Source organism: Spirosoma profusum (genome assembly GCF_014699005.1).
Classification (GTDB): domain Bacteria; phylum Bacteroidota; class Bacteroidia; order Cytophagales; family Spirosomataceae; genus Spirosoma; species Spirosoma profusum.
Map to the genome: position 1 here is coordinate 461,372 of NZ_JACWZY010000001.1, position 115,343 is coordinate 576,714.

Consider the following 115,343-nt stretch of genomic DNA (forward strand, 5'->3'; position numbering starts at 1 on the left):
CTCGCCTGGATACGTATTTAGGCTGTCCACAGTTTGATCCACACGGCGATCCTATTCCAACGTCGGCAGGGCAAATGCCTCAAACGGGTTATCAGAAACTGTCGGAGATTAATACAGGTCAGCGTGTTCAGTTGATGGGTGTACTGGAACATTCAACCGAATTCCTGCAACATCTGGACCATTTAGATCTGACATTGAGTTGTTCAGTAACGGTCGCAGAATCAAATGCCTTCGACAAGTCATTACTGGTTCAACTCGAAAGCGGTCGAACGGTTTTTGTCAGCCATGAAGTGGCAAAAAATTTATTGGTCGGTGAGAGTCAATAGTCATTAGTCGCTAGTCGTTAGCGGTTTCTGAAAAAACCTGACGACTAGTGACTAATGACTATTGATAACGTGCTGATAAGTAACGATTTATGAAATTATTAGACTGGTATATACTCAAGCGATTTCTGCAAACATACATCTTTGTTGTGCTAGTAATCGTGCTGGTGGTGGTGATGATCGATTATACCGAAAAGGTGGATAATTTTCACAAAAACAATGCACCGGGCAACGAGATTTTTTTTAATTACTACCTCAATTTTATTCCGTACTGGGCCAATTACATCAGCCCGTTGATGGTTTTTATCGCCACCGTGTTTCTGACTTCACGGTTGGCGGCACGTACCGAAATCATTGCCATTCTGAGCAGTGGCGTTAGTTTCATCCGGTTGTTGTTCCCCTACGTACTGGGGGCGACGGTACTGGCCGTGGCGACGTATTTTATGGTCAACTACGTCATTCCCAAGGCCAATAAGACCCGGATCGCTTTTGAGATAAAGTACATCAACGATGCTTATACGTACTCCGGACGTAACGTTCACCTGAAAATCGCGCCCAATACGTATGCGTATCTGGAAAGCTATAATAATCAGAGCAATACGGGATATCGATTTACGCTGGAGAAGGTAGAAGGAAACCAGCTCAAGCAGAAACTTTCGGCCGACCGCATCGAATGGGACGCTAAAAAGAAGAAATGGGCAGTCTACGATTATAAAATTCGTGACATCAACGGGCTTCAGGAAAAACTGACACCCGGCACCCGCGTCGATACTACGTTGAATCTGAAACCCGATGACTTCAGTTCGGATTTCAACCTGTTCGAAACCCTGACTCGCCCTGAACTCAATAAACACATCGCCCTGCTGCAAAGTCGCGGTTCAGACGGCCTGGAAACGTATCTGCTTGAAAAATATAGTCGTGATACACGCCCGTTCGCCATTATCATCCTGACAGTCATTGGCGTCATCATGTCGGCCCGGAAGAGTCGACGGGGGGTTGGCTGGCAGGTGGCGCTGGGTTTCTTTCTGGCCTTTACGTACCTGCTGTTCTTTATGTTAGCCAAAGGCATTGCCGAATCGGGTAACCTCAATCCGATTGTGGCGGTTTGGCTGCCAAACGCTATTTTTGCAGGAATCGGTGTGCTATTGTACAATACGATACCAAGATAATAAAGAGTGAAAGAGCAAATGAGCGAAAGAGTGAACAGGGCTGGCGCAGGAATTTCTGCCGAATGGTATTCACTCTTTCGCTCATTTACTCTTTCGCTCTTTCACCATTTATGAAAACCTCGCCTTCCCTCACTGACTACTTTCAACTCCATTTTATCGTTTTGATTTGGGGGTTTACGGCTATTCTGGGAAAGCTACTTCAGCCGCTCGATTCGTCGGCGGTTGTTTTATTTCGGACGTTGCTGGCGGTGCTGGGATTGGCTGCTGTGCTTCTGGTACGTCGCCAGAGTTTTGACGTATCGCCCAAAGATCGCTGGCGTTTAGTGGCGACGGGTGCCCTGATTGGCGTACACTGGGTATTGTTTTTTCTGGCGGCTCGATTATCGAACGTATCAGTCTGTCTGGCGGGTATGGCGACTAGTTCGCTCTGGGCTAGTGTGCTGGAGCCCATTCTGTTACGTCGCCGGATTCGCCTGATTGAAGTGTTGCTGGGCGTTGTGGTGTTGCTGGGGCTTTATGTGATTTTTCGCTTCGAATTTGATAAAGTAATGGGGCTGTTGGTGGCGGTGTTATCGGCTATGCTGTCGTCACTGTTTACGATCATCAACAGTCGATTTACGCATCGGTACGATGCACTGGTTATCTCGTTTTATGAAATGGCCGGAGCGTTGGCTGGGGCATTTGGGTTATGGCTCCTGGCGCAGCAAATCGACGTATCGGCGACTGGAACCGTTCAGTATGTACCTGTTACGTTACTGCAATGGCTCTGGCTGCTGGTGCTGTCGCTGGTGTGTACGGTGTACGCTTATTCGGTCGGCGTTCGCCTGTTGAGAAAGTTTTCACCCTATCTGGCCATATTAACCGTAAATTTGGAGCCGGTGTATGGCATCATACTTGCCGTTTTGATTTTTGGAGATACCGAACGCATGACGCCGGGTTTTTACATCGGTACGCTGGTTATTCTGGCGGCCGTACTGGCGTATCCGTTTTTAAATCGGCAAACTACGAAAACCACCACGCCCACTGGGGGCGACCTGGAAATAGACTTGAATTGATGTTCGAGGTTCAAAGAATGAAAAAAAAGGAGTGAAAGAGCGGATCTGCCGGATTCACTCTTTCGCTCTTTGATTCTTTCACTGTTTGAATTTGGAACGATACCTTCATTGCATGAAACACCCGCTTCTGGACCGGCTGGCGACCATAACCGTTGTTCTGTTGTTTTTACTGGCCTACGTGCCGTTGGTGCTGCTTTCGTTTCACAATCATCCGTCGCCCGCCGACGATTACTGCTTTGCCGATACTACGTTGCGGTATGGCTTCTGGCAGGCTCAGAAGTACTACTACGATGGCTGGACGGGCCGTTATTTTTCCAATATGCTCGTACACGGCAGCCCATTAGTGTGGGGTTGGTACGATGGCTATCGGTTCATTCCGGTTCTGGTGGTGACGGCTTTGCTATTGGCGTTGTACGGATTAGTAAACGAACTGATACGTACTGAATCGCTGAAAACGCGTCTGATTGCCACTGCTACGTTGTTTTTTCTCTTCATTCTGGCTATGCAAAGCACGGTTGAGGCTTTCTTCTGGATGGCCGCCATTGCTACGTATACGGTGCCAACTATCCTGACTTTATGTCTTTTAAGGGTTATCAGCCGATGGTACCAACTGCCATCTGGACCAATAAAACCACTTACAGTGGTATGGGCGAGCTTCCTGGTGTTTGCTGGCATCGGTTCTGGCGAAACTAACCTGATTTTGTTGCTGCTGCTGTTGCTGGCGATTGCGGGATACCGACTTCTGTTTCTACGCACGTTCGATCCATTTCTGGCTTGGTTGGTGGTCGTGGCTTTTGTGTCGGCCTGGTTACTGTTTCGTGCACCGGGCAATGCCATTCGCATGGGTGGCAATCCGCACAGTGGCGAACTCATTACGTCGATGGTATCGTCGTTTGGCTGGTTGGGGCGTTGGCTGGCGACCTGGCTCGTTAAAACACCCATTCTACCTTTATCAGTATTATTTCTGCCGATTGCCCGACGGCTGGTACGTTCGGGAAGTGCTGTGCGTGAACTATTTATGCTGCCTGCTGGCCTAGTGACGCTGGTTTATATCGGTATTCTGGCTGCAACGATTTTCCCGTCGTATTATGGTATTGGTATTCCACCGTTCGCCCGGACGATGAACGTACTGTTTATTTTCTTTGCGCTCGGCTGGTTCTACGTCCTGACGGTGTGGGTCGGCTGGTTCGAACGGCGGGGGAAAATGTCTACAGCGCAGATTGGTTCGGTAGCGTTGCTGGCCGTTGCTGGCGTCTGGATTGCTGGTAGCATCTGGTTTAGCTTGTCAATCAAGCAGTTATATAAAGACTGGCTCAGTGGTAATGCCGCTACGTTCGACCGCGAAATGACCGAGCGACATGAGAGGTTAACACAGCCTGCTGATACGTTGCGTCTGGGACCAATCAGCGTTTACCCGCCAAGTTTGTTTATCGAGGATATTAAACCCGAACAAAAGCACTGGTGGAACCGCTGTCATTCAGGCTATTATCATCACAAGGTAATCATTCTCGATTCTACACTCACCGCATCCACACTCCGCTAAACCTGTATGTCGTCTGTCTGTATTGTTGTTCCCTGCTATAATGAAGCTGCACGACTGGCGTCTGAGGTGTTTGTGACGTATCTTGAAGAAGCGCCGAACGTTCATTTCTGCTTTGTTGATGATGGTAGTGCCGATCAAACCCGCAACGTACTGGAACAATTACAGGCCCGCCAGCCCGAACGTATTGAAGCACTTATTCTGCCTGAAAATCAGGGAAAAGCGGGAGCAGTACGTGCCGGAATGCTTCATTGTGCGGGCAAATCATTCGACTATCTGGGTTATTTCGACGCCGATCTGGCTACTCCGCTGTCGGCTATCAACGATTTAACCGAAGTGCTGGACAAAAATCCACAGATTGATATTGTGATGGGCTCCCGTATCAAGCATTTAGGCGCTGATATTCAGCGGACTTTGTTTCGGCACTACGTTGGTCGGGTGGTTGCTACGTTCATCAGCAACATTCTGAATTTGCCAGTTTACGATACACAGTGCGGGGCCAAGTTATTCCGGAGCAACGTAGTGAATGCGCTGTTTACCAATACGTTCATTAGCCCGTGGTTGTTCGATGTGGAGTTGCTGGCCCGATACGGTCAACTGCATGGACGAGCCGTGGTTTTAGAACGCGTAGCCGAACAACCGCTCCGACAATGGATCGAGCAAAGTGATTCGCGCATCAGTTCGACCTATATGTTTCGGATGTGGTACGAACTCTATCGAATCAATCAAACGTATAAAAATATTTCGCCTTAATTTCTCTAATATCAATCTTCCCACTATCTAAATAGATTAAAAATGAGCATTTTTTGTCATTCTGAGGTACGAAGAATCTTAAACTATCCTCACTTATGGGCAAGGGTAGTTTAAGATTCTTCGTACCTCAGAATGACAAAAAAAGTCACCGTAACTGTTTTTATGACAAAACTGTATCGACTGCTGGCCACTCGGCCGTTCACGATAGCCCTGATTGTGTTGCCCATTTCTGCGTTCTGGATATACTTTTTTGCGCTACGGTACAACATTCCGTTTCTGGATGAATTTGAAAGTATTCCGTATTTTCTGGGTCGGTTTTTAGGGGCCAATACGTTCGGAGAGGCCATGAGCGCGTTGCTACGTCCCAATAACGAACACCGGGTTGTTTATGGCCGACTGGTGGTGCTGGGGCAATATTTTCTGACGGGTGGCCTGAATTTTGGCGGACTGATGCTGTGGGGAAATGCGTCGCTTATCGTTATTTTTTATGTACTCTATCGTGTACTACGTCGCGCCGAAGTCCAGCCGGGGGCAACCGTATCGGGTCGACGCTTAGGGGGTAGGGCATTGGTCGGTTTGATGGTGGCACCGTTGTTGTTGTTCATGGCTCAGAATTATCTGCTCACGTTCATGGCCATGAATACGTTGCAGTATCTGTCGCTTATTATGCTGGTTTTCATTACGTTCTTCGTGCTGGCAACCGACCAACCCAATTATCTTGCCGGAGCATTGGCGTTGGGCGTTTTTGCTACGTTCAGCATGGGAAATGGTATGTTACTCTGGCCAGCGGGTGCCGGTATGCTGCTGTTGCAACGTCGCTGGGTAGGCATGGGAATCTGGATGCTGGTTGGCGCACTGAGTATCTATCTGTATTTTCTGGGGTATCCGGTGCAGCAGGGCAATGCCGAAGGATTTGCCTATATCGTGGAGCACCCGTTGAAAACCATCGCCGGCTTCCTGATTTTCGCCGGTAGCGTTTTTGATCTGTTTCCGGGATTATCTTTCGAAAATCGTGTATATCTGCCGTTTATCGCTGGTCTCATCCTGATGATTGGGCTCGTATATTGGTTTATTCAAACTCTGCTAACGGCTATCACCCGAAAAAATACCTCATTTTTTCAGGTTTTTATGTTCGGCTGCTTGCTGTTTATGCTGGCCTGTATTGCCTTGGTGGCTGTGTTCCGGTTGCGGATTTATTACAGCATCGTTCTGCACACGTCGTATCGAACCAATGCTATGATACTTTGGGCCACGGCGAGTGTTCTGCTGTTCAGTCAGTTATCCGAGAAAAACCGGGAGCGCTACTGGCCAATGGCCTGGCTTTTGTTTCTGGGCCTGAACGTAGTGACGTATTTTACCTACGTACCGAAAGTTATTGAGCGGAAAAAACATTTGCAGGGTTTGACGTACAACCAGACACACAACAATATTGGCCTTGGTGGGAGTCGACATACAAATCTTGCCAAGTTCATTTCGGAGCAATTGTCCATGATGCACGAACGCGATTGGTACGATGTGCCGAAACCCGCCATTACGGCTGATGAAGAAAAGCTAAAGGCCATTCCTGCAACGACGGCGGCTAACGTATCACTACGTGTGGACAGTGTACTTGTGGACAATAAGCCTGTCTTTATCGTGGTGGAAAGTGATCAGCCAGATTATACGGTTGGGTTGAATAAAGGAACGTATCTGGTACTGAAATCGGATAAACACACGTACCTGATGTTTGGTGAAAAAAAGCAGATTCAGGGTCGAAATCCGTTTCGGGTGCCGCCGGGATTTTCAGTCCCGCTGCCAATTTATTTAATGGAAGGAGGTCGGTATCAGCTTGGTCTGTTCAATACGTCCCCAGATCATAGCGATATTCAAATGACAAAACAGTACGTCGACGTACCCGCTACCGGTGCCTGGCCGACGCAGAATTTTTAAAAGGAGTCGCTAGTCAATAGTCGTCAGTTAGCAGTGAACAATGCTGATGAAAACTGACCAGCGACTGAAAACTATAGAAAAAATGCTTTTTAATTCGCTACAATTTTTACTGTTTTTTATTGTCGTTACGCTCAGCTACTTCAGCCTGAAGTGGCAGGGGCGCTGGATACTGCTTTTATTATCGAGCTGCTACTTCTACATGGTGTTCCAGCCCGCCTATATTCTGATACTTTTTCTGACTATTGTAATTGACTACGTAGCGGGCATCTGGATTGAAAAGGCAAGCGGAAAATCGCGACGCTGGCTGTTGATTATATCACTGATTTCGAACCTAGGAATTCTGGCGTTCTTTAAATACCTCGGTTTTTTCACCGAGAACGTAGCAAGTTTGTTCGATGCGCTGAACATGCCCCACATGGCCGAGAACGTAACGGAACTGGTGAATCGCATCTTCGTAAAAGTGCTGCACATATTCGGGCAAAGCGGCATTTCGTCCTACAAAGACAACATGAGTATTCTGCCCATTGGCTTGTCGTTTCACACGTTTCAGGCCATGAGTTATACGATTGAAGTCTATCGGGGAAACCAGAAAGCCGAACGGCATTTCGGTATTTATGCGCTCTATGTGATGTTCTACCCGCAATTGGTAGCCGGGCCTATCGAACGGCCTCAGAACGTATTATGGCAGTTTCACAAAACATTTGCTTACGATGCCGAAAATGTAAAGGCTGGCCTGATGCAGATGGCATTCGGTCTGTTTAAAAAACTCGTCATCGCCGATCGGTTGGCGATGCTCGTCGATCACGCTTACGGCAGCCCCGACCAGCATAATGGCCTGACGCTGCTGGTTGCTACGTTCTTTTATACATTCCAGATTTACTGCGACTTTTCGGGCTATTCCGACGTAGCGATTGGGGCCGCTCGAGTGATGGGTTTTAACCTGATGGAGAACTTTCGGACGCCCTATCTCTCCCAATCAATCTCGGAATTCTGGCGACGGTGGCATATTTCGCTTTCGACCTGGTTCCGCGATTACCTATACATCCCGCTTGGCGGCAATCGCAAAGGGGAAGTGCGTCAGTACATCAATATGCTCATTGTGTTCCTGGCCAGCGGACTCTGGCACGGCCCGAACTGGACGTATGTGATCTGGGGCGGCTTAAACGGGGTATATCAGGTGATGGCTGTGCTACGTGATAAATTCCTGGCCAAAGCTGGTTTCTCCCGAACGTCGCCTGTCATGGCTACGTCGCCTACGCATGATCTCGAAAGCCGAAAATCGCCGGTGCGGGTCGTGGTGAACACACTCATTACGTTCACGCTCATTATGCTCACCTGGGTATTCTTCCGCGCACGTAGCGTAAGCGACGCTTTCCTGATTTTGAAACGTATCACTACGTTGTCGTTCACCGACCGCATCGATACGCCGATGAACAGTACAGAGATGTGGTTCAGTCTGTTTCTGATTATTTTCCTGCTGGTAAAAGAAGCCAACTTCCTGACCATTCCGACACGTAGCACCCTTCGTTTTGCTACGTTGTTTGTCGTTATTACCTTTGTTACGTACCTGTTTGGCGTTTTCTCTTCGAATCAGTTTATTTACTTCCAGTTTTAAGAAACTGAAATAAATAACAGAAATATTATTTCGAGTAATTGACTTTTGCTATTTGGTAACGTCAAAAGTTTCATAGGCGAGGATGGTTTGCATAGCCTGTTGTTTACTTTTTAGTACAGACGATACCTACTATTTTGGGAAATACTACCGAATTCGCGAAGAAGCTTTTGGGAATCCACCCGCAACAGGGGGTAGAACCTTTAGAGACCGAACACATTGGGTCAACATATCATGGCTACTACGTGCCTAAAGGCTTTTTATCCAGCAACTCGGTTTGCTACTGTATCGGTGCGGGCGATGATATTTCGTTCGATACGGAGCTAAAAGTGCTGCATGATGCAAAAGTGTTCATTTTCGACCCCATGCCAGAAGGTATTCTTCACTTCAAAAAACTGAAAGAATTCGCCAAACACAATCAACCGCTGTCTATTCATGGACAGGCCCCGTTCACTTACCGTATTTCGGCTGATCAACTCGATACAGTTACGTTCGTGGAAATTGGCGTCTGGGATAAAAAAGATACGCTGAAGTTTTACGAACCTACCCGCGAAGGATATCCATCTCATTCGGTGTATCTGTTTAAAGAATCGGGGAAATATATTGAAGCACCCGTTGATAAGCTGAGTACGTTGATGCAACAGTTAGGGCATACTTCAGTCGATTTGGTTAAAATCGAGATTGAAGGAGCTGAATATACGGTTATCGACAGCATTCTGGAAGATAAGCTGGACATTAAACTGATTCTGGTTGAATTCGACGAAATCCATAACCCGAATGGCAAACTCTTTCATCTGCGCATCAAAAAAACCTGCGATAAACTTCGTAAAGCGGGCTACGTACTGGTTCACTCCACTGATACCATGAAGCGCTCGTTCCTGCGGAGAGATGTGTTCGAAAAGTTGAAGGCAAAAAACAGCCATCTCCAATCGGCCTAGGAGCTTTATTGGGCGGCAACGACGTAACGTTTCATTGGAAGCTGAGTGCAACGCCGTTGATGCAGTACCGAAGTCCGGTCGGTTCTGGCCCGTCGTTGAACACGTGGCCGAGGTGGGCATCGCAAACAGAACAACGTACTTCAGTTCGGTGACCGTCGGGTTCCGTATAAATAGCATTCGGTACGTAGGGCGCGTAGAAACTGGGCCAGCCCGTTCCCGATTCAAATTTGGTTTTAGACGAAAAAAGTGGATTCCGGCAGCAGATGCACAGGTACGTACCGGGCCGGTGTTCGTGCGTGAGTTCGCTGCTATTGGGCCATTCGGTGCCGTTTTCGCGAGTGATAGTATACTGCGAGCTTGTCAGCAAGTTCTTCCAGTCGGCATCACTTTTTTCCACGCGCCGTCCCCCCGGCGACGTAGTACCAGCCGGGCGTTTATGGGGTGGACGCGAACTGGCTACGAACGTACCGTAGCCCCAAAGCAAGCCAGCAACGAGAACGGCAATCAGCAGAAATAATCCGGTTGATTTCACTGCGACGAGATAGTATGAGTTACAGTTTTTTGTCATTCTGAGGAACGAAGAATCTTAAAGTTTCCTCACTGATCAGATAGGGTGCTTTAAGATTCTTCGTTCCTCAGAATGACAAAAAACTCACGTAAGGTTACCGGCCAATGGCCACTTTCCGAAGTATGGAATCAATCACCTGTAACGTAGTGACACCATCCGCTTCGGCTTCGTAGTTAAGCATGATGCGGTGATTGAATACGTCGGGTGCTACTTCCTTGATGTCTTCGGGTAGTACGTAGTCGCGCCGGTCGAAGTAGGCGAGGGCTTTGGCAGCCAGATTCAGGTAAATCGTCGCGCGGGGCGACACGCCGAACTGGATGTATCGGGCTTCGTCGCGGAGATTATACTCCAGCGGTCGGCGGGTGGCAAAAACGAGTTCGATGATGTAGCGTTCGAGGGTTTCGGAAATGGTGATGCCGTTGATTTCGTTCCGAATAGCCACCAGTTCTTCTTTGCCAAGTACGGGACGTACCTCATAATCGAAATTCAGGTTCGACATCCGGCGCATCACTTCCAGTTCGTCATCTTTGTTCAGGTAATCAACGAACACCTTCATCATGAAACGGTCGACCTGCGCTTCGGGCAGCGGATACGTTCCTTCCTGCTCAACGGGGTTTTGAGTGGCCAGCACCAGAAAAGGGCGGTCGAGTATGAAAGTTTCTTCACCAATGGTAACCTGTTTCTCCTGCATGGCTTCGAGCAGGGCCGACTGTACTTTGGCGGGCGAGCGGTTCACTTCATCGGCCAGAATCAGATTGGCGAAAATAGGTCCCTGTTTTACCTCAAATTCAGCCGTTTTCTGATTGAAAATCATCGTACCAATCAGATCGGCGGGCAGCAGATCGGGCGTGAACTGAATGCGCTGAAAATCAAGCTCCAGCACTTTTGCCAACGTATTAATTGTCAAGGTTTTGGCCAACCCGGGAACACCTTCGAGTAAAATATGTCCGCCGGTAAACAGGCCAATAAGCAGCCGGTTCAGTAGCCGTTCCTGCCCAACTACAACCTGGCTCATCTCGCTGAAAACCTCGCGAATCTTCGTATGATACGTGAATGAAGTGGTCGATTGCATTTTTAAGTCGTCAGTCGTTGGTCGTTGGTCGTTAGTCGTTGAGTAAGAATGCTGGTGACTATTGACTAACGACTGTCGACTCTTTTAAAAAGTCGCCCGGATACTCCGGTCTTTACCGTGAATGTCTTTGTATACATGAATATTTGTAAAGCCCCGGTCAGAAAAAACCTGCTGGGTGGCTTCTCCGAATCGCTCGTTGATTTCAACGTAGCAGGCTCCGCTGTTGGTCAGGTGGCGCGTGCAGAAATCCGCCACGGCTTTGTAAAACACCAGCGGATCGTTGTCATCAACAAACAGAGCCAAGCCGGGCTCGTAATCCAGTACGTTGCGTTCCATAACGGCGGCTTCGGAGCGTGTTACGTAGGGGGGATTGCTCACCACGCAATCGTAGCGATGCACAAAATCAGTCGGTACGTTCAGGATATCCTGAATCTCGAACGTAACGTCAGCCTTTAAATGTTCGGCATTTCGTTGGGCAAGCGTAAGGGCTACATCCGATACGTCCCAGCCCGTCACAACTGACTGGGGCAGAAACCGGGCCAACGTAATGGCGATGCAGCCACTTCCTGTGCCAATGTCGAGAATCGGTACGTCGTCTGTGCGATCAGCGAAATCGTGCATGATGAGACGTACCAGATCCTCGGTTTCAGGTCGGGGAATCAGTACGTCGGGCGACACTTCGAACTCAAGCCCACAGAAAATTGTGGTACCGATAACGTGCTGAATGGGTTCCTGGCGATTTAGCCGTTCCAGAATTTTGAACCAGTCGGGTTCGGTGCGGTTCGGTGGGAGCGGTTTATCGGTCAATACGTCAGTTTTGCGTAGACCGAAATAATGGTCGAGCAACATAAATGCCATTTCGCGCGCTTCCTCGGGCGGAAATGCCGTAATGTTTTTACTTAATCGGTCGTATAAGGGTTTGGCGGTGGCCATCAGGTTCTGTCGAGTAATTTTGCCAAAAATAGGGAAGTTTACGTTTGTTTTGTGGTTTTGTCATGCTGAGACACGAAGCATGACAAAACCACAACCTACAACCTACGAACAAATGAATCCATTCATGCTTCGCGCGCTCGAATTAGCTACACTCGGTAGAGGCCATGTCAGTCCGAACCCGATGGTCGGTTGTGTTATTGTCCATGAAGCTGAAGGCAAAGAACCACGTATCATCGGCGAAGGCTGGCACCAGCGCTACGGTGAAGCCCATGCCGAACGTAACGCCATTGCAGCCGTGCAGCCAACTGATCTGCATTTACTTTCCGAAAGTACTGCTTACGTAACGCTCGAACCCTGTTCGCATTATGGCAAACAACCGCCCTGCGCCGATTTGCTGATCGAGAAACGTATTGGTCGAGTGGTTTGCTGCAACAACGATCCTAATCCACTGGTTGCCGGAAATGGATTTGCTAAACTACGAACAGCCGGCATTACGGTCGAAACGGGACTTTTAGCAGAAATAGGGCGCGATCTGAACGCCCGTTTTTTTACGTTCATTGAAAAAAAACGCCCGTATATTATTCTGAAATGGGCCGAAACATCAGACGGATTTATTGCGGGAAAAAACGGTCGGCCAGTGAAAATAAGTGGCGATTTATCGCATCGGCTCGTGCATCGGTGGCGTAGCGAAGAAGATGCCATTATGGTTGGAACGAACACCGCTCGAAATGATAATCCGCGCCTGAATACGCGCTTGTGGCCAATCCAGACCGGGCTGGGGAAAAATCCGATACGTATCGTTTTCGACAGAAATTTGTCTCTCCCAACCGATCTCCATTTGTTCGATGGCTCCCAACCAACGATTGTTTTTCATGAAGAATCAGAATTTTCAAAGAGTGAAAGAGCGGACGAGCGAATGCGTGAAAAGCAGGCGAATGTTACCTTTCACGCATTCACTCATTCGCTCGCTCACGCTTTGGAAATTCTGCACCAACGTAACATACAATCTGTGATCGTTGAGGGAGGCACTACGTTGTTGCATTCTTTTATTGAAGCTGGTTTTTGGGACGAAATGCGTGTATTTCGTAGTCGTGGAGTGCTGTGCGAAGGCGTTGCCGCTCCCCGCGTCCAGGGAAAGTTGATACATCGTGAAATGGTGGGAGAGGATGAGTTGACGAGGTATGTGAATGATAGAATGAGTGAGTAAGGTTGATGCACCAGCTATTCTATCATTCAATCACTCCACGGCAGTTTCTGTACGCAGCAGGGCCGACGTTTCCCATTGATTAAAACCCGAATCTGGTTGGGTTTCCGCAACCAATTCGGGTCAACGGGCGAAGCTTGTTGGTAGCGTTGGCCACGTACACTAGCTGCGATGCTGGTTTCTCGTTGACTGACGCTGGACGCTAGATCGGTTATGACATTGAGCCTGTTCACTACGTGCCCCGAATGGATTCACGACTGGTGGAGTAGGGGAAGAGTACTGCATAATGCCGGGCGTATAGCTTCGGCGGCCTGAATACGTACCGGTGGTGGTGTATCGTCTCATGATGCTGATGAATTAATGCGTTATAATTCTTGAAAAGGGTAATAGCAAAATCGTCAGGCCATTACGTGCCTGTGCATAAATGCGAAGCGTAACTGTGAACTGGCGAACAACCGGCCCGTCGGACGGGAGAATTGGTTGTTGACTTCCTGATTAGCGAAATTCTCTGAGAACCCGTATTAACGGATGGAAAATACTATTTTGTTGTACCTAGTCAAATATGCCAATTATAATTTTGTATATCAAGTAATTTTGTGAATATAGTATTGAAGTATTTGAAAAATTCAATAGAAAACTATATATAGCCTATTTTTGAGTAGTTTATTACGTGTAAATATGGATTTGTACCTACTTTTTTAAAACTTTTTGTGTGCTTCTCAACTTCTGGAAGATGGTAAACTAAATGTATTTAAGGGTAATAGACCGATTATTTTGTCATGCTGACGCAGGAAGCATCTTAAAGCATCCTAATCTGAGAGTAAGTAAATCTTAAGATGCTTCCTGCGTCAGCATGACAAAAAACTTCTTTGTTAATCACCTATAATTCAGGCAATCTGTTTCCCAGATGCCCATACGTTTCTGGTGATGAGAGACTTATCTAACTGAAGTAGATTCGCTACGTAGCCTGTTTTGATTTTGCCCAACTCCTGCCCTAAGCCAATAATGTCAGCGGGAATTACCGACGCCATACGTAGCGCATTGGTTAACGGGATACCCGCCTGTTCAACCGCAATGCGAACGCAGTCGATCAACGTAATGGCCGAGCCAGCCAGATTTCCTTCATTGTTCACGTAGCGGCCGGGGCCTCCGCTTGGGTCGGCTTCGAAATGGACAATAAACTGCCCTAATTCAAACGTAGGCCGGGGTGGATTGGCAAACAAAGCGTCTGAAATGAGGAAGAGCCGTTCGCCCATTAAACGATAGGCAATACGTATCGTAGTTGGATTGCAGTGATAGCTGTCGGCGATGATGCTGGCACGTACCGACGGATGGTCGAAAACAGCACCCACTACGCCCGGTTCGCGACTTTCGAAACCGCGCATTGCATTGTACAGATGCGTAGCCAGCGGAACATCATCGTTAAAAGCCGACGTAGCCTGCTGATACGTAGCATTACTATGCCCGAGCGACAGCAACGTACTACTGGCTTTCAGTTGTTTAAGAGTCGAAAATTGTTCGGGCGTGATTATTTCAGGGGCCAGTGTCAGAATACGTATTACGTCGGCGTTGGTGCTGAACAGGGCTTCCAGTTCACCTTCGGCAGGCGTTCGTACGTAAGCCATGCTGTGCGCCCCCCGTTTTATCGGATTAAAATAGGGGCCTTCGGCATGAAGACCTGGTACGCCAAACGGATTTTCGTCACGTACCACCACCACGGCCGCCATCGATTGCTGCATGATTTCGAGCGACGTAGAATGGATGGTTGGCAATAACGTAGTAGTGCCATTTCGGGCGTGCGAGTCGTAAATATGTCGGACGGTATCGGGCGTAGGAACATCGTTCAGAAACAGGTTGGAGCCACCGTATAGTTGTAGATCGACAAGACCGGGAACCAAGTAGTCGCCCTCAAGATCAATAACATCTCCACCGGAAGAAGTTGGTCCGGTCGTAATTTCCTGAATACGACCATTGTCGACACGGACGGATGCGTTTGTCAACCATTCATCGCCAGTAAAGACGGTGGCATTGATAAACTGAGTCATGGGATAAAACGGATTGTCTGTATGTAGACAGGAGAATAATGGCCGGAATCTACCTGATTTTTCGTTTTTTTGCGAACAAATTTGTTTTAGTACCAATCTGTTCTTCATTTGAACGCTGCCCATTTAACTCCCCCTGCTACGTTAACGAACCCCGGTCTGGTCCAGGCGACTATCCCGCTGGCTTCGTCGAAAAGCGAAAGTAATCGCGCTCTGATTATTGATGCCCTGACGGGTTTTCGATGTGATCTTACCAACCTGTCGACCGCCCGCGATACGCAGACAATGATACGTCTACTAAAATCGGAAGACCGGAACGCCGGACCAGAAACATCCGACGTACTGGACGCGGGCACAACTATGCGGTTCCTGACTGCTTATTTCGCTGTGACGGGCAAACAGAAAATTATGACCGGCACCCCGCGCATGTGTGAGCGGCCAATCGGAATTCTGGTTGATGCGCTACGTTCGCTTGGCGCCGATATTACGTATCTGAAAAACGAAGGTTATCCACCGCTGCAACTGAACGGTTTTACGCCATCAGCTACGAATCGGCTGAGCATCCGGGGGGATGTAAGTAGCCAATATATTTCGGCTTTGCTGATGATTGCCCCTATGCTACCCAACGGATTAACGCTCGAATTGACCGGAGCCATCGGTTCGCGACCGTACATGGAAATGACCATTGAGCAGATGATTTATTTTGGAGCAGACGTGCAGGCTGATTGGGAGGCCAAGACCATTATAGTGGCTCCTAAACCGTATACGCCCAAACCCTACGCCATTGAATCCGACTGGTCGGGCGCGAGTTACTGGTACAGCGTAGCGGCTCTGGCAAAGGACGAAACGGCTGAAATTAACTTGCTGGGTCTCAAGCCGAAATCGCTACAGGGTGACAGTGCCATTGTGGATATTATGCGTTCGCTTGGTGTCGAAAGTACGTTCACAGAATCAGGAGTTAAGCTGACAAAAGGAACCGTGAGCGACTCACTAGCCTGGGATTTTACGGATTGCCCGGATTTAGCCCAAACGGTCGCGGTTTGTGCGGCTGTCAAAGGTGTTATGTTACGTATGACGGGCATTGAAAGTCTAAAAATTAAGGAAACAGACCGGGTGGCAGCTCTACAAGCTGAATTGCAGAAAATTGGGGCTGAATTGGTTGAGCTTGAACCAAATCATCGGTACGAAGTGCATCAACTGCCGACTGAACATTCTGTTCCGGCTACTATTAAAACCTACGACGACCATCGTATGGCGATGGCGTTTGCTCCTGTAGTCATGCGCGAGGAAATTATTATCGACGAACCACGCGTAGTCGATAAATCGTACCCTAGCTTTTGGGATGATATGGCGCAGGTGGCTAAGGTTCAGTTTACTTAAAAGAGGTGAAATTCTCGAAAAAGTAACGATTGTACCCTAAAATGCCTTTTGTTATATTTGTCGCATGACACCTAACCGCAGACTTGACCAACTGGAGCCTTTAATGGCGGATTCTCTTCAGAAGATTGATCGCCTGATTGAAGGGCAGGGCCAGATTATTGAAATTGCTACCCGCGCTGATCAAAAAGCTGATATAGCTGCCAGAGGAATAGCTAATCTTACCATATCGACGCAAAAACAGTTTGCCGAACTTAGAGAAGGTCAGGATGAGCTAAAAGCGAGGCAGACGCGATTAGAAGCTAATCAGGATGAATTGAAGGCCAGCCAGATTAGATTAGAAGCCAACTACGCTGAGTTGAAAGCCAATCAGGATGAGTTGAAAGTCAATCAGGATGAATTGAAAGCCAATCAAGATGAGTTGAAAACTAATCAAAACGAATTAAAGGCCAGCCAAAGTAGATTGGAAGCTAATCAAGTTAGATTAGAAGCTAATCAGGCTGAATTCAAAGTTACTCAGGATAAACTGATAGCTGGTCAGGAATTGATATTGCAGATTTTACGGGAAAAACTTTTCTGAATAGTATGAAAGTGTCCGGCTACTCTAAAGTAGCGGCTTCACATTCCAGGTTGACAGGGTAGTGCATAAAAGGTTGAGCCTGAATAAGATATGAAAAGACGAGAACAATTTGAACAGCAAGGCTATCTCATTGCCCGAAACGTGTTTACGTCTGACGAAGTAGAGAGACTTCGGAAGTCGGCTTATACGTATCGTGATGAGCAAGAGAAACTTGGTCTGGTAAAGCAGGTAAAACAGGCGGCTTCCGTAAAAGGGGATTTGCTGAGTAAAGACGGTCTGGGCTGGGTAATCTACGATCCACGTATCGTAGCGATTGCCACTGACCTTTTAGGAGATACGCCCGTCTATTTCTCCGACAGTACGTATCAGATTGGCACCGGAACCCGTGGTTTTCACCGCGATAATATCGACCGCTACCAGTTTGGACAAGGAGCTGACTGGGACGGAAATTATCCACTGATTCGCTTCGGTATTTATTTACAGGACCACGATACGTATAGTGGCGGCATCCGGTTTAAAACCGGTAGCCACAACGCAGTAGACGGGGCCGATGTGTTTGCCGATACCCGTGCGGGTGACATTGTAGTTTGGAACATGCGAACGCTACACAGCGGTAACGCCCGCCGATTAAAAGTGCTGACAAAAGTACCGTTACACATAGGTCTGGAAAACCGACTGCCCGATTTCCTCTTTCGCGAGCAGCAGGGCGAACGGGTTTCCCTGTTTTTTAGCTACGGCCTGGAAGGCAAACATCTTGACCGCTATCTGGAAAACCACATTCAGAAACGGGCTGATATGCAGGAAAACGTTCGGCTTTCGAACTACTCGCCCGAAACACTCAAAAAAGCGGAAAAGGGTAAGATAAAAGTTCTCGACGTAAAGAAGATGGTTGGTTAACGATCTTTAAACTCGTGCTCCCGTTCGAGGATGAAACGTAGCGCAACACCGAAACCCCAGCCGGAACCATCGGATTTAATAAATGATTGCTGCTCTGCCGCATTATTCACCTTATAAGTGAGGGTCGATTGTAGTGCATCCCCAATTCCCCAATATTTGCGGGCGTAAAAACCTAATTCTACCGAGGACGCCAGCCGGACTGTATATTCAGCGCCTAATTCAGCCATACCCGTAAAACGATTGGCAATAGACGTATTTATGTTGAGTTGCAACGTATCGGCGGCCCGATTTCGACGGGAGTTACTACGTCCTGTCAAACGTAGCGGATCAATCTGACCACTGCCATTGGGAATGAGCCAGGCACCCCCCGTCAGCCAAAATCCTGTATTATTCAGCGATCGTTTGCCTGAGCCGATACGTCGTTTTAGACGTACTGTGGCTCCGTTACCACTATTTTGATAATTGTAAATCAGTGGATTCGAGCCATTGGTGACGGAAACGTTCAGGCGGATGGGGAGATACCCATAACCTGCTTCAATAGCCCAGATATTTCGATAACTGTACCCCAGCAATACACTCCAGTTAGCTTTCATTGATAGATTGCTGTTAATCAGTCCATTAAATGAATTGCTTAACGTACTGGTTTCACTACGGAATCCACCTTCTACGTTTATTGAAAGTGTTTGTATTTCTTTAAGCCGCCGAAACTGGAGATAATCTTCCCGTTTACCATCGGCAGTTCGAATTTTTCCATATCGAAAATCCTCCAAACGTTCATCCGGGTCGGCAGTTAAGCCGTGTACACGCACGGGCGGTGGAGCTACCGAACTCGTGTCTATCACAATCTCCTGAGCTTGAGCAGAAATAAACGAACTCAGAAAAAGAGAAGTAAAGAAGATGTGTTTCATGATAACCCCTTGGCTAACAGAATAAATTAATCATAGAGTTTGTACTTTACTGAGTACGCTTTTTCTGTTGGGGCTGTTGCGATCAGGCTAAAGTTCTTCACTTTTTCGTAATCCGTCACTCTGTTTTCATATTTCGTCATCGTCCGGCCGACTTTTGAGCAGGACCTTTGTGATGTACTAATTGAATCATAAACATCATGAAAACGCTTTTGAAATCGGAAGAACTAATACAATTTCTGGGGGTTATTTACCTGTTTTCACAACTGAATTTCGCCTGGTGGTGGTTTCCGGCCCTGATTCTTCTGCCCGACCTCAGCATGATTGGGTATTTGGTGAATCCGGCTGTTGGAGCGGTACTATACAACGTAGTACACCACAAAGGGCTGGGTCTTACTATCGGACTGTTTGGGCTGGCGACAGGGAATCAGTACCTCATGCTGACGGGGATTATCCTGTTTGCCCATTCAACAATGGACCGTACGATGGGTTACGGCCTGAAATACTTTGATAGTTTCAAACACACGAGTTTGGAAAGTCTATAGGACGGCCATTCGGTAAGCCCCCGGCGTCTGACCGGTCCATTTTTTGAACGACCGAAAAAACACGCTGGGTTCGGCAAAACCCAGCAGATACGCAATGTCGGTAGTGCTCAGGTTCGGTTCGCGCAAATGGCTGACGGCAAGCTCTTTGCGGGTTTCATCAAGAAGTTGCTGGTACGTAGTGCCGGCGTCTTTCAAGTGGAGCTGAAGTGTACGAATTCCCATAGCCAGTCGGTCGGCGATGGCGGCCAACGTAGGTTCTTCGCCTTTCATCATCGAAACGATTTCCGTTTTAACTCGCCTGCTCAACGTAGGCGTTTTAAGTCGGTCTAAACTGGCAGCTGCATGCTTTTCAAAGAGATCCAGCAACGTAGAACTGGCATTTAGGATTGGCAGATCGAGCAACGTAGCATCCAGCACCATAGCCGTTACGTTAGCGTCGAAGGTCAGGCGGGCGGACGAGAACACACGCTCATGTTCACGCGTGTCGATTGGATGTGGATAGGCGAAGTGGACCTCGCACGGTACTATAGGCTGCCCCGTCAACGCTCGCATGACCGATAGGTAAATCGATAATTCAGAGTTAAAGGTATGATGTGGGTAAATGATCGAATTACTGGTAATCTGAAGCGATAATACGTACTGCTTTTCGCCCGTTGTCGACGTAGTGAAGTGTCCCGTCGTGCGAACACCTTCGCAGGCAATATCCTGATAATGACAGAGTTTTTCTAACGCTTTCCCTAACGTGGGCGCGTGCATCATTACGTAGGCCAACACCCCAACAGTTAATGGATTTACCAATTCGCCGAGTTTCAGCGCTACGTCAGCATCACCCGTAGTGTTAACGATTTCCTGCCAAAGTGCCTGTACTTTTGATATGGACACTCGTTCGTCGGGATTGCGGAGTTGTTCCGACGTAACGCCAATCGCGCGAGCCAACGTATCAGTGTCAGCTCCGCATTGTTTGGCCGCATACAGAATCAGGTTAATCGAGCCAATCGAAAGCGTATCGGTAGTAACTGGCATCTAACGGAAAATACGTTCGTGCGAAACAATCAGGTCAGGAAAAATGCGGCTCGGAATCTCGCCTGATTCATAAACATCGACCAGAGCGTATTTCCCATCCTCAAGTACATAGACGTTCACCGTCTTTTCTTTAGGCTGTACAATCCAGTACTCGCGCACGCCCGATTCTTCGTAAAGATTGAATTTCTCGTTAAAATCGTTTTTTGTCGTTCGGGGTGACGTTATTTCAATAATCCAATCTGGAGCGCCCAGGCAACCCGCGTCATCTAGCTTGGACGCATCACATATCACACAAAGATCGGGTTGGACAACTACTGTATGTAGTTGATCGGGTTTACCCTCATTACGTACAGGCAACCGCACATCGAACGGGGCTGTATAGATTTCACATCTTTTATCACCGAAAAAATTACCGATGCCAATTAATAAATGGCTGACTGCCGACTGATGAGCACGGCGGGGCGTCGGCGACAGCCGGTATAATTCCCCTTTAATCAATTCAACACTTTCGTCGAATTGCCATTTCAGGTAGTCGGCGTACGTATAGGTGCCTTTGGGGTCGAGTTGAGAAATATCAGTAATCATTAGGGTAACCCAGCGATTTCGTTACGCAAGTTCCTAAAATAGTCCGACGACCGCAACAGTCGACTTCCATACCACGAAAACAGCTCGCCATCTACGAGCATTACCCGCGCCGTTGGACAAATCGCCTGAAATTCTGCTACGTGTTTTTCGGTAAATGGATACGGTTCGGAAGATAGAAAGATAAGATCGGGTTGGGAAGCTTGTAAATCTTCAATTGTGACTTCTGGATAGCGAGTTTGCGTTGAAAACGCATTCTGAAACCCTGCTACGTTGAGCATGGCATCAATAAACGTATCGCTGGCGGCTACCATATACGGATTTCGCCAGATGAAATAAGCCACTCGTTCGGTAGCTACGTCTGACGTAGCAGAACGTAGTGTTTTTTCGAGTTGCTGCGCGATTGTTTCGGCTTCCTGATTTTTTCCGACTAACGCTCCCACTTCCCGAATCATCGCGAGCGCATCAGCCAGTGTTGTTACGTCGGTGAGGTGAACAACGTAGTGACGTTGTAGTTCTTCAATTTGTTCGCGGGTATTTTCTTCTTTACTGGCTATAATCAGATCTGGACGTAACTCCTGTATTTCATTGAATTTTAATGTCTTAGTGCCGCCAACTACAGTCTTGTGCGTAACTTTATCTGCCGGGTAAATACAGAATTTTGTAAGCCCGACTATTTCTTCGTCCAGACCCAGATCGAAGAGAAGCTCCGTGATCGACGGAACCAGTGAGATGATTCGTTGGAAAGGCATAACGTAGTATTCAGCGAGTAAAACAACCGACTCAGGGCCGATTTAATTGCTTTTAGCAAAATTTACGCCTTTAGTTCAAAAAATTGTGCAACGTTTACACTCAGAAGCTCTCATTTCGCCATGAAACAAGTCATTGTAGCCTGTTTGTTAGCCGGATTATTTAGCGCATCGGCGTTGGCGCAGACCAGCGTATCCGGCAAAATTACGTACGAAGGGATGCGCCAGATCGACCGGTCGCAGATGCGCATGGTTATCAACGGGCAGGAAGTCCGGCCGGGTAGTCCCGGCGCTCCTGAGCCGCCCGAAGGTATGCCCGACGTAATATCGTTTACGCAGAAACTCGTTTTCTCCGGCACAATGGCCAAGGAAGAAACCGACCGTCCGGGGGGAAACATGATGTTTCGTCGGCAGATGGATGGTGGTCAGGGAGGATCAGGTGGGCAGGGGAATCGGCCGCGTGAGATGCGCATGACTCCTCCGTTTGAGCAACAGTCGTATCTGGATTTGGCAAATCGTCAACGCATCGACGTAATGACCATCACAAAAGATTCGGTTAAGCAGACGTATCGTTCTGAACATACGTTACCTAAATCGGAAGGCTGGCAATTGTCAGATAAAACCAAAAAAATTGCTGGTTATGTATGTCATAAAGCAACCGTAGCCTATACTCCTCAGCGTCGGATGAACCGGGAACGTAACGGTAATAACGGCGGAAATGCTGATGCAAATGCACAAGCTCAGGCTCCTCAGGCGGCCGCCGAAAACTACACCATCTGGTACACAACCGACCTGCCTTTTACGTATTCGCCAGTGGCCGCGCTGACACCAGAAAAAGGCGTTGTGCTTCAAATTGAATCAGACAGTCAGTCATTTAAAGCGACGAACGTAGCGATGGAAGCTATAGACGAAGCGGCTGTGCAACCGCCTAAAGATGCCAAAGCGGTTTCGGAAGATGAAATGAATCAGCTACGTCGGAGAGCGATGGCCGATTTTCGTCAGAAAATGATGCAGAACAGTCCGTTTCCGAGAAATTGATTCTAGACTGGATAATGCCTAATGATCAATGAACAACGAATGTAAAATGAGCACTTTTCGATTGATACAGAAGCGACTCCTGTTTGGCGCATTAGTCATTATCCATTTTGCATTATTCATTAACACGGCCTTCGCCCAGTCAACAGGTGTTATTCGGGGGGCTGTAGTCGATTCGGTAAGCCGAAAACCGTTACTCGAAGCGTCGGTGTCGCTGCTGTCGGCGCGTGATTCATCGCTGGTATCGTTTGGGATTACCGATGGTGATGGCAAATTCGAATTCCTAAAAGTAGCCGAAGGACAGTACCGAGTGCTTGTTACGTATCTGGGATACCGGAGTCGGGCGAAACGGGTTTCAATCACAAAAACCGATTTGACTGCTGATGCCGGAACGGTTGAACTCGTGGGTGAATCGCAGATGCTGAACGAAGTATCGGTGCAGGGCGAACGTGCGCCGGTAGCCGTAAAGGGCGATACGTTGGAGTTTAACGCGGGTTCATTCAAAACCCGCCCGAACGCACAGGTCGAGGAGTTACTTAAAAAATTGCCCGGCGTTGAAGTCGACCGGGATGGGGCTATCAAAGCACAGGGGCAAACGGTAACGAAAGTGATGGTCGATGGAAAACCATTCTTCGGCAATGACCCCAAAATGGCGACTCGAAACCTTCCCGCTGACATTATTGACAAAGTGCAACTTTTCGACCAGTCGTCTGAACAATCAGCGTTTTCGGGCGTAGACGATGGCGACCGCGAGAAAACGATCAATATCACCACCAAAAAAGACAAACGGAAAGGGTCTTTTGGGCAACAATCACTTGCAGTAGGACCAAAACCTGGTGATAATGCTCGGTATTCGGGACGCGTGAGCTTTAACCAGTTCAATAATGGCCGCCAGATTTCGGTGCTAGGAATGGCTAACAATATTAATCAACAGGGTTTTACAGGGCAGGACCTGGGCCTCGGTAGTAGCTTTGGCGGTGCCGGTCAGGGTATGGGCGGTGGTGGTGGTAGCAACATGGTTCGGGGTGGGGCCGGTGGTGGCAGTTTTGGCGGTGGCGGTCAGGTTGGCAGCAGCGCCATCACGCAATCGTGGGCGGGTGGCATCAACTATCGCGACGGCTGGGGCAAAAAAATCGACGTAGTAAGCAGTTATAACGTCAGCAATACCAATACGTTGACCGACCAGAAAAGCCACCGTGAGAACGTAGTACCCACCGGTACGACGGGGCCAACGCGAGCCGATGCCGGTTTCATTCGCGACCAGGCCAACGGTTCCGATAATACGAACACCAATCACCGGTTCAATCTCCGGCTCGATTACCGGATTGATACGTTGACAACCATTCGATTGATCCCCAATTTGTCATGGCTCAATTCCAATTACAATAACCAAAGCACAGCCACTACGTTGACCCGTGAGGGCGTATTAGCTAACTCAAGCCGAACGAACTACGTATCAGACGGAGATGGTTTTAACGGAAATAATTCGCTGTTGTTATTCCGCAAATTTCGAAAAAAAGGCCGGACGTTTTCGGTAAACTGGAATATCGCCTTCAACAATCAGGATAACGAAGGCATCAACCGATCAATGAATCAGTACAATGGCGCGTCGACTACCCTGACATCGGGCGTTATCACGAAAGACACGTTGACCGGAATCACCACCCAAACGATTAACCAACGTAACAACCAGATAAGCCGCTCAATGACGAACTCGGTGAATGTGAGTTACACCGAACCGCTTTCACTACGTCAGACCCTGGAATTTCACTATAACCTGTCGAACAACCACAATACGTCGAATCGGGCGGTGAGTGATTTTAATAGCGTAACGAACCAGTACGATTTGCTAAACGGGCAGTTGAGTAACAATTTTATCAACGACTACGTAACGAATCGGGGTGGGCTAACCTGGCAGACGAAGCGGTTGAAATACACGTATGCGTTGGGTGTGGATGCACAGCAGGCTAGCCTGAATTCGGATAACCTAAGTCGGGAGACGCATCTGAATCGGTCGTTCACAAATATTCTCCCAAACGCCCTGTTTACCTACAATTTCGGGAAACAGCGCACACTACGTATCAACTATCGGACACGTATCAATGCGCCATCTGTGAATCAGTTGCAGCCCGTTCCGAACAACACCAATCCGCTGAATATTCAACTGGGTAATCCGAACCTGCAACCTGAATACGGTCACACTATATCGCTGAATTTCAATCGGTTCAATTCTGCTACGTTGCGCAATATGTTCGCATCGATGAACCTGAGCCGGACTGATAACAAAATCGTAAACGCAACGAACTTTACGCAGTCGGGCGCGCAGACGACGCAGCCTGTTAACACGAACGGCTATTATACACTGAATGGTTTTCTGGTGTTTGGCCAGCCGGTGAAGATTGGTGCGCAGAAAACAAACGTCAATTTAACGACTAACATAACGCATAATCGTGGACAGAGTTTCGTCAATAATCAGCCAAACGAAGCCAGAAACTGGCTGGTTGGTCAGGGGGTGCGGATTAGTTCTAATTTCTCGGAAAAACTGGATTTGAATCTGGGCGGAAATGTCAACCTGCAATCGGCGAAGTATTCACTGCAACCGCAGCAAAACACTACGTTCCTAAATCAGACCGTTACGTTGGATTTATTCTACCAATTGCCCCTTCGGTTCAACTTCTCAACTGATGTGTATTATAATCGTTATGGGGGAAGTGCTGGCTCTTATAATCAGTCATTTACGCTCTGGAACGCTACGTTGTCGCGGCAGTTGTTTAAACAGAATCAGGGTGAAATTCGGATTCAGGCTTTCGACTTGCTGAATCAGAACCGCAGCATCGTCCGGAACGTAACTGATACGTATACCGAAGAAGTGCAAAGCCGTGTGCTGAACCGGTATTTTATGGTCAGCTTTGTGTATAATCTGCGCAAGTTTGGCGCAGGCGTTACCGCCCCTCGCGATCCGTTCCAGCAGCGTGAACGGGGCGGCAACCGTGGGCAAGGTGGTGGCTTCCGCCGGAATGGGTAAGCAAGAAAACAGGAAAGGTCTATTACGAATGATAGACCTTTCCTGTTTTATAAATGGGCTTACTATGTAGAGTATTTTTATTTCGAACGTAGATAAAACTTAAGCGTATGTTGTGTTTTATCTCGTAATCAACTAGTAAAAACAACTCTAATGTCAGAATGAATAATTGAGTAACAAAGCTATTCTATTTGAGTAAAAGGAATTGTATTGAAAAGAAAAGCCGACAGATCGGCCATTATGAATAAAATATTCCCAACCGGCTTGTAGCAAAAAGTCGAAATTTTTTTTGGTATATGTAGCTGATTCGGCGTCACGTACAGCCATACCCTGATAACTGCCATTTGCTAAATATACTTTGACTGGGGCGACGAAAGTGGCTGTCCTTATTCCATAGCCGGCTCCAGTACCAAAATAAATCCGGCTTTTATCCTGCAACCAATAATGGCGAATAAAAAGATCAGCCTGAGCTATGAAAGCTTTTTCCCGGCTTTCTCCATCAAATTGTATAGGTTGTTCCTGAATAGGTGGTGGCAAGTCATCATGAAGAACACCCGCTGGATCAACAAAGGAGAAATCATTTGGAGCGGAATTAATAATGCCTCGTGTATTAATATGATAGGCGTAATTTAAACTGGAGAATCCGAGCATACCACCCCACGAATTCGTATTGCCAAGTTTGCCGCATTCGAACCCAAGATTTGCCGTGATAAAATTATTGATTTGGGCACTACTAGCCTGATCGCTGAGATTAATATAACCACCTAAAGGAGTCTGAATATTGGTAACGTAATGGTCCAGTGCTGCTTTTGTATGGTATGGTAAAGAACTCGATACGCCTACGCCTGCATTCATGAACCAGCGAACCGGAAATTTTTTGAAAGCGGGATAAATTATGCTTTTAGGTAGTAAGGAATTTGCTGTGTGAGCACATGTATTATAAGCCGAAATCAGTTCAATAAAGGATTTCTCATCAAACCCAGTTGGCCATTTCTGGTTAGTGAATTCATTACAATCATTTAATATTTTACTGTATAACGAGAGATGATTTTGATAGGTCTCATTATATAATTGGCCATTTACTCTTACCTCTGATGATTTGCGGATGAGTTCAACAAAGACAGTATCTTTCTCCAGAAAAAAACGGTCTTTTGCGAAAGGTTTTCTTCGTTGAACAAATAATGACGCTTTTCCGGAAACCATTTGCTGCATAAGCACAATTTGATTATCAATCGTTCTTGGTTTATAGACTAGGCCATTTACAAGAAGTGTATTGATTGTAGGGACTTTATAATTAACAGGTATACCTGTTATGCCACGTTTAAATCGAATAAAATCATAACCATAATCAACACGCACGTATCCAGACAATGTATCGTGATTTTGAGTAATCAGTGTGGCTGGAAGAAAGGATTGTGCGTTACTAACTAAAGGGAATAATGCGCAAAGAAAGAGTATTCGTTTTTTCAATAAGTAAAGCATTTGAGTAAACCAAGAGGGTAAAGGAAGGCCAGCTAAAAATAGCTGGCCTCATATAACTTTTATTTCTACTTTACTTGATATACCGGAAATCTTCGTTGCCTCTCAGCGCCAGTAGCGTTTCGTACATGAGTTTGATCACGTTCTGAACGTCATCCATGTGAACCGTTTCGACTGTCGTGTGCATGTACTTGAGTGGCAGCGAAATCAGGGCTGAAGCAATGCCTTCGGTGGCGTAGGCAAACGCATCGGTATCGGTTCCGGTCGAGCGACTAACCGCCTGCCGCTGGAAAGCGATTTCCTTCATTTCGGCCACAGCAATCATGAAATCCAGTACGTTATTCTGTACTGCCGGACCGTAGCACAGCACAGGGCCATCGCCACATTTGAGGTCGCCCTGTTCTTTTTTATCGTACTTGGGTGATTGCGTATCGTGCGTTACGTCGGTGCAGATGGCGAGGTCGGGTTTTAAGCGTCGGGCAATCATTTCGGCACCGCGCAGACCAATTTCTTCCTGAACCGCATTCACTACGTAGAGCGTGAACGGTAGCGTTACGTTGTTTTCTTTCAGCAATCGAGCCACTTCGGCAATCATGAATCCGCCCATGCGGTTGTCCAGCGCCCGGCCAACGTAGTAGCGGTTGTTCATCTCCGTCAGGCCATCCACAAACGTGCAGACCGTACCGACGTGAATCCCCATATTCAATACTTCCTCTTTGGTTGCCGCACCTACATCAATGAACAGGTCGGTTACTTTGGGAGCCGTATCTTTGGCGAGGTCGCGAACGTGAATGGCCGGCCAGCCAAAAACGCCTTCAACGGTACCCTTTTTGGTATGCAGATTCACCCGCATTGACGGAGCGATGAGCGCATCAGAACCACCGTTACGTCTGACGTAGATGTAGCCGTCGTCGGAGATGTAATTGACGAACCACGAAATCTCGTCGGAGTGAGCTTCAATAACTACTTTGTAATCTTTGCCGGCTCCGATCACGCCAACCGCTGTCCCGTACGTATCGACAATGTATTCGTCGGTGTAGGATTTAATGTAATCGAGCCAAATCTGTTGCCCCGACGATTCGAAACCGGTAGGAGAAGCATTATTAAGGTATTTGTACAGAAATTCTTTACTGTGTTCGTTCATGAAAACCAGGAGCTAATTGCGGACTAAATGCAAACGGCGTTACGTAACGCCGTTCATCATTCAATAATAAAGGAAAAGTGCTAAAAGACGAGTCTTTTTTGAAATTCGGTGATTACGTTTCGGGCTTGGCAATGGGATACTTACTGCGTTGCTTCCTCTACAGAACCAACAAACTTGATCAGACTGCCTTTGTTGCTCTCAAAAATGAAATCCCGCAGACTTTTACTGGTATAGCCTGAAAAGTCGCCCACGATAGCTAGTTGAACACGATACGTCGAGAATTTCTGAAGAATATCGCCCGCAAGCCTGGTTTTCAGGTCGAAAAATTCGGGGGAGAGGTTATGCTGATGGATGATAATTTTCTCGGCACCCTGATACGCACAGTTTGCCAGTATGTCCAAGCCATCTTCCAACGTATTGATAATGACCATATCTGATGTTACTTCGGCAATTTCCTTCCCATTAACGGTTTTGATAGCTATTTGCATGGTTGAGTCGTGCTGATTCATTACATTCAGTCAACAGACGTAGCGCAAAGATACGCCCTTGTCTGTTGACTGTATCTGAACCGGAAAACTATCACTAAAACGCCATCCGATAACTCAGCACTGGCAAAAGGCCCATCTGATAGCTGGTCCGAACGTTACCCGACTGCGCATCGAAATATTGCCCGAAGATGTTTTGGCGGTTCGTTACGTTCTGAATGTCCAGCGAAAGGGTTCGGGTTGAGCGAGGTCGGTTGCGCTTGTAACTGAGTCGAATATCGGTGCGGAAGTAATCGGGTAGGGTTTGGGTGTAGGTCAGATTTTCGTAGTAAACCGTTTCGCCCTGCTGGCGAGATGCATCCAGATTGATGGGCGTATCGCGATAACCACCATAGTACGTTAGCTTTACGTTCAAACCTAAAATACCGTTACGTCCCGCACCTGTAGTAAATTCTTTACCAGCCAGAAAACTCGTCGAAAATCGCCCATCGTAGCGGCTGTTTCGCCAGATTTTATCTGATCCCTGGTATTCGGAACGATAAAATGATGACGAGAGCAGAAAGTAGAAATTGTTGTGCAGAAACTGCTCCAGCGTAAGCTCAAGACCATAATTTCGGCCAATACCTGTATTGATTAACGCTTTATTTGTCAACCCAAAAGGCTGGTTTATGAGCGCAAATGAATCTGACGTATCGGCGCTTACGGGAATGTTGACTACATGCTGGTAATACGTTTCCGCTTTCAGTCGTAGATAATCCGTCAGTTTCCGGTCGTAAGCTAATACTACGTGGTGTGAGCGCGTAAAACCCAGATTTCGATTCGCTAACCGGAGACCATTGGCCGATAATTGCTGAGAAAGCAACACTGCCGGATTTTGCGTCTGACTATGCAGGCCATACCCCAGACTCAGCGCCTGCCCTGGTTTAAATGACCAACGTAGCGATCCGCGTGGTTCCAGCGCGTCAGAACCATTCAGGAACAAACGCAGATAATGAAGCCCCGCATTTAGCGTCAGTGATTCCGAGAAGCGGTAATTCCATTGTCCAAATGCCTGAAGCGTTTGCGTAGTAGGCGCGGGCGACTGTGGACCAGGAACTGCAACGGTAGTCTGAAGCTGGTGTTGTTCAGCATTCCACTCCGCCCGGTTCAGGTTACAATGAATCTGAGTACCAATTACGCCTGCCCGAATGGTGTGCCGGGCGTCGAATTTATAGGTTAACGTACTGGAAAGGATATTTTTCCAAACGGAATATTGCTCCCGGCCGCGTGGCTCTGCTACGTAGTTTTCGGTCAGGTAATCTCCCTGATACTTGTTCTGATAGCCCGACGCCGAAGCCACCGTTTTCAGGAAAGCGTGACGACCAATATTGATTGAATGGGTAACGCCAATTGCTCCCGTATTGGCCAAAAACTGTTCGTTGTAACGGTCACCCTGATTGGCCCAGGCTGTTGAATCTCGCTTGGCCTCTACGGATTGATCGCTCAAACCACCAAAACCAAAAAGCGTGAACGTACCTAATCGATTGGTGGGCAGGTAAACGTTGAACGACAAATCCTGGAACGTAGTGACGCCCGTACCAACGTTAACGCCCAGTTTACTCAAAATACCAAGCGTGGAGTAGCGATAATTGAACAGATACGAACCTTTGTACTTTTTGGAAAATGGTCCTTCACTCGATACGTCGATACCCAGCACGCCCGCCTGAATGGTGCTTTCGCGTTTGGCGTTGTTTCCTCGGCGAAGCTTCAGATCAAACACACCTGATAGAGCATTTCCATATTCGGCAGGAAACGCGCCTGTCATAAAATCAGAGTTGGCTAGTAGTTGAGCGCTCAGAATAGAAATGCCGCCCGAAGCCGCGCCCAGACTGGCAAAGTGATTGGGATTCGGAATTTCGACGCCTTCCATGCGCCAGAGTAGTCCGTTGGGCGTATTGCCCCGGATCACAATCGTATTATTGCCATCGTCGGCACCGACTACACCCGCGTAGGCCGTTGCCATGCGAGCAGGATCGTTTACGGCGGCTGCAAAACGCTGCGTTTCTTCGACCGAAAATGTCCGGGCCGAAACAGCCGCCATCTCGTTCAACGGTTTGTCTTTTTCGATGGTTGGTTTTACCGTGATTTCCGCGAGCTGGGCCACCGATTCCTCCAGCGACACGGTGAGCACGAGTTGCTTTCCAGCATCGACAACAAGATTCGACAGAATCAGGTCTTTATATCCAACAAACGAAATTTTGAGCGTCTGCCGACCCACTGCTACGTCGGTGAGCCGAAACGTACCGTCGGTATCGGTATTGGTGCCTTTCGTAAGCTGGTTTGGGAGTGCCGGATTCAGCAGTGCGACAGTAGCGCCGGGAATCGGCGTTTGCAAACTTTGGTCAACGACCGTACCACGGATGGTTTGCGTAAGTGGCTGAGCAAGTAGATTGTAGGAGAGAAGTAGGCCGGAAACAGCCAGAAATGAACGTAGTAGCATAGCGTTTTGATATGGTTACAGCTATGACCACTCACTACGTATGCACCCCTACGCCCTCATTTATTTTTACACCTGAAGGGCAAAATCAAAACCCGATACGTTCCCGTTTCTCTTCCATGCCCATCGAACGTAGCAGGTCAAACGCCACTCGCTCGTCGTATTTCCGTTTCCAGTAGTCGGCTTCCAGGCGAAGCTTATCCAGCTCAATTTGCTGTTTTTCAACCAGTAAACGTAGTGTTTCCAGTTCATGATGAACCACTACGTCGGGTTTTTCTTCGATCACCTGTGCTGGAATAGCGTCGTCCGACAATAAAGATAGGGGCGCTACGTCCAATGCCTGAGCAATCTGGGTCAGGCGGGAGAGCGTCAGATCGGTTTTGCCGCGTTCGATGTCGCCGTAAGCCGTGGTCGACAGATTGAGGAGATCGGCCATGTTTTCCTGCGATAAACCGCGCTGAAGCCGCTGTAAACGTATTTTCTCGCCGATGGAATTTTTCATATCAAGTAACAACGATAAAATCTAAACCAAAACCGACAGGGTTTTTCGGATTCATAACGCAAATTTGTAACGAAACGATTCTCGAACTTACACCAGCTGTTTCTGGTTTTCAAATTAACGGATAGAAACCTAATTATGAATTACGAAAAAGAATTCCGCAAATTCGCTGTACATCACATGGGCCTCAACGGACTGACGGTAGATGGCTATGTGAACCATACGATTAACAACCATACGGTTGAAAACATGACCCGGTCGGTTATTGAAGAACGGCCGATGAATTTCCGTGAAGTTGACGTGTTCTCGCGGCTCATGGCCGACCGGATCATCTTCATGGGCTTACCTGTCGATGACAATATTGCCAACATCATTGTGGCGCAGTTGCTGTTCCTGGAGTCGGCCGATCCGAAAAAAGATATTCTGATGTATCTGAATAGCCCCGGCGGTTCGGTGTACGCCGGTTTGGGTATTTACGATACTATGCAGTACGTTCGCCCGGACGTAGCGACGGTCTGCACTAGTTTGGCCGCTTCGATGGGCGCTGTATTGCTGGCTGGTGGTGCGGCTGGCAAACGGTCGGCTCTGCCACACGCACGGATCATGATTCACCAGCCATCAGGTGGCGCTCAGGGGCAGTCGGTTGACATTGAAATCACGGCTCGTGAAATTGTGAAACTTCGTGAAGAACTGTATCAGATTCTGGCCGATCACTCTGGCAAATCAGTTAAAGAAATCGAGAAAGATTCGGATCGTGACAAATGGATGCGGGCCGAAGAAGCGAAAGAGTACGGTCTGATCGACGAAGTGCTACGTCGCGAAAAATAGTAAGCAAAAGTTGCTCATAAACAGAGTGATACGTATTGAAAAAGGCAGGAGTTACGAATTGTAATTCCTGCCTTTTTTGTGTAATTAGCAGAGGATATATAACTCTTTTTCTATGAAGTGGTTATATAATTCCAGCGTGAAAACGCGCTAACTACCCATAACGATGAAACGTGCAGTCCCACTTAGCTGGCTTATCGGCCTGATGATGCTCTTTTTATGGGCAGGCTGCTCGAAACCGGCCGAGGTTAACGGCCCCGTTACGTCGATACCAAATCCAACAACCCCTGCTACGTCTGTTCGCCTGAAACAACTTCAGATTATAAATCGGGTTGCATCGTTTGTCGATTACACGTACGACGCACAGGGAAGGCAGGAATCAGTACAGACTTATAGTCAACGTAGTGGCGAAGGAAAAGATGAAAGCCCAGCCACGCTTGTTACGTATGATTCCCAAAATCGTCTGTTAAAAACGGAAGACGGCTGGTTCACGCTTGATCCTACTAATCACAGTGTCACGAAGAAATTGGTAACTCAGTGGCAGGAATTTGCGCATCAGGGAGTTGTGATGTCGATAAAAACATTTCTTGTTGATCCAACAGCTTACAACAACAGCCCGGAAATAACCATTGAGACGAATGCGCAGGGGCAGATTGTGAAACAGGTGCAGAAAAAGGCCGATGGTTCGACCGTCGAAACCACGTATCAGTATGATCGTGAGAACGTAGTACAGGGCGAACAAATGATACGTAGCAGTCACGGTGCTATAAAAAGCCGTTCGCGGAGTCTGTATATTTATGACACCAATCCGAATCCGTTACGTGGTTTACTGGGACCGTATGGCGGTCTGAATGTTCAATCTTACACCAGCAAAAACAACGTAACAAAATGGACATCGCAAGGGCTTTCGCCGGATACGGGTTCGGTGCTTTCGGAAACCACTACGTATTACGATTACAGTTATTCTGAAAAAGGCTGGCCTGTCAGTTACGAAACTTCTACCGCTAAGGCAACTTATATCTATTACTAAACGTAGTGAAACTGACGGTAGACTTGGCTGTTTGCTGGTTGATTAATAACTTTGTTTATTCCAGCTAGCTCGGACATACCGGGCTTTTTTTGCCGAATAGTAAAATCCATTGACCACCGGCAACGTAACGCACTGGTTATCCGTTAACTATACTTATTTACACTGCAAACGTTCATGCCACAAATAAGTTGCTCGTTCTGTGGACGGCGCAAAAATGAAGTGATGGTGCTGTTGTCGGGCATCGACGCGCACATCTGTAACTACTGCATTGAGCAGGGGCATCAGGTTGTACTTGAAGAAATGCGTCCGCGCAAAAGCGAACCTTCTGAAGTTCACATCAATCTCATTAAACCCATTGAGATGAAACGGCACCTCGACCAGTACGTTATTGGTCAGGACGATGCCAAAAAAGCCATTACTGTGGCCGTTTACAATCATTACAAGCGGTTAATGCAACCCAAAACCAACGACGACGTAACGATTGAGAAATCGAACATCATCATGGTAGGCGAAACGGGTACCGGCAAAACGTATCTGGCGCGTTCCATCGCTAAAATTCTCGAAGTACCGTTCTGCATTGCCGACGCTACGGTGATTACCGAAGCTGGTTACGTGGGCGAAGACGTAGAAACGATTCTGACACGCTTGCTGCAAGCCGCTGATTATAACGTAGAAGCAGCCGAACGTGGCATTGTCTATATTGACGAAATTGATAAAATCGCCCGCAAATCGGATAATCCCAGCATCACGCGCGATGTGAGCGGGGAGGGCGTGCAACAAGCGTTGCTGAAACTGCTCGAAGGGTCGGTTGTGAACGTACCACCCCAGGGCGGACGCAAACATCCCGATCAGCGGCTGATTGCGCTGAATACTGAAAATATCCTGTTCATCTGCGGAGGGGCTTTCGATGGTATTGAACGGCACATTACCAAACGTGTAAATACCCGGCCGATTGGTTTTTCGGGAGATCGTCGGTTAAACGATACGTTCGAGCGGGGGCATCTGATGCGGTATATTTCGGCGCTCGATTTAAAATCGTTCGGGTTGATTCCTGAATTGATTGGCCGCCTGCCCGTACTAACCCACCTCGAACCGCTCGATCGGAAGGCGTTGATGCAGATTCTGACGGAGCCGAAAAATGCCATCACCAAACAATATGACAAACTCTTCCGCATGGAAGGCATTACGCTCCATTGGGACGATAGTGCGCTGAATTACATTGTCGATCAGGCGCTTACCTACGGATTGGGCGCTCGCGGACTACGTTCGATCTGCGAATCTATTATTACTGATGCCATGTTCGAGATGCCGTCGCAGACAGGCGTTACTGAACTGACTGTGAGTCTGGAATATGCTCAGGAGAAATTCGGGAAATCCACTACGTATCAACTCCGCTCAGTGGCATAAGGAGTAGAAACAAGGTATGCCTTGTTTCTACAACAACCCTATAACTTCTTAAAAAATCCCGCCGGTTGCACGTAGCAAAACCGGCGGGATTTTTTTGTGCTGATTATTTTTTTAGGTCGATGTTAACAAATAAAGGCTTCGTCGGTTTTACCCATTGAAAACTTATTCGTTACACATAAAACCAAATTTGTTATGAAAAAGAACTCCAGTCAATTACTGGCCAGTCTGTTGATGATTGCCGTTTTTGCTGCCTGCAGCCGACCAGTCGCTTATTTTCAACCAAGTGCCCGCGAACATTACACCCAAGCTCCTGCAAAATCTGAAGTCGTAAGTCCTGTTGAAGCCACTGCTCCAGCCACGCTAGCTCCTGCTGTTACGCCAGCTGAACAAGTGGCGCAAGCCAATGCCCAACTTGATAAAGTCGATGCGTTAGTACGTAACGACAGCAAATTGGCGGCCGACAAAACCGTGCAGAAACGACTGAACCGTATCCGGGCATTGGTAGCATCGACCACGGCTAAAACCAACGTAGCATCGGTAGAAAGCGGGTCGACCAAAAAAATGAATCTGGTGGAGCGCATGATGCTCAAGAAAATGAACAAGAAAATCAGCAAACAACTGGCTCCGGCCAATCCCGAAAAAACCATGCTTAACTCGGGTACGTTGGCTACGGGTGCTGTGCTGGTCCTGATCGGTTTACTGCTGCTGTTGCTCTCTACCGGTACCGGCGCGACCATCGGTCTGATTGCGCTGATAGTCGGTGCTGTGTTACTATTGGTAGGTTTGTTATAGCATTCGAATCCCCATCGGTTTCGATAAATCGTTATCCAGTTGAAAACGTATATCCTGTATAGTTAACGTTCTTTTAGAAGACTATTACCAGGAATGCACCCGCTAATTGGCATGATTTAGTCCGAACAGATGGGGATTTTCTTTATAATTGAGTGCAGATTTTGGTATTTTTTTTAATCAGCACGCAACAAAGTCGTAACGTCGCAGTTGTTGTGAGAGAAAATCAATCATTCACATTAAAACATACCTTATGAGAACGCTTACCAAGCACCTCCTTGCTGCTCTGGCAGGTATCACCTTTATGGCTTCATGCAGCCGCCCTGTAGCTTATTTTCAACCCAGTGCCCGAGAAAACTTCAAATCAGTTCCTGCAACAACCGTTGCTGTAGCCGCTCCGAGCGAAAATGAAGTCGTGCAGCCCGCCACCGAAAATGTTTCTGCACAGCCCGCTGAATCAGCAACGCAGGTAACTCAGGTAAAGCAGGCAGTTGATCAGGTAGAAGCATATGTACGCAACGATAATCAATTGGCTTCCAATAAAAAACTCACCAAACGCATGGCACGTTTGAATGAGATGGTGGCGGCTGCCAGTGATAAAGCAACGGTTTCGACCAATGCCGTTTCGACGACCAAAAAGTTATCGCTGACGGAGCGTATAATGCTGAAAAAAATTGATAAAAAGATTCAAAAGCACGTAGCACCCGAGAAAACGAAAGCCATGAACAGCAACGTCCGGATTGGGCTTATTGTTGGTATCATCGGCTTGTTACTATGGCTGTTAGGAGCAGGTAGTGTCCTGTCACTCATCGGGTTAATCGGTTTTGTAGTTGGTCTGGTGCTCATCCTGCTGGGTGTTATAAATGGCTAGCCAACGTAGTATAAACTATTGATAATGAATCAATCGAAAACCATTTGTCTGATTCATGGTCACGGCGTAGATGCTTCCATCTGGGATGGCATCTACGCCGATTTGGTATCTGACGCAATTGTACTGAAACCGGATTTCTCACAACTCACCAATCACGTATCTATCGAAGCTTATGCTGAAGATCTATACGCTCGTTTGCGAGAAATTCAGGCGCAGAACGTTGTTTTGGTAGGGCACTCGATGGGAGGATATATCGCGCTGGCTTTCGCGGATAAATATCCCGGGATGGTAGCTGCACTGGTACTCTATCATTCCACAGCTACTGCCGATGATGAAAAGCGCCTGGAGGCCCGTCGTCAGGCTATTGATGGTTTGAAAACCGACGGATCAGCGCCATTTATTCAAAAGCAATTACCAAAAATGGTCGCCCCTACGTATCCAGGTGATAAAACGCAGGAGTTGGTCAAGCGTTTTATAAGCTTACCAGCAGATGCGCTTATAGCTGGCATGAAAGCCATTGCAGGGCGGCCTGACCGAACGCATGTGCTACGTAATGCTACGTTCCCGGTGCTGCTTCTGTTAGGGAAAGACGATCAACTGATACCATTCGATAAAACAGCGCAATTGGCTGATTTGTCACCTCGAATTCGTGTTGCTGCCATTGATAATGCCGGACATTTAAGCATGACTGAACAATCAGAAGATTCGCTTCGGGCACTACGTTCGTTTATCGATTCACTTTGATTCTTGGTAAAAGTTTGAAAAAAGAGGAAGCCATATAGCTTCCTTTTTGTGTTTTAACCCCATTTTCAACAGATTATCCGTAAACTTGCACCCTTATTTTATGAACAACACCGGCAGGTAACAGCACCGGTTTATGGTTTACGCAAATGGCTGAGTTATTTAACGTTTATCCGCTTTACGACATTGAGCCCGTGCGTGCGCAGGGCAGCTACCTTTGGGATGTCGACGGCACCCGCTACCTTGACCTCTACGGTGGGCATGCGGTTATCTCGGTTGGGCATACACACCCGCGCTACGTACAGGCGCTCACCGACCAGCTACGCAAGATTTCGTTTTATTCAAACTCAGTCAGGATACCGAAGCAGCAGGAACTGGCCGACAAATTAGGAGCCCTGTCGGAACATCCTGATTATGCGCTATTCCTCTGTAATTCAGGGGCCGAAGCCAATGAAAATGCCCTGAAACTGGCGTCGTTTCATAACGGCAGGACGAAAGTTGTTGCGTTTAGAAAGAGCTTTCATGGACGTACCGCCGGAGCCGTAGCGGTGACCGATAATCCGGCCATTGTGGCGCCGATCAATTATAATCAGCACGTTACGTTCCTGCCTTATAATGATGTTGAAGCCGCTCTAACTGGCATTACGTCTGATACCTGTGCCGTAATTATCGAAGGCATTCAGGGTGTTGGTGGGATTCAGGTAGCTACCGATACGTTCCTGCAAACGCTACGTAAGCGATGCGATGAAACGGGCGCGGTATTGATTCTGGATGGCGTACAATGTGGTTATGGCCGTTCCGGTAAGTTTTTCTCGCATCAGTTCAGTGGTATCAAAGCTGATATTATTTCGATGGCGAAAGGCATGGGTAACGGTTTCCCGATTGGTGGCATCCTGATTTCGCCGGATTTTAAAGCCAGCTACGGTCTGCTCGGCACTACGTTCGGTGGAAATCATCTGGCGTGTACGGCTGCTGTTGCCGTGCTGGATATCATGAAAGAAGAAGGTCTGATGGAGAATGCAGCCAAAGTTGGGGAATACTTCATGGATGGCATTCGCCAGATTGGCGGCTACAAAGAGCTACGCGGTCGTGGCCTGATGATTGGCATTGAATACGATTTCCCGGTCGATACGTTGCGGAAGAACCTGTTGTTCGAACATAAACAGTTTACGGGCGTAGCGGGGAAAACCATTATTCGCCTATTGCCCTCGCTGGCCGTTGGTGTTGATGAAGCCGATCAGTTTCTGGAAGCGTTACGTTTAACCACAGAGAAAGTGGAGGTTGTTCAGTGAGGTAGTAACTATGAACGTTTTCCTCGAAATGTTACTTTACGTGTATAAAAATAGCTGGGTATGAATTGGCAGGATTATATTCATTCTGACGAAACGGTATTGCTGGGTAAGCCCGTCATAAAAAGAACTCGGCTTTCAGTTGAGTTTTTATTTGAGCGTTTGGCTGATGGTTGGACTGAGCAAGCCCTACTGAATAACTACCCACGACTGACGAAGGAAGCCCTTCAGGCCGTTTTTGCGTATGTTCATGCCACTATGAAGGATAACTTAGTCATCTTTCCAGGTTCGAATTTTCGTCAGGCGTCATGAGTCCCTAGCTGACGAAAATTTTCTTCTTACGGCGTTTAAAATATTACTTGAATCAGGATATAATAGTAAGCACGTAGCGCTGGAAATGCCAAGTATCGCTGACACCGAAGTGACTGATTTTGCGATTAGTGAAAACCGTATTATTCTTACTTTCGACGGTGACTACGGGACATTGATATTTAAGTTTGGTTATCGACCACCTAGGGTTGTGTATTTCAGGTTGACCAACATAACTCCCGATGAACCTGCTCATATCCTGATAAATTTGCTGAAGGAAGCTTATCAATTTGAAGCGATGCACACCGTGTTCGAAAATGATAAAATACGCCAACGTCGAATTCTTTGATTCGTTTCTCTACGTACTACCAATGCATAAGTCCGAATGACCAATTTCATTTCCCTCGCCGACGTAACCAATATTGATGCATTAATCCAGTCTGGACTGGAGTCGAAGGCTAATCCATTTGCTCACCAAAGTCTTGGCAAAAACAAAACCATTGGCCTGATTTTCTTTAACTCCAGTCTACGCACGCGCCTTAGTACGCAGAAAGCTGCCCAGAATCTTGGCATGAACGTTATCACCATGAACGTTGGGCAGGATAGTTGGGGGCTGGAAATGGAAGAAGGTGTGTTAATGAATGCCGATAAAGCCGAACACGTTCGTGAAGCGGCCGCCGTGATTGGTCGCTATTGCGATGTGATTGGTATTCGGGCGTTTGCCGAATTGCAGGACCGTGATAAAGATTATCGGGAGCAGGTGATGCACCAGTTTGCCAAATACGCGGGTGTTCCGATTGTTAATCTTGAATCGGCAACGCGCCATCCGCTGCAATCACTCGCCGACTGCATAACCATTGAAGAAGCCAAAACTGTGAAAAAGCCTAAGGTTGTGTTGACCTGGCTCCCCCATTTTAAATCCCTGCCGCAAGCCGTTGCCAATTCGTTTTGTGAATGGATGAACGTCCGGGCGGCAGCGGGTGAGGTTGAATTTGTGGTTACGCACCCGGAGGGCTACGAACTCGCGCCTGAATTTGTGGGCAATGCGCACGTAACGCATGACCAGGACGAAGCTTTCGCCGGAGCCGATTTCATCTACGGTAAAAACTGGTCATCATACACACATTACGGGCAGGTTCTCACGCAGGACCCCTCGTGGGCGGTAACCATGAACGATTTGAGGCTGACAAATAATGGTCGTTTTATGCACTGTTTGCCTGTTCGCCGAAATTTGAAAGTATCGGATGAAGTGCTGGACAGCCCTTATTCACTTGTGGTTGAGCAAGCGGCCAACCGTGAGTGGTCAGCGCAGGCAGTGCTGAAAGAAATCCTGAGCAATATATGATGTTTGATGTAGGGTATGTGAAGTATACTACTTGATCTCCCAACCCATACATCATATATCCTACTTCATATATTATTTAGAAAATGGCAGACGCCCTTACAGTTGTTAAAATAGGTGGTAACGTAATAGACGATGCTACGTCTCTGAAGCGATTTCTGACTGCTTTTGCCAGTCTGCGTGGCGCAAAGATTCTTATACATGGAGGTGGTAAAATTGCGACTCAGGTTGCCGAAAAATTAGGCATCCAGACAACTATGGTCGATGGGCGACGTATCACCGACCAACCCATGCTCGACGTAGTGACGATGGTGTACGGCGGTTTGGTCAATAAGCAGATTGTGGCAAAACTTCAGGCGCTGGATACGAACGCCATCGGTTTAACCGGAGCCGACGGTAGTACCGTACTGGCCAAAAAACGTCCGGTAAAAGAGATTGATTACGGGATGGTAGGTGATATTGAAGAGGTGGATTCGGGCCAGATTCAGTTTTTCCTGCGTCAGGATTTAACGCCTGTTTTTGCACCGATTACCTACAACAGCTCCGGTGATTTGCTGAATACCAATGCCGACACTATGGCCTCTGCCATTGCTGTTGACATGACCAAACATAACGACGTAACGCTGGTCTATTGCTTTGAGAAAAAAGGTGTCCTGAAAGATCACACCGACGATAACAGCGTCATCAATGAATTAACCCCTGCGCTCTATGCCGATTACAAAGCTGCTGGGGTTATCAATAAAGGAATGATCCCTAAACTGGATAATGCATTTAAAGCCCTGGACAATGGCGTATCAAAAGTGATCATCTGCCATGCTGACCAACTGACCGCTGCCGTTGGACAGGGGGCAGGAACAACCCTCAAAAAGTAAGCCAATGTTAGTGCACTAAATCGGCACTAATTCTCCGCTAGCATGTGAGCCACGCGCCGAACGCCCATGAACCGTCGTTTGTAGTAATCAGCGTGAAGGTAATCATAGCGGACACCGCCGTTCCAGGCCGAGTGGATGAATTTTATCTGATCGCCAATCACTTCTGTAATCAACCCGACGTGGCCAATATGGCTGCCTTTGGAACTATGGCCTTTAAACAGGATTAAGTCACCAGGTTGCGCTTGTTCCTGATTGATGGCTTCTCCGACATTGCCCTGCGCTGCACTGGAATGGGGTAACAATAAGCCAAAATGATTGAAACAGAAGCGGGTAAATCCTGAACAGTCGAAGCCGCGTGTGTTTGTACCGCCCGACCGGTAGCGGGTGTATAGGTGCTCTTTTGCGAAGCTAATGACCTCTTTTACAAGCGGAAGCTGCTCGTAAAAAGGAATTGGAGTTACGGTGGATACGTCAGCTTCAGTTACGGTGGGTACACTATTAAGAGCGGTGGGCACGGACTGTGCTTTAACAATGCCAAACGAGACAGTACAAAATACTGCCAGGAGCATTTTTTTCGTCATAGAATAAAGGTTAAGTACAGGCTAGGCGTTATAAAAGTAGATAATATTGACTGACGAGCCAATTTTTATGAGGAAATTTTTCTACACTTTTTTAACGAATAACCAGAAATGAATAAATAATTTATTGATTATCAGTAGACTATATTTATGGGGATTACATCAAATTTCTAGAGAAAAAACTATGCCAATTAAAAACATTTATTTCTGCAATTTATTAATCGGTAATATATTGTTACTGAAAAAGGCCATTCTGCAACTCAGTTGACGATGCAGAATGGCCTTTTACTTATTGAATTGTGATATTAAAACCAGCCTGCTCCTGGAATACGGAATGGCCAGGGAATAGACGCCAGAATCAGCAGAAGTCCGATTCCATAAAAAATACCAACCAGCCGATGCTTTACAATAGGCTGGCTAGCTCGTTTTGAGCGTGAATAGCCAATTGTAATCAGAATGATAGCTATCAGCATACCGGCAGTATGTTCGACGCTATAAAACCGATAAAGTTTGTCACTCATCAGGCTGAAATTCACTTTCGGGCTCATGAAGAGGAGCAGCAAACCTAACAACAGCTGTGTATGCACAGAAATTAATGTAAAGAGATATAATTTACGGTTACCATCGGTATAACCGCTTTGGCCTTGCCAGCGGCTAATAGCGGTTGCAGTAGCAGCCAGTAACAAAATAAGGGCTATCCAGCGAAGCCCCGAGTGGGCGTGTACTAGTCCAGAATACATAAGTCAATTGGTTATCAAACGAATTACTTCGGCAAATAAACAACCAAATGGCCAACTTCTATTACTGAATCGCGGTTAAACGGCATATGATTGTTTACAATACGACCTATAGCGTAGCAACAGAGGTGGCCGACGATTGGCTTCGGTGGATGAAACGCTTCTACGTTCCAGCAGTCCTTGCTACTGAACTTCCCCTGAGTCACCGAATCTTACGCCTTTTAACAGAAATTGACAACCAGGGAGTAACGTACTCAGTGCAACTCGATTTTGATACGTTGGGTGATTACACAACGTATCAGGAGCAGCACGCCGATGCGCTACGTCAACGTATTCAGCATCGTTTTGGGGGTCAGTACGTTTCGTTTGATACGTTGCTGGAAGAGCAGTAAACGTTATTATGCTACGTTGCCGAAGAAATCAATATTTCTTCATCACCTTCACCAGCTGTTTGGTAATGAGTTCGTAACCTTTATCGGAAGGATGTAGGCCATCATACGTTCGGTCGATGGCTTCGACAGGATAGGGATACTCGTCGGTTTCGGGCGAGAAAGGAACATCGATGAATTTTGGATAGCGATAGTTTGTGTATTCACCGGTTTTTGGGTCTTTCAAACGCTTGAATTTAACCAGTTTTTTGTGCGCTAACCCCTTCGTATGGTAGAGGTCAATTACCGGTAATTTCTCGTAGTTGCCAATGGAATCGATGGCGTTGGCGAATGCTTCAAGCAACTGGCCGTTTTTATCCTTATAAGAGCCATACGCGTTGTTTTTGAAATTGGCCAGATATACAAAATCCACCCGCTGCATGGGTGTGATAAACACAATAGGCGCTTCTGGATTTAAGCTGCGGAGTTTGTTGACAATCGTACGAAATGCCCCGTAAACTGTACCATTTCCTGAGTTTTGTTTGTAATCCTCAAAACGACCCAGCGGACGGCCCGACCACCAATCATTGGTACCTAGAAAAATTGAATACACATCGGCTTTTACCAGTCCCAATTTGTCAATTTCCTGCGCAATTCGAATGGCGGTCCAGCCATTATGTCCCTGATTTGTGTAGTGGATATACGGTAATTTTTCCGTCACACGGGTCATGTAACCTTTGGTAATTCGGTTGCCGGTTTCGTTGAGGTGTTCGTTCAGATACGTAATGGAATCACCAATGGCTATCCAACTCAACTCTTTGTGACTGAACGAACTGAGTAAGCAAACCAGAAGGGAAAATACGGCCAGTTTTTTCATCGCTTGATTGGTACTACGTTACAGCAGCACGGTTCTCAAGAAAAGCAAAAGAACGTAGCATTCTCACATTACTGTGGGCGACTTTTGGGCTTTTTGCCGTTTTTTATCGACTGTGAGCAGAAAAGCGGGTAGCAGAATCAGGTTCGACGCCATGCCCATCAGCAACGTAATGGAGACAAGAATTCCCAGCGCCACCGTCCCCTGGAACGTAGAAGCCGTGAAAATGGCAAAGCCCGCAAACAGAATGATAGCCGTATAGAACATGCTAATGCCCGTGTGTCGGATAGTCTCAGAGACAGCCTGTACCAGACTAAGTTTCTGATTTCGAAGTTCGTCGCGGTATTTCGTGATGAAGTAAATGGTGCCATCCGACGAAATGCCGAACGCAATACTGAAAATTAGAATCGTCGATGGTTTCAGATGGATGCCGCAGAATCCCATGATACCCGCTGTCACAATAAGTGGAACTACACTCGGCAGAATCGCTATCAGGCTCAGCCGTAGGTCACGTAGCAGAAAAACCAGGATAACCGATACCAGCAAAACCGCCCATACAGTGCTTTCTGCCAGGTTTTTTAGCAGATAATCGTTGCCCCGCGTAAAAACGACGCTATTGCCGGTGATACTTACATCATATTGCTCGTTAGGCGCAACACGCTGGCCTGTGCTACGGTCGACGTTGAAAATAGAATCGGCTTTGGGCTGCAGTTCGCTTAGGAGCTGTTTGGTACGTACCGTGCCGACGTCGGGCATCTGAAAACTGATACGTGTGTAGCGCCGGCTACTGTCCAGATAGGCTTTGAAGCGATTTTCGGAGCCTTTTAGTTGGGGAACGTAGCTGGCTAGCTGACTCAGTTCGAGGGCTCCTGGTAAGGCAAAGTATTTAGGATCGCCACCACGGTAGGACTGATAGAAAAACTTGACCGCTTCCACCAGCGAGAGAGGTCGGGTGAACTCGCCGTATTTGCTGAACTCACGCTCCAGCAGTTTAATTTTCGTGAGGGTTTGCGGAGTCAATACACGGCCGGGTCGTTTAGTATCAATACTCACCTCAAACGGCATGACGCCCTTGAATCGGCTTTCGATGAATTTCAGGTCGGTATAAATCGGGTCGTTTTTTGGGAGATCATCAACGACAAAACCAATCGGATTGATACGTAACGCCCCCACAATCGCGACGGACGTAACGATGGCGATGAACGTATAAATGGCCGCGCGTCGGTGGTGCACCAACTGGTTCACCCAAGTCAAAAAACCGCTGATATGACGTCGGTCGAGGTGGCCTCGCTGGCGGCTCGAAGGCTCCGGTAAATAGCTGAAAATGATAGGAATCAGGACCAGCGATACTACGTAGGTAGTCATGATGCCACAGGCCGCAACCAATCCAAATTCCAGCAGCAGCGGACTCCCGGTGAAGTAAAAAACAAAAAATCCGATGCTGGTCGTTACGTTGGCGAAAAACGTCGTTTCGCCTACTTTCTCGGTGGCGATACGTAGCGCGTCGTCTTTGCCCCGTTTTCGGTTCAGTTCTTCGTGATAGCGATTAAGCAGGAAAATGGCGTTTGGAACGCCGATAACGATAATCAGTGGCGGAATCAAGCCCGTCAGCAACGTAATGTCGTACCCAAATAGCTTGATATAGCCCGTTGCCCAGATAACCCCAATCCCTACTACTGCTAAAGCTGTGAGTACTACTGTCAGCGAACGGAAAAAATAAAACAGAATAAGCGCCGTAACCAGAAACGCCAGTCCCATAAAGAGGGTCATTTCTTTACTGACTTTCGCCGAAAATTCAGTTCGGATATACGGCATCCCCGACATATGCACCGTGTTGTCCAGTAGCTTGTGTTGTCGTCCAAAAGAATCCGCTACGGCTTCTACTTTGCGCACAACCGCAATTCGATTTTTGGTATTTACAAGCTTCGACTCGAACGTAATGGCCATCAGGTGCGTGCGCCCGGTGCTATCGGTAACCAGCCCCCGATAAAACGGCAATTGACCGATACGTTCGTGCAAGCTATCCACGCCAGCTTGGGTTGTGAGCGGTCGTGGTACCAGCGGGCGAATGCGAAACGTATGGGCCGAATCATCGCGGAGGATGCTGTACAAATTGGCATTCGACACTACGTCTTTTATGCCCTCAATACGTTTGATTTTCTGGCTCAGCGCGTACCAGTCATTGAAAAAGTTGAGCTGATACATGCTATCGGTTTCGATTCCCAAAACCATTACGTTGCCATCCTGACCAAACTGGGATTTAAACGTTTCGTACCGCTGAAAGTCGGGGTCGGAGGGGGGGAGAATTTTTGCGATTTCGTAGGAGAGCCGAACCTGGCTGGCCTGATATCCCATGAAGGCCGTACCGAGCAACACGATGATTACCAATGTAATCCGATGCTTAAAAATAAACGACGAAACGCGTTGCCAAATCATGTTTTACTAACGCAAAGTAAAGTCGCAAGGTACGTAAAACGGCGCTGTTTAGGAAAATTAAGAACTCTGGCAGACTATTTGAACCGCTATTCTGGCAATTTTAAATGAAATTTAACGCCAATATGAATGATGGTTCGGGTCAACATGTATACTGATAAAAAGGATAAGTTGGACAATTAATAGATAATGTCCAATTCCTTAATTTTTGGTTGTAAACATCTTGCTTAGGTCAAACAAAATACCATTCCAGTTGATTATACTAATTACGATATATACAGTTAACCCGTAATACAAGTATGAACACATATAGCTTTGGAACCGGAATGGCCACCAATCAAAATAATGTGCACCCAGGTTCGGATGTGTCGCTTGAGTACAATCCAAAGAACGTAGCGTTCATTGGCGATTACCTTCCTCGTCAGTGCGGCATTGCTACGTTCACATCTGACCTTTATAAATCCTACGATTCATTTATCCCGGACGCGAATGCTCTAGTGGTGTCGGTCAATGATGCGACCGAAGGCTATGATTACCCCAGCGAGGTACGTTACGATTTCTATCAGCACGATCAGGAGGCTTATAAAAAAGCCGCCGAATTTCTGAATGCAAAATCCGTCGACGTAGTGTGTCTGCAACATGAGTACGGCATCTTCGGCGGACCTGCCGGAAGTTACATTCTGACGTTGCTTCGGAACCTGACCATGCCGATTGTCACTACGTTCCATACCATTCTGAAAACGCCTGATAAAGACCAACTGGTTGTGCTGAAAACCATTGCCGATTTATCGTCGCGGGTGATTTGCATGTCGGAGAAAGGGCGCGATTTCCTGATTAATATTTACGAAATTCCTGAAGAGAAAATTGATCTGATTGCGCACGGTATTCCCGATATGCCTTTCGTAGATCCGCATTTCTACAAAGATAAATTTGGTATGGAGGGCAAACAGACACTCCTGACGTTTGGTCTGTTATCGCCCAACAAAGGCATTGAGAACGTAATAAAAGCCCTGCCCCGCATTGTGGAGCAGCATCCGAACGTAGTATATATGGTGCTGGGAGCTACGCACCCGCATCTCATCAAACACGAAGGAGAAGCTTATCGCGACAGTTTAAAAAAGCTGGCCAACGACCTTGGCGTTCGGGAAAATATCCGTTTCTACAATCAGTTTGTTGAGCTGGACGATTTGCGGGAGTATCTCGGTTCGGCCGACATTTATATAACGCCTTACCTGAATCCGGCGCAGATAACCTCTGGTACGTTGTCGTATGCGTTCGGTTGCGGGAAAGCGGTTGTTTCAACGCCTTATTGGCATGCTGAAGAACTGTTGGCCGATGGCCGGGGCGTGTTGGTACCCTTTGGCGATTCCGATGCCATTGCTACCGAAATATCCCGGCTACTGACTGATGAGCCGGTTCGCCATGCTATGCGGAAAAAAGGTTACCTGATGGGCCGCGAGATGATTTGGGAGCATGTTATCAAGATGTATGGCCGGTCGTTTGCACGGGCTCGGCAGGAGCGTATGAGCATTGTCGGTAGTCAGGCGCCTTACACGATGGGTGCCCACAGCAGTTCCGTATACAAACTGCCCACCATTCGGCTCGATCACCTGTTCCGGCTGACGGATTCAACGGGAATTGTGCAGCACGCTCGCCACCACTTACCTTTTTACGAAGAAGGCTATTGCACCGACGACAACGCTCGCGCCCTGATTCTGGCACTTACGTTGCAGAGCATTGGTATAACTGACTCACGACTGGCGCAGGTTGCTGATACGTACTGCGCATTCCTGAATCATGCGTACGCCGATGACCACCGCCGATTCAAAAACTTTATGAGTTACGACCGGCGCTGGCTGGAAGAGTTTGGCTCTGATGATAGTACAGGCCGGGCTATCTGGTCGCTGGGTTGCTGCATTGGTCGGGCTTTGGATTTAAACTCGATCAGTTGGGCAATGAACCTGTTCGAAAAAGTATTGCCCAGTATTAGCGAAATGTCATCACCCCGGTCGTGGGCCTTTGCACTATTGGGTATCTACGAATACCAGAAACGTTTCAACGACGACCGGCTGGCCAAAACGATTCAGCGACGGTTGTTGGATAAATTAGTTTTCCGCTACACTGAAACGGCTACGGAAGAATGGCCCTGGTTCGAGAACACGCTCTCATACGATAACGCGTTACTGGCGCACGTTATGATCCGATCTGGCGAAGAGCGGCTTGTGGCGATGGGTCTGAAATCGCTACGTTGGCTGGTTGACCTTCAGACGGCGCAGCAAGGACATTTTCAGCCAATTGGTTCGAATGGCTTTTACACGAAAGGCCAGCCACGCGCTTATTTCGACCAGCAGCCCCTTGAAGCACAAAGTACACTCTCGGCCTGTCTGGCAGCTTTTGAGGTGACGGGCGAGGAAGAATGGCACCGCACAGCCATTCGAATTTTCACCTGGTTTACCGGCCTTAATGATTTAGGTTTGCCGCTCTATGATCAGCAAACCGGCGGCTGCCGCGATGGGCTGCACATCGACCGGGTTAATCAGAATCAGGGTGCTGAATCGACGCTATCGTATCTGCTGGCTTTGTCTGAACTTTACTACGTTCAGAAACAACGTGCTACGTTAAAGTCCGCAACTGCTACGTCATCTACGCTTGTAAACGCTTAACGGTGTTAATTAGCTGAGACGTTGGTTGCCTGATGTGCCGAACATTATGGGTTGAGTGCAGGATTTTATAATTTTTACATACGTAGTAACCTCCTTTCGAGTCAGGACGCCGAAACAAATTGTCGTTATTTATTAGCGACTATCTTGGTTTCGGCGTCTTTGTCGTTCTACTTTGTATTCAGAAACATTGAGTTTGCAAATGAGTATAAAAGCCACACGTACCGGAATCGTGCTTCAACCGGACCCTACTCGTGTCCTGTTTCGTGCGTTTGAATTAGGAAGTACTACACGCACCCTGAAAATCATTGCGCGTGTGGGTAGCATGACCGACGAAGAAGTCGATAATAAGTTAGATGAAGTAGTTCGGGAATTTGGGGGGCGGCATTATAAGCATGAACGATTTCTGCTCCAGCGTTTCGAACAGATAAAGCCTCATTTACTCACCGACGAGCCGCTTACTGAAGACCGTAAGTTGCTGCTGGGGGCTTATTTCACGATGGAATATTCGCTGGAGTCGGCGGCTTTATTTAATCCGTCGATGATCTGGCATCCTGACCAGACGAACCTGCCACCGGGTTATAAGCGGTTCATTTTGAGTTTACGGGCAACAGGTGAGGGGCATGTATCGTCCATCTCGTTCCGAACGGGGTATATCGATGAATCCGGAAAAATCATTGTCCGTAAGCCGTCACGCTACGTTACCTCTCCAGAAATTGTGCCTAACCACCGCTTCAACCGCGCGTTATTCGAGCGTAAACTCTATGAACTGCGGCTGGAGAATAGTATCCAGGAAAAAATGATGGCGGGTCTGGGCGATGAATTTAGTCTGGCCGAACTCGAAGCTCAGGTTAAACGGGTATTAGCGCAGTATCGCTATAATGCTGAATACGAGACCATTTCAGGTGGTTTGTTGGCCCTTGCCAAATCGAACTACGAGATTCATTTCGAAGAAGACCAGAGTCTGGACGAACGCTGCATTTTTCCGACTTCGCCCAACGAAACAAACGGTATTGAAGATGCTCGCTTTGTAGCATTTACAGATGATAACGGGGAAGTAACGTATTACGCTACGTATACGGCCTACAACGGGCGCGTTACGTTCCCGCAACTGCTCGAAACCAAAGATTTCTCCAATTTCAGCGTCAGTACGCTCAACGGAGCCGAGGTTTCGAACAAAGGCATGGCCTTGTTTCCGCGTAAGATTAACGGCAAATACGCTATGATTTCGCGGCAGGACGGCGAGAATATTTACCTGATGTATTCCGACGATCTGTACTTCTGGCAAACGAAGGAAATGCTCCTGAAGCCAACGTATCACTGGGAGTACGTTCAGCTTGGCAACTGCGGGTCGCCGATTGAAACAGAAGCTGGCTGGCTGGTACTGAGCCACGGCGTAGGGCCCATGCGAAAATACGCAATTGGGGCATTCCTGCTCGATTTGGCTGATCCCAGCAAAGTTATTGGGCGTACCGTCGAGCCAATTTTAAGCCCCGACGAAAACGAGCGCGAAGGCTACGTACCGAACGTAGTGTATAGTTGCGGAGGTCTTATCAACAATGGCGAACTGATCATTCCCTACGCCATGGCCGACTACGCCAGCAGCTTTGCAACCGTGAATGTGAAAGAATTACTGGCTGAACTAACTGGACAAAAAGAATTAGAAGCCGCGCAGCTTCGTCAGTTGGAGCAATCTATTGAAAGTAATCCTAATTGAGTCATACGTAACGCGGACAAAAGCTGGAGTACCAGATGGCCGCGTTACGCTTCCTCTATGTAGTCAAGGTCTTTTTTGAAGGTTTCGTCCAGACGAGTAAGGGCTGCCATAGCTAGTAGTAACGTTACCAAACCGACTGCCAGCGCACTATAAATCGTGCCCAGCGATGGTTTCAGAAGGACAAAAAGCGAACTCAACGGGATAGTGGCACCACGTACGAAGTTGGGTACGGTGGTTGCTACGGTAGCACGGAGATTGGTACCAAATAGCTCGGCTGCTATAGTGACGAACAGCGTCCAGTAGCCATTGGCAAACCCCAGGCAGACGCAAACGGCGTAGAAAACGGTAAGGTCGTTTATAGGAACGAGCAGGTAAACCAGCATAAACACAAACGAAAGCAGCATGAACAAGCGAATGACCCGCTTGCGGCTCTGCATCGACTGGCTCATGAAACCACTGACGATATCACCCAGTACCTGCCCCGAAAAACTGAGCATAACTGCCTTGCCCGCTACAACTGGAGCATTCAGCCCCAATGCTTTACCTAACTCAGGCGAAAACGTAATCAGAATGCCGACCACAAACCAGATGGGTAAACCGACCAGAATACATTGAACGTAGCGCCTTAACCGGTTGCGATTGGTAAAAAGCATCGCGAGACTTCCGCGCGCTATAACTCGTTGCTTGGTTTTCACGTATAGTCCCGATTCCATGACGTTGATACGTAGGATAAGCAACAAAAGTCCCATGCCACCACCAATGAAATACGAAATGCGCCAATCGAAGAGATCGGCCATGAAATAAGCCAGAATAGCTCCAATGACGCCCATCGTAGCGACCAACGTAGTACCGTACCCGCGAATTTCTTTCGGTAAAGTCTCGGTGACTAACGTAATACCTGCGCCTAATTCGCCCGCCAGTCCGACGCCCGCAATGAACCGGAGAATGACGTATTGATTCAGCGACGTAACAAAACCATTGGCAATATTGGCCAGCGAATACAGTAGAATAGAGCCAAACAGGACAGAAAGTCGCCCACGCCGATCGCCCAGAATACCCCAGAAAATGCCGCCAACCAGCATACCCGCCATCTGACTGTTCAGCAGCAGAATACCTTCGCTCAATAAGCGGTCGCCGTCGACGCCGAGAGCTTTCAGGCTGGGTACACGTACCACGCTGAACAGAAACAAATCGTACATATCGACCAGATAGCCGAGGGCAGCTACCAGCACTGGAATTTGTAAAAGATGGCCGATAACAGACTTGTTCGTCGGTTCAAGATTGGTGATTGGTTTCATCAGGTTGGTTAAGGTTTCGAGCGAGTATTGCGAATAGTTTTTTGTCATGCTGAGTCGGCCCGCCGAAGCGGCACGAAGCGTCTTAACGTTTCCTAACTAGCTTGTCCAAGATCTTTAAGATGCTTCGTGCCGCTTCGGCGGTCCGACTCAGCATGACAAAATAGGCTCAAATTACACTTTTTCAGGTACAAGGAATGGAGCGCGGTATTTCCGCGTCAACATCTGGTTCGCTTCTTTATCGCCAACAAACACTTCGTTTTTGGGGTCGAAATGGAGTGTGCGTCCTAATCGGTAAGCAATGTTGCCCAGATGCGCAATCCCTGATGCCAGATGCGCCGTTTCAACAGGGCCGTTCTGCTTCGATTTATCGCGCGACCGTACGCAGTCGATAAAATTGGCATAGTGGTCGCCCCCTTCGTTGCGGGCTGGGCCCGGTGTTCGTTCTTTGCCCAGGAAGGTTTTGTAATCCGAGTAGCCATTGATTACCATATAGCCCTTGTCGCCGTAGAACAGATTGCCAATTTCAACCCCATCTTCCTTGTTGGTCATCCACGGACGTACCTCAAACTGAATGACTTTGCCTTCTTTGGGGTACTTATAAACAGACGAAAGTGTTTCAGGCGTTTCCTTGCAGTCTTTCCACAGGAATTTCCCTCCGGCCGACGTAATTTCTTCGGGCAGTCCCACATCTAAGCCCCACATACACAGATCAGTTTCGTGGATGCCCTGGTTGCCAATGTCGCCGTTACCGTAGTCCCAGAACCAGTGCCAGTTGTAGTGAACGTAGTTTTTGCTGAACTCTTTTTCCTGCGCTGGCCCCTGCCACATGTTCCAGTTAAGCTCTGCTGGAACGGGCGATTTGCCCTGATTGCCAATATCTGGCCGCCATTTATAAACTAATCCCCGCGCCATATAGACGTTTCCAATGAGGCCATCGCGCAGGTGTTTTATGGCTTCCTGAATGGCAACAGAGCTACGTAGCTGCACTCCATGCTGAACAATCCGGTTGTAGCGATGCGCGGCTTCGACCAGTTTCCGACCTTCGTACAGGTTATGTGCACCCGGTTTTTCGACGTATACATCCTTACCCGCCTGACACGCCCAGATAGCCGCCAGCGCATGCCAGTGGTTCGGCGTCGCAATGCTTACGGCGTCGATGTTTTTATCTTCGTACACCTGCCGCAAATCGGCCATAGTCTGGACTTTGCGGTTGTATTTCTTCTCAAATTCAGCAGCACGCTGCTGCAAAACGTTGCTGTCGACGTCGCAGAGGGTTACCACTTCCACGTCTTTCAATCGCGAAAAACCTTGAATATGGTCTTTCCCGCGACCGTTTACGCCAATAACAGCCACCCGTACACGGTCGTTGGCGCCGAAAGCGTGGGCTGGAATAATAGTGGGTAAGCTCATCACAGCCAGCGAACCTACGGCTGCGGATTTAATAAACTCTCGTCGAGACTCGGTTTGGCTACTCATGCTAGTTTAATGAATAATGGTTAATGAATATTGAGTAATGTAGAATGGAGTGGTTTTGAACCTGCATTTTGCGTTATCCATTGAACATTATTCATTATCCTGTAAAGGGAAGGAAGAAGGAAAACTAATCGGGAAGGCACAACTGATTATCAAAATCTTATAAACGTGGAACAGTCAACCCGCCATCGACCATAATCACTTGACCGGTGGAATAGGGGAAGTCGCCCTGCGCCAGGGATGCCACCGCTCGTCCAACATCGTCGGGCTGGCCCCAACGTTTCTGCACGGTGAGGCCATTGGCGATCAACGTATCATATTTCGACGTAACGCCTGCCGTCATATCGGTTTGAATGATTCCCGGCCGAACTTCATACACAGGAATGTTAAACTCACCAAGTCGGGCCGCAAACAGTTGTGTCGCCATACTCAGCCCCGCTTTCGCCACACAATATTCTCCGCGATTGACCGACGCCACCGTAGCCGAAACCGACGATACGTTGATAATGCAGCCGGTGAACGTAGCGTCGTTACGTTGCTGTTCGATCATCCAGTTTGCAGCGGCCTGCGTTAGGAAATACGCGCCCTGGAGATTGGTTGACAGGACGTAGTGAAAACTTTCTTCGGTAGCTTCCAGGATATCGCGTCGTTCTTTGGGTGCTACGCCCGCGTTATTCACCAATACGTTCAACCGCCCAAAATGTGCTTTTATTTTCGCCATCATATTGGCTCGATCTTCAGCCGAAGCGATGTCTCCGGAGCAGTAAATGACTTCGGGCCCCAGTAAACGCAGACCATCAAGTGCTTCCGTTACGGCGGATTCGGGGCGGACGCCGTTTATGGCTAAATCGAAGCCATCTTTCGCCAGATGTTGGGCAATACCATACCCAATGCCCCGACTACCACCGGTTATAAATGCGACTCGTTTCATAATGGTTTGGACAATAGCAACACGAGTTTATTTTGAGAATATATTTTTGTCCCAACCCCGAAAGTCATAGTACTTGCTTTTGGGCTCTCCCGTCAAGCCATTAATACCTTTCTTTTTCGGCAAATAGTAACCATGAACGTATAAGAGCGGTATGATGAACGTACTCAGTGCAGTCATGGCTGTAGTCCGGCCAAAGACCATTGAAATTCCGCAGATCAGGAGCAGAATGAAAAGATATTTACCTATCCGTCTGATTTTTGGCGTTTGCTCTTCAAAATGTCCCATTGTCATATTCCCTACAGCGAATATGATACTGACAATACCTACCTCAAACCACAATGATTCTGTTGTCCACATGGCTTTCCTGTAATGTCGGATTTTCACAAACTACACGCTTACACGCTTTCTTTGTAGGCTTTAAGTTGCTCGGCTTCCGGGCTCTTTTTGTACAGCGGATCCAGTGGGTAACAGCCAGAAATCAGGCCGTTACGTGGGGCCGTTGTGCAGTCAGAAAATGTACGGCAGATCAGGTTTCTGACCATCGCTTTCCCGGCAGCCATATCGGCGGGCATGGTTGGGTAGGATAATACCATCCGACCAAAACCGATACTGTCGGCCATATTGTTACGTAGTGCGTATTGTGCTACGTTGGGCAGCCACTCCTGCAAATACGAATAGCCCGAGCCGATAATGACCAGTTCCGGAAAAGCCTGTTTCAACTCATTCGTTATGTCGAGATGACGTTTTACACCAATAAGCGGGTCTTCAGGTGGCAGATAGCCGTCGGAGGGCGGAAACAATGCCGGTCGTGTCAGGTGAGGATTGTAATATGGGCTGCCCGCCGTGATGCATATGATCTGTATACCAAGTGATTCTGCCAGCGAAAGAAATGCTTTTGTCTCCCTAAGATCGAAACTCAGCCCATTCGGTTGGCCGCCGAACGCAAATGGATATTGGTCGGCTTCTTCAGGAACACCCGTACTACTCGGCCCTTTTTTGAACGGAAGCATATCGACCGCACTCAGACGAATGCCCATTTCCAGCCCCGGTGCCGCCTGGCGAATTCCCGCCACGATGTTGCGTAGATAACGAGTTCGGTTTTCAAACGAACCACCATAACGGCCCTCCCGACTGAATGCGCTCAGAAATTCATGCCCTAGATAGCCGTGGCAGTGTTTTACATCCACAAAATCAAAACCCGCCTTTTGCGCCAGCACAGCCGCATCGACGTAGTGTTGAATAATTTGATCAATGTCTTCGTCCGTAAGTGTAGGATAATCAGCCGGCATTCCGAATTTGCCGTTCAAAATTGGGTGGCTGTACAGAATTTTCGACTCGAATTTTTTATGGCTGTTTGGTTTACAGAATCGTCCCGAATGCGTCAGTTGAAGACCAATCACTAAACCATCTGTATTGCCGAATGCCTGCGTATGTTCGTCCAGAATCAGTTGCCGCAATGCAACAAAATCCTCGAACGTATCAGTATTCAACACTAACTGATTTGGATTAGCTTTTCCTGAGTGGCAAACCGCTACAGCCTCACAACCAAACAGCAGTTTAGCCCCACTCACTGCGAATTTCTTCCAACGATTCCGCGTAAAGTTTGTCGGTCGTCCGTCGGTAGTACCATCCCAGCCTTCCATCGGCAAAATGCAAAGGCTATTCCCAATAGTCTTCCCCGATTTTAACTGAATGGGTTTATTGAACGGGCTTTCGTCCGGGGACAGCAACGTATCGTCGAAAGGCAAGTCGATATGGTTCGTTGTCAGATAATTCCGCAGATCGGTCGCCGTTTTCATCTGCGCCATGCGCGGAAACTGGGGTTTATATTTCTCGCTCATTTAGACAAACAGTTGAAAAAGGTGTAGTACGGTTCGTTACGGATGATACGTTGCACATAGAGCACTACTTCGCGGATGTGATAATCGCCCCACATACTCGATTCGCCGTTGGCAATTTTGCTGCCCGGTGGTACGTAGTCCCAACCGTTGGGTTGATGGTAAATCGAATGCAGGAGTAAGCCCTGGTGCGTCGGCGACGTACTGAGGTAAGGCTCGCCCAGCAATGTATCAAGTGCGGTTAACCCCGCCTGAACGTAACGTTTCCCCGACGTAGCGTCGCCTTTCTCCGCTACGTATTTACCCAGGCGTAGCAAGCCCTGCACGCCAATAGCTGCGGCCGTACTGTCTACGGGTTCGAAATCATTGTAGGGTTCCGCTGGCCGGTTCAGGTAATCTCCCAATTTGTGCAGATTCGGAGCGCCTGTGTCCCAATATGGAACGCCGTCGGTGGGGGTGTTTTCAATAAAGAAATCACACGTAGCAGTGGCTGCTTTCAGCATATAAGCCTCAATTGTGCTACGTCCACCGAAAGTATCCAGTTCGGTGTCGGGGCACGTAGCAAGCCATTCAAGTTGTTCCGCGAAACCGCACATCGCCCAGGCCAGACCCCGAGTCCACGTAGTAAAACCCGAATAACCCTGCTGCGAGTTGGGGCACCGGAAATTACCATCCTTTACATTGAAGACGCTTTCATGAGCGGTACGTCCCCAAACGTCATACGAATCGCGGCCTTCGCCGTAAAACACAGAATAATCGGCAGTAGCCTTGATGTGTTGCAGCGCCCGTTCCAGCAAACTGATTTTTACATCGCCTTCGCCCTGAAATACGTGCCCCAGCGCATGACTCAGCACCAGCGCCCGGCACGAACGTATCGTATCGACAAAGAGCGAGTGAGGACCGTTGAACGAGCTTATAAATCCACCGTTTTTTATTGGTGTCCAGCGGCTGGCTTGCACTGCACCGGAAATTTTGAGCGCCAGTTCGTAAAAATTGGCTTCCCAATTATTCGTCGGAATTCGGCCTTCGCGCATGAGACGTAGCAGATTGCCGTACGTACTGACGTTGTTGAAGCCGTGGTCATGTACGCCGATGTGGCTCACATGCGGAGCCATGACACGTAGCGTTTGCTCACGACCCATTTCCAGAAAACGCGTGTCGTTGGTAGCGTCGAACTGCAAAATAGCCGAGCCAAACTGAAAGCCTTGCGTCCACTCGGTCCAGCCGCGCGTGCTGTATTTTCCAGCCACCGTAAACACCGGCGACCCTTTCGTTACGTCGTATTCCTGTTCAATGAGGTCGATTTTCTGACCAGAGAGTTCCCAGAAACGGGCAAGTTTGTTGGAGAGATCGGTGGGTTGAATCGAATGGTTAATCTGCATACAAGAAAGGTAGCTATTGGGCAACAAAGCCAAAAACCGCCTAAACCTTACTCACTACCGACGTTCATACGTTACGAAATCGAAAGCAACGGCGTGTCGCTCGTCGGCGGGGTGGGCGATACGTTCCACTTCCTGCCACTCGCTTTTGTCGAATTTCGGGAAATAGGCATCTCCCTCGTAAGCTTGATTAATTTCAGTCAGATACAACGTAGTTGCGATAGGCATTGCCATCGCATAAATCTCAGCGCCACCAATTACAAAAATTTCGTTTTTGTTAATTTCCGATGCTACGTTCACCGCATCGTCAAGCGTATGCACAATCGTTACGTTCTCGGCCTTAAAATCCTGATTCCGTGTCAGGACGATATTCGTACGATTCTTCAACGGCTTTCCCAGCGATTCCAGCGATTTACGCCCCATAATGATGGGATGGTGACTGGTTTTTCGCTTGAAAAACGCAAAATCATCGGGCAAATGCCACGGCAATTCGTTATTACGTCCGATGACGCCGTTCTCGGCCACCGCCGAAATGAGACTAATTTTCATAATGAGTGATTGAGTGAACGAGCGTTTTTGTCATGCTCAGGCACGAAGCATCTTAAAGATTCCAAACACACAAATAAGGATACTTTAAGATGCTTCGTGCCTGAGCATGACAAAAACGCTCGTTCACAATTTTTTACGTCTTTCCATTAACTCACGCCAGGTGGTGATGATGATGCCTTCTTTATCAATGTATGCTTTGAGGGCTGGGTCCATCATGCCGAGCATGTCGCCTTTGCGGCTTTGGCCCGTTCCGCTAATCAGGCTGAAGGTGGGCGTTGGGTCCGTGCAGTGCATGATGATGTACGTTAAACCGGGTTTCACTGAGTTTAACAGTTCGATGTATTTCTCGGTTTTGAATTTCTGTAACGCTTCGTCACTGGCTCCGGCGGGTAGATTATGGTTTGTAATACTCCCATCGAGGTCGTCCAGAACCGGTAAACCTGCGTCCCAAAGTTGCTTGCCGACCTGTTTTATTATCTCCTGCATGTTGGCTGCAAGCTTATTGGTTTTGGTAATTAACGTAGCATGTCCACCCGGAAACAAAATTGGGACTTTTTCTTCCATCGCTACCTTAACGTAGCGGGGCAGAAACTTCGGCTCGAACAACGTACCCATGTGCGAATCCATGTGTGTGGGCTGGAGTCCAAACGCCCGATATTGAGCTAGTTGCGCTCTGACTTCAGCTTCCACCTCATCCGCCGACGCATGTTCCACTACCTGCGCAACGGCAGGCCAGAAATTGCCCTGTTCGTCATGTAAACCGGGTGCTTTTTCTTTGCCAACAAGTGGATGCCAACGGTAATTTTTCCACTCAGACGTCAGTGTCAGATGGACGCCCACATCCAGATTGGGCTTCTTCTTGAGGTAATCGAAGAAATGAGGAACCCAGCCGCAGGGCATCATGACGCTTGCCGAACTGGCTATGCCTTTATCGAACGCGTTAATGGTACCCATATTCGATTCATAGCTCATGCCCGCGTCATCGACATGAAAAATGACCACTTTTTTTCCTTTTGGAAAGCCTAATTTCTCAGCGTAGGTCTGGGTGTCCTGAGCGAACGTAGTGAAGTGCGTAATGAGGATAAATGATACGTAGGTGAATAGTTGTTTCATAGCTCTGAACCGGGATTTAGCTGATTTAGGGATTTACTGAATTTTGTTTTCCGCTTCGAAGAAGCGCATCAATCTAATGAAAACAAAATTCAGTAAATCCCTAAATCAGCTAAATCCCGGTTCAGAGCTTATTCCCGCGCAAAAACTCTTCGGCGGTCATTCGTCGTTTGCCTTCTGCTTGCAGAGAATCGAGCTGGAGCCAGCCATCGGCAGCACGTATCAGAATTTTCGTTTTGTTGTCGGAATACGCTTCACCCGGTTCGGCGGCAAAAGGCGATTCGTTGGCCAACGTAGCACTAAATACTTTATACGTTTTTCCATTTATCAGCGTCCATGCGCTCGGATAGGGAGACAATCCACGTACGAAATTTCGGATGGAAATGGCCGGCTGATTCCAGTTGATTTCGGTGGTTTCGCGACTCAGTTTGGGAGCTGGACGCAGGTTGTCGGCGTTTGGCTGGACGCTACGTGGGTACGTTCCCGACTCGATAGCCTGCACCGTTTTCAAGACAAGATTCGCGCCACGTTCCATCAGTCGGTCGTGAAGTAGCCCCGCTGTGTCATCAGGATAAACGGGTTCGGAATCCTGAAAAATCATCTGACCCGTATCGATTTCTTTTTCAATAAAGAACGTAGTGACGCCCGTTTCGGTCTCGCCATTAATGATCGTCCAGTTGATCGGGGCCGCACCCCGGTAGTTGGGCAGCAGCGATGCGTGCAGGTTGAACGTACCAATCGTAGGCATCGACCACACAACTTCGGGTAACATGCGGAACGCAACAACTACCTGGATGTCAGCCTGATAATTGGCTAATTGTTCCAAAAAGGCCGGGTCGCGCAGTTTTTCTGGCTGGAGTACCGGTAAGTTAGCGGCTTCGGCGGCTTTTTTAACTGATGATGTGGTGAGTTGCAGTCCCCTCCCCGACGGACGGTCGGGAGCTGTTACTACAGCCACTACGTTGCAACCTGCACTCAGTAAGCGTTGTAGGCTGGGTACGGCAAAATCGGGGGTACCCATGAAGATAATGCGAAGCGGTTGCGGCATGAAGCAATTAATTAGATTTTAGCGCGTAGACTATTTACGTATTGAAATAGCCGGGAAGTCTTTCTATTTTTGTCGGACGGATACGCTTAGGTTTACGTATCTTGTCCAAAAAGACTGGCCAACCGAAGGCTCTGCCTATGCGACGAGACATTGATTATATTCCTAAACACCTCGCTTCGAGTATTCGACGGCGACACTGACGCGACTGCAAAGAAAACCAATTTGGTTGCAGAACGGTCGGTGTACCGTTTTTTTGTTTTTAAGAGCCATCCCAAATATTGAGAATCACAGAGTAAGTTAACGTAGTTATGGGAAAAATTTCATATTATACCGAAGAGGGTCTTACGCGGCTGAAAGCTGAATTGAATGACCTGAAAACAAAAGGCCGGGCCGAAATTGCCCGTCAGATTGCTGAAGCCCGTGATAAAGGTGACCTCAGCGAAAATGCCGAATATGACGCGGCCAAAGATGCTCAGGGTTTACACGAGCTGAAAATATCGAAACTTGAAGAAGTTGTTGCCAATGCCCGTATTCTGGACGAATCGACTATTGATACGTCGCAGATATCGGTGTTGTCGAAGGTAAAGATCAAGAATAAGAAAAACGGTGCTGAAATGAACTATACGCTTGTTTCGGAAGAAGAAGCCGATCTGAAAACCGGCCGTATTTCGGTTAGTTCGCCTATTGGAAAAGGGCTTTTAGGCAAAAAAGTTGGCGATACGGCCGAAATCAAAGTACCCGCTGGTGTGCTGGAATTTGAAGTAGTTGACATTTCGCGGTAAACTAGTTAATGGATAATGAATAATGCTGGGCCAGTAGTCCATTTTACATTATTCATTATCCATTTTACATTATTCATTAGCTATGCCATCCATTTTCACACGTATCGTAGCCGGAGAGATCCCGGCGCATAAAATTGCCGAAACTGACGATTACCTGGCCTTTCTGGACGTGATGCCGACAGCAATGGGGCATACGCTCGTAATCCCCAAAAAAGAAATCGACTACCTGTTCGCGCTTGACGATGAGTTGTATATGGGCCTGATGGCGTTTGCCAAGAAAATTGCCACAGTTATTGAGAAGGCGATTCCCTGCAAACGTATCGGCGTGGCAGTCATTGGATTAGAAGTACCACACGCGCATGTCCACCTGATTCCGCTTAACTCTATGGGTGATATGAATTTCAGTCATAAACTGAAACCTACTCAGGAAGAACTGGCGGCCACTGCCGAGAAAATTCGGAGCTTTTTGTAGGTTTTATCTGTCATTGAAGCCATTTTTTGTCATTCTGACGCAGGAAGAATTTCAAAGTTGACTAATTTGAGAGTTATGATACAGTATGATTCTTCCTGCGTCAGAATGACAAAAATGCTACATCAAAATATTATTGACGGGTTGCAGGGCGGATGGAATTTCCGGTTGATCGAGCATTTCGCGTAGGTCGATTTCGATACCACGACTCATAGACGTAATTGGTACGTCGTTGGGCCCACCTTCGAATGGATTTTCGGTACTTTCACCTACGCGCTCCATCGAGTTGAAAACCCACGATACCAATACGCTGAATGGAATAGTAAGCCACACAAAATGCCCACCTAGTTTGGCAAATTCCTGCAACAGTCCAAACGGAACTAGCATCACGAACAGGCGTATAAAAAACAGGTTGATGCTGGCAAACTGGCGGGGGTAGGGGAAGTTTTTGATACGTTCGCATTTGCCTTGCTGGTCGTACAAATCTTTCAGCATTTGGGCCATTTCCACATGTCGAAGATCGGTTAGTAGCCCTTCATCGACTAACTCCCCTAGTTGTTTCGATTGCAGGCTGATCAGATGAACAGCGCGATTTTTCTTGCTCAATACGTATTCAGACTCTTGAACCCAGAGAAGCGGCTTTAGTTCTTCCGCCAGACTGCTCTCTTTTTCCGGGATTTTATAAAATCGCTGGTATTCTTCATTGTAAATCTGATGCGTATTTTCCCAGGTACGTTCTTCCCGCAACTGGAAACGTAGCGCCGTAAGCCAGGCAATATGACGTAGTATGAGCTGCTGGTGTATCGATTGAAGATCTTGAGGAGAAGTCGATCCATTGGTGTTTCTGACAAAATCTTTAACCATAATACCCCACGTCCGGCTGAGGTTTACAATGCCGCCGTAAATCTGACGAGCTTCCCACAGGCGGCCATACGTAGCATTATTTTTAAAACCTACGATAAACGCGGCTGCTGTACCAATCATCGCAATCGGCACCCACGGAATAGCCAGCCATTTCCAGCCGAGAACCTGATAAAGAACGGTAGGGATTGCGGCTAGTCCAATGAGCCAGTAAATATCGCGTCGTGTCCAGACAATGAACTCCGATAAACTATATTTTCTTCCTGCGTGCATACGTAGTGAAGGTTACTTGAAACGATAGTGTAATACGTTCATTTACAATCAGGCAAGTCGGTTTGCTTTCCACCGACTCGACGTAGTGGTTTTGCCCGCTACACCCACCGCCTTCGGTTTTGTCGTTTCAATCAGATAAGCCGCCACCACAGCCGCCAGCTCACTTTCGTCGGCATCAGTTTCCGGAATAAGTTTGTCCGGAGTAAAATACGTAGCGACAAATCCCGTATCGAACTGGCCGGAGCGAAAAGCTTCGTGCTCCATTACGTAGCGGCAAAACGGCAGCGTGGTCTGGACACCCGAAATCTGGTATTCGTCGATGGCACGTATCATTTTCTGAATCGCTTCCTCCCGACTGTCGCCATACGTAATAAGTTTGGCAATCATGGGATCATAATAAATCGGGATGGCCATGCCCTGCTCAAATCCGTCATCGACCCGAACCCCGTTACCCTGTGGGCGTACATACGTATCGAGCGTGCCTACGTCGGGCAGGAAATTGTTGGCTGGGTCTTCAGCATAGACACGAATTTCAACGGCGTGCCCTTTTATCTGTAAATCTTCCTGCTTGATAGTGAGCGGTTTACCTTCGGCTATGTAAATCATCTGCTTCACCAGATCGACACCTGTAATCTGCTCCGTAACCGGGTGCTCGACCTGAAGTCGCGTGTTCATTTCCAGGAAATAAAAATCGAGCTTGTCGTTGACAATAAATTCTACAGTTCCGGCACCGAAATAGCCACAGGCTCGTGCTACGTCGACGGCGGCCCGTCCCATCGCTTCCCGGATTTCGGGCGTCAGAATTGCCGAAGGCGCTTCCTCCACCACTTTCTGATGCCGTCGCTGAATCGAGCATTCACGCTCAAAAAGGTGAATAATATTGCCGTGCTGATCGCCCAAAACCTGAATTTCTACGTGTCGGGGCGACGTTACGTATTTCTCGATAAACACCGACCCATCGCCAAAGGCCGACTGGGCTTCGCTGACAGCTCGGTCCATCTGTTCATCGAAATCGGCTTCCCGCTCCACGATACGCATTCCTTTACCACCGCCACCGGCACTGGCTTTTATCAAGATCGGATACCCAATTTGGGCGGAAATAGCTTTGGCTTCAGTCCGGTCGGTGATGGCAGCGGGCGTACCAGGAACCATCGGAATGTTATAATTGGCCACGGCCGCTTTAGCCGCTAACTTGCTGCCCATAATCTCAATGCTTTCGGGCGATGGTCCGACGAAAATCAATCCGGCATCGCGTACCTGCTGGGCGAAATTGGCATTTTCAGATAAAAAACCGTAGCCAGGGTGAATAGCATCGACCTGAAGTTTTCGGCATACATCGATGATCACGTCGGCTTTTAGGTAGGACTCAGACGAAGGGGCCGGACCTACGCAAACGGCTTCGTCGGCGTAGCGAACGTGCAGAGCATGGCGATCAGCTTCCGAATAAATAGCAACGGTACGTATGCCCATCTCGCGGGCGGTACGCATGATACGTAAGGCAATTTCGCCCCGGTTGGCTACGAGAAGTTTTTTTATAATCATTGATAGTCGTTAGTCAATAGTCGTTAGTCAAGAGTTGCCAAGAATAGTAACACCTAATAGCTCTTGACTAACGACTATTGACCATTTTTGACCAATAATACAAAATGATTATCGAATTGAATTTTTAGAGTAGCCTTTGTCCTACCAAAAGATAACCGTATTTTTGCACTTACCTTATAAAAAAACAAGGCTTTTGCCTGATAAACACCAGTATAAAGTGGATTTATTTGAGAAACTACGTAACAACTTAGGACCTATCGGTTCGCCAGCGCGTGAATTCAACGGACATCATTATTTCGCGTTCCCAAAACTAGAAGGGGAACTTGGTCCGCGTATGCGTTTCCGGGGGAAAGAAGTGCTGAACTGGAGTCTGAATAATTACCTCGGTTTGGGTAACCACCCCGAAATCCGAAAGGTAGACGCCGAAGCTGCTGAACAATGGGGTCTTGCCTATCCGATGGGCGCCCGCATGATGTCGGGAAATAGCGACCTGCATGAGCAGTTTGAAAAGGAACTGGCCGAGTTTGTAGGTAAGGAAGACGCGTTTCTGCTAAACTATGGTTATCAGGGCGTTATGTCGGCTATTGAAGCTGTAGTCGACCACCGAGATGTTATCGTGTACGACGCTGAATGTCACGCTTGTTTGATCGACGGTATCCGCCTGCACAAAGCGAAGATGGGCGAATACTACAAATTCAACCATAACGATATTCCCAGTCTGGAGAAAAATCTACAACGGGCCACCAAAGTAGCCGCCGAAAAAGGTGGTAGTATTCTGGTGATCACAGAAGGGGTATTTGGCATGTCAGGTAAAGTAGGTAGCCTCGACCAGATCGTTGCGCTGAAAGAAAAATATGATTTCCGATTGTTGGTTGATGACGCGCACGGCTTTGGTACGATGGGTGCTACGGGCGCTGGCGTAGGCGAAATGCTTGGTTGCCAGGACGGAATCGATTTGTATTTCTCGACTTTCGCTAAGTCGATGGCGGCTATCGGTGCGTTCATTGCCGCCGACCACGACATTATCATGTATCTCAAGTACAACATGCGTTCGCAGACTTACGCGAAAGCGCTACCGATGCCTTACGTAGTGGGCGGTCTGAAGCGGCTCGATATGATTCGTAACTCGTCGGCTTTCCGCGATAAATTGTGGGAAAATGTTCGGGCACTGCAAAGTGGTTTGCGGGAACGTGGCTTTGATATTGGCGATACGCAGTCGCCGGTAACACCAGTTTTCCTGCATAATCTGGATGGCGGTGTGGCCGAAGTTGCTACGTTGACCAAAGACTTACGGGAAAATATGGGCGTGTTCTGTTCGATTGTGGTGTACCCGGTTGTACCCAAAGGAACCATCATGCTACGTATCATCCCAACGGCTGCGCATACCCTTGATGATGTGGAATATACGCTCAACGCATTCTCTTTAGTGGGCGAAAGATTAGAAAAAGGTTACTATAAGCAAAATATAGCCTTTGCAGCCCCAAAAACGCTGGAAGTGTCTGCTGAAGCCTCCACAGAATAGACTTTTTACAGAAAATTTGCATTTTTCGACTATTTTTTTGGCTTGGCTATTGCGCTGTATGAGAGAATGAGTAAATTTCAGCCGAAAACCGCGTTTTTAGCGGAATTTGGGCATTTTCACAAACTTAAACCCATACGTATCGCTATGGCACGATTCGATGAAGTAAAAAATTTGGTTATGTCGCTGGAAGGTGATTTCGAGAAGTTCTACGAAAAAAACAACCAGGCTGCCGGTACCCGCGTTCGGAAAGGAATGCAGGATTTGAAAACTCTGGCACAAAACATCCGTTCGGAGGTACAAAATACCAAGAACACGCCTAAGTAACACAGGCTGAAAACAAGAACTCCCTCGTCAGGCCAAGCCTCGGCGAGGGAGTTTTCTTTTGGGTAGTTGCAGCGTTTGGGATGTAGAACAAGGCATGTCTTGTCTCTACACTATTTTTTCCCGGTGCATCAACGTAGCAACGCCACGGGTTGTCACTTTGCCCGTTTGTACATCCCGGACTTCCCCCAGAATTTGTGCGGTGTGCTTTGCTGCATCAATCGACTGGACTGTAAACGTAGCTTCGTAATCAGTGTCAACAAACATTGGCCGTAAGAACTCCAACGTCTGCCCCAGATAAACTGATCCATAGCCTGGAAATTCTGTTCCGAGTACTTTGGTGAACACACTGGCACCCAGCATACCGTGAATGATAGGACGTTTAAATGGGGTCTGAGCGGCAAAATCGGGGTCGAGGTGGAGCGGATTGTTGTCACCAGTGACTTGTGCAAATGCTGCTACTTCAGCCTGCGAAAACCGAAACGTGTAACGATGAACGGCATTAAGTCCAAATTCCATAAACGAGTGATAAGTGATGAACGATGAGTGATGAGTTGTGAATTTACAACAAATAAAAACGCTTTCGGTTGATTCAGCCTCAGCGATCACTCATCGCTTATCACTCATCGTTCATCGTTCATCACTTATCCTTACCTTCGTAGCCGATTATGTTTAGAGAACTGCTTTCGCTTGATACAGCGGCTACAAAGCGCGTATTTGGATTAGATGTAATGAGGGCTGCCGCTATTCTGATGGTGGTCGACTCGCACGCAACCATAGCGCTGAAAGACTATTACAGTGGGTTATTCATTCACCACTTACTTCCCGATGGTGTCGAGTTGTTTTTTGTGTTGAGTGGCTTTTTGATTGGGGGTATCCTGATTCGATCGTACGAAAAAAAGGGCTATTTCGATGGGCAACTGCTGCTTAATTTCTGGACGCGCCGATGGTTTCGCACGTTGCCGAATTATTATCTGGTACTGACCGGACTCATCGTATTTGCACTGCTACGTGCCTGGCGCAGTGGTTTTCAGCCGATGTTGCCCAGCCAGGGTACATTGCTGAAATACTATTTATTTATCCAGAATTTCGCTACGTATATCCCCGATTTCTTCCCGGAAACCTGGAGTTTAGCCATTGAAGAGTGGTCGTACATTACGTTGCCGTTGCTGCTCTGGGTTATGCACCGGCTACTGGTCAATCGGATTCCCAAACAACGTATCGTTTTTCTGACCATTCTGACCATCATTATCGGAACGAATCTATATCGACTTATTCTGGCGCTTCAGGTGCCAATTTCGGAAGGTGAGTTAGGGTTTCGAGGTATCGTAGCTACGCGACTCGATGCGATTTCATACGGTGTTATGGCGGCTTATGCCAAAAACTACTTCCCGTCGAACTGGACTAATCCAGTGCTACGTCGTCGTTTGTTTGTTATTGGCCTGCTCTTGACAGTATTGGCTGCTTTTACAGCGTCCATTTTTATCCTATCGTTTTATTATCAGATCGGCGTTGGTGCGGCCTACGTGTTTTACAAACGCACGCTCTACTTTCCATTCATTGGCCTGAGCATGGCGTTGCTTGTACCGTATCTGGATGGCTGGCGGACAGCAAAAGGCATTTGGGCACGATTTGGCATCAGTCGGGCTATTACCCACATCAGCCTGATTTCTTATTCGATGTATCTGCTCAACCTGACGCCCATTATGCAGCACATCGTCGAACGAATCCCAACTACGTCGATGACGACTGGCTGGCTGAAGGTGGCACTATTCTGGGGGCTTGTTCTTCTCCTCTCAACCCTGCTCTACAAATATTTCGAAAAACCCGCCACCGAACTCCGCGAACGTATGTCCGCTAAGGAGCCGACGGAGCTTAAAGAGCAGAGAGCATGAGGTATAGAACTCTGAGTAGTTTCACCCAATGCCCTCTGCCACCTAGCTTGAATGATCACTCACGATGACCCAGCGGTTTTTGATTTTGCGCCATAGAAGCGTGAAGTGCCCTTCCGCATCGCCAACTTTGGGACGAGTGAGATGAAAACGCCCAATGACATACGCTACGTTGGGTGCATGAAAATCCAGTTGCAGGATATCGAATTTGAGGGTGCCCATAGAAGCCCGGTCGGGATACCGTTTTTTGTAATTGGCCAGCGTTGCCTGATAGCCATACGTAATACCAGCTTTGCCGATAAACGTCAGCGAATCGGACGGCCAGTACCCAACCATGAATTTATCGACCTTGCCAGCGTTCCAATCCTGAGTCTGTCGTTTCAGAATTGCAAGAATAGCCCGTCGGTCGCTGTTGGCTAGTTCGGTGGCAGAAGTCTGCTGGCCAAAAATTGGTTGGATGAATAGACCAAGTAATAGAAAGAGAAGAAAACGGTTCATGGATTTCGGTTTTAACAAAGAAGCTGTTTTAAATTTTCTTTAAAAGCTAAAATTAAGCGTATTTTTTTGTCATGCTGACGAAAGAAGCATCTTAAAGTGTCCTTATTCTCAGGTTAGGACACTTTAAGATGCTTCTTTCGTCAGCATGACAAAAAAGGGTTCCAAAGAAAAGTTTAAACAGGCTCTACGTTACCCCTTATCTTTACAGCCGGATTGTTGTAGACGATTTATGAATAAGTTTCGGGAATTTTATAACGAGTACAAGCCGTATATTTTCTCAGATGGCTGGTACTACGTCTTTATCGTCGTCTTCATCATTTTTCTTTTTATTTTCTTCTCCTGAACTATCAGGAAAATTCAACTCACTACGTGGCGAATCGTTCGGCTGTTCTGGCCATTATCAACCCAAATTCCGGTACTACGTCGGCCGAGCAAAAAGCGTTACTGCGCGATGCTTTTCTGCGGCAGGCCGATGCGCTCGGCTTCGCACCAGAAGTAGTGCAAACGACCCATCCCGGGCACGCTACCGACATCGCGAGACAGGCGGTGGCGCAGGGTGTTAATCGAATAATTGTCATTGGAGGAGATGGTACGATTAATGAAACGGCAACTGGTCTACGGAAGTCTGCTACGTCGTTGGGCATCGTTCCCATCGGATCGGGGAACGGACTAGCTCGGCATCTGGGTATCCCGCTCAAGCCGTTGCAGGCTATTGAACGGGCGTTAAAAGGTCGCCCTGTAATTATCGACAGTGGCGAAATCAACGAATATCCATTTTTCTGTACGGCAGGTATGGGTTTCGAAGCCTACGTAGCACACGAGTTTGCCAAAGAGCCGGTACGTGGTTTGCCCACTTATATACGTACTGCCTTTCGATCATTCTGGAATTATAAACCTCAGCGATTTAACGTAGCAGATCAGGAGAAGGAATTGTTTTCGATGACATTCGCCAATGCGGGCCAGTTTGGTAATAACGCCTGGATGGCACCTACTGCCAATATTTCGGATGGTCACCTGGAGCAATGTGAAGTTCGACCGTTTCCGACGCAGGCTGCGGGTATGCTTGCCTGGCAACTTTTCAATAAATCCCTGAATAAGTCGACCTACTGGCGCGGGCATTCCATTACCAAAGCAACTGTCGAGGTAGATGGACCGTTGATAATTCACGCCGATGGCGAGCCGCTGACTTTGCCTACTGGAAAAGCGGAGATTCGTATATTGCCAGGAAGTTTGCTCGTATTGTTATAAGTTTTTCTATGCCTGCTGCTAAACGTAAAGTCGTTGTTTCGCTCGATACGTATCTGAGTATTCTGGCGGTTGTGTCCAGCTTTTGCGCCATTGGTATTACGTTCTACCAGGCATATCTGCAGCGGACGCAACAATACGCGTCGGTGATGCCTGTGTTGGATTCATACCATACTGGCCATTTTGACGATGGTACGTTTGGGTCTGCCATGACCATAACCAATTTAGGGCTTGGTCCTGCTTTCATCGACAGTGTGGCTTACTATTATCGCCAGAAACGCTACGACAACATATATGATATTATCGACGTAGCTTTAACGGAAAATAAAATGGTTGATACAACCTTGCTTTTCAGTGATTTATGGAAAGATAAGGTACTCCCGCAAGGCGAAAAGTTGTACGTATATCAAACGACCAATCGGAAGACAGTGCCTTTGTTTTCCCGTCGGATTGCTCAACAAATGCGGTTTGTCATTTATTACCGCTCGGTATATGGAGAACGCTGGGTGCTCGATTCCCAAAATAAAGATGGGCGTAATCGTAAGCTGAATTAAGTATAGTCTGCCGGCTAACGAAAGGCGTCAGAAAATTTGATAGTTATCAATAAAAGTAGAAAGCAAATTGCCCCAATAGTTCATGAAAAATAGTTTACTCGCTGTTCTCTCAATTATTTCCTACGTTACTTCTGCTCAAGTACCCATTACGTATACGCTTCGCGTTCAGGGCGATACGGTCCGGTGGGAGTTTAACGCTACCAATTCCACAGATGTGATTCACTTCTCGAAGATGGATTCTGTGGATAATTACAATTCTCCTCAAAAGTATGAGGGCAAGCTATGTTCATGGGTATTTGCGACCGGTAACCAACGTATCACAGTCGGGCATAACGATGGTAAATTAGTGGCTCAGCGTATTGCGCTAACTGACAGCATCAAGACGAAATTCATTCAGGTCAACTTTTTTGGCGATTTATCGGCTCATTTTCCAGAGTCGTATCAACGTCGATTTCGAGGAACGGTTACGTACGAAATTCCAGAAGCCTACGAACTAGCTAATGTGGCGATGGCATTGACTGAAGCAGGTCAGGCCGATGCGAACATGGTTCGAAAAGACGGGGATTACATTTCACGAATGAAGCAGTACTTCGCAACAGCCGCCAGGCACCCGCTTATTCTGCGGTTAAATGAGCGCTTAAAAAGCGACGGCGGCAATTTTTATTATGGTGTTCGTGAAAATGCTTACGCCATGGAATTGAGTAAAGACGATTCCCCAGTTAACCGGGGAATATACAAGGCAGTCTGGCCAAGGCTTAATGATATGGCTCAATATCCTGACCAGTGGGCAGACTTCGTTCGGAAGTCAGGGTTTCGCAAGTTTTACAGTAATAATCAAACGTTCTACAAAGACGACATTGCTGATGTGACACGACTGTTGCCGGTTAAACGCATGCAAGTCTGGTTAGAGGCTCAGTTTCCAGGTATACGCTATGATGGTATGCGGGTTGTATTTTCGCCACTTATCAATGGTGCTCATTCCGCTCAGAAGTTTACCGATCAGGGCTATCGGGAAAGCCTGATGTTTATATGTGATGCCAAAGGGTTCAATCGGAGTCAGTATACCGGGCCACAAATTGAAGGTATTTATTCAGGTGTAGTCTTTACGGAAATTGACCACAACTTTGTTAATCCTGTCAGCGACAAGCACTTACAGACTATCAACGAAGTATTTAGTAATAGGGATAAGTGGACGAAAAAAGGGGATACCGATCATTACGGAGGTGCTTATGAGGTATTTAACGAGTACATGACCCATGCTGTTCATATGCTCTATATCAAAGATCAGTATCCGCCTGATGTATACCAGTTGGTACGTCAAAGTCGCGTCAAACTTAATGGAGCACAACGCGGATTTTATCGATTTGAATCCTTTCTGGACGAATTGCAACGACTTTTCGACAGCAGAAAACCAGGGCAAACTGTCTCAGATTTATATCCAGCTATATTGAAATGGGCAAAGGATGTCTAATCAATGGAAGATCTTATTTTTTGATTGACAGCCATTGACGGATAATTCATTGACGCAACTTACATAAAGATGCCCGATATTTGCCCCTCCAAAACTAGACTGATTGCCAGACATTACGTTGTTTGGCGTCTTTTATCCGATGTCTCAAAAAGTAGTTCTTGCCTTTAGCGGGGGTCTGGATACCTCCTTCTGCGTTAAATATTTGTCTGAAGACCGGGGTATGGAAGTGTACTCGGTGCTGGTCGATACAGGCGGTTTCTCCGATGACGAACTCAAAGCCATTGAGGAACGGGCGTATTCGCTGGGCGTTAAATCGCACAAGACGATTGCCAAAACTGATGATTACTACCAGCAATGTCTGAAGTTTCTGGTGTTTGGCAACGTACTGAAAAACAATACGTACCCGCTGAGCGTCAGTGCCGAACGTATCTTCCAGGCCATTGCTGCTGCCGAGTATGCCCGCGAAATTGGCGCATCGGCTATCGCTCACGGGAGCACGGGAGCTGGGAACGATCAGGTACGTTTCGACATGGCCTTTCGGATTATTGCGCCCGATGCCGAAGTCATTACACCCATCCGCGACCTGCGCCTGTCGCGCGAGGCTGAAATTGAATACCTGAAAGCGAAAGGTGTTGATCAGGAGTGGCACAAAGCGGCTTACTCCATCAACAAAGGGTTGTGGGGTACGTCGGTAGGCGGGAAAGAAACGCTAACCTCTGACCAGTTCTTACCCGAATCGGCCTGGCCAACGCAAATCACCAAAACCGAGCCCGAAACCATTACGTTGACGTTCCAGCATGGTGAAATCAAGGGCGTCGGAGATGAGAAATTTACCAATCCAGTAGATGCTATTCGGAAAATCACCGAACTGGCAGGGCCGTTTGGTATCGGCCGTGATATTCACGTGGGCGACACCATCATTGGAATTAAAGGTCGCGTCGGTTTTGAGGCTCCTGCTCCGCTCATCCTGATAAAATCGCACCATACCCTCGAAAAACACGTATTAGGTAAGTGGCAACTGTATTGGAAAGAGCAATTGGCCAACTGGTACGGCACTATGCTTCACGAAGGGCAATTTATGGACCCGGTGATGCGTAACATCGAAACGTTCCTGGCCGATACGCAGGCACACGTAACGGGCAAAGTACACGTATTGCTGGCTCCGCACCGGTTCCAGGTACTAGGTATCGAATCGGAACACGATCTGATGTCGTCGAAGTTTGGCTCGTATGGCGAGATGAACAACGCCTGGACAGGCGACGACGTGCGCGGCTTCTCGAAAGTGGCATCGAACCAGGTCATGATTTACGAGAAAATTAATAATCAGTGATTGGTAAATCGCGAAAATACTGCGCCCCCCGGAGTGTAGCCTACCCGTTGCAATTGTTGGACGTAGCAGTCGACCAGTATGCACGGTGGGGCTACAATCATCGGAAGTACGGTGATATTAACAATGAAGCGCCGGAAATTCTGTTGATGACCTCGGGGCATCTGGGCGATGCGTTGATTTTGTCGTATGCGTTTCCTTTGATTCGGCAGCAATTTCCTCAGGCGAAAATCGACGTATTGGCAGGCTCCTGGTGCGATCCTATCTGGAAAAATAACCCCTACATCCGGCGGGTGGTGCATCTAAATCATTTCAGTACCAATCGCCGACCGTTAACCCGGTTTCAGAAATGGCGTGAATTTTTTCGGACGAAACGGTCGGCCATTCAAACGCTACGTGATACCGAATACGATTATTCGGTGGATGTCCGGTTTTCGGATTCACCGATGCACTTTGTGTTGCCATATTTGAAAGTCAAACAGAAAATTGGTTTCGGCACACGTGGTTTTGGGGGATTGCTCGATCATGAGTTTTTTATGCCCGATGGAGAGGTGCATAATTTCAGCCTGATTCTTGACGTACTCAAGCCAATGGGTATCAACGCCGATCTTCGTTCGATTCAACCTTATTTTGTGCATCCAGACCTATCGCCTGCTGATTTATGGCGTAAGCTGGAGCGCCCGGTTCCGAACGCAAAACCCATTCTAATTTTTCCTGAATCAGGAAATCCAGTACGGATGCTTTCTGTCGAATTCTGGAGTGAATTGGCCAGACAACTTCTTGCAGAAGGTAATAATACACTTGTTTTTGGTGGACAAACGGCTTTCACAACACAGGTTTATGAGCGTATTCTGTCCGAAAATCCAGGCGCTGCTGACCGATTGACGCCCGCCGTTGGCAAACTGACACTTCAGGAAATTGCCAGTTTAAGTGAAGAGTCACAAGCGGCTTTTACGCTCGATTCGCTGCCGATGCACCTGTGTTGTTTAGGCTGTCCAACCTGTTCCTTCCAAAAAAATGGCATGGGCATTCAGTTTTTTCCGATTGCCAGTCAACCGACGCTCGTGCTACATAATCATGCCCTAAGCCAGGAATTAGTACTGGATCGCCCCGGTTTCGTGAGTGAATACGTAACGGATTTTGAGAAACCGCAGATTGACCGCGCTATGGAATGGTTTCGGGAACTGAATGGTTAAAAGGCTATGACGCAGAGATGCACGGAGACACACAGAGATTCACAGAGGACTTATTATTTTTCTCTGCGAACCTCTGTGTGTCTCCGTGCATCTCTGCGTAACAATTTTTAAAGAGCATGAACAAAATTAATGTAGGAATTATAGGTGGAGCAGGGTATACAGGTGGCGAACTGCTACGCATCCTCCTGAATCACCCGTTTGTCAATATCGCTTTTACGCATAGTAATAGTCAGGCTGGGAAGCCGGTTTGGTCAACGCATACCGATTTGCTGGGTGATACTGATTTGACTTTTTCGGGTGGTGAAACTTCCGATTTAGTTGCTCAGGAAGGTCTGGATGCCATTTTCCTATGTTCAGGTCACGGCGCATCTGCTACGTTCATAGCCAGCCACGACGTATCAGACGACGTAATGGTAATCGACCTCAGCGCCGATTTCCGCGACGAACACGACGATTTTGTGTATGGCTTGCCGGAACTCCAGCGCGAACGTATTCAGGAAGCCACACGTATCGCTAATCCGGGCTGTTTCGCGACCAGCATTCAACTGGCACTTTTGCCTCTGGCGAAAGCCGGAAAATTGACTGACGCAGTACAAATTAGTGCCATTACAGGTAGCACCGGAGCTGGTCAGGCACTGGTTCCAACCACGGGCTTTACGTGGCGAAACAACAACGTATCGATTTATAAAGCGTTTACGCACCAGCACTTAGCCGAAATCCGCCAGAGCATTACACAGTTGGAGCCTGATTTTAAGGCCGCTATCAACTTCGTTCCTTACCGTGGCGATTTCACGCGGGGTATTATGGCGAACGTATACACTCCTTTTTCAGGAACGTTGGAGGAGGCTAGACAACTTTACAAAGAATACTACGTTGGTCATCCGTTCACACACGTAAGTGATTCGCCCATTGACATTAAACAGGTTGTAAACACGAACAAATGCCTGTTGAGTCTCGAACTGCACGACGGCCAATTGCTGATTACCAGCGTCATTGACAACCTGACTAAAGGTGCGTCGGGGCAGGCCGTGCAGAATTTGAATCTGGTGTTTGGTTTCCCGGAAGATACAGGCTTGCGTTTGAAATCAGTGGCGTTTTAAAAGGCTCAAACAGCCAGAGGCTGTTTGCGATACGTATTTATAACAAACAGCCTCTGCTGTTTGAGCCCATACTCATGCTCACCACCGACCGACTGATTATCTGCCAGTTAACGCTGGAAGACGCCCCGTTTATCCTTGAACTGCTCAATACGCCGGGGTGGCTGCAATTCATCGGTGATAGAGGTATTAGATCTCTCGATGATGCCAATGCGTATATCCAAAATAATGCCCTGAAAAATTACGAGGAACTCGGGTATGGCCCTTATCTGATTTTCCATAAGGCAGACAATCAGCCGATAGGGATGTCTGGGCTTTTCAAGCGAGAAACGTTAGAGTATCCAGATGTTGGCTTTGCGTTAATGCCTGATTATATGGCGAATGGATACGGTTACGAAGCCGCATCGGCCGTTATCGAATACGCAAATAAAACACTCCGGTTGCCCCGGGTTTATGGCATTACCAACCCCAATAATCATCTCTCCATCCGACTGCTGAAAAAGTTAGGTATGAGTCTGGAAGGATCATTCGCCTTCGGTCCTGAAAAACAGGAGACACTATTGTTTAGGTATGATATGTGATGTATGAAGTAAGTAATTGTCGGCGCAAAATACATCATACATTATACTTCATATATCCCTTAATACTCGTACCACTCTCCCCACCACTTCTGTAAGCTTCGGCGGATTTCGGCTTCGCGGGCGTTGTGGCCGGGGTCGTAAATTTTGTGGCCTTTCAACGTATCGGGTAGGAAGTTTTGCTGGACAAAATTGCCTTCGTGAGAATGAGCGTACTGATACTCCTTACCGTAGCCAATTTGCTTCATCAGTTTGGTCGGTGCGTTTCGTAGGTGCAGCGGAACCGGCAGATGAGCCGTTTGTTCAGCCAGCGCCAATGCCTCGTCGATGGCAACGTAGCTGGCGTTACTTTTAGGCGACGTAGCAAGGTAAACCGCAACCTGACTCAAAATGATACGTCCTTCGGGCATACCAATGGCTCTGATGGCCTGCACAGCTTCGGAAGCCATAATCATGGCCGTTGGATTGGCGTTCCCGATATCTTCCGACGCCAGAATCAACATGCGCCGGGCAATAAAAACTGGGTCTTCACCGGCAATGATCATACGTGCCATCCAGTAAAGAGCCGCATTGGGATCAGAACCACGTAGCGATTTTATGAAAGCCGAAATGATGTCGTAATGCTGTTCACCTGATTTATCGTACCGGGCAATATTCTGCTGGGCCACCGTAGTAACTCCCTCATCAGTAATAACTAGTGGATCTGACGATACGTGTGCCGAGGCCACCAACTCCAGTAAATTGAGCAGTTTACGTCCATCGCCCCCCGACAGACGTAGCAGCGCATCATAGGATTCAACCGTTATCTTTTTCGATTGGAGAAACCTGTCCTGCGCAATCGCTCTATTGACAACCTGAATCAACTCGTCGCGGTCGAGCGCTTCCAGAATGTAAACCTGGCTACGCGACAGCAAGGCACTGTTTACCTCAAACGATGGATTTTCGGTTGTGGCCCCAATTAACGTAATCTGCCCTTTTTCGACGGCTCCCAGGAGAGCGTCCTGCTGACTTTTGTTGAATCGATGAATCTCATCAATGAACACTACTGGAGGAAACATTCCGCTTGGGCGGCTCAATACGTCCCGAATTTCCTTTACCCCTGAGTTGATGGCACTTAGGGCAATAAACGGACGATTAACAGCTTCTGCTAGCAACAGGGCGAGGGTTGTTTTACCGACACCGGGCGGACCCCACAAAATCATGGAAGGCAATCGACCTGAATTGACGGCACGACGTAGCGCACCGTTTGGGCCAATGAGTTTCTGCTGACCAATAACATCGTTGAGGGTGCGGGGACGAACCCGTTCGGGTAGGGGCGTTGAGTCTGTGTTCATTGGGCGAAGTTACATAAAGTAGTCGCCGGTACGTTGGGGCAAACAAAAAACCCGGTAGCTGCTTCGTAGCTACCGGGTTGGGTCAGGTTTAGGAATAGACTGCGTCAAAGAGACACATTTTCAAGCGTAACATAACGCTTGAGGTTGCTCATGGCGCCGAAAATCAGGTTATAAACCGATTGAATGTTGATCTGCATGAGGGCCGAAATTTCTTCGTTGCTCATATTCTGGAAATAACGAAGGTGGACCGCTTCACGCTGACGACGGGGCAATTTTTCAAGTGCCTGATGCAGACAGTCATTGATAAACGTATCTTCTTCAAAAGCAATCATCAGGTTTTCGTGCGAAGGATCGGCTCCGGGAAGCATGTCGCCTACGCGCCTACCATTGCTCATATCATCCTGACTAATAAGTTTTTGCTCAGCGGTCAGATGCCGAACCAGTTTCCGTTTGATAGAAGCCATCAGATAAAACCGTACCGACGTAGTAGGACCAATAGTAGTACGGTGTTTCCAGAGTTCGACAAACAGGTCGTGAATGCAATCTTTGATTAAAGCCCGATCAGTAGCAAAGTGGGCACAGTAATGGTAAAGGGTTTGAACATAATTTTGATACAGTCGGGCAAACGCATTTTCATCACCACCGCGAAAAAGATTCCAAAGGGTTTCATCGTCGGGGCCGGTTTGGGTACGAGAGCGAGCCATGCTAGATAGGAGAAGTAAAGGTTAGGAATAGCCTTGAGGTCTGTAAACTTACCGATAAAAAATAGAATTAAAAAAAGTAGTTAAATAAAATTTTTTTTAACTGTTATTTCACTATTTGGAGACTGGAGAAAGTAAACGTTTGTCCATCGAATAATCCTTTGTCACTCAGCTTAAGGTTGGGAATGACCAATAACGCCATAAAGGAGAGCGTCATATAAGGGGCTGATAACGTACTGCCTAGCTCCTGTTTGGCAAATGCATCGAGGGCTGCGTACTCTCCCGCTACCTCAAAACCGTCATCATCAGTCATTAAACCAGCAACCGGCAGCGACAGAAGCTGCGTTTCGGACGTAGTGGTGATGTGCAGGAATTCCCGGCGGCTCATTACGTCGTTTGGCTGTTCAGACGAAGTTTTTCCGACCACTGCTGATAAACCGCCTTTGGCTTCGATAATCAGATTTACAGCCTGGCAAATGCTCTCATCGTCGCAGCCAACAGCGGTAATATTGTGAGAATCATGCCCAACCGATGAGGCAATAGCACCGTGTTTAAGCCCGAAGTTTTTGATAAATCCCACCGCTGGAGGCACATCCTGATACCGATTGACGACCACCAGTTTCAACACGTCGCGTGCTACGTCCGGTACGATTTGGTTATCTTCTACGGATGCTTCAAGTTGTAGTTCGTTTGTGATTAACTGACCATTTAAGGCTTCAATCACACGTATCATTGGTGTTTCGCTACCCGTTTCGACGACTTGAACGGCAAAATCGGTCGGCGTTTTGGGAGTACAGTTAAAATGGTTGATGTGTTCACTACGTAAATCTGGTATATGCGTTTGACCATTTTCGGCAACAAGCTCCCCATTGATGAAGGTTTGCTGTACCCGGAAATCCTTTAAGTTCTTCACCACAACATAATCGGCGGGGTCACCCTCACGTAATAACCCGACAGGAAGCCGGTAATGAAGTACCGGATTGAGGCAGGCCGCACGTAACACATTCCAGAGGGAGTACCCCTTAGCCAGCGCCCGCATCACCAACTGATTAATATGTCCGGTAGCCAACGTATCAGGGTGTTTGTCGTCGGAACAGAACATAATTTGTGATGGAAACTCATCGATTAACGGAATCAGTGCATCGAAGTTACGGGCGGCACTACCTTCCCGAATCAGGATATTCATACCCCGCTGTGCTTTGTCGAGCCCTTCTTCATACGTAAAGCACTCATGGTCAGTAGTGATACCAGCGTCGATGTAATTTTGAGCAGCTTCACCCATCAGGCCGGGGGCGTGACCGTCGATGGGTTTATTGAAGGCTTTTGCCAGCGCAATTTTGGCCATTACGTCGGAATCTTCCTGCAAAACGCCTGGAAAGTTCATCATCTCAGCCAAATAGCCAATCTCTTTTAAGCCAAGCAGTTGCCGAACTTCCTTGACGTTAATAGTAGCCCCTGCCGTTTCGAACGTAGTAGCCGGTACGCACGATGGTGCGCCAAACATGAATTTGAATGGAACCCGCTTCGCTTCATTGATCATGTATTTCACTCCCTCAACGCCCAGTACGTTGCCAATTTCGTGCGGGTCCGATACGGTAGCCACCGTGCCGTGCAGAACGGCCAGTCGGGCAAACTGCGGGGGCGTAAGTAACGAACTTTCAATATGGACATGGGCATCCACAAAGCCCGGAAGCACATAAGGCACATCGGGTCGTTCGGGGCCAAGTGGCGTAATTCGGGTAATTCGACCATTCTCAATAGTAAGTGTACCATAAAAAATGGTGTGGTCGAAAAGATTTAGCAGGTTGGCGGTGAGCATACTTTCAGATTCGGATAAAGAGTTTTCGGCGGTACATCCAGAGAAGAATCAGGTAAAAAATACCCAGTGCGGCCATACCGATCAGCAGTGGCTCGAATGGGGCGCCCAGAATCTGAAAAACACCGTGACCTAGATGCGTATAAAACGACGTAATAATAAAGTGGTCGATAAGATGGACCAGGCAGTAAATCGCGATGGAATTCATACCGACCACCACCAGAGCAAACGTCCATTTTTGATATTTCGCTACGTCGATGATGCTATAGAAAAGGGCCAGCAGCCAGAAACACCAGCCACCGCTGAACAATACCCAGGCGGGTGTCCAGATACGTTTTACTACCGGACAAATTCCCGCTACGTGGAGGAGAACGCCACTGGCAAGTCCAATTGCCCCGGCTATCAGCAGCCGTTTAATCAAGTCACGAGAGGACACCCCTTCGCGTAGCCAGCGACCTGCCTGCAAACCCAGCACCATAGTACCCAGCGTCGGGATGAAACTCAACGTAGCATACCCACCACCATTGAACAGAAAGACTTTTGCGCGCGGAAACAGATTCAGAAACCACGTATCGAATGCCCAGGCCAGATTGCTGTTTTTGTTAAAATGAGCCATTAGACCCGTGTAATGCTCTGGCCAGTCGGGTGGAACGTTGACCGCAGTGTAATCGAAATTGGGGCCGGGAGCCGGATAAAGGACGAATGCCAGCCAATATGCGAATAGAATACCTCCGAATGCTAGCCACGTAGTGCGTGGAGATGTGTAACCCAGCAGAAACAAAAATGGATAGCCCAGACCAATCTGTGAGAGCGTATCTTCAAACGTAAAATAGGTTTGTTCGGCATGGGTAGAACGCAGAAAAATACCCAGCAATATCAGGATGAGTGACCGACGTAGCGCGTGCCCAAACTGGTTCCCGAAAGACTGTGCCTGTGCCGCCCGACTGGCGATGGAGTAGGGGAGCGCTACGCCAACCAGAAACGAAAACGAAGGCTGTATCAAGTCGTGCAATGAGCAGCCCGCCCACGCTACGTGACTCTGATGATGAGTGAGAAACGCCCAGAACGAACTATCTGGAAAGGATTCATGCAGTTCATGAAACCGAAGGATTTCGGCAGCCATCAACGTCATTACAAAGCCTCGATAGGCGTCAATGGACATCAGGCGACCGGCTAAGGGGTCGGTCTGTACACGTTTTGCCATAAACAGGGTTCAGGATTTAGAAGCTGTTTAACTTTCTCTTCTTGTCTGAAAAGCAAGTTTTTTGTCATCCTGACCCGAACGCGTAGCCGAAGGAAGAATGACAAACCGTTTCTTAGCCTTAAAACTTGGCAATGACGCTCACATTCGCAAGAACGTTCGTGAAAGTTTTTGGATGAGTGGTATATTTCGGATTGAAATGCCTCTTTATACTAAAAAAGTTTGTCGAATGAATGCCCGTGTCCTTAAAGTCCATCCTGCCGATAACGTCATTGTAGCGTTACGTAACCTGTCGGCGGGTGAACGAATTGAATTTGAGAATGAGACGTATGAGCTTCCCTATGCTGTGGGAGCCAAACATAAATTTGTGACCGAGGACCGCCAGCCTGGTGAGCCGATCACGATGTATGGCGTACTGGTAGGGAAGGCCACTCAGCCGATTCGGCGGGGCGAACCAATCACTACGTTCAACCTCAAACATGACGCCGACCGTTATGGCCTCGAAAAAAAGGAACCTGCCTCCTGGCAAGCTCCCGACGTATCGCCCTGGCAGGATCGTACGTTTATGGGCTATCACCGGGCCGACGGAAGCGTTGGAACGCGAAATTATTGGGTAATCGTACCGCTGGTATTCTGCGAAAATCGTAACGTATTGATTCTCAAAGATGCGTTTGAACGCGAACTCGGCTATGCCCAACCCGAAATGTACCGCGACCAAGTTCATGAACTGCTAAGTCTCTATAAAGCAGGTGAAATGGACGTAGTGAAAAAGATGCAGCCTTTTGTTGATGCTAGCCAGAACCAGACGCTTCAGCACAACACTCAGGCACCAAATCGCCCATTTAAAAATGTAGATGGTATCAAATTCCTGACCCATGAGATGGGTTGTGGTGGTACGCGACAAGATTCGGGGTATTTGTGTTCGTTGTTAGCCGGTTTTATCAATAATCCGAACGTGGGTGGTGCTACCGTCCTGAGTTTAGGTTGTCAGCATTTGCAGGTCGATATGATTTCATCGGAAATCAAAAGGCAGAATCCGAAGTTTGATAAACCACTACTATTGTTTGAGCAACAGGCCGGTACAGAATACGCACTGATGTCGCAGGCTATCAAAGAAACGTTCCTGGGCCTGGTTGAAATTAATAAAATTGAACGGAAACCGGCACCACTGAGTGCGCTGACCGTAGGCCTGAAATGTGGTGGTTCGGATGGTTTTTCGGGGATTTCGGCCAATCCAGTACTGGGGCATCTATCTGATAATCTGGTTGCACTTGGCGGCAAAACCGTTCTGGCCGAATTTCCTGAACTGAACGGCGTTGAGCAGGAACTCATCAACCGCACACCCGACAACGCTAAAGCACAGAAATTCATCACCCTGATGGGTGATTATTCAGCGCAGGCCGAGGCCGTTGGTTCAGGTTTCGACATGAATCCATCGCCGGGTAATATTAAAGACGGCCTGATTACCGATGCCATAAAATCGGCGGGGGCTGCCAAAAAAGGAGGTACAGCACTCGTGGCCGACGTACTGGATTACGCCGAACCCATCGTTACGCCCGGCCTGAATCTGCTCTGCACACCCGGAAACGACGTAGAAGCCACCACAGGTATGGCTGGTTCGGGGGCAACCGTTATTCTCTTTACGACCGGACTTGGCACGCCCACAGGAAACCCTGTTTCTCCAGTGGTGAAAGTGTCGACAAACACCATTCTCAAAAATCGGATGCCCGACGTAATTGATTTCGACAGTGGCCCAATTGTGGATGGTGAACAAAGCATCGGACAAAATGCTGACGAACTGCTGGAATATATCATCCGACTGGCTTCCGGTGAGGTCATCACGCAGGCAGAACGATTAGGACAGGACGATTTCATTCCCTGGAAACGCGGGGTATCTCTTTAAAAATTAGCGAAAGAGCGAATATTTGGTCTGTCACTCTTTCGCTCTTTCTTTCGCTCTTTATGTTTTCTCTCAAGAACAAAACCGCCCTCATTACCGGGGGAGCCAGTGGTATTGGACTGGCGATTTCGCAGACATTTGCGCAGGCGGGCGCTACGGTGCATATTCTGGAAATCAACGCGGAACAGGCGCAACAGGTAGCGGCTGATATTAAGGCTGGCGGTGGTCAGGCCGAGGCCCATGCCGTTGACGTATCGGATCAGGCGCAGGTTACCGACGTAATCAGTCAGATTGCCGCACAGGGGCCAATTCATATTTTAGTCAACAATGCCGGGGTAGCGCACATTGGCCGGGCCGATACTACGTCGGAAGCTGATTTCGACCGGATTTTTCGCATCAACATCAAAGGCGTTTATAACTGCCTGCGCGCGACTATTCCTCACCTGAAAAAAAACGGCGGTGGCGTTGTTTTGAACATGGCGTCAGTAGCCGCTACGTTGGGGATTTCTGACCGGTTCGCGTATTCGATGAGTAAAGGAGCTGTGCTGAGCATGACGTTGTCCGTAGCGAAAGATTACCTGACGGATAACATCCGCTGCAACTGCATTTCGCCGGGGCGGGTACATACGCCTTTTGTGGATGGATTTATCGCGAAGAATTATCCCGGTCAGGAGGCCGAAATGTTCGCCAAACTCTCAAAAACGCAACCCATTGGTCGTATGGCCAAACCTGAGGAAGTTGCGGCTCTGGCACTCTACTTATGTTCTGAAGAAGCAGGATTCGTTACAGGCTGTGATTATCCAATTGATGGTGGTTTCACGCGACTGAATTCGTAGTGTTCAGAACGTTGTTGAGTTAAAGAGAACCTTATTTTCTCCAGATACATACTGGATAATTATTAAAATTGCAGCCTCACAAGCTTTTTCAGGTCAACGTATTCCATTCTGCATGAAACTCTTCCGCTTCGGCTCGCCCGACCACGAACACCCCGGTGTTGAACTTCCCTCCGGCCAACGCATCGACGTAACACACTTCGGCGAAGACTATGATGAATCTTTTTTTGCCAGCAACGGTCCTGAACGACTGGCTCACTGGCTCACGGCACACGCGCACACTTGTCCCGACGTAGCACCCGATCAACGTATCGCTTCCTGTGTGAGACGGCCATCCAAGATTGTCTGTGTGGGTTTGAACTACGCCAAACACGCAGCCGAAACCGGTGCTACACCGCCTACTGAACCAATTCTTTTTTTTAAATCAACGACGGCGCTTGTCGGCCCGAACGATGACGTAGTGATTCCCAAACGTTCTGAGAAAACCGACTGGGAGGTCGAACTGGCAATTATCATCGGCAAGCGGGCCAGCTACGTTGAACTGGAGGAGGCTATGGATTATATAGCGGGCTATGCGCTGCACAACGATTACAGCGAACGAGCCTGGCAACTGGAACGCGGTGGTCAGTGGGTAAAAGGCAAAAGTGCCGATACGTTCGCGCCATTAGGGCCGTACCTGGTTACGAAAGACGAAGTTCCCAATCCGAATGCGCTGAATTTGTGGCTCAAACTCAACGGAGAAGAATTGCAGAATTCGAACACCGACGACATGATTTTTAACGTACCAACGCTCATAAGCTACATCAGTCAGTTCATGACGTTGTTGCCCGGTGACGTTATTTCGACAGGTACACCAGCCGGTGTCGGTATGGGCCTGAAACCGCAACGATTCCTCAAACCAGGCGACGTAGTGGAACTGGGTATCGAAGGGTTAGGCGAGCAGAAACAAACGGCGGTTTCATTCGTCTGAAACGGAAAATTATTCTGAACCGGGATTTAGCAGATTGATGGATTTTCAGGATTTTGTATTCGCTTCTTCGAAGCGCTTTATCAAAAACAAAATCCTGAAAATCCATCAATCTGCTAAATCCCGGTTCAGACAATTCAATAAATCACTAAATCAGCTAAATCCCGGTTTAGATGACCATCGACGCCCACCAACATTTCTGGCATTTCGACCCCATTCGCGATAGCTGGATAACCGACGATATGGCGGCTATCCAACGCGATTTTCTCCCCGCTGATCTGGAACCGATACTGGCGCAGAACGGCATCGATGGCTGCGTGGCCGTACAGGCGTCGCAGTCGGAAGAAGAAACACGGTTTCTGACCAGCATGGCTCAGAGTTATGATTTTGTGATGGGTGTAGTCGGGTGGGTGGACTTTCAGTCGGCGCAACTGTCTGAACGGCTGGAAGCGTTTTCGCAACATCCTGAGATAAAAGGCTATAGGCACGTAGCGCAGGCCGAACCCGACGATTTCCTTGCCCGTCCATCAGTAGTAGAGGGCATTAGGAAGCTGGCCGAGTTTAATCTCACCTATGACATCCTGATTTATCCGACCCAGCTTAAAGCTGCACTGCAACTTGTAAAGGCAGTTCCCGAAGTCAACTTCGTGATCGATCACTTGGCGAAACCTTACATTAAGAAGCAGGAAATCAATCGCTGGTCGAATTTTATGACCGAAATCGCCAAACACAAACACGTTTCGTGCAAACTCTCCGGCATGGTCACCGAAGCCGACTGGCATCACTGGAGTAAAAAAGATTTCTTCCCCTATTTGGACGTAGCATTCGAACATTTCGGCCCCGATCGGCTCATGTTTGGCTCCGATTGGCCGGTTTGTCTGGTTGCGGCAAACTACACGCAGGTGAAAAATCTGGTGGACGACTACGTAGCACCCTGGGGTGATGAGGTTCGGGCGAAGGTATTTGGGGGGAATGCTACGTTGTTTTATAAGTTGTAAAGTTGTATGGTTGTAACGTTATGAAGTTTTGAATGCATCAGCCAACTTTATAACTCTACAACTTCATAACTACTTCGTTTAGTAGACTATGAACTGCATCATCGGCGTTGATATTGGCACTACGAATGTAAAAGCCCTGGCTATGCCGCCGGATTTGAGCAAAATTCTGGCGCACGCTGCGGCTCCGGTAACCACGCTCAATCCAGAACCTGGTTACGCCGAACAGGACCCTGCCGAAATCTGGTCGTCATTCGTGCAGGTAATGGCTGAAGTGAATCGGGAATTGAAAGAAGCTGGCCATACAGCGACCCACGTAGCATTTTGCACGGCCATGCATAGCGTGTTACCGATGGATGACGACGGCAAGGCTTTAGGAAATGCTATTCTCTGGTCCGACAATCGGGCTGAAGCACAGGCGGCTGAATTACGTACCACGCAGGCCAAATTGGGCAAAGCGATCCATAAGGAAACCGGTACGCCCATTCACCCGATGATTCCGTTGTGCAAATTGGCCTGGCTACGTCAGCACGACCCACGTGCCCTGCATCGGACACCCCGGTTCGGGTCTATCAAAGAATATCTGTGGCGAAAACTGACGGGCGAGTTTGAAATTGATTTCTCGATGGCTACGGCAACGGGTTTGTTTTATGAACAGAAACGAAAGTGGAGCCAACGAGCGATGGACTACGCTGGCGTTCGGCCTGACCAATTATCGACTCCCGTTCCGACTACCCACCAACGACCCTATCTGCCACTTCCTGAAACAGAAAAAACGGGACTTACTGCCGACGTATCGCTGCTGATCGGTGCTTCAGACGGTTGCCTGGCCAATTTGGGAGCCGGTGCCATCAAACGCGGAACTGCTACGTTGACCATTGGTACGAGCGGGGCGATACGCCAAACGGTTCGCAAACCGCTTCGCGATGCAAAAGGCCGGCTGTTCTGTTACTACCTGGATGAGGGTTACTACGTTGTGGGCGGGCCAACTAACAATGGCGGTAACGTATTGGAATGGGTAACCGAAAAACTAACCCAGCAAGATGCCAACGCTGTATTTGACGAAGCGGCAACGATTCCGCCCGGTTCCGACGGGTTGGTTTTTCTGCCCTATCTTCAGGGCGAACGGGCACCATTATGGGATGCTTCGGTACGTGGTGCCTATCTAAACGTCGACTGGCAACATACACGAGCACACTTTGTTCGGGCGGCTTTAGAAGGTGTGTTGTTTAATCTGCTTAGTATCAATCAACTACTTGTCGAACATACTGGGTCGGCGCAGGTAATTCATGCCAACGGCGGGTTTGCCCAGTCGAAATTCTGGGTGCAAATGCTGGCCGACATGGCGGGCGTTCCGGTACGTTTAAACGCCAGTAACGAAAGTGGCTCAATGGGAGCTATCCTGCTGACGATGAAAGCCGAAGGGGTACTGAAAAATCTAGACGAAGCTGCCGACCGGGTAGCTTTTGGTGATACGTTCAAACCGGATTTAAGCCGCCATAAGACGTATCGGGATGCCTTTAAGCAGTGGGAAGAAGGCATGCAAAAGCTATAAAGAAATGAACTTAAGAAGGAACTATAGGCTATTTTGCGACGCCCACGTAACGCAGTTAGTGGCGGCTGAACGCTTTTTGACGAAAGCGTAGTAAGTTGAATGCTTAAGTTGTCCCTGGCAATTAGCTGCCACTTCCACAATTAACCGCTGGTAGTTCGTAACCAGGCTGTCTGGTACGACAAACGTATTTGAGGCAATCATCCTGATTTTCTCGTCTTTAGGCGTCCAGCCGTTAACTCGTGATGTATCCTTCAGCGCCACAACATTCCATTCAAAACTTAGTGGCGTATCGCCATAATCACTAGCCGTGAATTTCAGCCCGTTTCCTGCGTAACATTCGGAATCGACTGTTACTCGTTGGGGAGCTTTACAGGGAGTGGTTTTCTCCTGTTTACAACTTACTAAAGATGCCAGAATTAGGCAACCGAGGTAAGAGTGGAAGCGTTTCATAACGTAGAAAAGTTTGGTACTAATACAAGACCAAATGTACCTATAAATGGTTTGAAATGATACTTGCTACGTTCGTTAGAAACGCATTAAAATTTTATCATAAAATGGATTTAGTCAATTCTACCACCGCACCTGCCCGTCACCGACGACGATCCACTTTTCAGTTACTAACTTTTCCAGCGCAAAAGGCCCGCGTGCGTGAAGCTTTTGCGTCGATATACCGATTTCGGCTCCCAGGCCAAATACGCCACCGTCGGTGAAGCGGGTTGAGGCATTGGCGTATACGGCCGCTGCATCGACTTCACGCAGGAATTGGTCAATCAAATCCTGATTTTGGGATAAAATCGCTTCGGAGTGCCGCGATGAATACGTTTGAATATGCGACAATGCCTCGTCAAAACCAACCACTATTTTCACCGCAATCTTGTAATCCAGAAATTCACGGCCAAAGTCTTCAGACTGTGCGTATTGCAGCTTTTCGTAGCCTACCTTTTCAAAAATGGCGTAGGACGTTTCATCGGCGAAAACCTCTACGTTCCATTTGGCGAAATCGTCTGTCAGCATAGGCAGAAAACGGTCGGCAATGCTTTCATCGACCAACACACAATCCAGTGAATTGCAAACTGATGGCCGGGAAACGCGTGCGTTGACAACAATAGCGACCGCTTTATCGAGATCGGCGGTTTGTTCTACATAAGCGTGACAAACACCTGCACCCGTTTCGATGGTAGGAACCAGCGAATTTTTGCGGACGTACTGAATCAACGATTCAGAACCGCGCGGAATGATAATATCGACGTAACGCGTGGCAGTTAGTAACTCATTCACAACGGCCCGGTCGGTTGGGAGCAACGTAACGGCGGCTTTAGGTACGCCAAATTCAGTCAATACGCTCTGAATGAGGCTAACCAGATAACGGTTCGAGAAATCAGCTTCTTTGCCACCCTTCAATACACAGGCATTTCCCGACCGTAAACACAAAGACGCTACATCGACTGTTACGTTCGGACGTGCTTCGTAAATGACCCCAACGACGCCCAGTGGTACGGCAATTTTTTTGAGTTGTAAGCCCTGCTCAATGCTACGTTCCAGAATGACTTCGCCAGCCGGATCGGGCAAAACGGCTACCTCACGAAGGCTTTTGGATAAATCATCAACCCGTGCTTCGGTGAGTTTCAACCGGTCGTACTTTGGGTCGGAAGCGGGCATTCGGTCGAGGTCTTTCTGGTTTTCAGTTAGTACGTCGGCGGTGTGAGATGCCAATACGTCGGCCAGCCGATTCAGGAGGTCGGTTTTCTGCGACGGACTGAGTCGACGAACAGCTGCAGATGCCTGTTGAGCCGATTGAAGAAGGGGAGTAATGGGTGTCATAACTACAAAAGTACAATATCATTCGCATTGGCGACTTCCACATTCTGCTGATTGAGTTGCTGAGTTAAAGCTTCCGACGAAATACGTACCCTGGCTACGGCCACTGTCGTTTGATGCTCATCCATAATTTCAATCATTTCACCAGCCGCAAATTCGCCCGGAATCGCTCGAACGCCGACCGCCAGCAAGCTTCGTCGTTTTTGTAAAGCCTTCACGGCACCCGCATCGACCATTACCTGCCCAACTGTCAGACTGCCACTGCCTAACCAGCGATTGCGAGCCGACAACGTATTGGTTTGTGGCGAAAATTCCGTTCCAGTTTCACCACGTAACGCCCGACCAATGCTGTCGGGTTCGTTCAGACCGAAAATAACGACTCGAATCCCCATTCGTGTAGCTAATTTGGCAAAGGTCAGTTTGGACGCCATGCCACCGAGACCCAGCGATGATTTGTCGGTACGTACTACGCCGAAAACCTGCTCATCGAACGTAGTAACATGCCGGATGATACGTCCCTCTGCGTCTAGTAAACCACCAACGGAGGTGCAGAGCATCAATACGTTAGCGCCAAAACCCACCGCGATCAACGTAGCAAGTTCATCGTTATCCGAAAACTTTAGTTCACGACTGCTTACTACGTCGTTTTCATTCGCAATTGGAATCAGTCCGTTAGCCCACAACTCCTCATAAGTTTGTTTGAGTTGCAGAAACTGGTCGCGGTTAGCGAAGTGATGTCGCTCGCACAAGCTTTGAGCAATCGAGATGCCGTAAATGGCAAAAAAGCGCGAATACTGATTGAGAAGCAGCAGATTACCAACAGCCGCAGCCGCTTTACGCTGGATAATGTCGCCCCGAAAGTCTCGAATCAGGGATTTTCCGGCTCCTACAGCCCCCGACGATACCAGCACAATCCGGTAATGCGGGTGTAAAGCAGCTACCTGTCGGGCTATATCGACCATAACGGGTTCGTTGGGTTCGCCGGAAGATTTGGTAATGGAAGCTGTGCCGAATTTGAGAACAAGTACAGGTTTTGACATGCCCGCAAAGATAGCTGTTTCAGGTTTTGGTAAGTTGTTATAATTGGTCGCTGAGCAACGTATCGGCCGATGACGTAACGAATTTGGTTTTGTGTTTGAGCGCCGTTCGGAGTTGGCGAAGGTAGTCGGCTTTTGGAATTTCGATGGCACCGTAGCGCCGGACGTTATCGTTTATAAATTGGGTATCGAGCAGCGTAAACTTCTGCTTACGGAGAATTTCGATCAAATAATGAAAGGCCACTTTCGATGCATTTGGCTCTCGATAGAACATCGATTCACCAAAAAAGGCGGATCCCAGTGCTACACCGTACAAGCCGCCAACTAACCGATTATCTATATACGTCTCCACGCTATGTGCCAGCCCCATTTCATGCAATTCAGAATAAGCGTCGATGATTTCTTCTGAGATCCAGACACTGTCGTAGACATCTCTGGGGAGCGAACAGGCCCGCATTACGTCCGTAAAAGCCGCATTGATACGTACTTCGAACTGATTACGATTCAGGATAGGACGTAGCGATTTGGCTGGTTTATAGGTATGAATAGGAATCACCGCTCGTGGGTCGGGCGCATACCAGTAGAGCGTACCGTCGGCATCGGCCATCGGAAAAATGCCGTTGATGTACCCATAAATCAGGTCGTCGGCGGTGAGCTTGTTCATGAAGGAGGCTGGTATCGTTCAGACAAATATAAGCGATTCGGGCGCGACTTGAAATGGCCGATTGAGCCTAATTTAGTTAGGTAATTTCCAGATTGATTATAATAAAAGAATTATTAGTAAACATAATTTGTGGATTTTTTGCAAGATACATATCTTGCCGACGTATCAGTATGTAAAAAATATCCACCGTTCATGTCTTTTTCTAAATCCAGTCCTCGCGTATTAGGGCTACTTACTGGCTGGTTACTGGCTGGCCTTACGCTGGCAATTGCTCAGAAAACCGATGTAAAATCGCCTGATGTTAAACTAGGCAGAATCTCTCCCGATCAATTTACCGGCCCGAAAACCGATTCGACTGCCGAAGCGACCGTTCTCTATAATTATGGCGAGGTTACGTTCGAGGAAAATAATGACCAGTTATGGCTGCATTACAGGTGCCATGTTCGAACGCAAATCCATAAAAAATCGGCCTATGACCGAGCCACTATTGAACTGTATACCCGACGCGGTAAAGCCGGTCAGCACGAATTTGTGAGTGAATTTGTCGGTAATACGTATAATCTGGCTGGTGGTCAGGTTATGGTCGATAAATTTGACAAGGCTGGTCATTTTACCGAAAAAGCGTCGGAACAGGTCTGGCTGGAGAAATTCACGCTGCCCAACGTTCGTGAGGGGTCGATTATAGAATATAGTTACACCATTCAGACCCCTTTCAGTGTCGGTTATAATCCACGTACCTGGCATTTTCAGCAGGATGTGCCTGTCAACTGGAGTGAGTATCGCATTACGATACCGGATTATTTTTTCTACAAAATAATGATGAGCGGGTATCTGGCCTTGCTGGTCAATGAAAACAAGCCGAGCAATGTTGATTTGATTCCTGGACACCGTGGGGCTGGAGCAATTGCCTATCGGTTTGTCGTGAAGGATGCCCCTGCTTTCCGTAATGAAGCCTACATCACAACAGACGACGATTACAGGGCCAAGATTGATTTTGAACTGGCCAAGTATCAGTTGCCCAATGCTGTAGCACACGATTTCTCCGTGAGTTGGGAAACGCTTGACCGAACCTTGCTTGAGAGTGCTGATTTTGGCGGACAAATTAAGCGGACTGGCTTTCTGCGAGATCCGGCTAAATCAATACTGACCCAACATACTGATACGCTGGCCCGTATCAGGGCGGCTTATGATTTTGTCCGACAGAATATTAAGTGGACTCGAGAAGCCAGCTACTGGTCGCAATTGGGTATTCGAAAAGTATTGGAGAACAAAAAAGGAAATGCTGCTGACATCAACCTGATGCTTATCGCCCTTCTGCGCGAGATGGACATGGAGGCAAATCCGGTTATTCTGAGCACCCGTTCGCACGGCCGAATTAATGAACAGTACCCATTGCTCAAGCGGTTCAACTACGTAGTAGCACAGGTAGCGGTTGGCGGAAAAGATATGCTGCTCGACGCTACCGACGTACTGTTAACGCCGGGAATGCTGCCCGTTCATTGCCTGAATGGGTCTGGTCGGTTGATTCACTCGAGTAAATCACGCTTTATTTCACTATCCCCCCTGGAGCGGGATATTGATTCCTTTACGGGTGAATTTGTGATTGCCGATGATGGTGAAATTACCGGTACACTCAAGCATTCGCACGGTGGCTACAGTGCCCTGAGTGCCCGAACATCATTTGCTTCGGAAGGCAAAACGAAATATCTGGATGGAATCCGAAAAAAACGGCCCGTCTGGCAGGTTGAGAAAGCAGAATTTACGGGAGCCGACCCTATGGCCAGTGCGTTCAATACCGATTTTAGCATCACGATTCCAGAAGCCTGTGGACGGGCTGGTAACCGACTGTATTTACGACCCATGCTAACTGAAGGATACGGTACTAATCCGTTTAAAGAAGCGAACCGCATCTATCCAGTGGATTTTGGTTTTCAGAAAGAAATGACGTTTGTCGCAACCTATACGCTACCCAAGGGATATCAGGTCGAAGAAATGCCAAAGCCAGTTTCTATGGTTTTGCCGGAAAACGGTGGCCGTTTTATGTATCAGATGGCCATGAACGGTGATAATAAATTACAGGTAATCAGCCGGATTCTGCTACGTCGCCCCTTATACTATGCCGAAGAATACGGCGCACTACGTGAATTGTTCACCCAGGTGGTTGCCAAGCATGCCGAACAAATTGTGCTGAAGCGCGGGGAGGTAGTCGAGAAAAAATAATCATGAAATACAGTTTCTGGATATTGCTGCTCACCGGACAGGTTGCGTGGGCGCAGAACGAATACAAAGCGTCGGCTATTGAGGCATCGTTAAAAGAAAACGCCCATAGCGTAATACGTCGTTATGAAACTATCTTCACAGTGAAATCGCCGGGCGAAGCAACTGAGCGCACGCATACCGTTATTACGGTGCTTGATAAAGAAGCGGATAGCCAGGCGCAAAAGATGGTTTACTATGATAAATTTTCGAAGATCACTTCCTTTGAGGGCGCCCTTTACGATGCGGAAGGAAAGCTGATTAAACGACTGAAAAAATCTGATATTGAAGATTATAGTACCTACGCCGATTACAATCTGTTTGACGACCAACGTGTCAAAGCGGCTTCGTTTCCCAAACAGCCAACTTACCCCTATACCGTCGAATTCCTGATCGAGACCACAGAACGTAATCTTATGTTCTATCCGACCTGGATGCCACAACACCAACAGAACGTAGCAGTCGAGCAATCGACCTATACGGTACACATGCCGGCTGGCCTTGCGCTACGTTACAAGGAAATGAATCTGCCCACCCCTGGGGTTGTCACGGATTCGCCGGAGGGGGGAAAAACGTATACTTGGAAATTAGCCAATCTGCCTGCTGTCGAATTTGAGCCGCTATCGCCCCCTGCTTCAGAAATACTGCCTGTTGTTTATACGGCCCCAACCGAGTTTGACGTACAAAATCACAAAGGTAAACTAACGAGCTGGAGCGATGTAAGTCGGTTTTATCATGCCCTCAACGATGGCCGGGATATTATTCCCGACGCGTTGAAACAACGCGTGCTGGAACTAACCAAACAGGAGACGACAACCGCCGGGAAAGTTCGGAGTTTGTATAAATTTTTGCAGGAACACACGCGTTACGTTAGCATTCAACTGGGCATAGGCGGCTGGCAGACTATCGAAGCCGAAAAAGTAGCTATGCACAAATACGGCGATTGTAAGGCACTGACCAATTATACGCTGGCTCTGTTGAAAGCGGCTGGCATTAAGTCATTTCCGGCGCTGGTACGTGCTGGCGACGATGAACCTGATTTGCTGGTCGATTTTCCCAGTTTTCAGTTTAACCACGTCATTTTGTGCGTTCCCGATGGGCGTGATACGTTGTTTCTGGAATGCACCAGCGGTCACGGTCCGGCGGGCTACATGAGCGACTTTACGGGTAATCGGCACGTATTACTGATTTTGCCCGATGGTGGACGTTTAACCCAAACGCCAACGTATCGTCCGACGGATAATCGACAGCAGCGACGTATCACCGTAAATTTAACCGACCAGGGAGATGCTGACGCAAACGTACGAACGTATTATTCGGGCCTTCAGCAGGACGCGTATGCCAGTGTGATGCAGCGCCTTAATCGTGATGACCAACGTAGCTGGCTGCTCAAACGTATTCGCATACCTGCTTTTGAACTGAATAGTTTTGCTTATAACGAACAACCTGGTACGTTGCCCGCCGTCACAGAGACGTTAGCGTTAACAGCTCGCCGATGGGCTACCGTCAGTGGCACCCGACTGTTTTTGCCCTTAAATCTTCTATCGGCGTTATCACCCGCCGAACCACTGACACAACCGCGTCGGGCGATGGTCAATCTGGATGCGAGCTACGCTTATGAAGACAGTGATACGGTTGTGTATCAACTTCCGAAAGGCTATGTACCGGAGTACAGAATTGAACCCATTTCAATCGACTCGAAGTTTGGTCGTTATAAGTCAGAATTGGCGGTAAATGGTGACCGTGTTACGTATGTTCGTCATATACAGATGCAGGGTGGGCGGTTTCCAGCAACAGCTTACACCGAATGGGTTGATTTTCGGAAGAAAGTTGCCAAAGCTGACCGCACGCAATTAGTGTTTATAAAAGCGAATTAAACCAAACACTTTGCCCGCTGTCGAATGTTTATAACGAAATGAATTGAAAGCCAACATGAAAAAAAGACTTTTTTTAGCCCTCCTTGCTCTGCCACTGCTTTTTAGCCAATGTAGTGTTAATAAGCAAATTTCGCAGGCGAAAGCATTGGGCGACTGTCGATATACCATTGCCTCAGCCGATAGTGTTTATCTGGCAGGTATTGATGTTCGCGAGTTTCGGAAAATGGAAGACATGAACCTGGCGCGTTACCCTAGATTGGCAGCCGGTTTACTGACACGTAACATTCCGCTGGACGCTCGGGTCAACCTCGATATTACTAACCCTACCAATAAGCTGGCGGGTATCAATCAACTGGAGTACAAGGTTTTGTTGGCTGGTCAGGAATTGTTCAACGGCTTTCTGAACCAACGTATCGAAGTACAGCCCGGTGGCGGTAAAACACGCGTCCCGATTAAACTCAACACAAACGCTTACCAGCTCATTACCGATGCTAAAACCCGCGAGGCTTTTACGCAACTGGTTCAGAATCTATCGGGTGCGTCGAATTCAAAACCCTCGAAATTGACGATCAAAATCAAACCGACACTGTCTTTAGGTAGTAAGGCGATCAATTATCCGGGTTATATCACGATTGATCAGGAGGTTACCAATAAAATTTTGCTGGGAAATTAACCTGAATAACTTAACTCTACGAATGCCATTACTTGGAGTAATGGCATTCGTAGAGTTATCCACTAACGTAGCATTAGCTGATACTGAACGTAATAAATTGACGTCATTTTGTTTTTATATGTCCTTGTTTCAGTAGCATTTTATTGGCCCCGGCTTTTTTAGGCTGGGGTTGTTTTTTATAATTCCAACTGAAAACGAAAACATACGTCACTTAAACAATATCCTGATGCGTCAACTATTCATCGCCTGTCTGGTCGTGGCTTCGACCATGCTGAGTCAGGCTCAGAACCGTATACAGATTACGCCGAATGAAGCCCAGAAGCGGGTAACGGTAACGGTTGATGGAAAACCCTTTACAGCCTACATCTATCCGGGACCGACGGTTTTGAAAAAACCAGTTTTATACCCAATTCAATCTGCCGGGGGAAATCTCATCACGCGAGGCTGGCCGCTCGATCCACGACCGGGCGAACGTATCGACCATCCGCACCATGTCGGTATGTGGTTTAACTATGGCGATGTAAACGGACACGACTTCTGGAACAACTCGAATGAAGTTGGGCCACAGCATAAAGGGCCTTTTGGAACGATTGTGCACACCGGCATTAAATCCATAAAAAGCGGAAAAGATGTGGGTCAACTAATCGTTACGGCCGACTGGCTCGACAAAGATGGTAAGGCAATGTTGCAGGAAACCACAACCTTTGAATTCCGGGCTGGGACCAATAATCGTATCATTGACCGCACCACGACGCTGAAAGCGCTTGACAAAGAGGTAGCATTTAATGACAACAAAGAAGGTTTCATCGCCTTTCGGCTTGCGCGTCAGCTCGAGCAGCCATCCACTAAACCCGAAGTGTTTACCGATGCGCAGGGCGTAGCTACTAAAGTGCCTGTGCTTGATAATGCGGGTGTAACGGGTCATTACAAGAGCAGTGAAGGTGTTGAAGGCGATGCCGTTTGGGGCACGCGTGCTGCTTGGGTAAAACTAAACGGAACCATTAACGGCGAAGCACTGACCCTGGTTTTGTCAGATGATCCGAAGAATCCGGGCTATCCAACGTACTGGCACGCACGTGGCTACGGATTGTTTGCTGCTAACCCGCTGGCCCCTTCCGTATTTAGTAACAACAAGGAAAAACCAATGAATTTTACGCTTCAGCCCGGTAAGGACGTTACGTTCCATTATCGGCTCCTGATTCAGTCGGGCAACGTTTCAGATGCTGCACTTACTACATTGATTAAGTAACTGACTGATAATTAAGTTAATATTTATACGAGCCTACGCGGGGTTTTTACCTATTTGCGTAGGCTCGTATGTTTTTTTATGACTTGTAGGCAGTATATTAGCTACTTCGTACGTAGCGCTTAAAGGCACCGGACTGATTTTATGATCCTCTTTTAGTTGACCAAAAATAAAACTATACGTCAAAAGAAGATAGGTAACAGGTCTGCTTTAGCAAAAATGCGCTTTAGTCAACTAATAAGGTTTCAAGTAACTAACTCCCATTCTTGATAATAGAATTAAGTTGAAAAATAGTAACAATAAGGCTTCATTTTTTTGGCATGTTATTTGTGAGACGGCTTTATTAGTGCATCTAAACGCACTAGTGCTTATGCCTTATTTCCCATATCGTAAACAATTTTCTCGGTTTGGTGCCATTGTGATTGCCCTGATGATGGTGCAGGAAATAATGATTGCTCAGCCCAGATTCTCTACTAACCCCCGTAATATTTCACCTGCCGCCCGCCAGGGTGCGCCGACCGATGAAACCACTATTGAAAATGGGCAGATTAAGGTTGGAGTTAGTACGGCATACGGTGGTTCTATTACGTACATGGCTTTTCTCGACAGTAAAGGAGGAAAGGTGCAAACGACCAATATGGTTAATAATCCAGACCTCGGTCGTCAGATACAGATTGCCATTTATGGAGGCCCTAAAGATTATTCTAAAAATGGAGATCCAGGATGGGTGGGCTTAGGCTGGAATCCGATACAGGCAGGCGATGTTTACGGCAACCCTTCGCAGGTGGTTTCAATTCAGAAGCAATCGAACCAGATTTACGTTAAAACTATACCCAAACAATTTGCCTATAATAACGAGCCTGGAGAAAGTACCATTGAGCATTGGATTCGGCTGGAAGGTAACGTAATAAAGGTTCATGCCAAGGTGGTTCTGTCACGTACTGATAAAACACAGTATGCGGCCAGGCAGCAGGAAATGCCTTGTATGTATCTGAATTCAGACTATAAGACAACGTGGTATTACAAAGGTAATACCCCGTTTACCAATGCCCCTCTTGATGCTTTAAAGCCTACATTTCCAAATAATTACGTATACGGAGAGGCATCTCCAACAGAACCCTGGATGGCTTCGGTGAATGATAATGGATATGGCGTCGGCCTGTACGTACCTAATAACTATGAGTGGAAATGGGGCTATTTTGGTGACTCAGGCAACAACTCTGAATTCAGTACGTCGTCGTCATACGTAGCGGCTACTAATTTCGTTCTGCTCGATCATAACATCACCCACGAGTGGGATTATGAGTTTGTATTGGGGCACTATAACGAGATTCGGCAGTACGTTTATACCCAGCCGCGCCCGACCTCCGGTCCAAATTATAAGTTCAGTTCAACTCGTAATGGCTGGTATTATTACACAGCTAGAGACAGCGGATGGCCTATTAACAATAAATTGCACATTCTCTTGGAAGATCCTGAGAATGATCATATTAAATCCCCCTATTTTTTCTGGAAAGGTCGTGATACGCCAAAAATGTATATTCGGGGGGCTTTCAAGACGCAAAGCAGCAGCTTTAGATTAAGTTGGCGCCGGATAGAGGATAAGGTATTAGACCGTGACCCTAATCGGTATACGGAATTTCCAGTAATTAACGACGGTCAGATGCGGACCTATGTGGTTGACTTGAGTCAAAATTCGAACTGGTTGAATTATAACATCGGCCAACTAGAATTACGTTCTGTATCGACAGCAAAAGGCCCTGACGACTGGGTTGAACTTGAATGGATTGCCCAAAGCGCTAACGGGCCAAGCGATACACCTGATGTAAAACCGCCTGATCCACCAGATCCAAACCCACCGCTTGTTTGTCAGCCGGGTTGTATTCCCATCGTGGTGAAGAAAACCCGATATATTATGGCAAATCGGAAGCGTTAAAGCCGGCTATTACAAAAAAAGAGACATGATACGTATCATGTCTCTTTTTTTGTGTGATGATAAATAAGCTATCCGGCGTAAGCTGAATTTTTGGCCTTCCTGACTTTGACGACAGCGTCTGTTAATTCAAATGAAGTAACCCTGACCGATAAACGCGCCCCTGAAGTGATGCCATCCAGGAGCGTAACGAATCATTTTCGGTAGTGGCGCGGTTAAGTTCGGTATCGATTTGACGTAGCAGAAAAAATAACTGATGTATGTGCATCCATTGGTTGGATAATCGGTTGCTGGAAACGGGAGGCTGCTGACGGGCCTCCTGCGTGAGCTGGCGCAGACTCATTTTGAGGTGGTAACGTAGCATAATCAGCCGTCCTGCCATCGGAAGATCTCCGGGCTTCCGTTCCATATGCGATATACTTTTGGCTAATACGTTGTTACGTTGCTGAAGTTGATCTGAGACAATCATCCAGGCATGTTCAGCCTGTAGCGATTCGTAAGAGATTGTTTGCATGGTGGCTAGTACAATACGGTTTGCAAACAAATATACCCAAAAGAACCACATAAAAAAGCGGTTGACAGCCTGTTTTGAAAAATTATTGTTGGGTAATTAATTGGTTCGCCAACTAATCAGTAGGTTCAGTAGATTTTGGCCTAAAATTGTCGAAACGTAGTAAAGAGTTTACTATAAGATTCCGTTAAGCAGATTATGTTATCAATAGCTGGTTATAATGGTAACCTTCGGAATGGAAGCCAATTATTCTACATGTGAACAATGTATCGGAAGATTTGAAGTTTAAATTTTTACATCGAACTTCAAACCTTGAATCCAAAACTTGCTCATGGACCCTATTTATCGTGCGCTAATCGTTTGCACAAATCACACTGATTATCCGGGTAAATCTCAGAAAACGGGCCTATGGTTAAGTGAGGCTACTCATTTTTATGATGAAATAGCCGATAGGAATCTTCCTTACGATGTTGCTAGTCCACTAGGTGGTTCGATACCAATTGACGAACGTAGCATCGATAGACGCGATACAATTAACGAAAAGTGGTATAATAATCCTGAGTTCCGTGCGAAACTGGATAATTCGTTACGTTTGGATACTGTCGATCCAACAAAATACCAGATCGTTTACCTGACAGGTGGCCACGGCACCATGTGGGATTTTCCGGATAACAAAGACCTTCAATCTATTGTCCGACAGATTTATGAAAATGGCGGTATGGTTTCCGCCGTGTGTCATGGTGTGAGTGGCCTGCTGAACGTTACGTTATCAGACGGGGCGCCACTCATTGCCGACCGACAGCTAACGGGTTTCTCCAACATGGAAGAGAAACTGGTTCGGCTGGATACAGAGGTGCCGTTTCTGCTTGAAGATGCGTTACGTGAGCGAAAAGCACTCTACAGCAAAAATTTAATCCCGTTTCTGCCTTACATCGAAGTCGATGAGAGAATGGTAACTGGACAAAACCCCCTGTCGGCCAGGAAGGTAGCCCGAAAAATTCTTGAAGAAATGTATGAGAAGTAAGAATGATGGAAATAGGTCCTAAGTTGTCATTAGTCGACATACATATTGATACTTGGTTATCAGCGGTAAACCAATAAATGGCGACTAATGACGAGCTATTTAAACAACAGCCTCTGGAAATACTTCCCGAAGTGACTTCAGTTCCTGATCTTTTGCAGACACAATTGGGTCGTTAACACCCCAGTCGATATTCAGGTCTGGATCGTTCCAGATGATGCCCGACTCAGAAGCTTTGTTGTACACGTTGGTGCATTTGTAACTGAAAATGCTGTCTTCCAGGGCAACGAAACCATGCGCGAAGCCTTCAGGAATATAAGCCATATTGGCCAGTTTCGCATCGAGTAGAAACGTTTCGTATTGCCCAAAAGTAGGGGAGTCGGGGCGTAGATCGACGGCGATATCCAGTACCTGTCCGGTAATTACACGTACTAATTTGCCCTGAGCAAAGGGTTCGGTCTGCATATGTAATCCACGCAGAACACCTTTGACGGAAAATGACTGATTGTCCTGGACGAAATCCATCGGCAACCCCAGCGAAGCAAAAAGCGGCTTGTTGTACGATTCGAAAAAATGACCGCGCTCATCTTCAAATACTCTCGGAATCAGTTCAATAAGGCCCTCAATCGCTGTCTGGCGCACTTGCATAAAAATAGTGGCTATGTATTCTGAGTTGGTTTTCTGGACAAATTTATGAAACCGCCGTCGTAAGTTGTACTTTTGATGGGCATCATTTTAGTTTATGGTGCCGAGAGATGGCATGACGTATTCAGAATTGAGTGAGCAGATAGTTCAAAAACAGTCGTATTTGTGTGTTGGCCTCGACACCGACCCCCGCAAAATTCCTAAATATCTGCTCACTGAACCCGACCCGGTTTTTACGTTTAACAAAGCCATTATCGACGCCACGGCTGAATTTGCGGTAGCTTACAAACCGAATATAGCGTTCTACGAAGCCCAGGGGCCGCGTGGCTGGGAAAGTCTGCAAAAAACGCTGGATTACATTCCGGATGCCTGTTTTTCCATAGCCGACGCCAAACGGGGCGATATTGGCAATACGTCGGATTTGTACGCGCGGACCTTTTTCGATGCAGAGGCAGCCGGTTTATCCTTCGATTCTATTACGGTTGCGCCTTATATGGGTCATGATTCGGTAATGCCTTTTCTGGCTTATGATGGTAAATGGGTTATTCTACTTGCCTTAACTTCTAACGTTGGTAGTGCTGATTTTCAACGCCAATCCATCGGCGAACAGGAGCTTTTCGAAAAAGTGATAGAAACAGCGCAAACATGGGCAGGCCCGGATCGGCTGATGTTTGTAGTTGGAGCGACGCAGGCCGATGAATTGAGCCGTATCAGAGAAATAGCTCCCGATAATTTTCTGCTGGTGCCTGGGGTAGGGGCGCAGGGAGGTAGCCTGGAGGACGTATCACGTCGAGGACTGACGGCGGCTGGCGGATTACTGGTTAATGCATCAAGAAGCATTCTATACGCTTCTGACGGAACGGACTTCGCCGACAAGGCCCGACACGAAGCAAAAATCCTACAACGAGAAATGGCTCAATATTTGGCTGACTACCAGAAAAAGTAACAATCTGGGTATCTATGTGCATTTTAATGCGTCCGTTCTGATTATAGATCAGTTAAGGTTTCGAAAAGAATTAAAGAAGCAGTGCTTTGCCATTTTGAAAGAATTTTAGTGCATTCTTTCCTGCGAGTGATGATACTTTAAGGTTCTTCCTTCGTCAGAATGACAAAATCGCTCATTCGCTACGTTTACCGATACCCGCGCTGTGCCCGAATCATTACTGTATTTCATCTGGCAGTTTCAATACTTCACAAAAACCGAATTACTTACTATCGATGGCGAATCGGTACAGGTGCTACACCCCGGATTCCAGAATCATAACGCTGGCCCTGATTTTACGCACGCCCGCTTGCTTATCAACGACGTCGAATGGGTGGGTAACGTGGAAATGCATACGCGCACGTCGGACTGGCTGGCTCATGGGCACCAGCATGACCGTGCATACGATAATGTCATTCTGCACGTAGTATGGCAGGACGATAGTGCCGAAAAAGGGAGTTTGGTGAAACGTACGAACGGAACAGCGTTACCTACGCTTGAGTTATATCTGCGCACTGAGCCATCATTACTTTCGCGCTATCAGCTTTTTATTGATTCTCAGGAAGCAATACCGTGCGCAAATCTGTTTCGCTCGGTGTCGCCCTTGCGTGTTACGTCAATGCTTGATAAAGCCATGATGCAACGACTTGAACGTAAAGCAACAGCTGTTCTGGCTATTAATGAGCAAACGAACGGTGACTGGGAGGAAACAACGTATCGACTGTTAGCCACAAGCATGGGATTTCGCATAAATGGTGAACCAATGGCACAGTTAAGTCGAGCTGTATCACTCAAGGCAATACGTAAACACCGCGATGTTTTGCCGCAGGTTGAGGCCATGCTTTTTGGGACGGCAGGATTATTAGGTGATGATGAAACAGACGAATACGTAGCATTACTACGTCGGGAATACCAATTCCTGTCTGCTAAATATGATTTGTCTGGCCAGCAGTTAGAAACACATAGCTGGAAATGGGGTCGGTTACGTCCGGCAAACTTCCCGACACTACGTATCGCTCAACTGGCTCGGTTACTAACGTATCATACCAGTTTGTTCTCGCTTTTTATCGAAACCAGCGACGTTGCTACGTTGCTCAATGGACTTCAGATTAAGCCATCAACATACTGGCAGTCGCATTATCGGTTCGGGAAATTGGCGGAGAGAACAGTTGCTACGTTGGGAGAGCAGTCAGCCGCAGCTATTGTTATAAATGCAGTGGCTCCTTTATTGGCTGCTTATGCACAGCATCGGGGAGAACCCGCTTATATTGATCGGGCCATTAATCTGCTGGAGCAACTACCGGCAGAAAAAAACCACCTGACCGAAGCCTGGAACGAACTCGGACTGAGCGTACGTACAGCTTTTGATTCGCAGGCGGCTATTGAACTGTATAATGAGTTTTGCTCCGTCAAAAAATGTCTGAGTTGCCAGATCGGAGCAGCGCTTATTAAAAATGTATGAAGTAGGGTGTATGATGCATTAAATAAGCCGAAAAATACATCATACATCCTACTTCACACAAAAAAACCTAACTCACAATCACGTCCTGCTTCGTTGCGTCCCAAGTTACGCGCTTGCCAGTATGAAGCGCCATTGTCGCCATGATGTTGGCAACGGAGTGATTGAAACCGACGCGGGCAGGAGCATTTGGCTCCTTGCGACTGCGAACGCACTCCATCCAGTTCAGCATATGCAGTGAGGTCATGGGATCACCACCAGTATTGGCCGATGTTTCCATTTTAGCGGCTTCACCAAGCGACATGGTGGGCAGAAGATTTGCCTGCATATTCATATCTTTGGCGTATTTTGCTTCCAGCCCACCCTCTGGTGAAATCTTGTTGGTATCAAGATTAATCATGCCTCCGTTTGAGTAATAATATTCTTTTACACCACCCGCTTCGTTATTCATTCGTGACGAATAAAGAACCTGGAAACCTTTGGTTTTGTCGTTATCCGGACCGTAATCAAATACGGCGGTGAACGTATCGGCGTTGGTACGTCCATCTTTCCAACTGTAGATACCTCCATTGGCAACTACCGAACGTGGGTGATCTAAACCGCTGAACCAGTGTACTGTATCAATCTGGTGCGACATCCATTGTCCGGGAATGCCTGATGAGTAGGGATAAAATAAACGGAACTCAAGATACTTGCGTGGGTCCCATTCTACTTTTGGGCGATTCATCAGATAGCGGGTCCAGTCGGTATCTTCTTTCTTGATTTCGGAAACGAGCTTCGCCCGACGCCAGCGACCCGGCTGATTTACATTCCAGGTCATTTCTACCATCGTAATGTCGCCGAATTTACCTGATCTGATAAAGTCGTTAGCTGCGTGGTAGTTAGGTGCCGAGCGCCGTTGCGAGCCAATCTGTACAATGCGCTTCGAATTCTCAACGGCTTTCAGCGTCTTACGAGCGTCATCAAGCGCTTCGGCGAAGGGTTTTTCGCAGTAAACATCGCGGCCGGATTCAACGGCTGCTGCGCAGTGAAGCGCATGCTGGAAATCGGCTGTGCTAATGATAACAGCATCTACATCTTTACGATCGAGAAGTTCGTCGTTATTACGTGCCTTGAAGAACGAACTGTCGTTTAAGCCTTTGCCTTTCAGGAAAGCATCGGCCTCATCTCGACGACGATTCCAGATGTCGGATACACCCACAAAGGCGAAATTCTGGGCTTTAGCGTGTTCGGCAAAGGCGGGGGCCAGCGACTGCCGGAAACGGTCTGAGAAACCGATGATGCCGACCCGAACGCGTTCGTTTGAGCCGATAATACGTGCGTAGCTACTGGCAGAGAAGCTCATGCCGAGCCCCGCCAATGCTGATTTTTTTATGAATTCGCGACGATTTTCCATAATGTACAAATGTTAAGAAGCAGATGACAGATACAAATGAAAGGCGATTTTCTATAAAGTCTAACGCCTGATAATCAGTTTACTTTTAAAGAACTTTGATTTTCATGTTTCGAAAATACACTCGATTGCCGTGGTCCTGAAGCAAAATATGCCCTTTGGGTGCTTCGCCAAATCGCCCATTACTGTTATAGTCAGGAGCTTTGTACTTACTTAGGGCTACCAATTCCCGGAATTTCTCGCTTCCCCGCTCGTATTCAACCACTTTTGTGCCATTGAGCCAATGCTCAACATGTTGACCTTTCGAAATTACCCGTCCCGTGTTCCATTCGCCAATTGGGTTTGCCTTTTTGTTACTAGCCGGAATCAGATCATACAATGAGCCAACGGTGCGATTGCCGTTACGTCCCATTTTTGCATCGGGATGTTTTTCATCGTCTAACACCTGAAATTCTAAGCCAAACGCTGATCCTTTTGGTTTAGGAGTTTGCTCGGCCACAAAATACTTCAGACCACTATTAGCGCCTTCGGTTAGTTTAAAATCAAACATGAGGTCGAAATTGCTATACTCGCCATCGGTAACAATATCACCAAAATTCGCGGATTCTTTCCCATCTGATTGTTGAATGGTCAGCGAGCCATCCGTTATGCTCCAGCCTTTTTCGGGAAACTTGTCTTTATAAGCACCACGCCACCCATTGGTGGTTCTGCCATCGAAAAGCAGCTTCCAGCCGTCTTTCTTTTCCTGTGCAGTCAATGTATTAGGCGCTTGCGGGACTTCGGCAGCAATCAAGCTCAGAAGTACTAGCCCGGAAATTAATAATTGTTTCATGATTAATGGCTCTGTGAATTTCTATGCACTTGGTACATCTCTGTGACCCAAAAAAGTAAGATATAAGGTTGCACCAAGACGCATAGAGATTCACAGAGGAATTTTTAGTGTTTTTGTGATGTACTCTTTATTGATTTCAGCGCATTGGGCGGGCGTTTTGTCTTTTTCCGGAACACCATCTAACTCGACAACTCCCCATCCGCTGAACTTAATTTCCTCCAGGGCTTTCATTACCGCCGGTACGTTGACATTTCCGCGACCAAGCTCTACAAATTTGTACGCTTTGGGATCCTCCGGTTTATCAGGCCGGGGCGACATGGTGTCTTTTAGATGCAGGGTGTGGATGATGTCCTTATATTGCTTTACAGCTTTCTCGGGTTCACCACCGCCTTGCTTATAATGAGCAATATCGAGGAGAAGTTTGCAGTATTTCGGATTCAACGCCTGCACAATCACGTCCACTTCTTCGGGCGTTTCGCCCAGTTGATTCATGTGGTTGTGATACGTTGCCTGAACACCTAAATCGGCCGTTTGCTTTCCAATTTCATTCATCACGGCTGCCAGCTGCTTTAATTCTTCGGTGGTTGGTAACCGATCTTTTGGGCGTAGACTATTCGTCATTTGAAAAGCTGACCCGCCCAGTGCTTTCACGAAACTGGCATGTGCTACGTGGGTATCAATCGTGCTTTGTTTTTTTGCAGGATCAATCTCTACGTTGCCGCTCGAAAACATCGCCAAAGTAAGCTTATGCTGGTCAAGCATCGTTTTTAATTCAGATGGCTTGGCTTTGTAAGGACCAAACGTATTGGCACGTAACTGAATGCCTCGGTAACCAAGTGTCGATAGGTCAGTAATGGCCTGAACGGTTTGTGCATCAGAATTTCCCCAGGTAATGGCCGAGTAACCGATTTTTAAACCTTTGGGAATGGCGGTTCCGGCGAACAGCCGTTGCGAACCTACTAGTAGCGATAATGCTGATAGGCCGGTTGTTGTGAGAAACTGTCGTCGGTTTACAGTCTCCTGCATAACGTAGAGGGATAATGAGCAATCGCGAATGATGCGATTCCTGAAGGTGAAACGAATTATTTTGATATAATAACCAGGTAAAACAAGCCTGGGAGCCGGGAGTTCTACTCGTATAAAAACAGCAAAAGAGCGACTAAATAATCGCTCTTTTGCTGTTCATTTTTAGAATCCATCATTTTGTTTAAACCCTCCATTCTCTGTTCGGTCGATCTGAGTTTGCGGAATGGGGCGAAGGTTGTGCGTCTCTTTTACGTTTGCCGCTCCATCCGGGTTGTATTTTTTAACCCGGTCCACTAGAAGTCCCCAGCGTTTTAGATCCATCCAACGGGTTTGCTCACCGGCAAGTTCGCGGGCGCGCTCTTCGTAGATCGTTTCCATCGTTACGTCGGCGGCTTTGAGTTCCATTGCGGTTTCTTTGCCGGGATTAGCTGCCCGCCGACGTACTACGTTGATAGCAGCAGTGGCTTCGGTCGTTTTACCCTGACGTAGTTGCGCTTCGGCCAGAATCAGATACGTTTCGGCTAATCGGAAGGCAATGAAATCGCGGCTGCCTTGTTCGTAGGTCAGGTCAGGACGGTTCGGATCAAGGAATTTCTGCAACGTCGGGAATAACGCTGCCGAATAAGCGCTCGGCACTAAGACTTGATAAGGCTTGGCAGCCCGCTGCGCCTTTGTCCACTCAACCCCTGGAATGTAAATAGCCGTGTCACCCGCTTTCAAGGTTATCTTAGCCTTACTGTCGTCAAAAGACGTATTCAAACCTGTACCTGGGTTATTGCTCAGCCATGTATCCTTGAACGTTTTCTTATAGCGAGAATCATTCACACGATCTTTGAAAACAGTTTCAAGCAGGTAAGTTGTTGGGCGTAGCCGTTTAAAGGGACGGCCATTGGCAATATCGCGTTTCATACCGGGCTGCACGTCATACTGCATACCAAAGTACAAGTGCAGCTTATCACCGTCACCATTATTCGTATTGGCCGAATTAATGTTGGTAAGCGGATCAGTTGTGTATTGTACCGAGAAAACAACCTCGTCGTTGATTTCACCGGCACCTTGAGCGAATACGCTGGCAAAATCTGGTAACAACTTCAGGCTGTAATTGCTAATTACGTTCTGTGCGTAGGTTGCTGCTTTTGAGTAATCATCAGCGGCTTTGGCTGATGAAGTGGCTTTGGTCAGATAAACCTTGGCCAGCAAGTGCTCAGCAGCCGATTTGGTAGCCCGTCCATAATCACTGGCACCCTGTGCTGCTGCTCTAACGGCAGGCAGATCGGCGAGGGAAGCTTCCAGGTCAGCCGTAATTTGTTTATAAATATCGGCTTCCGATGCCCGGCTAGTTGCTTTCGTTGGTCCCAGCGTTTCTTTCAACCGCAGGTCAACTGCTCCGAACTGTTGTACCAGAATAAAGTAGTAGTGCGCCCGCAGAAACTTCATCTCTGCAACCCGCAGTTTTCGTATAGCGTCCGAAACGGAAGCTGCCGGAGCACGCTCAATAACTGCGTTGGTGGTGTTGATACCTTTATATATCTCCTCCCACATCTGCTGAATAATATCGACGAAGCTATTCATCTGGGTGTCATAGAAGTGAAACCCTTTATAGCTACCATCGGCACCGGCCTGATAGATATCTGTACCATATTCGGTCATGGTCAAACCGCGTTCCGAACCATAAAAATTCCGCATGGATGAATAAGCGGCTTTACTGGCATCTTCGAAGCCCTTTGGCGTGTTGATGTAATCGTTCCCAATCAGGGAGATTACTTTTTCATCCAATATATCCTTACAGGCCTGACCGCTCAACATCAGAGCAGAAAGCGCGAGGATGCGGAATGATTTTGGCGAAAATAATGAGTTCATATTTTTTAAGATCTATAATGGTTAATGGATAATGAGAGATGGATAAAGTTGGTCTGCTGACGGATTAGCCATAATTCATTGCCCATTCTTCATTGATTAAAATTTAACGTTTAAACCGAAAGTAGTAACCCGGGTAGCTGGCACAACACCGTTGCTCACTACACCATCGCTTGCACTTGTCTCTGGGTCAACGCCGTTATACTTCGACCGGTAGCTCGAAAAGATGAATGGCTGCTGAATGCTGGCAAACAAACGGAGCGATTGCAGACGGAGTTTCGACGTAATGCTAGCCGGGAACGTATACCCAAAGTTGATATTCCGCACTTTCACAAACGTACCGTCGTAGTAGAGAATAGCTCCGTTATAGACCGGAAATTCCTGGCTTGAGTTGGGCCGTGGGAATTCATTCGTTGGGTTATTAGGAGTCCAGTAATCAACCTTGATTTGCTGATAACGGCCCGCCAACTGGTTGTTATCCCGGTGGAAGCCACTCAGGATCATCTGACCAACCCGGGCATAGATAAAGAAGTTCAGGTCAAATCCTTTGAAGCTGAACCGGTTCGTGATACCACCGCTCCAGGTTGGAATATCGGAGCCTAAGAACACGCGGTCATCGGCGGTTATTTTGCCATCGTTGTTGGTGTCTTGCACTTTAATCTGACCAACTGCGCTTTGGTATGATTTAGCCAGATCGGCTTCGCTAGTTTGCCAAATACCGGCTTTCTTGTAATCAAAAAAGGCGGTTAGTGGCTTACCGATGAAGCGTTTGTTACCTACGTCATCAATTGGTCCGTTAAAGAGTGAGATAATGGCTTCCGTATTTTTGGTAAACACGATATCGGAAGTCCATTTAAAGCCGCTCTTCGTATTTACGTTCACTGTCGATATACTAGCTTCTATCCCTTTATTTTGTGTTTCGCCAATGTTTTTGGTTACAGCGTTAAACCCAATTGATGTAGGCAGCAGATCAGATAGCAACAGATCGGTCGTCCGGGTGTTGTATAGTTCAATAGAACCCGCTACCCGACCCCGCCAGAGGCTGAAGTCGACACCAACGTTGGTGGTTGTAGATGTTTCCCACCGCAAATCAGCGTTACCGATGGTTTCGGGACGATACCCAAAAGCGGCTGTACTACCAAACGCGTATACAGTACGTCCAAGCAACCCTTGGGTTTGATAGGGAGCCACCCCCTGGTTACCAACCGACCCCCGGCTTACTCGAAGTTTCAACAGGTCAACCCAGGAAGATCCTTTCAGGAAATCTTCATTACTGATGTTCCAGCCCAGTGCAACGCCAGGGAAGTTACCATACTTGGTGTTTTCCCCGAACCGGCTCGATCCATCCCGACGGATGGTGGCCGTCAATAAGTATTTGTCTTTGTAGTCATAGTTGACCCGACCCATATATGAGTTGATCGTCCATTGAACCAGACCACTGCCCACACCCAGCACCGAACTGGCATTGCCTACATTGTAGAAGGACTGCGTTTCGGCAGGAACACCCTGCACGTTAATGTTGTTAAACTCGGTGTTATCGCGCTGAATAGATTGAAGAGCGGTTATACCGAAATTATGATCACCATACTTCTTATTATAGGTCACTACGTTCTCAAGCGTATAATCGAAGTTAAAGGCGGCAGCGTTAGAAGCCTGTGGATCGCCAAATTTCCGGGCGTTTGTCTGAGCACCAATAAAACGGCCAAATCGGTTGATGGTGAAATCAGGGCCGAAATTAACCCGATATTTTAGTCCGTCAATAATATTTACCTCTGCATAAACACTATTGAAAATCCGGTACTTTTTCCGTTCTTCAATCTGGGCACCTGGAATAACCTCAGCAAGCGGGTTAGTAAGCAGCGCATCGTTCGTTGGCGAGAAAATCAGGTTTCCGTTGTCGTCGTAAGGCCTTCCGAGCGGATTTTGCTGAAGGGTAAAATTGTACGGATTCAGTGTTTCGCCATTACGCAGGCTGTACATCATATAAGATGAAAGCCCCACTCTAAGAACCTTATTGATCTGGTGATCAATATTGGCACGTAGTGAATAACGGGTGAAGTCCAGTCCTGGCATGATGCCTTTATCCTGAAAATACCCCGCTGAAATATAGAACTGCGTTTTTTCGCTACCTCCCTGAACACCAATTGTATGGTTCTGCTGAATACCTTGCTTAAGAAGCATCGATTGCCAGTCGGTATTTCGATTAGCCGCTAAGCCAGCCGCTACGTTCGGGTCGCCACCTAACACTGCCACTTTCGAGTCGGCATAAGCATCGGCTACACCCGTAGGAACCGGATTCCCGTTAACATCTTTGTAGTTGTTTGTAGTCCGATAGGCTTCCCGGACAAATTCGGCAAATTCGGAGCCGCTGAATAGGTGAACTTTATCAAGCGCATCGGTAACGCCAACGTAGTTATCGTACGTGATGCTCGTTTTACCATTTGCATTACCCCGTTTGGTTGTTACCAGCACAACGCCATTAGCACCCCGTGCACCATAGATAGCTGTTGCTGTAGCATCCTTCAGGATTTCCATTGAGGCCACATCGTTCGGGTTGATGTCTTCGTATTCCCTCGCCAGCGGAATTCCATCTACTACGTATAACGGATCGTTACCAGCGTTGAATGAACGACGACCCCGAATCCGAATCGTTGGTACAGAACCGGGACGGCTACCCGATTGCGCTACGTCAACACCTGCTACCCGGCCTTGCATAGCTTGGCCAATATTGGTAACAGGCTGTTCCGTGATTTGCTTGGGTGTAATCGACGAAATAGCACCGGTGGTCTGGCTTTTCTTCTGTGTACCGTAACCGACTACCACTACTTCGTTTAGCGAACGGGTGTCAGTCTGAATCGTAATATTAACCGAAGAGCGATTGCCAACGGCTACTTCCTGCGACAAAAAACCGACTGATGAGAAGACCAGTACAGCCTGATCGTTTGGTACGTTGATTCGATACGTACCATTGGCATCGGTGGTGGTACCGCGCGACGTGCCTTTTACCGTTACGGTAACGCCTGGCAAGGCATTGTTGTCGTCGGACGAAAGAACTTTCCCGGAAACAGCTCTTTCCTGAGCAAGGTTAGTCTGTTTCGGCGGACTACTTGGAACGGCGCTAAACGCCGGTTGGCCGATGAGCGCCAGTGCGGTCAGGCCAAGCATAGGAAGCCACGTTTTACGTAGCAGATGAGTAGTAGTTGTACGCATTATAGGTTGGAGTAAGAATTAATAGAAATTGATTAAAAGCAGGTTACGGTAAAGATTTTGTTGGACTGGTCGGTATTTCAATCCATTCGCCTGGTTGGAGTCTTACGGGATTATGATGCTTGACCAGCAAGTTTACACTCCCGGATGTTAGTGCCACTGAAGTGCTACGTGGCTGTTGACGTACCCGAAATGCTGTACCCAATGCTTCAATGGTTAGATCACCAGTATGCACTCGGAATAGCCGGGCCGATGACGTATCGTTTCGATGTTTCACAAAAAACTCAGCTTCTCCATGCAACCAGACAGCTCGTGGTGTTTCGTCGTTCCATTGGCGGGCGTACCGCACCGAGCTGTTCGGATAAAGCGTCATTATTGAATTATCGGGTAGCTTGAGTTCCCGGGTTTGGTTATCCAGTGTACTAATAGTCGAAAGTCCCTGATTCGGGCCGTATTGCATCCAGAGCGCCCAGCCGATCAACAAGACAACGCCCATTGCGGCTGCTACCGTCCGTATAAAATACCACCATCCTACCACAATCCGTACGTCGGGCAAAAGAGGACGAACGTCTTCCATTGTTTGCAGCGATACGCGGATACGTCCCCAAACTGATGAAATTTCCTCCGTCGATAGCGGAGTACCGGGCGGCTGGCTGCAGGTGAGGATAATCTTACGAGCCGTTTCAACCTTTTCGATACAGTCGGGATTCTGAGTAAGCCATATCTGCCAGTAGGCTGCTACCTCATCGTCATCAGGATGCTGCACCCAACGAACGAACAGGTCGTCGAGTGTAAGCTCCTCAATGGTGTAGTCAGCGTATGGCTTGTTCACGGCATTGTATTGTTTCGTGTAGGCCAAAGCGTTTGAACTGAGGGTTTCTACTTATGGAGCAGCGGACATACAGGCTAGTTTATGATTGTATTATGAAGTTTAGTTTATGGATTATTTTTTGTTTACTGTTCTCCCAATCTACTTATTTTTTGAGTAAAACTTCTCATAATATTTAGAATAAAAATAGATATTCTAAATAAAAAATCTGATTTTTTTTATGCAAGCGTTACCGGGAACGTTCCCGGTAACGCTCTATCAGTTAATTGGATATAAATTACTATCGAATTTCAGGAGAGTAGTATGAGACTACAAATAGATTACTGATCTTGAAGTTTAGGTATAGAAATTGTACTTATTTAAGATAGCTCATTTAACCGACTATATACCTTTAAATAGAATTAAATAGAGTGTGTTCGTCAGATAGTTGAAAGCCTGGAGGATCAAGCAACCTTAAATAGGTATTAGGTATAAAAAAATCTACTTTTTACCAATCAGGCTAGGTGACTAGACTTAGCTGTAGGTTATCAGTAAAGTCAGAACCATTATGTCCATCCGTCGTTATATCGGTATCAACGTTCTGAAAACTATGCGTTTATTTATTAGTCTAGGCTTACTTTTTACGATATACTTTCTGGTTAGTGAAGTCGCTTCAGGACAAGCCAAAGTGTCGGTCAAAGAAACGACCCAACTGAGTACTTCGCCATCTGCTGACAACCAGCCTGATACTACATCAGCCACACAGCCCAAATCATTAACCTTTACGGCCTCAACCGACCAACGCTTTTTCTTTTTCAACGATACACGTACCGAAGATAATCGGCGGGTGCCAGTTAGTGTGTACGGGCTGCGGGCGGGATTCCTATTTCCCCCCCGCCATCGGAGACCTAATTTAATGAGTGGCCGATCTGCCAGTTTTAAGGCGGGAGTCGGTTTTTATTTTGTTAATCAGCAACTAGATAAACCCGGTTTGTTGCCCAATACGTCAGAATCAATCACACGTCGATTACGGATGGCAACGGTTTATTATGAGCGGTATCTGCTACGTAAGGGAGCATTCGAAGTGAGTTTACCGCTCGAATTTGGGTACGGACATTCGCGCTATGAACGTAACGACGACAGTGCCGAACGGCATGAATTGGCCAGAGGAGTTTTTCTGCCCCTAGGGGTGGGTGTTTCAGCAGCATATCAGTTTCCAATGATAAAATGGTTCCGTCCATTTCATTGGTTCGGCCTTAACATACTGACGGGCTATCGTTTTATTCTTAAAAAAGATATTCCGGAAAGTCAGATTAATTACACAGGTTTCTATATATCGGTAGGTCCATCCTTTTTCCTGGAAAATCTGACCGCCGATATTAAATACTGGCGTCAGAAGCACAAGCAGAAAAAGAAAAACGCAAAATGAGCAATGGTCGATGAAAAATGGAAGAGTACTAACGTATCAGCATCCTACATTTTACATTAACCATTATTCAGTACGTACTTAAACATTCACGCCGGCTTCCCACCGGATACTGACGGCTTGCTCCAGGTCTGGGTGGAGGCTAATGGCGACTGGACAGGTGTGCGCAATTTTTTCGAGTCGGGCCCGGGTTTCATCGTCCGGTAAAAAAGGCTCTCCATCACGATTGGCACGTAGCACCAGGTCAATTTCAATGCGAGCGATACGTCGGGGCGGTTCGCTGCTCATGACTTTCGTTACGTCGAGCGCACTACTCGTGAGGTCAATGCCATCGCGCCGTGCGAAAATGGCCATAGTGGTAATAATGCAAGAGCCCAGAGCGTTGGCTACTAAATCGGTTGGAGAGAACGCTTCACCCCGCCCCTGATTATCGGTCGGTGCGTCGGTGTTGATGTGCGTTCCTGATTGCATATGTTCACAATCGGTACGTAAATTGCCCTGATAGTCAATGTGAATCGTTGCCATTTGCTAAAAATAATGAGTCAACAGCAGTAAGTTAGACCGCTGACTAACTTACCAATTGACCTTAAACATAAAATAATTGGTGTTGTTACGCTAATACTTGTAGATGATTTTGTGAAGCAGCCTAAAAATTTGTAGCTTTAATTCAGGATTTTACGAAAATGCGAACACTTTACGGATTACTTGCGCTTACGTTAGGCTGCCTGATGCTATCGACTCAGGTTGCCCAGGCACAAAATACAGATGCCGACGACGAAATATATCCAACCGAAACCACATTCGGCATCACAACCAATACAAACGCTGGTGTCATTGGTGGCGTTTCGTTCCGGCAGTCGAAGCTGTTATCTGGTACGTTGTTTGGATTGCCGCAATATCGGTACCTGAGCATCGAACTGGTGAACGTGAAGCATCCTAAGGAGCTTCAGTCGTCGGTTAACTCTATTGGCTCCCGATATATCGATGGGAAAGAAAATTACCTCTTTGTGCTACGTCCGCAGTATGGCCGTGAAGTAAAGTTATTTCAGCGAAAAGCCGACGAGGGTATTGCCGTGAGTGGTATTCTGGCGGCTGGGCCATCGCTGGGTATTATCAAGCCATACTATCTGGAAGTCGCTTATGGCAACAATAGCCGCACTGTGCCAGCATCGCAGGTCAATGGGTTTACAACGCCTACTGGTGAAACCGTCATTGGCTCGGGTGGTTTTCTGGAAGGACTTGGCCAGTCGAAATTAACGGTCGGACTTAACGTAAAAGCAGCCCTCAGCTTCGAACTGAGCGCTTTCCGGGCTAATACAACCGGCGTCGAAATTGGCT

At 47.7% G+C, this 115,343-nt stretch carries 104 protein-coding genes (2 of these 104 running past the window's edge); 56 read left to right on the top strand and 48 right to left on the bottom strand.

All coding sequences use genetic code 11. From position 1 onward, the window contains the following. From IC229_RS01575 to IC229_RS01610, 8 genes are all read left to right on the top strand, one after another. A protein-coding gene (locus IC229_RS01575) for a metal-dependent transcriptional regulator (RefSeq protein ID WP_190885158.1) crosses the window boundary here: on the top strand, positions 1–326 show its end. 337 nt of this gene lie to the left of the window's left edge; 326 of the gene's 663 nt are visible here — the last part of the coding sequence; its start codon lies off the left edge, out of view; its stop codon occupies positions 324–326. A gap of 89 nt (positions 327–415) precedes the next feature. Beyond that, a complete protein-coding gene (locus IC229_RS01580; protein ID WP_190885159.1) occupies positions 416–1,492 on the top strand; it encodes an LptF/LptG family permease in 1,077 nt (358 codons plus the stop codon). A gap of 110 nt (positions 1,493–1,602) precedes the next feature. Then, entirely contained in the window at positions 1,603–2,547 is a 945-nt protein-coding gene (locus tag IC229_RS01585; protein ID WP_190885160.1) for a DMT family transporter, read from the top strand. A gap of 112 nt (positions 2,548–2,659) precedes the next feature. Further along, on the top strand, positions 2,660–4,090 hold the full coding sequence (locus IC229_RS01590) for a DUF6056 family protein (protein WP_190885161.1): 1,431 nt from the start codon (positions 2,660–2,662) through the stop codon (positions 4,088–4,090). A gap of 6 nt (positions 4,091–4,096) precedes the next feature. Next, a complete protein-coding gene (locus tag IC229_RS01595) occupies positions 4,097–4,840 on the top strand; it encodes a dolichyl-phosphate beta-glucosyltransferase (RefSeq protein ID WP_190885162.1) in 744 nt (247 codons plus the stop codon). A gap of 162 nt (positions 4,841–5,002) precedes the next feature. After that, positions 5,003–6,769, top strand: a complete 1,767-nt coding sequence (locus tag IC229_RS01600) for a hypothetical protein (RefSeq protein ID WP_190885163.1) — start codon at positions 5,003–5,005, stop codon at positions 6,767–6,769. An 82-nt stretch (positions 6,770–6,851) separates the two neighbouring features. Further along, entirely contained in the window at positions 6,852–8,384 is a 1,533-nt protein-coding gene (locus IC229_RS01605; RefSeq protein WP_190885324.1) for an MBOAT family O-acyltransferase, read from the top strand. A 134-nt stretch (positions 8,385–8,518) separates the two neighbouring features. Next, positions 8,519–9,319, top strand: a complete 801-nt coding sequence (locus IC229_RS01610; protein WP_190885164.1) for an FkbM family methyltransferase — start codon at positions 8,519–8,521, stop codon at positions 9,317–9,319. A gap of 31 nt (positions 9,320–9,350) precedes the next feature. Here IC229_RS01610 and msrB read toward each other — a convergent pair whose 3' ends face one another. From msrB to prmC, 3 genes are all read right to left on the bottom strand, one after another. After that, on the bottom strand, positions 9,351–9,851 hold the full coding sequence (msrB, locus tag IC229_RS01615; RefSeq protein ID WP_190885165.1) for a peptide-methionine (R)-S-oxide reductase MsrB: 501 nt from the start codon (positions 9,849–9,851) through the stop codon (positions 9,351–9,353). A 130-nt stretch (positions 9,852–9,981) separates the two neighbouring features. After that, positions 9,982–10,959 (bottom strand): AAA family ATPase, encoded by a 978-nt coding sequence (locus IC229_RS01620; protein WP_190885166.1) that lies wholly within the window; start codon positions 10,957–10,959, stop codon positions 9,982–9,984. Positions 10,960–11,043: 84 nt separating this feature from the next. Further along, on the bottom strand, positions 11,044–11,892 hold the full coding sequence (gene prmC, locus IC229_RS01625; RefSeq protein ID WP_190885167.1) for a peptide chain release factor N(5)-glutamine methyltransferase: 849 nt from the start codon (positions 11,890–11,892) through the stop codon (positions 11,044–11,046). Positions 11,893–11,971: 79 nt separating this feature from the next. Here prmC and ribD point away from each other — a divergent pair, with 79 nt between their 5' ends. Continuing rightward, positions 11,972–13,099, top strand: coding sequence for a bifunctional diaminohydroxyphosphoribosylaminopyrimidine deaminase/5-amino-6-(5-phosphoribosylamino)uracil reductase RibD (ribD, locus tag IC229_RS01630; protein WP_394355912.1), 1,128 nt, complete (start codon positions 11,972–11,974; stop codon positions 13,097–13,099). Between the two features lie 159 nt (positions 13,100–13,258). Here ribD and IC229_RS01635 read toward each other — a convergent pair whose 3' ends face one another. Further along, a complete protein-coding gene (locus IC229_RS01635; protein WP_190885168.1) occupies positions 13,259–13,441 on the bottom strand; it encodes a hypothetical protein in 183 nt (60 codons plus the stop codon). Positions 13,442–13,983: 542 nt separating this feature from the next. Then, the gene (gene nagA / locus IC229_RS01640; RefSeq protein WP_190885169.1) at positions 13,984–15,141 is read right to left on the bottom strand and encodes an N-acetylglucosamine-6-phosphate deacetylase; all 1,158 of its coding nucleotides are present in this window, start codon (positions 15,139–15,141) and stop codon (positions 13,984–13,986) included. A 108-nt stretch (positions 15,142–15,249) separates the two neighbouring features. Here nagA and IC229_RS01645 point away from each other — a divergent pair, with 108 nt between their 5' ends. The 3 genes from IC229_RS01645 to IC229_RS01655 all read left to right on the top strand — a co-directional run bounded on the left by IC229_RS01645 (position 15,250) and on the right by IC229_RS01655 (position 17,992). Then, positions 15,250–16,518 (top strand): 3-phosphoshikimate 1-carboxyvinyltransferase, encoded by a 1,269-nt coding sequence (locus tag IC229_RS01645; RefSeq protein ID WP_190885170.1) that lies wholly within the window; start codon positions 15,250–15,252, stop codon positions 16,516–16,518. Positions 16,519–16,582: 64 nt separating this feature from the next. Continuing rightward, positions 16,583–17,095: a hypothetical protein gene (locus tag IC229_RS01650; protein ID WP_190885171.1), complete on the top strand. Its 513-nt coding sequence runs from the start codon at positions 16,583–16,585 to the stop codon at positions 17,093–17,095. 90 nt (positions 17,096–17,185) lie between these two features. Beyond that, complete coding sequence (locus IC229_RS01655) at positions 17,186–17,992, top strand: phytanoyl-CoA dioxygenase family protein (protein WP_190885172.1); 807 nt, start codon at positions 17,186–17,188, stop codon at positions 17,990–17,992. Here IC229_RS01655 and IC229_RS01660 read toward each other — a convergent pair. Beyond that, positions 17,989–18,900, bottom strand: a complete 912-nt coding sequence (locus IC229_RS01660; protein WP_190885173.1) for a hypothetical protein — start codon at positions 18,898–18,900, stop codon at positions 17,989–17,991. The two genes, IC229_RS01655 and IC229_RS01660, sit on opposite strands and share 4 nt — an antisense overlap. A gap of 197 nt (positions 18,901–19,097) precedes the next feature. Between IC229_RS01660 and IC229_RS01665 the strand changes: the two genes are divergently transcribed. Further along, on the top strand, positions 19,098–19,442 hold the full coding sequence (locus tag IC229_RS01665) for a DUF4260 domain-containing protein (RefSeq protein WP_190885174.1): 345 nt from the start codon (positions 19,098–19,100) through the stop codon (positions 19,440–19,442). On the opposite strand, the gene IC229_RS01670 is transcribed toward IC229_RS01665, so the two are convergent. From IC229_RS01670 to IC229_RS01680, 3 genes are read right to left on the bottom strand one after another with little or no spacing between them, the layout of a single operon-like run. Further along, positions 19,437–20,465, bottom strand: a complete 1,029-nt coding sequence (locus IC229_RS01670) for an AraC family transcriptional regulator (protein ID WP_190885175.1) — start codon at positions 20,463–20,465, stop codon at positions 19,437–19,439. The two genes, IC229_RS01665 and IC229_RS01670, sit on opposite strands and share 6 nt — an antisense overlap. Beyond that, a complete protein-coding gene (locus tag IC229_RS01675; protein WP_190885176.1) occupies positions 20,466–21,050 on the bottom strand; it encodes a Uma2 family endonuclease in 585 nt (194 codons plus the stop codon). Further along, positions 21,050–21,799, bottom strand: a complete 750-nt coding sequence (locus IC229_RS01680) for a helical backbone metal receptor (protein ID WP_190885177.1) — start codon at positions 21,797–21,799, stop codon at positions 21,050–21,052. The genes IC229_RS01675 and IC229_RS01680 overlap by 1 nt, the downstream gene beginning before the upstream one ends. Before the next feature lie 120 nt (positions 21,800–21,919). On the opposite strand from IC229_RS01680, the gene IC229_RS01685 reads away from it, so the two are divergent. Continuing rightward, positions 21,920–22,834 carry a GLPGLI family protein gene (locus tag IC229_RS01685; protein WP_190885178.1) on the top strand — a complete coding sequence of 305 codons (915 nt, stop codon included), beginning with the start codon at positions 21,920–21,922 and terminating at the stop codon, positions 22,832–22,834. Positions 22,835–22,880: 46 nt separating this feature from the next. Further along, entirely contained in the window at positions 22,881–25,856 is a 2,976-nt protein-coding gene (locus IC229_RS01690) for an outer membrane beta-barrel protein (RefSeq protein WP_190885179.1), read from the top strand. A 153-nt stretch (positions 25,857–26,009) separates the two neighbouring features. Here the strand turns inward: IC229_RS01690 and IC229_RS01695 are convergent, their stop codons facing one another. The 5 genes from IC229_RS01695 to IC229_RS01715 form a co-directional block, all read right to left on the bottom strand. After that, a complete protein-coding gene (locus IC229_RS01695) occupies positions 26,010–27,323 on the bottom strand; it encodes a hypothetical protein (RefSeq protein ID WP_190885180.1) in 1,314 nt (437 codons plus the stop codon). Positions 27,324–27,405: 82 nt separating this feature from the next. Then, positions 27,406–28,476 carry a M42 family metallopeptidase gene (locus IC229_RS01700; protein ID WP_190885181.1) on the bottom strand — a complete coding sequence of 357 codons (1,071 nt, stop codon included), beginning with the start codon at positions 28,474–28,476 and terminating at the stop codon, positions 27,406–27,408. Between the two features lie 140 nt (positions 28,477–28,616). Continuing rightward, the gene (locus tag IC229_RS01705; protein ID WP_190885182.1) at positions 28,617–28,964 is read right to left on the bottom strand and encodes a DUF4180 domain-containing protein; all 348 of its coding nucleotides are present in this window, start codon (positions 28,962–28,964) and stop codon (positions 28,617–28,619) included. 94 nt (positions 28,965–29,058) lie between these two features. After that, positions 29,059–31,440 (bottom strand): TonB-dependent receptor, encoded by a 2,382-nt coding sequence (locus IC229_RS01710; RefSeq protein WP_190885183.1) that lies wholly within the window; start codon positions 31,438–31,440, stop codon positions 29,059–29,061. An 85-nt stretch (positions 31,441–31,525) separates the two neighbouring features. Then, positions 31,526–31,939, bottom strand: a complete 414-nt coding sequence (locus tag IC229_RS01715) for a helix-turn-helix domain-containing protein (protein WP_190885184.1) — start codon at positions 31,937–31,939, stop codon at positions 31,526–31,528. A 135-nt stretch (positions 31,940–32,074) separates the two neighbouring features. Here IC229_RS01715 and IC229_RS01720 point away from each other — a divergent pair, with 135 nt between their 5' ends. The 11 genes from IC229_RS01720 to argB all read left to right on the top strand — a co-directional run bounded on the left by IC229_RS01720 (position 32,075) and on the right by argB (position 41,411). Next, positions 32,075–32,764 carry a ClpP family protease gene (locus tag IC229_RS01720; protein ID WP_223833803.1) on the top strand — a complete coding sequence of 230 codons (690 nt, stop codon included), beginning with the start codon at positions 32,075–32,077 and terminating at the stop codon, positions 32,762–32,764. A gap of 163 nt (positions 32,765–32,927) precedes the next feature. Continuing rightward, positions 32,928–33,791: a hypothetical protein gene (locus IC229_RS01725; RefSeq protein WP_190885185.1), complete on the top strand. Its 864-nt coding sequence runs from the start codon at positions 32,928–32,930 to the stop codon at positions 33,789–33,791. A gap of 174 nt (positions 33,792–33,965) precedes the next feature. Further along, positions 33,966–35,198: an ATP-dependent Clp protease ATP-binding subunit ClpX gene (clpX, locus tag IC229_RS01730; protein WP_190885186.1), complete on the top strand. Its 1,233-nt coding sequence runs from the start codon at positions 33,966–33,968 to the stop codon at positions 35,196–35,198. Between the two features lie 192 nt (positions 35,199–35,390). Continuing rightward, positions 35,391–35,990: a hypothetical protein gene (locus tag IC229_RS01735; RefSeq protein WP_223833804.1), complete on the top strand. Its 600-nt coding sequence runs from the start codon at positions 35,391–35,393 to the stop codon at positions 35,988–35,990. Positions 35,991–36,240: 250 nt separating this feature from the next. After that, complete coding sequence (locus tag IC229_RS01740; protein WP_190885187.1) at positions 36,241–36,858, top strand: hypothetical protein; 618 nt, start codon at positions 36,241–36,243, stop codon at positions 36,856–36,858. 24 nt (positions 36,859–36,882) lie between these two features. Then, positions 36,883–37,602 (top strand): alpha/beta fold hydrolase, encoded by a 720-nt coding sequence (locus IC229_RS01745; protein WP_190885188.1) that lies wholly within the window; start codon positions 36,883–36,885, stop codon positions 37,600–37,602. A gap of 146 nt (positions 37,603–37,748) precedes the next feature. Further along, a complete protein-coding gene (locus IC229_RS01750; RefSeq protein WP_190885189.1) occupies positions 37,749–38,891 on the top strand; it encodes an aspartate aminotransferase family protein in 1,143 nt (380 codons plus the stop codon). A gap of 60 nt (positions 38,892–38,951) precedes the next feature. Next, positions 38,952–39,200: a DUF433 domain-containing protein gene (locus tag IC229_RS01755; RefSeq protein WP_190885190.1), complete on the top strand. Its 249-nt coding sequence runs from the start codon at positions 38,952–38,954 to the stop codon at positions 39,198–39,200. Continuing rightward, positions 39,181–39,546 (top strand): DUF5615 family PIN-like protein, encoded by a 366-nt coding sequence (locus tag IC229_RS01760; protein WP_190885328.1) that lies wholly within the window; start codon positions 39,181–39,183, stop codon positions 39,544–39,546. The genes IC229_RS01755 and IC229_RS01760 overlap by 20 nt, the downstream gene beginning before the upstream one ends. Positions 39,547–39,582: 36 nt before the next feature. Then, complete coding sequence (locus tag IC229_RS01765; protein WP_190885191.1) at positions 39,583–40,542, top strand: N-acetylornithine carbamoyltransferase; 960 nt, start codon at positions 39,583–39,585, stop codon at positions 40,540–40,542. Between the two features lie 83 nt (positions 40,543–40,625). Then, the gene (argB, locus tag IC229_RS01770; protein WP_190885192.1) at positions 40,626–41,411 is read left to right on the top strand and encodes an acetylglutamate kinase; all 786 of its coding nucleotides are present in this window, start codon (positions 40,626–40,628) and stop codon (positions 41,409–41,411) included. Positions 41,412–41,437: 26 nt separating this feature from the next. Here argB and IC229_RS01775 read toward each other — a convergent pair whose 3' ends face one another. Together IC229_RS01775 and IC229_RS01780 are read right to left on the bottom strand one after the other, a co-directional pair. Further along, positions 41,438–41,992 carry a C40 family peptidase gene (locus IC229_RS01775; protein WP_190885193.1) on the bottom strand — a complete coding sequence of 185 codons (555 nt, stop codon included), beginning with the start codon at positions 41,990–41,992 and terminating at the stop codon, positions 41,438–41,440. Between the two features lie 302 nt (positions 41,993–42,294). Then, on the bottom strand, positions 42,295–42,729 hold the full coding sequence (locus IC229_RS01780) for a cytochrome B (RefSeq protein ID WP_190885194.1): 435 nt from the start codon (positions 42,727–42,729) through the stop codon (positions 42,295–42,297). Positions 42,730–42,815: 86 nt separating this feature from the next. On the opposite strand from IC229_RS01780, the gene IC229_RS01785 reads away from it, so the two are divergent. After that, positions 42,816–43,118 (top strand): DUF4286 family protein, encoded by a 303-nt coding sequence (locus IC229_RS01785; RefSeq protein WP_190885195.1) that lies wholly within the window; start codon positions 42,816–42,818, stop codon positions 43,116–43,118. Positions 43,119–43,146: 28 nt separating this feature from the next. Here IC229_RS01785 and IC229_RS01790 read toward each other — a convergent pair whose 3' ends face one another. Both IC229_RS01790 and IC229_RS01795 read right to left on the bottom strand, forming a co-directional pair. Continuing rightward, positions 43,147–43,971, bottom strand: coding sequence for an SGNH/GDSL hydrolase family protein (locus tag IC229_RS01790; RefSeq protein ID WP_190885196.1), 825 nt, complete (start codon positions 43,969–43,971; stop codon positions 43,147–43,149). A 63-nt stretch (positions 43,972–44,034) separates the two neighbouring features. Beyond that, a complete protein-coding gene (locus tag IC229_RS01795; RefSeq protein WP_190885197.1) occupies positions 44,035–46,404 on the bottom strand; it encodes an efflux RND transporter permease subunit in 2,370 nt (789 codons plus the stop codon). A gap of 323 nt (positions 46,405–46,727) precedes the next feature. On the opposite strand from IC229_RS01795, the gene IC229_RS01800 reads away from it, so the two are divergent. After that, positions 46,728–49,064 carry a glycosyltransferase family 4 protein gene (locus IC229_RS01800; RefSeq protein WP_223833817.1) on the top strand — a complete coding sequence of 779 codons (2,337 nt, stop codon included), beginning with the start codon at positions 46,728–46,730 and terminating at the stop codon, positions 49,062–49,064. Positions 49,065–49,263: 199 nt separating this feature from the next. Continuing rightward, entirely contained in the window at positions 49,264–50,778 is a 1,515-nt protein-coding gene (locus tag IC229_RS01805; protein ID WP_190885199.1) for a glycoside hydrolase family 130 protein, read from the top strand. A 44-nt stretch (positions 50,779–50,822) separates the two neighbouring features. Here the strand turns inward: IC229_RS01805 and IC229_RS01810 are convergent, their stop codons facing one another. The 9 genes from IC229_RS01810 to fmt form a co-directional block, all read right to left on the bottom strand. Beyond that, complete coding sequence (locus IC229_RS01810; protein WP_190885329.1) at positions 50,823–52,076, bottom strand: MFS transporter; 1,254 nt, start codon at positions 52,074–52,076, stop codon at positions 50,823–50,825. Between the two features lie 171 nt (positions 52,077–52,247). Further along, positions 52,248–53,552 carry a Gfo/Idh/MocA family protein gene (locus tag IC229_RS01815; RefSeq protein WP_190885200.1) on the bottom strand — a complete coding sequence of 435 codons (1,305 nt, stop codon included), beginning with the start codon at positions 53,550–53,552 and terminating at the stop codon, positions 52,248–52,250. A 157-nt stretch (positions 53,553–53,709) separates the two neighbouring features. Then, positions 53,710–54,480: a 3-ketoacyl-ACP reductase gene (locus IC229_RS01820; RefSeq protein WP_190885201.1), complete on the bottom strand. Its 771-nt coding sequence runs from the start codon at positions 54,478–54,480 to the stop codon at positions 53,710–53,712. Between the two features lie 27 nt (positions 54,481–54,507). Next, the gene (locus IC229_RS01825; RefSeq protein WP_190885202.1) at positions 54,508–54,837 is read right to left on the bottom strand and encodes a hypothetical protein; all 330 of its coding nucleotides are present in this window, start codon (positions 54,835–54,837) and stop codon (positions 54,508–54,510) included. A 38-nt stretch (positions 54,838–54,875) separates the two neighbouring features. Continuing rightward, positions 54,876–56,321, bottom strand: a complete 1,446-nt coding sequence (locus IC229_RS01830; RefSeq protein ID WP_190885203.1) for an oxidoreductase — start codon at positions 56,319–56,321, stop codon at positions 54,876–54,878. Next, a complete protein-coding gene (locus IC229_RS01835; protein ID WP_190885204.1) occupies positions 56,318–57,700 on the bottom strand; it encodes a glycoside hydrolase family 88 protein in 1,383 nt (460 codons plus the stop codon). Before IC229_RS01835 ends, IC229_RS01830 begins: the two co-directional genes overlap by 4 nt. A gap of 54 nt (positions 57,701–57,754) precedes the next feature. Next, a complete protein-coding gene (locus tag IC229_RS01840; RefSeq protein ID WP_190885205.1) occupies positions 57,755–58,246 on the bottom strand; it encodes a dihydrofolate reductase in 492 nt (163 codons plus the stop codon). Positions 58,247–58,369: 123 nt separating this feature from the next. Continuing rightward, positions 58,370–59,359 carry a polysaccharide deacetylase family protein gene (locus IC229_RS01845; protein ID WP_190885206.1) on the bottom strand — a complete coding sequence of 330 codons (990 nt, stop codon included), beginning with the start codon at positions 59,357–59,359 and terminating at the stop codon, positions 58,370–58,372. Positions 59,360–59,480: 121 nt separating this feature from the next. After that, positions 59,481–60,404 carry a methionyl-tRNA formyltransferase gene (gene fmt, locus IC229_RS01850; RefSeq protein WP_223833805.1) on the bottom strand — a complete coding sequence of 308 codons (924 nt, stop codon included), beginning with the start codon at positions 60,402–60,404 and terminating at the stop codon, positions 59,481–59,483. A 308-nt stretch (positions 60,405–60,712) separates the two neighbouring features. On the opposite strand from fmt, the gene greA reads away from it, so the two are divergent. Both greA and IC229_RS01860 read left to right on the top strand, forming a co-directional pair. Beyond that, on the top strand, positions 60,713–61,186 hold the full coding sequence (gene greA, locus IC229_RS01855; RefSeq protein WP_190885207.1) for a transcription elongation factor GreA: 474 nt from the start codon (positions 60,713–60,715) through the stop codon (positions 61,184–61,186). An 82-nt stretch (positions 61,187–61,268) separates the two neighbouring features. Continuing rightward, complete coding sequence (locus tag IC229_RS01860) at positions 61,269–61,658, top strand: HIT family protein (RefSeq protein WP_190885208.1); 390 nt, start codon at positions 61,269–61,271, stop codon at positions 61,656–61,658. Between the two features lie 117 nt (positions 61,659–61,775). Here the strand turns inward: IC229_RS01860 and IC229_RS01865 are convergent, their stop codons facing one another. Continuing rightward, entirely contained in the window at positions 61,776–62,789 is a 1,014-nt protein-coding gene (locus tag IC229_RS01865; protein WP_190885209.1) for a bestrophin family protein, read from the bottom strand. A 48-nt stretch (positions 62,790–62,837) separates the two neighbouring features. Then, a complete protein-coding gene (gene accC / locus IC229_RS01870) occupies positions 62,838–64,331 on the bottom strand; it encodes an acetyl-CoA carboxylase biotin carboxylase subunit (protein WP_190885210.1) in 1,494 nt (497 codons plus the stop codon). 217 nt (positions 64,332–64,548) lie between these two features. Between accC and IC229_RS01875 the strand changes: the two genes are divergently transcribed. Together IC229_RS01875 and IC229_RS01880 are read left to right on the top strand one after the other, a co-directional pair. Continuing rightward, entirely contained in the window at positions 64,549–65,853 is a 1,305-nt protein-coding gene (locus tag IC229_RS01875) for an aminotransferase class I/II-fold pyridoxal phosphate-dependent enzyme (RefSeq protein WP_190885331.1), read from the top strand. Between the two features lie 144 nt (positions 65,854–65,997). Continuing rightward, positions 65,998–66,177, top strand: a complete 180-nt coding sequence (locus IC229_RS01880; protein WP_190885211.1) for a histone H1 — start codon at positions 65,998–66,000, stop codon at positions 66,175–66,177. Positions 66,178–66,282: 105 nt separating this feature from the next. Here the strand turns inward: IC229_RS01880 and IC229_RS01885 are convergent, their stop codons facing one another. Beyond that, positions 66,283–66,693 (bottom strand): MaoC family dehydratase, encoded by a 411-nt coding sequence (locus tag IC229_RS01885; RefSeq protein WP_190885212.1) that lies wholly within the window; start codon positions 66,691–66,693, stop codon positions 66,283–66,285. A 149-nt stretch (positions 66,694–66,842) separates the two neighbouring features. Here IC229_RS01885 and IC229_RS01890 point away from each other — a divergent pair, with 149 nt between their 5' ends. Continuing rightward, entirely contained in the window at positions 66,843–68,069 is a 1,227-nt protein-coding gene (locus IC229_RS01890) for an acyltransferase family protein (protein WP_190885213.1), read from the top strand. Between the two features lie 42 nt (positions 68,070–68,111). On the opposite strand, the gene IC229_RS01895 is transcribed toward IC229_RS01890, so the two are convergent. Beyond that, a complete protein-coding gene (locus tag IC229_RS01895; protein WP_190885214.1) occupies positions 68,112–68,564 on the bottom strand; it encodes a YybH family protein in 453 nt (150 codons plus the stop codon). Between the two features lie 369 nt (positions 68,565–68,933). On the opposite strand from IC229_RS01895, the gene IC229_RS01900 reads away from it, so the two are divergent. From IC229_RS01900 to IC229_RS01930, 7 genes are all read left to right on the top strand, one after another. Then, positions 68,934–69,812 carry a diacylglycerol/lipid kinase family protein gene (locus tag IC229_RS01900; RefSeq protein WP_190885215.1) on the top strand — a complete coding sequence of 293 codons (879 nt, stop codon included), beginning with the start codon at positions 68,934–68,936 and terminating at the stop codon, positions 69,810–69,812. Between the two features lie 8 nt (positions 69,813–69,820). After that, positions 69,821–70,363, top strand: coding sequence for a hypothetical protein (locus IC229_RS01905; protein WP_190885216.1), 543 nt, complete (start codon positions 69,821–69,823; stop codon positions 70,361–70,363). A gap of 82 nt (positions 70,364–70,445) precedes the next feature. Beyond that, the gene (locus IC229_RS01910; RefSeq protein ID WP_190885217.1) at positions 70,446–71,834 is read left to right on the top strand and encodes a DUF4932 domain-containing protein; all 1,389 of its coding nucleotides are present in this window, start codon (positions 70,446–70,448) and stop codon (positions 71,832–71,834) included. Between the two features lie 139 nt (positions 71,835–71,973). Next, positions 71,974–73,164, top strand: a complete 1,191-nt coding sequence (argG, locus tag IC229_RS01915) for an argininosuccinate synthase (protein ID WP_190885218.1) — start codon at positions 71,974–71,976, stop codon at positions 73,162–73,164. Next, a complete protein-coding gene (locus tag IC229_RS01920) occupies positions 73,161–74,357 on the top strand; it encodes a glycosyltransferase family 9 protein (RefSeq protein ID WP_190885219.1) in 1,197 nt (398 codons plus the stop codon). Before argG ends, IC229_RS01920 begins: the two co-directional genes overlap by 4 nt. Before the next feature lie 116 nt (positions 74,358–74,473). Then, complete coding sequence (gene argC / locus IC229_RS01925) at positions 74,474–75,457, top strand: N-acetyl-gamma-glutamyl-phosphate reductase (RefSeq protein ID WP_190885220.1); 984 nt, start codon at positions 74,474–74,476, stop codon at positions 75,455–75,457. 74 nt (positions 75,458–75,531) lie between these two features. Next, positions 75,532–76,035, top strand: coding sequence for a GNAT family N-acetyltransferase (locus tag IC229_RS01930; RefSeq protein ID WP_190885221.1), 504 nt, complete (start codon positions 75,532–75,534; stop codon positions 76,033–76,035). A 59-nt stretch (positions 76,036–76,094) separates the two neighbouring features. Here IC229_RS01930 and IC229_RS01935 read toward each other — a convergent pair whose 3' ends face one another. The 4 genes from IC229_RS01935 to IC229_RS01950 form a co-directional block, all read right to left on the bottom strand. After that, entirely contained in the window at positions 76,095–77,366 is a 1,272-nt protein-coding gene (locus IC229_RS01935; protein ID WP_190885222.1) for a replication-associated recombination protein A, read from the bottom strand. Positions 77,367–77,470: 104 nt separating this feature from the next. Next, on the bottom strand, positions 77,471–78,070 hold the full coding sequence (locus IC229_RS01940; protein ID WP_190885223.1) for an RNA polymerase sigma factor: 600 nt from the start codon (positions 78,068–78,070) through the stop codon (positions 77,471–77,473). A gap of 103 nt (positions 78,071–78,173) precedes the next feature. Then, the gene (gene ade, locus IC229_RS01945) at positions 78,174–79,886 is read right to left on the bottom strand and encodes an adenine deaminase (RefSeq protein WP_190885224.1); all 1,713 of its coding nucleotides are present in this window, start codon (positions 79,884–79,886) and stop codon (positions 78,174–78,176) included. A gap of 4 nt (positions 79,887–79,890) precedes the next feature. Beyond that, a complete protein-coding gene (locus IC229_RS01950; RefSeq protein ID WP_223833806.1) occupies positions 79,891–81,087 on the bottom strand; it encodes an acyltransferase family protein in 1,197 nt (398 codons plus the stop codon). A gap of 226 nt (positions 81,088–81,313) precedes the next feature. Between IC229_RS01950 and IC229_RS01955 the strand changes: the two genes are divergently transcribed. The 5 genes from IC229_RS01955 to IC229_RS01975 all read left to right on the top strand — a co-directional run bounded on the left by IC229_RS01955 (position 81,314) and on the right by IC229_RS01975 (position 87,334). Next, positions 81,314–82,987, top strand: a complete 1,674-nt coding sequence (locus IC229_RS01955; protein WP_190885225.1) for a UxaA family hydrolase — start codon at positions 81,314–81,316, stop codon at positions 82,985–82,987. A gap of 59 nt (positions 82,988–83,046) precedes the next feature. Further along, positions 83,047–83,820 carry an SDR family NAD(P)-dependent oxidoreductase gene (locus IC229_RS01960; protein WP_190885226.1) on the top strand — a complete coding sequence of 258 codons (774 nt, stop codon included), beginning with the start codon at positions 83,047–83,049 and terminating at the stop codon, positions 83,818–83,820. 112 nt (positions 83,821–83,932) lie between these two features. Continuing rightward, the gene (locus IC229_RS01965; RefSeq protein ID WP_190885227.1) at positions 83,933–84,787 is read left to right on the top strand and encodes a fumarylacetoacetate hydrolase family protein; all 855 of its coding nucleotides are present in this window, start codon (positions 83,933–83,935) and stop codon (positions 84,785–84,787) included. Positions 84,788–84,957: 170 nt separating this feature from the next. Next, positions 84,958–85,782, top strand: a complete 825-nt coding sequence (locus tag IC229_RS01970; RefSeq protein ID WP_190885228.1) for an amidohydrolase family protein — start codon at positions 84,958–84,960, stop codon at positions 85,780–85,782. Between the two features lie 88 nt (positions 85,783–85,870). Next, on the top strand, positions 85,871–87,334 hold the full coding sequence (locus IC229_RS01975; protein ID WP_190885229.1) for a gluconokinase: 1,464 nt from the start codon (positions 85,871–85,873) through the stop codon (positions 87,332–87,334). A 21-nt stretch (positions 87,335–87,355) separates the two neighbouring features. On the opposite strand, the gene IC229_RS01980 is transcribed toward IC229_RS01975, so the two are convergent. The 4 genes from IC229_RS01980 to aat all read right to left on the bottom strand — a co-directional run bounded on the left by IC229_RS01980 (position 87,356) and on the right by aat (position 90,853). Then, a complete protein-coding gene (locus IC229_RS01980; protein WP_190885230.1) occupies positions 87,356–87,784 on the bottom strand; it encodes a hypothetical protein in 429 nt (142 codons plus the stop codon). Between the two features lie 120 nt (positions 87,785–87,904). Then, entirely contained in the window at positions 87,905–89,155 is a 1,251-nt protein-coding gene (locus IC229_RS01985) for a glutamate-5-semialdehyde dehydrogenase (protein ID WP_190885231.1), read from the bottom strand. A 2-nt stretch (positions 89,156–89,157) separates the two neighbouring features. After that, positions 89,158–90,192, bottom strand: a complete 1,035-nt coding sequence (proB, locus tag IC229_RS01990; protein WP_190885232.1) for a glutamate 5-kinase — start codon at positions 90,190–90,192, stop codon at positions 89,158–89,160. Positions 90,193–90,229: 37 nt separating this feature from the next. Further along, positions 90,230–90,853, bottom strand: coding sequence for a leucyl/phenylalanyl-tRNA--protein transferase (gene aat / locus IC229_RS01995; protein ID WP_190885233.1), 624 nt, complete (start codon positions 90,851–90,853; stop codon positions 90,230–90,232). A gap of 192 nt (positions 90,854–91,045) precedes the next feature. On the opposite strand from aat, the gene IC229_RS02000 reads away from it, so the two are divergent. The 5 genes from IC229_RS02000 to IC229_RS02020 all read left to right on the top strand — a co-directional run bounded on the left by IC229_RS02000 (position 91,046) and on the right by IC229_RS02020 (position 98,841). Continuing rightward, entirely contained in the window at positions 91,046–93,073 is a 2,028-nt protein-coding gene (locus IC229_RS02000) for a DUF3857 domain-containing protein (RefSeq protein WP_190885234.1), read from the top strand. Between the two features lie 2 nt (positions 93,074–93,075). Beyond that, positions 93,076–94,986: a DUF3857 domain-containing protein gene (locus IC229_RS02005; protein ID WP_190885235.1), complete on the top strand. Its 1,911-nt coding sequence runs from the start codon at positions 93,076–93,078 to the stop codon at positions 94,984–94,986. A gap of 55 nt (positions 94,987–95,041) precedes the next feature. After that, on the top strand, positions 95,042–95,659 hold the full coding sequence (locus IC229_RS02010) for a hypothetical protein (protein WP_190885236.1): 618 nt from the start codon (positions 95,042–95,044) through the stop codon (positions 95,657–95,659). A 226-nt stretch (positions 95,660–95,885) separates the two neighbouring features. Further along, positions 95,886–96,908, top strand: a complete 1,023-nt coding sequence (locus tag IC229_RS02015) for a DUF6807 domain-containing protein (RefSeq protein WP_190885237.1) — start codon at positions 95,886–95,888, stop codon at positions 96,906–96,908. 367 nt (positions 96,909–97,275) lie between these two features. Next, a complete protein-coding gene (locus IC229_RS02020; protein WP_190885238.1) occupies positions 97,276–98,841 on the top strand; it encodes a hypothetical protein in 1,566 nt (521 codons plus the stop codon). Positions 98,842–98,962: 121 nt separating this feature from the next. Here IC229_RS02020 and IC229_RS02025 read toward each other — a convergent pair whose 3' ends face one another. Then, a complete protein-coding gene (locus tag IC229_RS02025; RefSeq protein ID WP_190885239.1) occupies positions 98,963–99,352 on the bottom strand; it encodes a hypothetical protein in 390 nt (129 codons plus the stop codon). 328 nt (positions 99,353–99,680) lie between these two features. Between IC229_RS02025 and IC229_RS02030 the strand changes: the two genes are divergently transcribed. Then, positions 99,681–100,373 carry a type 1 glutamine amidotransferase domain-containing protein gene (locus IC229_RS02030; RefSeq protein WP_190885240.1) on the top strand — a complete coding sequence of 231 codons (693 nt, stop codon included), beginning with the start codon at positions 99,681–99,683 and terminating at the stop codon, positions 100,371–100,373. 99 nt (positions 100,374–100,472) lie between these two features. Here the strand turns inward: IC229_RS02030 and rfbC are convergent, their stop codons facing one another. Next, complete coding sequence (gene rfbC, locus IC229_RS02035; protein ID WP_190885241.1) at positions 100,473–101,018, bottom strand: dTDP-4-dehydrorhamnose 3,5-epimerase; 546 nt, start codon at positions 101,016–101,018, stop codon at positions 100,473–100,475. Positions 101,019–101,130: 112 nt separating this feature from the next. Here rfbC and pyrF point away from each other — a divergent pair, with 112 nt between their 5' ends. After that, on the top strand, positions 101,131–101,961 hold the full coding sequence (pyrF, locus tag IC229_RS02040; RefSeq protein WP_190885333.1) for an orotidine-5'-phosphate decarboxylase: 831 nt from the start codon (positions 101,131–101,133) through the stop codon (positions 101,959–101,961). Between the two features lie 202 nt (positions 101,962–102,163). Next, on the top strand, positions 102,164–103,459 hold the full coding sequence (locus tag IC229_RS02045) for a DUF2851 family protein (RefSeq protein ID WP_190885242.1): 1,296 nt from the start codon (positions 102,164–102,166) through the stop codon (positions 103,457–103,459). A gap of 67 nt (positions 103,460–103,526) precedes the next feature. Here IC229_RS02045 and IC229_RS02050 read toward each other — a convergent pair whose 3' ends face one another. The 6 genes from IC229_RS02050 to IC229_RS02075 all read right to left on the bottom strand — a co-directional run bounded on the left by IC229_RS02050 (position 103,527) and on the right by IC229_RS02075 (position 112,630). Beyond that, positions 103,527–104,852: a Gfo/Idh/MocA family protein gene (locus IC229_RS02050; RefSeq protein ID WP_190885243.1), complete on the bottom strand. Its 1,326-nt coding sequence runs from the start codon at positions 104,850–104,852 to the stop codon at positions 103,527–103,529. A gap of 85 nt (positions 104,853–104,937) precedes the next feature. Next, positions 104,938–105,681 (bottom strand): 3-keto-disaccharide hydrolase, encoded by a 744-nt coding sequence (locus IC229_RS02055; RefSeq protein ID WP_190885244.1) that lies wholly within the window; start codon positions 105,679–105,681, stop codon positions 104,938–104,940. A 90-nt stretch (positions 105,682–105,771) separates the two neighbouring features. Continuing rightward, a complete protein-coding gene (locus IC229_RS02060) occupies positions 105,772–106,707 on the bottom strand; it encodes a sugar phosphate isomerase/epimerase family protein (protein WP_190885245.1) in 936 nt (311 codons plus the stop codon). Between the two features lie 162 nt (positions 106,708–106,869). After that, entirely contained in the window at positions 106,870–108,567 is a 1,698-nt protein-coding gene (locus IC229_RS02065) for a RagB/SusD family nutrient uptake outer membrane protein (protein ID WP_190885246.1), read from the bottom strand. Positions 108,568–108,663: 96 nt separating this feature from the next. Then, the gene (locus IC229_RS02070) at positions 108,664–111,729 is read right to left on the bottom strand and encodes a SusC/RagA family TonB-linked outer membrane protein (RefSeq protein ID WP_394355914.1); all 3,066 of its coding nucleotides are present in this window, start codon (positions 111,727–111,729) and stop codon (positions 108,664–108,666) included. An 88-nt stretch (positions 111,730–111,817) separates the two neighbouring features. Continuing rightward, positions 111,818–112,630, bottom strand: coding sequence for a FecR family protein (locus IC229_RS02075; protein WP_190885248.1), 813 nt, complete (start codon positions 112,628–112,630; stop codon positions 111,818–111,820). 559 nt (positions 112,631–113,189) lie between these two features. On the opposite strand from IC229_RS02075, the gene IC229_RS02080 reads away from it, so the two are divergent. After that, entirely contained in the window at positions 113,190–114,008 is an 819-nt protein-coding gene (locus tag IC229_RS02080) for a hypothetical protein (protein ID WP_223833807.1), read from the top strand. Between the two features lie 78 nt (positions 114,009–114,086). Here the strand turns inward: IC229_RS02080 and IC229_RS02085 are convergent, their stop codons facing one another. Then, on the bottom strand, positions 114,087–114,530 hold the full coding sequence (locus IC229_RS02085) for an OsmC family protein (RefSeq protein ID WP_190885249.1): 444 nt from the start codon (positions 114,528–114,530) through the stop codon (positions 114,087–114,089). A gap of 158 nt (positions 114,531–114,688) precedes the next feature. Here IC229_RS02085 and IC229_RS02090 point away from each other — a divergent pair, with 158 nt between their 5' ends. Beyond that, positions 114,689–115,343: the 5' portion of a hypothetical protein gene (locus IC229_RS02090; RefSeq protein ID WP_190885250.1), read on the top strand. It continues 131 nt past the right edge of the window; 655 of the gene's 786 nt are visible here — the first part of the coding sequence; the start codon lies at positions 114,689–114,691; its stop codon lies beyond the right edge, outside the window.

Excerpts from the sequence above, each read along its gene's own strand:
- IC229_RS01580 (WP_190885159.1), top strand. The coding sequence starts at position 416 with ATGAAATTATTAGACTGGTATATACTCAAGCGATTTCTGCAAACATAC.
- IC229_RS01585 (WP_190885160.1), top strand. The coding sequence starts at position 1,603 with ATGAAAACCTCGCCTTCCCTCACTGACTACTTTCAACTCCATTTTATC.
- IC229_RS01590 (WP_190885161.1), top strand. The coding sequence starts at position 2,660 with ATGAAACACCCGCTTCTGGACCGGCTGGCGACCATAACCGTTGTTCTG.
- IC229_RS01595 (WP_190885162.1), top strand. The coding sequence starts at position 4,097 with ATGTCGTCTGTCTGTATTGTTGTTCCCTGCTATAATGAAGCTGCACGA.
- IC229_RS01600 (WP_190885163.1), top strand. The coding sequence starts at position 5,003 with ATGACAAAACTGTATCGACTGCTGGCCACTCGGCCGTTCACGATAGCC.
- IC229_RS01605 (WP_190885324.1), top strand. The coding sequence starts at position 6,852 with ATGCTTTTTAATTCGCTACAATTTTTACTGTTTTTTATTGTCGTTACG.
- IC229_RS01620 (WP_190885166.1), bottom strand. The coding sequence starts at position 10,959 with ATGCAATCGACCACTTCATTCACGTATCATACGAAGATTCGCGAGGTT.
- prmC (WP_190885167.1), bottom strand. The coding sequence starts at position 11,892 with ATGGCCACCGCCAAACCCTTATACGACCGATTAAGTAAAAACATTACG.
- ribD (WP_394355912.1), top strand. The coding sequence starts at position 11,972 with ATGACAAAACCACAACCTACAACCTACGAACAAATGAATCCATTCATG.
- IC229_RS01635 (WP_190885168.1), bottom strand. The coding sequence starts at position 13,441 with ATGAGACGATACACCACCACCGGTACGTATTCAGGCCGCCGAAGCTAT.
- nagA (WP_190885169.1), bottom strand. The coding sequence starts at position 15,141 with ATGACTCAGTTTATCAATGCCACCGTCTTTACTGGCGATGAATGGTTG.
- IC229_RS01650 (WP_190885171.1), top strand. The coding sequence starts at position 16,583 with ATGACACCTAACCGCAGACTTGACCAACTGGAGCCTTTAATGGCGGAT.
- IC229_RS01655 (WP_190885172.1), top strand. The coding sequence starts at position 17,186 with ATGAAAAGACGAGAACAATTTGAACAGCAAGGCTATCTCATTGCCCGA.
- IC229_RS01660 (WP_190885173.1), bottom strand. The coding sequence starts at position 18,900 with ATGAAACACATCTTCTTTACTTCTCTTTTTCTGAGTTCGTTTATTTCT.
- IC229_RS01665 (WP_190885174.1), top strand. The coding sequence starts at position 19,098 with ATGAAAACGCTTTTGAAATCGGAAGAACTAATACAATTTCTGGGGGTT.
- IC229_RS01670 (WP_190885175.1), bottom strand. The coding sequence starts at position 20,465 with ATGCCAGTTACTACCGATACGCTTTCGATTGGCTCGATTAACCTGATT.
- IC229_RS01675 (WP_190885176.1), bottom strand. The coding sequence starts at position 21,050 with ATGATTACTGATATTTCTCAACTCGACCCCAAAGGCACCTATACGTAC.
- IC229_RS01680 (WP_190885177.1), bottom strand. The coding sequence starts at position 21,799 with ATGCCTTTCCAACGAATCATCTCACTGGTTCCGTCGATCACGGAGCTT.
- IC229_RS01685 (WP_190885178.1), top strand. The coding sequence starts at position 21,920 with ATGAAACAAGTCATTGTAGCCTGTTTGTTAGCCGGATTATTTAGCGCA.
- IC229_RS01690 (WP_190885179.1), top strand. The coding sequence starts at position 22,881 with ATGAGCACTTTTCGATTGATACAGAAGCGACTCCTGTTTGGCGCATTA.
- IC229_RS01700 (WP_190885181.1), bottom strand. The coding sequence starts at position 28,476 with ATGAACGAACACAGTAAAGAATTTCTGTACAAATACCTTAATAATGCT.
- IC229_RS01705 (WP_190885182.1), bottom strand. The coding sequence starts at position 28,964 with ATGCAAATAGCTATCAAAACCGTTAATGGGAAGGAAATTGCCGAAGTA.
- IC229_RS01710 (WP_190885183.1), bottom strand. The coding sequence starts at position 31,440 with ATGCTACTACGTTCATTTCTGGCTGTTTCCGGCCTACTTCTCTCCTAC.
- IC229_RS01715 (WP_190885184.1), bottom strand. The coding sequence starts at position 31,939 with ATGAAAAATTCCATCGGCGAGAAAATACGTTTACAGCGGCTTCAGCGC.
- IC229_RS01720 (WP_223833803.1), top strand. The coding sequence starts at position 32,075 with ATGAATTACGAAAAAGAATTCCGCAAATTCGCTGTACATCACATGGGC.
- IC229_RS01725 (WP_190885185.1), top strand. The coding sequence starts at position 32,928 with ATGAAACGTGCAGTCCCACTTAGCTGGCTTATCGGCCTGATGATGCTC.
- clpX (WP_190885186.1), top strand. The coding sequence starts at position 33,966 with ATGCCACAAATAAGTTGCTCGTTCTGTGGACGGCGCAAAAATGAAGTG.
- IC229_RS01735 (WP_223833804.1), top strand. The coding sequence starts at position 35,391 with ATGAAAAAGAACTCCAGTCAATTACTGGCCAGTCTGTTGATGATTGCC.
- IC229_RS01740 (WP_190885187.1), top strand. The coding sequence starts at position 36,241 with ATGAGAACGCTTACCAAGCACCTCCTTGCTGCTCTGGCAGGTATCACC.
- IC229_RS01745 (WP_190885188.1), top strand. The coding sequence starts at position 36,883 with ATGAATCAATCGAAAACCATTTGTCTGATTCATGGTCACGGCGTAGAT.
- IC229_RS01750 (WP_190885189.1), top strand. The coding sequence starts at position 37,749 with ATGGCTGAGTTATTTAACGTTTATCCGCTTTACGACATTGAGCCCGTG.
- IC229_RS01755 (WP_190885190.1), top strand. The coding sequence starts at position 38,952 with ATGAATTGGCAGGATTATATTCATTCTGACGAAACGGTATTGCTGGGT.
- IC229_RS01765 (WP_190885191.1), top strand. The coding sequence starts at position 39,583 with ATGACCAATTTCATTTCCCTCGCCGACGTAACCAATATTGATGCATTA.
- argB (WP_190885192.1), top strand. The coding sequence starts at position 40,626 with ATGGCAGACGCCCTTACAGTTGTTAAAATAGGTGGTAACGTAATAGAC.
- IC229_RS01775 (WP_190885193.1), bottom strand. The coding sequence starts at position 41,992 with ATGACGAAAAAAATGCTCCTGGCAGTATTTTGTACTGTCTCGTTTGGC.
- IC229_RS01780 (WP_190885194.1), bottom strand. The coding sequence starts at position 42,729 with ATGTATTCTGGACTAGTACACGCCCACTCGGGGCTTCGCTGGATAGCC.
- IC229_RS01785 (WP_190885195.1), top strand. The coding sequence starts at position 42,816 with ATGATTGTTTACAATACGACCTATAGCGTAGCAACAGAGGTGGCCGAC.
- IC229_RS01790 (WP_190885196.1), bottom strand. The coding sequence starts at position 43,971 with ATGAAAAAACTGGCCGTATTTTCCCTTCTGGTTTGCTTACTCAGTTCG.
- IC229_RS01795 (WP_190885197.1), bottom strand. The coding sequence starts at position 46,404 with ATGATTTGGCAACGCGTTTCGTCGTTTATTTTTAAGCATCGGATTACA.
- IC229_RS01800 (WP_223833817.1), top strand. The coding sequence starts at position 46,728 with ATGGCCACCAATCAAAATAATGTGCACCCAGGTTCGGATGTGTCGCTT.
- IC229_RS01805 (WP_190885199.1), top strand. The coding sequence starts at position 49,264 with ATGAGTATAAAAGCCACACGTACCGGAATCGTGCTTCAACCGGACCCT.
- IC229_RS01810 (WP_190885329.1), bottom strand. The coding sequence starts at position 52,076 with ATGAAACCAATCACCAATCTTGAACCGACGAACAAGTCTGTTATCGGC.
- IC229_RS01815 (WP_190885200.1), bottom strand. The coding sequence starts at position 53,552 with ATGAGTAGCCAAACCGAGTCTCGACGAGAGTTTATTAAATCCGCAGCC.
- IC229_RS01820 (WP_190885201.1), bottom strand. The coding sequence starts at position 54,480 with ATGAAACGAGTCGCATTTATAACCGGTGGTAGTCGGGGCATTGGGTAT.
- IC229_RS01825 (WP_190885202.1), bottom strand. The coding sequence starts at position 54,837 with ATGTGGACAACAGAATCATTGTGGTTTGAGGTAGGTATTGTCAGTATC.
- IC229_RS01830 (WP_190885203.1), bottom strand. The coding sequence starts at position 56,321 with ATGAGCGAGAAATATAAACCCCAGTTTCCGCGCATGGCGCAGATGAAA.
- IC229_RS01835 (WP_190885204.1), bottom strand. The coding sequence starts at position 57,700 with ATGCAGATTAACCATTCGATTCAACCCACCGATCTCTCCAACAAACTT.
- IC229_RS01840 (WP_190885205.1), bottom strand. The coding sequence starts at position 58,246 with ATGAAAATTAGTCTCATTTCGGCGGTGGCCGAGAACGGCGTCATCGGA.
- IC229_RS01845 (WP_190885206.1), bottom strand. The coding sequence starts at position 59,359 with ATGAAACAACTATTCACCTACGTATCATTTATCCTCATTACGCACTTC.
- fmt (WP_223833805.1), bottom strand. The coding sequence starts at position 60,404 with ATGCCGCAACCGCTTCGCATTATCTTCATGGGTACCCCCGATTTTGCC.
- greA (WP_190885207.1), top strand. The coding sequence starts at position 60,713 with ATGGGAAAAATTTCATATTATACCGAAGAGGGTCTTACGCGGCTGAAA.
- IC229_RS01860 (WP_190885208.1), top strand. The coding sequence starts at position 61,269 with ATGCCATCCATTTTCACACGTATCGTAGCCGGAGAGATCCCGGCGCAT.
- IC229_RS01865 (WP_190885209.1), bottom strand. The coding sequence starts at position 62,789 with ATGCACGCAGGAAGAAAATATAGTTTATCGGAGTTCATTGTCTGGACA.
- accC (WP_190885210.1), bottom strand. The coding sequence starts at position 64,331 with ATGATTATAAAAAAACTTCTCGTAGCCAACCGGGGCGAAATTGCCTTA.
- IC229_RS01880 (WP_190885211.1), top strand. The coding sequence starts at position 65,998 with ATGGCACGATTCGATGAAGTAAAAAATTTGGTTATGTCGCTGGAAGGT.
- IC229_RS01885 (WP_190885212.1), bottom strand. The coding sequence starts at position 66,693 with ATGGAATTTGGACTTAATGCCGTTCATCGTTACACGTTTCGGTTTTCG.
- IC229_RS01890 (WP_190885213.1), top strand. The coding sequence starts at position 66,843 with ATGTTTAGAGAACTGCTTTCGCTTGATACAGCGGCTACAAAGCGCGTA.
- IC229_RS01895 (WP_190885214.1), bottom strand. The coding sequence starts at position 68,564 with ATGAACCGTTTTCTTCTCTTTCTATTACTTGGTCTATTCATCCAACCA.
- IC229_RS01905 (WP_190885216.1), top strand. The coding sequence starts at position 69,821 with ATGCCTGCTGCTAAACGTAAAGTCGTTGTTTCGCTCGATACGTATCTG.
- IC229_RS01910 (WP_190885217.1), top strand. The coding sequence starts at position 70,446 with ATGAAAAATAGTTTACTCGCTGTTCTCTCAATTATTTCCTACGTTACT.
- argG (WP_190885218.1), top strand. The coding sequence starts at position 71,974 with ATGTCTCAAAAAGTAGTTCTTGCCTTTAGCGGGGGTCTGGATACCTCC.
- argC (WP_190885220.1), top strand. The coding sequence starts at position 74,474 with ATGAACAAAATTAATGTAGGAATTATAGGTGGAGCAGGGTATACAGGT.
- IC229_RS01930 (WP_190885221.1), top strand. The coding sequence starts at position 75,532 with ATGCTCACCACCGACCGACTGATTATCTGCCAGTTAACGCTGGAAGAC.
- IC229_RS01935 (WP_190885222.1), bottom strand. The coding sequence starts at position 77,366 with ATGAACACAGACTCAACGCCCCTACCCGAACGGGTTCGTCCCCGCACC.
- IC229_RS01940 (WP_190885223.1), bottom strand. The coding sequence starts at position 78,070 with ATGGCTCGCTCTCGTACCCAAACCGGCCCCGACGATGAAACCCTTTGG.
- ade (WP_190885224.1), bottom strand. The coding sequence starts at position 79,886 with ATGCTCACCGCCAACCTGCTAAATCTTTTCGACCACACCATTTTTTAT.
- IC229_RS01950 (WP_223833806.1), bottom strand. The coding sequence starts at position 81,087 with ATGGCAAAACGTGTACAGACCGACCCCTTAGCCGGTCGCCTGATGTCC.
- IC229_RS01955 (WP_190885225.1), top strand. The coding sequence starts at position 81,314 with ATGAATGCCCGTGTCCTTAAAGTCCATCCTGCCGATAACGTCATTGTA.
- IC229_RS01960 (WP_190885226.1), top strand. The coding sequence starts at position 83,047 with ATGTTTTCTCTCAAGAACAAAACCGCCCTCATTACCGGGGGAGCCAGT.
- IC229_RS01965 (WP_190885227.1), top strand. The coding sequence starts at position 83,933 with ATGAAACTCTTCCGCTTCGGCTCGCCCGACCACGAACACCCCGGTGTT.
- IC229_RS01970 (WP_190885228.1), top strand. The coding sequence starts at position 84,958 with ATGACCATCGACGCCCACCAACATTTCTGGCATTTCGACCCCATTCGC.
- IC229_RS01975 (WP_190885229.1), top strand. The coding sequence starts at position 85,871 with ATGAACTGCATCATCGGCGTTGATATTGGCACTACGAATGTAAAAGCC.
- IC229_RS01980 (WP_190885230.1), bottom strand. The coding sequence starts at position 87,784 with ATGAAACGCTTCCACTCTTACCTCGGTTGCCTAATTCTGGCATCTTTA.
- IC229_RS01985 (WP_190885231.1), bottom strand. The coding sequence starts at position 89,155 with ATGACACCCATTACTCCCCTTCTTCAATCGGCTCAACAGGCATCTGCA.
- proB (WP_190885232.1), bottom strand. The coding sequence starts at position 90,192 with ATGTCAAAACCTGTACTTGTTCTCAAATTCGGCACAGCTTCCATTACC.
- aat (WP_190885233.1), bottom strand. The coding sequence starts at position 90,853 with ATGAACAAGCTCACCGCCGACGACCTGATTTATGGGTACATCAACGGC.
- IC229_RS02000 (WP_190885234.1), top strand. The coding sequence starts at position 91,046 with ATGTCTTTTTCTAAATCCAGTCCTCGCGTATTAGGGCTACTTACTGGC.
- IC229_RS02005 (WP_190885235.1), top strand. The coding sequence starts at position 93,076 with ATGAAATACAGTTTCTGGATATTGCTGCTCACCGGACAGGTTGCGTGG.
- IC229_RS02010 (WP_190885236.1), top strand. The coding sequence starts at position 95,042 with ATGAAAAAAAGACTTTTTTTAGCCCTCCTTGCTCTGCCACTGCTTTTT.
- IC229_RS02015 (WP_190885237.1), top strand. The coding sequence starts at position 95,886 with ATGCGTCAACTATTCATCGCCTGTCTGGTCGTGGCTTCGACCATGCTG.
- IC229_RS02020 (WP_190885238.1), top strand. The coding sequence starts at position 97,276 with ATGCCTTATTTCCCATATCGTAAACAATTTTCTCGGTTTGGTGCCATT.
- IC229_RS02025 (WP_190885239.1), bottom strand. The coding sequence starts at position 99,352 with ATGCAAACAATCTCTTACGAATCGCTACAGGCTGAACATGCCTGGATG.
- IC229_RS02030 (WP_190885240.1), top strand. The coding sequence starts at position 99,681 with ATGGACCCTATTTATCGTGCGCTAATCGTTTGCACAAATCACACTGAT.
- rfbC (WP_190885241.1), bottom strand. The coding sequence starts at position 101,018 with ATGCAAGTGCGCCAGACAGCGATTGAGGGCCTTATTGAACTGATTCCG.
- pyrF (WP_190885333.1), top strand. The coding sequence starts at position 101,131 with ATGACGTATTCAGAATTGAGTGAGCAGATAGTTCAAAAACAGTCGTAT.
- IC229_RS02050 (WP_190885243.1), bottom strand. The coding sequence starts at position 104,852 with ATGGAAAATCGTCGCGAATTCATAAAAAAATCAGCATTGGCGGGGCTC.
- IC229_RS02055 (WP_190885244.1), bottom strand. The coding sequence starts at position 105,681 with ATGAAACAATTATTAATTTCCGGGCTAGTACTTCTGAGCTTGATTGCT.
- IC229_RS02060 (WP_190885245.1), bottom strand. The coding sequence starts at position 106,707 with ATGCAGGAGACTGTAAACCGACGACAGTTTCTCACAACAACCGGCCTA.
- IC229_RS02065 (WP_190885246.1), bottom strand. The coding sequence starts at position 108,567 with ATGAACTCATTATTTTCGCCAAAATCATTCCGCATCCTCGCGCTTTCT.
- IC229_RS02070 (WP_394355914.1), bottom strand. The coding sequence starts at position 111,729 with ATGCTTGGCCTGACCGCACTGGCGCTCATCGGCCAACCGGCGTTTAGC.
- IC229_RS02080 (WP_223833807.1), top strand. The coding sequence starts at position 113,190 with ATGCGTTTATTTATTAGTCTAGGCTTACTTTTTACGATATACTTTCTG.
- IC229_RS02085 (WP_190885249.1), bottom strand. The coding sequence starts at position 114,530 with ATGGCAACGATTCACATTGACTATCAGGGCAATTTACGTACCGATTGT.